General features: G+C 57.6%; 114 protein-coding genes and 1 pseudogene (2 of these 115 cut by a window edge). 83 read left to right on the top strand and 32 right to left on the bottom strand.

What is annotated here, in order from left to right; all coding sequences use genetic code 11:
- Positions 1-545, bottom strand: the 5' portion of a protein-coding gene (locus ACCQ07_RS22230; RefSeq protein WP_372364210.1) for a hypothetical protein. Its footprint begins 415 nt before the window's first position; 545 of the gene's 960 nt are visible here — the first part of the coding sequence; its start codon is at positions 543-545; its stop codon lies off the left edge, out of view.
- 446 nt (positions 546-991) lie between these two features.
- On the opposite strand from ACCQ07_RS22230, the gene ACCQ07_RS22225 reads away from it, so the two are divergent.
- From ACCQ07_RS22225 to ACCQ07_RS22200, 6 genes are all read left to right on the top strand, one after another.
- On the top strand, positions 992-1360 hold the full coding sequence (locus ACCQ07_RS22225; protein WP_372364209.1) for a hypothetical protein: 369 nt from the start codon (positions 992-994) through the stop codon (positions 1358-1360).
- Positions 1361-1496: 136 nt separating this feature from the next.
- The gene (locus ACCQ07_RS22220; protein ID WP_372364208.1) at positions 1497-2192 is read left to right on the top strand and encodes a hypothetical protein; all 696 of its coding nucleotides are present in this window, start codon (positions 1497-1499) and stop codon (positions 2190-2192) included.
- Between the two features lie 175 nt (positions 2193-2367).
- Positions 2368-2658, top strand: a complete 291-nt coding sequence (locus ACCQ07_RS22215) for a hypothetical protein (RefSeq protein WP_127446630.1) — start codon at positions 2368-2370, stop codon at positions 2656-2658.
- A 77-nt stretch (positions 2659-2735) separates the two neighbouring features.
- The gene (locus tag ACCQ07_RS22210) at positions 2736-2996 is read left to right on the top strand and encodes a hypothetical protein (RefSeq protein WP_039575117.1); all 261 of its coding nucleotides are present in this window, start codon (positions 2736-2738) and stop codon (positions 2994-2996) included.
- Positions 2986-4221, top strand: a complete 1236-nt coding sequence (locus ACCQ07_RS22205; protein ID WP_039575118.1) for a tyrosine-type recombinase/integrase — start codon at positions 2986-2988, stop codon at positions 4219-4221. Before ACCQ07_RS22210 ends, ACCQ07_RS22205 begins: the two co-directional genes overlap by 11 nt.
- A 231-nt stretch (positions 4222-4452) precedes the next feature.
- Complete coding sequence (locus ACCQ07_RS22200) at positions 4453-5448, top strand: hypothetical protein (protein WP_503256037.1); 996 nt, start codon at positions 4453-4455, stop codon at positions 5446-5448.
- Positions 5449-5771: 323 nt separating this feature from the next.
- Here the strand turns inward: ACCQ07_RS22200 and ACCQ07_RS22195 are convergent, their stop codons facing one another.
- Entirely contained in the window at positions 5772-6158 is a 387-nt protein-coding gene (locus ACCQ07_RS22195) for a hypothetical protein (protein ID WP_229006711.1), read from the bottom strand.
- A gap of 436 nt (positions 6159-6594) precedes the next feature.
- Between ACCQ07_RS22195 and ACCQ07_RS22190 the strand changes: the two genes are divergently transcribed.
- Positions 6595-7002 (top strand): hypothetical protein, encoded by a 408-nt coding sequence (locus ACCQ07_RS22190; protein WP_127446631.1) that lies wholly within the window; start codon positions 6595-6597, stop codon positions 7000-7002.
- Here ACCQ07_RS22190 and ACCQ07_RS22185 read toward each other — a convergent pair.
- Entirely contained in the window at positions 6961-8487 is a 1527-nt protein-coding gene (locus ACCQ07_RS22185; RefSeq protein WP_372364324.1) for an MASE1 domain-containing protein, read from the bottom strand. The genes ACCQ07_RS22190 and ACCQ07_RS22185 overlap by 42 nt on opposite strands.
- A gap of 383 nt (positions 8488-8870) precedes the next feature.
- On the opposite strand from ACCQ07_RS22185, the gene ACCQ07_RS22180 reads away from it, so the two are divergent.
- Positions 8871-9611, top strand: a complete 741-nt coding sequence (locus tag ACCQ07_RS22180) for a DUF6602 domain-containing protein (protein ID WP_372364205.1) — start codon at positions 8871-8873, stop codon at positions 9609-9611.
- Positions 9612-9630: 19 nt separating this feature from the next.
- Positions 9631-10083 (top strand): HD domain-containing protein, encoded by a 453-nt coding sequence (locus ACCQ07_RS22175; protein WP_039575123.1) that lies wholly within the window; start codon positions 9631-9633, stop codon positions 10081-10083.
- Between the two features lie 477 nt (positions 10084-10560).
- Here ACCQ07_RS22175 and ACCQ07_RS22170 read toward each other — a convergent pair whose 3' ends face one another.
- From ACCQ07_RS22170 to ACCQ07_RS22095, 16 genes are all read right to left on the bottom strand, one after another.
- Entirely contained in the window at positions 10561-11130 is a 570-nt protein-coding gene (locus ACCQ07_RS22170; RefSeq protein ID WP_372364204.1) for a hypothetical protein, read from the bottom strand.
- Between the two features lie 16 nt (positions 11131-11146).
- On the bottom strand, positions 11147-11635 hold the full coding sequence (locus ACCQ07_RS22165; RefSeq protein WP_074052308.1) for a DUF6283 family protein: 489 nt from the start codon (positions 11633-11635) through the stop codon (positions 11147-11149).
- A 529-nt stretch (positions 11636-12164) separates the two neighbouring features.
- Positions 12165-12902 (bottom strand): hypothetical protein, encoded by a 738-nt coding sequence (locus ACCQ07_RS22160; RefSeq protein ID WP_372364203.1) that lies wholly within the window; start codon positions 12900-12902, stop codon positions 12165-12167.
- A 4-nt stretch (positions 12903-12906) separates the two neighbouring features.
- Positions 12907-18555 (bottom strand): conjugal transfer protein TraN, encoded by a 5649-nt coding sequence (gene traN, locus ACCQ07_RS22155; RefSeq protein ID WP_372364202.1) that lies wholly within the window; start codon positions 18553-18555, stop codon positions 12907-12909.
- Between the two features lie 16 nt (positions 18556-18571).
- Complete coding sequence (locus ACCQ07_RS22150; RefSeq protein ID WP_074052150.1) at positions 18572-19729, bottom strand: TraU family protein; 1158 nt, start codon at positions 19727-19729, stop codon at positions 18572-18574.
- Entirely contained in the window at positions 19726-21003 is a 1278-nt protein-coding gene (locus ACCQ07_RS22145; RefSeq protein ID WP_372364201.1) for a TrbC family F-type conjugative pilus assembly protein, read from the bottom strand. The genes ACCQ07_RS22150 and ACCQ07_RS22145 overlap by 4 nt, the downstream gene beginning before the upstream one ends.
- Positions 21004-21038: 35 nt before the next feature.
- Positions 21039-21560, bottom strand: coding sequence for a S26 family signal peptidase (locus ACCQ07_RS22140; RefSeq protein WP_127446636.1), 522 nt, complete (start codon positions 21558-21560; stop codon positions 21039-21041).
- The gene (locus ACCQ07_RS22135; protein WP_074052153.1) at positions 21557-21853 is read right to left on the bottom strand and encodes a hypothetical protein; all 297 of its coding nucleotides are present in this window, start codon (positions 21851-21853) and stop codon (positions 21557-21559) included. Before ACCQ07_RS22135 ends, ACCQ07_RS22140 begins: the two co-directional genes overlap by 4 nt.
- Positions 21854-21868: 15 nt before the next feature.
- Positions 21869-24301 (bottom strand): type IV secretion system protein TraC, encoded by a 2433-nt coding sequence (traC, locus tag ACCQ07_RS22130; protein WP_372364200.1) that lies wholly within the window; start codon positions 24299-24301, stop codon positions 21869-21871.
- Positions 24302-24319: 18 nt separating this feature from the next.
- Positions 24320-24688 carry a TraA family conjugative transfer protein gene (traA, locus tag ACCQ07_RS22125; RefSeq protein WP_039575799.1) on the bottom strand — a complete coding sequence of 123 codons (369 nt, stop codon included), beginning with the start codon at positions 24686-24688 and terminating at the stop codon, positions 24320-24322.
- Between the two features lie 18 nt (positions 24689-24706).
- Positions 24707-25396: a TraV family lipoprotein gene (locus ACCQ07_RS22120; protein ID WP_074052154.1), complete on the bottom strand. Its 690-nt coding sequence runs from the start codon at positions 25394-25396 to the stop codon at positions 24707-24709.
- Between the two features lie 72 nt (positions 25397-25468).
- Positions 25469-26758 (bottom strand): TrbI/VirB10 family protein, encoded by a 1290-nt coding sequence (locus ACCQ07_RS22115; protein ID WP_372364199.1) that lies wholly within the window; start codon positions 26756-26758, stop codon positions 25469-25471.
- A 9-nt stretch (positions 26759-26767) separates the two neighbouring features.
- Positions 26768-27805 (bottom strand): TraK domain-containing protein, encoded by a 1038-nt coding sequence (locus tag ACCQ07_RS22110; RefSeq protein WP_081375684.1) that lies wholly within the window; start codon positions 27803-27805, stop codon positions 26768-26770.
- 16 nt (positions 27806-27821) lie between these two features.
- Complete coding sequence (locus tag ACCQ07_RS22105) at positions 27822-28433, bottom strand: TraE/TraK family type IV conjugative transfer system protein (protein WP_005989466.1); 612 nt, start codon at positions 28431-28433, stop codon at positions 27822-27824.
- Complete coding sequence (gene traL / locus ACCQ07_RS22100; RefSeq protein ID WP_050812845.1) at positions 28430-28717, bottom strand: type IV conjugative transfer system protein TraL; 288 nt, start codon at positions 28715-28717, stop codon at positions 28430-28432. Before traL ends, ACCQ07_RS22105 begins: the two co-directional genes overlap by 4 nt.
- Positions 28718-28967: 250 nt before the next feature.
- Positions 28968-29471: a hypothetical protein gene (locus tag ACCQ07_RS22095; protein WP_155767386.1), complete on the bottom strand. Its 504-nt coding sequence runs from the start codon at positions 29469-29471 to the stop codon at positions 28968-28970.
- A 196-nt stretch (positions 29472-29667) separates the two neighbouring features.
- On the opposite strand from ACCQ07_RS22095, the gene ACCQ07_RS22090 reads away from it, so the two are divergent.
- Positions 29668-29853, top strand: coding sequence for a hypothetical protein (locus ACCQ07_RS22090; RefSeq protein ID WP_005989475.1), 186 nt, complete (start codon positions 29668-29670; stop codon positions 29851-29853).
- Between the two features lie 39 nt (positions 29854-29892).
- On the opposite strand, the gene ACCQ07_RS22085 is transcribed toward ACCQ07_RS22090, so the two are convergent.
- The 8 genes from ACCQ07_RS22085 to ACCQ07_RS22050 form a co-directional block, all read right to left on the bottom strand.
- Positions 29893-33294, bottom strand: a complete 3402-nt coding sequence (locus ACCQ07_RS22085; protein WP_372364198.1) for a conjugal transfer protein TraG N-terminal domain-containing protein — start codon at positions 33292-33294, stop codon at positions 29893-29895.
- A 15-nt stretch (positions 33295-33309) separates the two neighbouring features.
- Entirely contained in the window at positions 33310-34740 is a 1431-nt protein-coding gene (locus tag ACCQ07_RS22080) for a conjugal transfer protein TraH (protein ID WP_074052159.1), read from the bottom strand.
- A complete protein-coding gene (gene traF, locus ACCQ07_RS22075) occupies positions 34740-35912 on the bottom strand; it encodes a conjugal transfer protein TraF (RefSeq protein WP_081375685.1) in 1173 nt (390 codons plus the stop codon). Before traF ends, ACCQ07_RS22080 begins: the two co-directional genes overlap by 1 nt.
- A gap of 95 nt (positions 35913-36007) precedes the next feature.
- On the bottom strand, positions 36008-36739 hold the full coding sequence (locus tag ACCQ07_RS22070; RefSeq protein ID WP_005989480.1) for a hypothetical protein: 732 nt from the start codon (positions 36737-36739) through the stop codon (positions 36008-36010).
- Positions 36740-36745: 6 nt separating this feature from the next.
- Entirely contained in the window at positions 36746-37372 is a 627-nt protein-coding gene (locus ACCQ07_RS22065; RefSeq protein ID WP_046936608.1) for a hypothetical protein, read from the bottom strand.
- Between the two features lie 495 nt (positions 37373-37867).
- Positions 37868-38236, bottom strand: a complete 369-nt coding sequence (locus tag ACCQ07_RS22060) for a hypothetical protein (protein WP_155767387.1) — start codon at positions 38234-38236, stop codon at positions 37868-37870.
- A 59-nt stretch (positions 38237-38295) separates the two neighbouring features.
- Positions 38296-39291: a ParB/RepB/Spo0J family partition protein gene (locus tag ACCQ07_RS22055; RefSeq protein WP_372364197.1), complete on the bottom strand. Its 996-nt coding sequence runs from the start codon at positions 39289-39291 to the stop codon at positions 38296-38298.
- Complete coding sequence (locus ACCQ07_RS22050) at positions 39288-40154, bottom strand: ParA family protein (RefSeq protein ID WP_074052163.1); 867 nt, start codon at positions 40152-40154, stop codon at positions 39288-39290. Before ACCQ07_RS22050 ends, ACCQ07_RS22055 begins: the two co-directional genes overlap by 4 nt.
- A gap of 217 nt (positions 40155-40371) precedes the next feature.
- On the opposite strand from ACCQ07_RS22050, the gene trfA reads away from it, so the two are divergent.
- Together trfA and ACCQ07_RS22040 are read left to right on the top strand one after the other, a co-directional pair.
- A complete protein-coding gene (trfA, locus tag ACCQ07_RS22045; RefSeq protein WP_372364196.1) occupies positions 40372-41505 on the top strand; it encodes a plasmid replication initiator TrfA in 1134 nt (377 codons plus the stop codon).
- A 2627-nt stretch (positions 41506-44132) separates the two neighbouring features.
- Entirely contained in the window at positions 44133-44708 is a 576-nt protein-coding gene (locus ACCQ07_RS22040; protein WP_372364195.1) for a ParB-like helix-turn-helix domain-containing protein, read from the top strand.
- 79 nt (positions 44709-44787) lie between these two features.
- On the opposite strand, the gene ACCQ07_RS22035 is transcribed toward ACCQ07_RS22040, so the two are convergent.
- Positions 44788-45246, bottom strand: a complete 459-nt coding sequence (locus ACCQ07_RS22035) for a hypothetical protein (RefSeq protein ID WP_372364193.1) — start codon at positions 45244-45246, stop codon at positions 44788-44790.
- Between the two features lie 7 nt (positions 45247-45253).
- Positions 45254-46318 carry a ParM/StbA family protein gene (locus tag ACCQ07_RS22030; RefSeq protein WP_372364192.1) on the bottom strand — a complete coding sequence of 355 codons (1065 nt, stop codon included), beginning with the start codon at positions 46316-46318 and terminating at the stop codon, positions 45254-45256.
- 749 nt (positions 46319-47067) lie between these two features.
- Here ACCQ07_RS22030 and mobI point away from each other — a divergent pair.
- The 35 genes from mobI to ACCQ07_RS21855 all read left to right on the top strand — a co-directional run bounded on the left by mobI (position 47068) and on the right by ACCQ07_RS21855 (position 74046).
- Positions 47068-47742 (top strand): conjugative transfer protein MobI(A/C), encoded by a 675-nt coding sequence (gene mobI / locus ACCQ07_RS22025; RefSeq protein WP_074052168.1) that lies wholly within the window; start codon positions 47068-47070, stop codon positions 47740-47742.
- Between the two features lie 52 nt (positions 47743-47794).
- Positions 47795-48022, top strand: a complete 228-nt coding sequence (locus ACCQ07_RS22020) for a hypothetical protein (protein ID WP_131828666.1) — start codon at positions 47795-47797, stop codon at positions 48020-48022.
- Positions 48022-49017, top strand: coding sequence for a S49 family peptidase (locus ACCQ07_RS22015; RefSeq protein WP_074052169.1), 996 nt, complete (start codon positions 48022-48024; stop codon positions 49015-49017). Before ACCQ07_RS22020 ends, ACCQ07_RS22015 begins: the two co-directional genes overlap by 1 nt.
- On the top strand, positions 49014-49523 hold the full coding sequence (locus ACCQ07_RS22010; RefSeq protein WP_372364191.1) for a CFI-box-CTERM domain-containing protein: 510 nt from the start codon (positions 49014-49016) through the stop codon (positions 49521-49523). Before ACCQ07_RS22015 ends, ACCQ07_RS22010 begins: the two co-directional genes overlap by 4 nt.
- On the top strand, positions 49507-50106 hold the full coding sequence (locus ACCQ07_RS22005) for a hypothetical protein (protein WP_155767390.1): 600 nt from the start codon (positions 49507-49509) through the stop codon (positions 50104-50106). Before ACCQ07_RS22010 ends, ACCQ07_RS22005 begins: the two co-directional genes overlap by 17 nt.
- The gene (locus ACCQ07_RS22000) at positions 50106-50717 is read left to right on the top strand and encodes a PD-(D/E)XK nuclease family protein (protein ID WP_372364323.1); all 612 of its coding nucleotides are present in this window, start codon (positions 50106-50108) and stop codon (positions 50715-50717) included. Before ACCQ07_RS22005 ends, ACCQ07_RS22000 begins: the two co-directional genes overlap by 1 nt.
- Before the next feature lie 208 nt (positions 50718-50925).
- Positions 50926-51921: a hypothetical protein gene (locus ACCQ07_RS21995; RefSeq protein WP_074052172.1), complete on the top strand. Its 996-nt coding sequence runs from the start codon at positions 50926-50928 to the stop codon at positions 51919-51921.
- A 4-nt stretch (positions 51922-51925) separates the two neighbouring features.
- A complete protein-coding gene (locus ACCQ07_RS21990) occupies positions 51926-52396 on the top strand; it encodes a hypothetical protein (RefSeq protein ID WP_046932295.1) in 471 nt (156 codons plus the stop codon).
- 143 nt (positions 52397-52539) lie between these two features.
- Positions 52540-53115 (top strand): Cro/CI family transcriptional regulator, encoded by a 576-nt coding sequence (locus tag ACCQ07_RS21985; protein WP_372364322.1) that lies wholly within the window; start codon positions 52540-52542, stop codon positions 53113-53115.
- 62 nt (positions 53116-53177) lie between these two features.
- A complete protein-coding gene (locus ACCQ07_RS21980) occupies positions 53178-54761 on the top strand; it encodes an LPD1 domain-containing protein (protein ID WP_372364321.1) in 1584 nt (527 codons plus the stop codon).
- Positions 54762-54840: 79 nt separating this feature from the next.
- Entirely contained in the window at positions 54841-55254 is a 414-nt protein-coding gene (locus tag ACCQ07_RS21975) for a hypothetical protein (protein WP_372364319.1), read from the top strand.
- A 337-nt stretch (positions 55255-55591) separates the two neighbouring features.
- Positions 55592-56110 (top strand): hypothetical protein, encoded by a 519-nt coding sequence (locus ACCQ07_RS21970; RefSeq protein ID WP_372364318.1) that lies wholly within the window; start codon positions 55592-55594, stop codon positions 56108-56110.
- A gap of 542 nt (positions 56111-56652) precedes the next feature.
- On the top strand, positions 56653-56898 hold the full coding sequence (locus ACCQ07_RS21965; protein ID WP_372364317.1) for a hypothetical protein: 246 nt from the start codon (positions 56653-56655) through the stop codon (positions 56896-56898).
- Between the two features lie 60 nt (positions 56899-56958).
- On the top strand, positions 56959-57447 hold the full coding sequence (locus ACCQ07_RS21960) for a hypothetical protein (RefSeq protein ID WP_372364315.1): 489 nt from the start codon (positions 56959-56961) through the stop codon (positions 57445-57447).
- 22 nt (positions 57448-57469) lie between these two features.
- Entirely contained in the window at positions 57470-58045 is a 576-nt protein-coding gene (locus ACCQ07_RS21955) for a hypothetical protein (RefSeq protein ID WP_503256029.1), read from the top strand.
- 93 nt (positions 58046-58138) lie between these two features.
- Positions 58139-58603, top strand: coding sequence for a hypothetical protein (locus tag ACCQ07_RS21950; protein ID WP_372364313.1), 465 nt, complete (start codon positions 58139-58141; stop codon positions 58601-58603).
- Between the two features lie 19 nt (positions 58604-58622).
- Positions 58623-58904, top strand: coding sequence for a hypothetical protein (locus ACCQ07_RS21945; protein WP_372364312.1), 282 nt, complete (start codon positions 58623-58625; stop codon positions 58902-58904).
- An 884-nt stretch (positions 58905-59788) separates the two neighbouring features.
- Positions 59789-60307, top strand: a complete 519-nt coding sequence (locus ACCQ07_RS21940) for a hypothetical protein (RefSeq protein ID WP_372364311.1) — start codon at positions 59789-59791, stop codon at positions 60305-60307.
- Between the two features lie 7 nt (positions 60308-60314).
- Positions 60315-61193, top strand: coding sequence for a phosphoadenosine phosphosulfate reductase domain-containing protein (locus ACCQ07_RS21935; RefSeq protein WP_372364310.1), 879 nt, complete (start codon positions 60315-60317; stop codon positions 61191-61193).
- A gap of 167 nt (positions 61194-61360) precedes the next feature.
- Complete coding sequence (locus ACCQ07_RS21930) at positions 61361-61834, top strand: hypothetical protein (protein WP_372364309.1); 474 nt, start codon at positions 61361-61363, stop codon at positions 61832-61834.
- A 23-nt stretch (positions 61835-61857) separates the two neighbouring features.
- Positions 61858-62283: a hypothetical protein gene (locus ACCQ07_RS21925; RefSeq protein ID WP_372364307.1), complete on the top strand. Its 426-nt coding sequence runs from the start codon at positions 61858-61860 to the stop codon at positions 62281-62283.
- 795 nt (positions 62284-63078) lie between these two features.
- Positions 63079-63954 (top strand): ParB/RepB/Spo0J family partition protein, encoded by an 876-nt coding sequence (locus ACCQ07_RS21920; RefSeq protein ID WP_046936633.1) that lies wholly within the window; start codon positions 63079-63081, stop codon positions 63952-63954.
- A 50-nt stretch (positions 63955-64004) separates the two neighbouring features.
- The gene (locus tag ACCQ07_RS21915) at positions 64005-64436 is read left to right on the top strand and encodes a hypothetical protein (RefSeq protein ID WP_161798086.1); all 432 of its coding nucleotides are present in this window, start codon (positions 64005-64007) and stop codon (positions 64434-64436) included.
- Between the two features lie 94 nt (positions 64437-64530).
- Positions 64531-64800, top strand: a complete 270-nt coding sequence (locus ACCQ07_RS21910; protein ID WP_372364306.1) for a nucleotidyltransferase — start codon at positions 64531-64533, stop codon at positions 64798-64800.
- Positions 64801-64825: 25 nt separating this feature from the next.
- Positions 64826-64999, top strand: coding sequence for a hypothetical protein (locus tag ACCQ07_RS21905; RefSeq protein WP_161798087.1), 174 nt, complete (start codon positions 64826-64828; stop codon positions 64997-64999).
- A 277-nt stretch (positions 65000-65276) separates the two neighbouring features.
- Positions 65277-67031, top strand: a complete 1755-nt coding sequence (locus ACCQ07_RS21900; protein ID WP_372364305.1) for an ATP-binding protein — start codon at positions 65277-65279, stop codon at positions 67029-67031.
- Between the two features lie 191 nt (positions 67032-67222).
- A complete protein-coding gene (locus ACCQ07_RS21895; protein ID WP_372364304.1) occupies positions 67223-67504 on the top strand; it encodes a hypothetical protein in 282 nt (93 codons plus the stop codon).
- A 414-nt stretch (positions 67505-67918) separates the two neighbouring features.
- Complete coding sequence (locus ACCQ07_RS21890) at positions 67919-68464, top strand: hypothetical protein (protein WP_074052192.1); 546 nt, start codon at positions 67919-67921, stop codon at positions 68462-68464.
- 444 nt (positions 68465-68908) lie between these two features.
- Positions 68909-71017, top strand: coding sequence for an ATP-dependent DNA helicase DinG (dinG, locus tag ACCQ07_RS21885; protein WP_372364303.1), 2109 nt, complete (start codon positions 68909-68911; stop codon positions 71015-71017).
- A gap of 83 nt (positions 71018-71100) precedes the next feature.
- Positions 71101-71445, top strand: a complete 345-nt coding sequence (locus ACCQ07_RS21880) for a hypothetical protein (protein WP_372364302.1) — start codon at positions 71101-71103, stop codon at positions 71443-71445.
- Between the two features lie 47 nt (positions 71446-71492).
- Positions 71493-72062, top strand: a complete 570-nt coding sequence (locus ACCQ07_RS21875; RefSeq protein WP_372364300.1) for a hypothetical protein — start codon at positions 71493-71495, stop codon at positions 72060-72062.
- A complete protein-coding gene (locus tag ACCQ07_RS21870; protein ID WP_372364299.1) occupies positions 72049-72483 on the top strand; it encodes a hypothetical protein in 435 nt (144 codons plus the stop codon). The genes ACCQ07_RS21875 and ACCQ07_RS21870 overlap by 14 nt, the downstream gene beginning before the upstream one ends.
- On the top strand, positions 72483-72896 hold the full coding sequence (locus ACCQ07_RS21865) for a response regulator (protein ID WP_074052196.1): 414 nt from the start codon (positions 72483-72485) through the stop codon (positions 72894-72896). Before ACCQ07_RS21870 ends, ACCQ07_RS21865 begins: the two co-directional genes overlap by 1 nt.
- 2 nt (positions 72897-72898) lie before the next feature.
- Positions 72899-73537, top strand: coding sequence for a hypothetical protein (locus ACCQ07_RS21860; RefSeq protein WP_372364297.1), 639 nt, complete (start codon positions 72899-72901; stop codon positions 73535-73537).
- Positions 73534-74046 (top strand): hypothetical protein, encoded by a 513-nt coding sequence (locus ACCQ07_RS21855; protein ID WP_372364296.1) that lies wholly within the window; start codon positions 73534-73536, stop codon positions 74044-74046. The genes ACCQ07_RS21860 and ACCQ07_RS21855 overlap by 4 nt, the downstream gene beginning before the upstream one ends.
- Positions 74047-74123: 77 nt before the next feature.
- Here ACCQ07_RS21855 and ACCQ07_RS21850 read toward each other — a convergent pair whose 3' ends face one another.
- Both ACCQ07_RS21850 and ACCQ07_RS21845 read right to left on the bottom strand, forming a co-directional pair.
- The gene (locus tag ACCQ07_RS21850; protein ID WP_372364295.1) at positions 74124-74774 is read right to left on the bottom strand and encodes a hypothetical protein; all 651 of its coding nucleotides are present in this window, start codon (positions 74772-74774) and stop codon (positions 74124-74126) included.
- A 512-nt stretch (positions 74775-75286) separates the two neighbouring features.
- Positions 75287-76039 (bottom strand): DsbC family protein, encoded by a 753-nt coding sequence (locus tag ACCQ07_RS21845; RefSeq protein WP_372364294.1) that lies wholly within the window; start codon positions 76037-76039, stop codon positions 75287-75289.
- A gap of 134 nt (positions 76040-76173) precedes the next feature.
- Between ACCQ07_RS21845 and ACCQ07_RS21840 the strand changes: the two genes are divergently transcribed.
- The 11 genes and pseudogenes from ACCQ07_RS21840 to ACCQ07_RS21790 all read left to right on the top strand — a co-directional run bounded on the left by ACCQ07_RS21840 (position 76174) and on the right by ACCQ07_RS21790 (position 85651).
- A complete protein-coding gene (locus tag ACCQ07_RS21840; RefSeq protein ID WP_372364293.1) occupies positions 76174-76986 on the top strand; it encodes an energy transducer TonB in 813 nt (270 codons plus the stop codon).
- A gap of 583 nt (positions 76987-77569) precedes the next feature.
- Entirely contained in the window at positions 77570-78154 is a 585-nt protein-coding gene (locus ACCQ07_RS21835) for a hypothetical protein (protein ID WP_074052202.1), read from the top strand.
- Positions 78155-78194: 40 nt separating this feature from the next.
- Entirely contained in the window at positions 78195-78779 is a 585-nt protein-coding gene (locus ACCQ07_RS21830) for a hypothetical protein (protein WP_074052203.1), read from the top strand.
- On the top strand, positions 78776-79120 hold the full coding sequence (locus tag ACCQ07_RS21825; protein WP_372364292.1) for a DUF4031 domain-containing protein: 345 nt from the start codon (positions 78776-78778) through the stop codon (positions 79118-79120). Before ACCQ07_RS21830 ends, ACCQ07_RS21825 begins: the two co-directional genes overlap by 4 nt.
- Before the next feature lie 411 nt (positions 79121-79531).
- Positions 79532-79996, top strand: a pseudogene (locus tag ACCQ07_RS21820) (glucosaminidase domain-containing protein); the annotation flags it as partial.
- Positions 79997-80140: 144 nt separating this feature from the next.
- Positions 80141-80791 (top strand): hypothetical protein, encoded by a 651-nt coding sequence (locus tag ACCQ07_RS21815; protein WP_372364291.1) that lies wholly within the window; start codon positions 80141-80143, stop codon positions 80789-80791.
- A 12-nt stretch (positions 80792-80803) separates the two neighbouring features.
- A complete protein-coding gene (locus tag ACCQ07_RS21810) occupies positions 80804-81082 on the top strand; it encodes an HU family DNA-binding protein (RefSeq protein WP_005989584.1) in 279 nt (92 codons plus the stop codon).
- A gap of 146 nt (positions 81083-81228) precedes the next feature.
- Positions 81229-83157, top strand: a complete 1929-nt coding sequence (locus ACCQ07_RS21805; RefSeq protein ID WP_372364290.1) for a single-stranded-DNA-specific exonuclease RecJ — start codon at positions 81229-81231, stop codon at positions 83155-83157.
- A gap of 4 nt (positions 83158-83161) precedes the next feature.
- On the top strand, positions 83162-84070 hold the full coding sequence (locus tag ACCQ07_RS21800) for a hypothetical protein (RefSeq protein WP_372364289.1): 909 nt from the start codon (positions 83162-83164) through the stop codon (positions 84068-84070).
- Entirely contained in the window at positions 84067-84735 is a 669-nt protein-coding gene (locus ACCQ07_RS21795; protein ID WP_155767409.1) for a hypothetical protein, read from the top strand. Before ACCQ07_RS21800 ends, ACCQ07_RS21795 begins: the two co-directional genes overlap by 4 nt.
- Positions 84736-84763: 28 nt before the next feature.
- A complete protein-coding gene (locus ACCQ07_RS21790; RefSeq protein WP_372364287.1) occupies positions 84764-85651 on the top strand; it encodes a recombination-associated protein RdgC in 888 nt (295 codons plus the stop codon).
- A 59-nt stretch (positions 85652-85710) separates the two neighbouring features.
- Here ACCQ07_RS21790 and ACCQ07_RS21785 read toward each other — a convergent pair whose 3' ends face one another.
- Positions 85711-86457 carry a thermonuclease family protein gene (locus ACCQ07_RS21785; protein ID WP_372364286.1) on the bottom strand — a complete coding sequence of 249 codons (747 nt, stop codon included), beginning with the start codon at positions 86455-86457 and terminating at the stop codon, positions 85711-85713.
- 147 nt (positions 86458-86604) lie between these two features.
- Between ACCQ07_RS21785 and ACCQ07_RS21780 the strand changes: the two genes are divergently transcribed.
- The 25 genes from ACCQ07_RS21780 to traD form a co-directional block, all read left to right on the top strand.
- A complete protein-coding gene (locus ACCQ07_RS21780; protein ID WP_229006706.1) occupies positions 86605-87630 on the top strand; it encodes a hypothetical protein in 1026 nt (341 codons plus the stop codon).
- A gap of 137 nt (positions 87631-87767) precedes the next feature.
- The gene (locus ACCQ07_RS21775) at positions 87768-88562 is read left to right on the top strand and encodes a hypothetical protein (RefSeq protein WP_372364285.1); all 795 of its coding nucleotides are present in this window, start codon (positions 87768-87770) and stop codon (positions 88560-88562) included.
- A gap of 29 nt (positions 88563-88591) precedes the next feature.
- Positions 88592-89575: a PDZ domain-containing protein gene (locus tag ACCQ07_RS21770; RefSeq protein WP_372364283.1), complete on the top strand. Its 984-nt coding sequence runs from the start codon at positions 88592-88594 to the stop codon at positions 89573-89575.
- A 567-nt stretch (positions 89576-90142) separates the two neighbouring features.
- Positions 90143-91294 carry a P-loop NTPase family protein gene (locus ACCQ07_RS21765; protein ID WP_074052215.1) on the top strand — a complete coding sequence of 384 codons (1152 nt, stop codon included), beginning with the start codon at positions 90143-90145 and terminating at the stop codon, positions 91292-91294.
- Positions 91295-91925: 631 nt separating this feature from the next.
- Entirely contained in the window at positions 91926-95072 is a 3147-nt protein-coding gene (locus ACCQ07_RS21760) for an SNF2-related protein (RefSeq protein ID WP_372364281.1), read from the top strand.
- Between the two features lie 449 nt (positions 95073-95521).
- Positions 95522-95914, top strand: a complete 393-nt coding sequence (locus ACCQ07_RS21755) for a hypothetical protein (RefSeq protein WP_152667154.1) — start codon at positions 95522-95524, stop codon at positions 95912-95914.
- Complete coding sequence (locus ACCQ07_RS21750) at positions 95911-96327, top strand: hypothetical protein (protein ID WP_161798089.1); 417 nt, start codon at positions 95911-95913, stop codon at positions 96325-96327. The genes ACCQ07_RS21755 and ACCQ07_RS21750 overlap by 4 nt, the downstream gene beginning before the upstream one ends.
- Positions 96328-96449: 122 nt before the next feature.
- Positions 96450-97574: a hypothetical protein gene (locus tag ACCQ07_RS21745; protein ID WP_372364278.1), complete on the top strand. Its 1125-nt coding sequence runs from the start codon at positions 96450-96452 to the stop codon at positions 97572-97574.
- A gap of 756 nt (positions 97575-98330) precedes the next feature.
- Positions 98331-100091 carry a PRTRC system ParB family protein gene (locus ACCQ07_RS21740; protein ID WP_372364276.1) on the top strand — a complete coding sequence of 587 codons (1761 nt, stop codon included), beginning with the start codon at positions 98331-98333 and terminating at the stop codon, positions 100089-100091.
- A gap of 74 nt (positions 100092-100165) precedes the next feature.
- Positions 100166-100702: a hypothetical protein gene (locus ACCQ07_RS21735; protein WP_046936661.1), complete on the top strand. Its 537-nt coding sequence runs from the start codon at positions 100166-100168 to the stop codon at positions 100700-100702.
- 11 nt (positions 100703-100713) lie between these two features.
- Entirely contained in the window at positions 100714-101109 is a 396-nt protein-coding gene (locus ACCQ07_RS21730) for a PRTRC system protein C (protein WP_074052222.1), read from the top strand.
- A gap of 4 nt (positions 101110-101113) precedes the next feature.
- The gene (locus ACCQ07_RS21725; RefSeq protein WP_074052223.1) at positions 101114-102358 is read left to right on the top strand and encodes a hypothetical protein; all 1245 of its coding nucleotides are present in this window, start codon (positions 101114-101116) and stop codon (positions 102356-102358) included.
- Positions 102342-103142 (top strand): PRTRC system protein B, encoded by an 801-nt coding sequence (locus tag ACCQ07_RS21720; protein ID WP_075668958.1) that lies wholly within the window; start codon positions 102342-102344, stop codon positions 103140-103142. The genes ACCQ07_RS21725 and ACCQ07_RS21720 overlap by 17 nt, the downstream gene beginning before the upstream one ends.
- A complete protein-coding gene (locus ACCQ07_RS21715; protein ID WP_131828650.1) occupies positions 103135-103770 on the top strand; it encodes a PRTRC system protein A in 636 nt (211 codons plus the stop codon). Before ACCQ07_RS21720 ends, ACCQ07_RS21715 begins: the two co-directional genes overlap by 8 nt.
- Entirely contained in the window at positions 103767-104537 is a 771-nt protein-coding gene (locus tag ACCQ07_RS21710) for a PRTRC system ThiF family protein (RefSeq protein ID WP_372364272.1), read from the top strand. Before ACCQ07_RS21715 ends, ACCQ07_RS21710 begins: the two co-directional genes overlap by 4 nt.
- A 354-nt stretch (positions 104538-104891) precedes the next feature.
- Positions 104892-105440, top strand: coding sequence for a single-stranded DNA-binding protein (gene ssb / locus ACCQ07_RS21705; protein WP_372364268.1), 549 nt, complete (start codon positions 104892-104894; stop codon positions 105438-105440).
- Positions 105441-105774: 334 nt separating this feature from the next.
- On the top strand, positions 105775-106056 hold the full coding sequence (locus ACCQ07_RS21700; protein ID WP_074052228.1) for a hypothetical protein: 282 nt from the start codon (positions 105775-105777) through the stop codon (positions 106054-106056).
- A 129-nt stretch (positions 106057-106185) separates the two neighbouring features.
- Positions 106186-106494, top strand: coding sequence for a hypothetical protein (locus ACCQ07_RS21695; protein WP_131828649.1), 309 nt, complete (start codon positions 106186-106188; stop codon positions 106492-106494).
- A gap of 229 nt (positions 106495-106723) precedes the next feature.
- Positions 106724-106978 (top strand): hypothetical protein, encoded by a 255-nt coding sequence (locus tag ACCQ07_RS21690; RefSeq protein WP_074052230.1) that lies wholly within the window; start codon positions 106724-106726, stop codon positions 106976-106978.
- A 9-nt stretch (positions 106979-106987) separates the two neighbouring features.
- Positions 106988-107275: a hypothetical protein gene (locus tag ACCQ07_RS21685; protein ID WP_372364265.1), complete on the top strand. Its 288-nt coding sequence runs from the start codon at positions 106988-106990 to the stop codon at positions 107273-107275.
- A gap of 84 nt (positions 107276-107359) precedes the next feature.
- Positions 107360-107800: a hypothetical protein gene (locus tag ACCQ07_RS21680; protein ID WP_372364263.1), complete on the top strand. Its 441-nt coding sequence runs from the start codon at positions 107360-107362 to the stop codon at positions 107798-107800.
- A gap of 56 nt (positions 107801-107856) precedes the next feature.
- Positions 107857-109824, top strand: a complete 1968-nt coding sequence (locus tag ACCQ07_RS21675) for a helicase-related protein (RefSeq protein WP_372364261.1) — start codon at positions 107857-107859, stop codon at positions 109822-109824.
- A 100-nt stretch (positions 109825-109924) separates the two neighbouring features.
- Positions 109925-111166, top strand: coding sequence for a tetratricopeptide repeat protein (locus tag ACCQ07_RS21670; RefSeq protein WP_372364260.1), 1242 nt, complete (start codon positions 109925-109927; stop codon positions 111164-111166).
- A gap of 347 nt (positions 111167-111513) precedes the next feature.
- Positions 111514-114147 carry a MobH family relaxase gene (mobH, locus tag ACCQ07_RS21665; RefSeq protein ID WP_372364259.1) on the top strand — a complete coding sequence of 878 codons (2634 nt, stop codon included), beginning with the start codon at positions 111514-111516 and terminating at the stop codon, positions 114145-114147.
- Positions 114144-114683 carry the start of a conjugative transfer system coupling protein TraD gene (gene traD / locus ACCQ07_RS21660; RefSeq protein WP_372364258.1) on the top strand. 1314 nt of this gene lie beyond the right edge of the window, so 540 of the gene's 1854 nt are visible here — the first part of the coding sequence; it begins with the start codon at positions 114144-114146; the stop codon falls past the right edge of the window. The genes mobH and traD overlap by 4 nt, the downstream gene beginning before the upstream one ends.

Below are 114683 nucleotides of genomic sequence, written 5' to 3'. Positions count from 1 at the left end.
CTGGCTGCAGTTTCGTCAGGGACGTGTCGTGTCGAAAAAGCAGAAGAATCATCAGGTGTATTGCCACTCAGCTGCTGCAGCGCATGCTCCATCTCTCGTTCTGCTTGGATTTCGTGTCTCACCGTCTCCGGAGGAAACAGCGTGACCAGCACGTCGTCGTCGTTGGACGTGCGCAGCCATGCGGCCATGCTCTCGTGCAGGCTTGAGTGAATGACGAACCGATACGGTCGACGTCGCCGCGCATCGAGCCGAAACACCAGCGGCTCGCGGCGCGCCCCGATCAGCACGTGACGGCGCAAGTGGCCGTGGATCAAGATTTCGCGCGAGAAATCTCGCACCGCGTCGGTCAGGCGCTGCAGCTCGGCCCACGTCGGATCGGAAGGCGCCGTGCCGCGAATCCAAGCGTGCAGGCCCTGGCGCAGCGCCGGCAGCACCAGCTCATAGGCTCCCAGCAAATCGGCGTCGAGGTGTCCCAGACGCGGCGTTAGGCTGTCGGGGGCGTGTCCGGTCAGATCCGGAAGCCCCAAGTACTTCAGCGTTGTCATGGCGATCAATCCAGTAGGTGGGCGCAGCAGCGCCCATGCAGATCGACCCTACGAAAGCAACGACTGTTCGTCAAATCCTTGAAACCCTTCCAAGCCGACCCTCATTGGTTCTGCCGTCGAATTCGGGGCAACTTGTCGGTAGCGCCCTGGGAAACGGGCACTTTGTTCGAGGCGTATCGACATCGGGGCATCTATTGGTGCCAGATGGGTCGAATGACGGCTGCCAGCGCGGCGACTAAGTATCAGCGATCGAGGGGACGCCGCAGAGGTGCGAAGATGACGCACAGCCAGACCGCGATCGAGGGAGTCACCGCGGGCACTACTAGCGTGTCGCGCAGGTTATCAGCGCCCGCGACGGTGATGGCCGATAATGGGCATGTTGAGAGATATCCGCACGAGCCCAAACCCTTACCTTCAGATCGCCTCACTGCAAATCGGAGCCATCTATGTCCCGCACCGCCGCTCTCGCCACACCGCTCAAGCCGGTGACCGCCATGTACATCGACACCGGCCTGGGATATGTCCTGATCGAAGCGGCGATCACGGACCCCTTCGGCATCCATCGTGATGCCAACGGCGAGGGCTACAGCGTGTCCCATATCGCGACAGGTTACAAACTCGCTGAAGGGTTCGCGACGATCGACGCAGCACTCGCACTGTGCAACGAGCTGCGCCGCATGAACAAAATCAACTGGGGCTTCACGGACAAGGCCGCGGTCAAGGAATGGTCTGCTTACGCTCGCAACAAGATCGTAGGTCTGATCGCGACACACGGTGGCAGGACCGGCAGCAACGCGAGGAGAACTTCGCCATGACACAGGAAGCCATACGCCATGCCCGTGGCTCGGCCGACTATAGCGCCACGTGGGCGTGCGCCATGGTGAACGAAATCCGGCGCATACTCCAACAGGGAGCAATGGAATAAACACCGGGTCAGCAAATCCTCCACCCTTGACGCCGACGACCGAAAAAGCCCTTAAGCGATTTCAAGCGGTCAAATCCATTCGGGAAGAGCGATATCGTTCTTGGGTTCGTTTTTACCAGAGCGCTAAAGCGACCGTCACCGCGTTGGCTCGGGAACGGGAAGACATTGCCTACTTCTTACCTTACGACTTCCACGTGATCCCCGGTGGACAGGCGGGAGGGCTTGACGAACTAACGGTCGATGTCATTTTCGGCATACGTCTCTACGATGTCTCTGGCGTTGTTGGTGGCCAGGGCAAGCGACCACTCAAGATGCACAGCGAAACCGGCGCATCATTACGCTATGAGCGCACGGATTCGGGTCAAGTCCTTTGCCTACTTTCACCAGGGCGTGCAGAGCGGACTCACTCCATCGTATCGATGGTGCTGCTCGAGCGCCTCCGCCACCCTGACTACCTCAACAAACGCACGTTGAGCCGGCACCTCGCTAGCTTGGCCGCCTACATGGCCGCAACCAGCTTAGATGGCTCTCCAACGCTCGGCCAACGTCTGCGCTACGGCATCATATACATCAAATGTCGTTACGCCACAGCAAACGGCCGCCGGATGCAGCCGAGTCGCTTATGCGTTGGCGCGCAGAAGCTGCTTTGGTGGGTCTTCACCGTCGGCTTCAGTGGAGCGGTCCTATTTTTACTGCAGAGTGTCATTGGTAAGACACCCTGAGCATCACGACGCCAACAACGACGCGGTACCTGTCATTGGAAGACACGATGGCCTCGCCGAACGCCTCCTATGCCGCGGCGGCGCTCGTGAATAACTCGCTCGACGTTAGTTTTCACTGCGCTGTCGCGGTAATATTTCCTTCTCTCACGAACAACATTTTCATAGGTAGTGTTCCATGACTGATATCTCTACTGATGCCTCGCAACCTCCGGTACGCATTCAACTAGGTAATGAGGTGCATTGGTTGCGGCCCTCAGGTGTTACTCGCATCGAAACAGTGGTCCGTGGCGAAAGCCCAGAGTATGTGAATATCTGGCTCAGCGACGGAGCCAAAGTCTGGTTATCTTGTGTTGGAATGAAGCTGGCCGAAGCCCATTCAATTGCCGATGGCGTTGCTCTGAAGTTATGGACGGTGCAGGAGCCTTCGCAAGAGGCTCCCAAGGGATGGGCTGCGGTGGAGGCGTAATGATCCACACTCGATTTTGCAATCCACCATGCGCGCCGGACAGCAGATTGCGCATGGTGTTTAGCGAGGGCTAAAGCATGCTCCGTATTCACTACCCCATAACTGACAGCCAGCGCTGCGAAGCACGTGAAGCCATTGCGGCAGGTCTCGCGGTTCGCATCGGCCTGGTCGCCCTCTATCCGGACCTGGACCTAGATGTGATCTGGGGCGTGGATCCGTACGGAGAAGACACGTTGGCGGCGAACGAAACAGATGCCCCGGCGATCGAATCTTCGATTGACTGGGCTGAGAAACTGCACGAGAGAGAGCATCTAGCCGAGCGATCGTATGACTTCTAATTACAAGTCACGTAGGCGCGAAAAGCCGGACACGGAGGCTGTGAAGCGCGTGCGTGCGACTTCTCCGTTTTTTGCGGCCGACGATCTCTCCCCGTCCGTGCGGTCCGCCCTACAAGCCCTGCCTGCACCCCACGACGGCGTATTAGAGATTGTGGACCTACCCGTCATAGTGCCTGGCGTTAGATTCGAGCTCAGCACTGAGCAGCTCGCGCAGGCTCAGGCCATATTTCGCGACTTGTTCAAACACGAAATCAAGCCATATGCCGACAACAGCCGCAAATCAATTCGCGCTGACTGGAGACACTGGATCGCGTTTTGTGCCAATCATGATCGGCTGTGCATGCCCGTGCAATTTGATGACCTGGTTGAGTTCCTGTCAGCTTTGATTGACGCCGGATACAAACGGGCCTCGCTGGAGCACCTCCTCTTTACGCTAAAATTGGCCAGTCGGCTATGGGGTTGCCCCTGCCCGACCGAGACAGCCCAATTTCGGTGGTATTGGCAACAGCAATGCCGCGAGAAGCTCACATCCCGAAAACACCAGGCGTCAGCGCTAAATATTGAGACCGTGGATCATGTGATGGAAGCGATAACGACTCCATCTGGTCTCGACTCGCTGCTTGAGCTTCGCGACAAGGTCTACGTGGCAGTGGCCTACGATCTGTTAGGACGTGCTTCCGAAATGGTGCGCTTACAGTGGAACGATGTTCGCTTTGATGCCGACGCCGACGGCGGAGCCACATGCACCATCTCTCGCTCTAAGACAGATCAGCAAGGCGCTGGAGTCGCGCTCTACCTAACGCCGCGCTCGGCCGCCCTATTGCTCACTTGGCAGAAACAGCGATCAAAGGCAACAAACTATCTTTGGCCCGCTGTGCACGACGAATACCAGCAGAACTCCTATATCTTTCATCGGCTTCCTAGATACAGGCTGTTCGAACCTAGTCCAGCCGCGAACGCTAAGCGGCTACGCTGGGACACGCATTTAAGCGTGCGTGAAGCGGACCGAATAATCAAACGCGCTGCCGGTAATCAATACTCAGCTCATTCAGCCCGCGTAGGGGCTGCGCAAGATATGACGCGTGCCGGAATGGACTTGCCAGCGATCATGCAGCAAGGCCGCTGGAATACACCGACTATGCCTGCTCGCTATGCAGAGAATGAGCTCGCCACTCGCGCCGGCAAGAGTCGACAAAAAGCATTGGCGAAGCTTCGCGACCACTGAGCACCCCTGCCCCAACCGGAATTCATGTGATGCGAATACAGCGTCCACAGAAATATGCGCATTTCGGTTGGTTGCCTGCAGTAAACTATCTCCGTCCGATTCGGACCCTTGCACGGTGCTGAAATTTGTGGATAAGCAAGTAGATGATCTCCAACAAAGTTTTTGATCACAACGTAATAGAGGGTCTAGCAGATGCGGGGTAGCGCATTGCAGACGGTCGCGACCCAGCGATTGACAGCCGTCAACTATCGCCTGCTTGCCACGGAAGTCATGGACACCCTGCAACGTGATAGTCGCGTCCGTGCTGAGTTGGTCCGCAGCATTGGCGCCAAGGCCGATTTCGGGCATATGAAGGTTCTCGCCGATCGCAGCACTATGCCGGCAGACGTGGCTGCTATGGTGCACCGCCTGTACAGCCCACACGAGGTGGTGATTAACGAAGATGTTCTGAGCTTTGATGTCGCAGCGTTCCAGGTTGACCTCATCTGCGTGCCCTCCATCGAATACGACACCGCACGCGATTACTTGGCGTTCAATGTTCTGGGCAGCCTCATGGGCCGTACGGCCAACAGAATGGGATTCAAGTATGGGCACAGCGGGCTACGTTACAAACTCAGGGATGGTGATTTCCTCGTAGCCGACATACCTGTCACCACCAAGATGGCGGCGGCATTTGACTTCCTTGGTTACGACTATCGCCGTTTCACCGAAAGCTTCCACGCCCTTGAGGATGTCTTTTTCTATGCTGCAAGTTCTACCTACTTCGATCCAGTCGCCTATCTACTGCAAGCCAGAGAATACCGCGATCGCGCATGCTATCAGAAGCGCCAAAACTATCGGTTTTTCATCGAATGGCTGAAGACAACTGGTACTGCCGCAGGATCGTCAGCAGGACTACAACGCGAACATCACCTACAGCGGGCAATGTCCCAATTTCCTGATTTTGCAGATGCACTTAAGCGGTCCCAAGAAGCGTTTGCCGGCTCGCGCCGTCGCAAGCAGATATTCAATGGCCAGATCGTTGCCGAGTTGACGGGCCTCGAAGGCCAAGCACTTGGGCAGCTCATGCGTCGGCTGCACGACGCGTATCCAGGCGGACGTCCAGAATTTGTAGCTTGGCTTGATCAGCTGCAGGATCACGAGCTCGCAGCCCTTCATGCTTATATCGAAGATATGGCTATCGATGCCGGCGTACGCACTAAATCGCTGCACTCAACATCCGACTGATCGCGTACGCCGAGCGCCTTGCACACAATGCCAGTCGTTTTGAGACGAATGGGACACTGATGGACCACAAGTAAGACCTCAGCTGACCTTTGAGAAAGCCCTGCGTGTCAGCTTAGCAAAAGTGAAAATAAAAAAAACCCCGCAAAAAGCGGGGTTATTCACAATCTTCCATTTGGTGTTTAACACCGATGAATACCTTGCTAGGATCAGAGAGTAGGCAAGGGAAAGTATGCGGCGTACCAAGTGCCAATGAATTGAGGCAGGACAGATGGCCGATCATGAGAAATACTTTAATAGCATGCTTGCTCAAAGCGAATCCACTCTCATGAACCACATCCGCGAGGGCAGCAACCCAATGTGATGCCGTGACTGCAACACCCGTTCGCAGAATTAAAGGCATCTTCTTGATCTCGCATCTCAAGAGTCTCATAACCAAGGTCAACCGCGACTGCGAGAGCCGATACGCGTTGATGCTCCGGTAATTTAGAGACGCGCTTGTCGATCTCGGTACTGAACAATTTGACAAGATACGACCAGGACAGTCCACAGCATCGGCGAGCAATCTCCCATTCCTTCTGGCAGACCACGCCCCAGGCTTGTTCGTCCAGCGGACCAAGCAACTCAGCTTTGCTCTCGTAAACATGCTTCTGAATACCCGCAATGACGGCATCAAAACCAGCATCAATACGAGCCTGATTGATAGTAAACATTTGGTTTGCTCCAAGCGTGATGGGCAAACCAACTGCGCCTAAGGGCGAAGTCAAGTTCGCCCTTTGGGGATGAAAGTAGTTTTTAAAAAACGTTTCGTTGAGGTGGCACCGGCCACAGCGGAGATGCGCAAGCGCGTTCTTCTTTTAGATTAGACCTCTCATTGCGAGGGTGTCAAGTCAGAGCTTGGACGTAGTCCAATTGCTTGTTTTGAAGCTAGTTCATTGCGACAGAAGACCTACAAATCGAAAGTCTTGAGAGATCCGGCCTCAAGTGGAACGCGAAAGCGGCTCTCGATGTGCGCCATGTCACGATCTTTTCTCATGCGCTACGAAAACAATTTTTTGCCGTGCAGTGCTCAAGATCGCGTACCGTCGCATCTGCCTGGACCGCAGGCGAGCGCCCCTGTCGAGGGGAAGGGATACAGAAATGCGTCACATGCATTCTACCGCGAAGGTTCTTATCGGCTTTATGGCACTGACTCTTATGCAGACTGCAGCAGCGTGCTGCCCTGATGTCGGCCACACACCAAACACAGCTGTGACTGGACTTGGAACGAGCCGTCCAGCGGCTATGGATCTGTCCGCTGTGAGCAATGCAAAGGTTTTCGCCTTCGAGCGTGATGGAATCCGTTACTTGCAAGTCAACGATTCGACGGGACAAGTCAGAACCGCAATAGGTTGGATCGATAATGTTGTGTGGGTGATGCCAATTGGTGTGGATGCCGACCGGACAAAAATTTTAAAGCCGGGCTCCATGCCTGCAGGAATATTAATATATGACGGGGACACAGTTGCGGTATTTCTATTGTCTAATAACAACTGGATCGTCATACCGAAACAGTAGGCGTGACCCAAGTGGCTCTGATAAGTAAAAGCTGATCTTCGTATGGTGGTGTTTAAACGCACCACCATACGTCTTTACTCGTCTGGATAGGACCGCAGCATTCTCGTAAGTCGCTCGGTCAACCGGGGTGTACTGAGCCTGGTCAGCAGCCACCGTAACAACAATGCCTTGAATGTCACGTGTTTTGCCCACACGTGCCTTGATCACAAGTCGCACACCAGGCGGTAGAGAGCTGACAGCTGACAACGTGCATCTATAGACCGCAAGCTGTAGCCCAACTGACAGCGCCATGGGATCGCCGCGAAGCATTGAACTACTCACCTCGGTGTGACTGACACGGGCAAATCCCGCAGAACAGTACACATGGTAAAGACCATGCGTTTCGATTTCCAAGGGGTACAGTGTGTTGATGTACTCGTTGAGCATTCTAGATTGAATCGAGCCGGTGCGGATCATCCGCATAGCGGCCTCATTTTGCCCGCGTGATTTCAAATGTGATTCGATATCCCGGCGCAGCATGTTCACATGGACTTGTACGTCAGTGAACCCAATCACATGTTCACGGAGTTCTCTTTCAGCCCACATATAACTCATTCGTGCCGTTTGCTGAGCCTGCTGCTCACCCCTTAGCCGAATTCGTGTTTCGGTCAAAACACTCGAAATCCTGGTGCCGAGCACAAATACACTTGTGGCGATGGTTGCGAGCATGATTTGTACAACGAAACCAGTGGAATCATATGCTCCAAATGCACCGGTATTCCGCAAAGAAAATCCCAAAGCAGCATTGGCAATCACTAAGCCAATCGCTGCACCACGCCACCCATGCAACCATGTCAGCAAAATCGCCGGTATGATGAACAGAGACATCATTCCAAGTCGCGCAAAGTGGTTTTCGGGAAGTGTTGCCAGCGCGAATAAGAGGGCTGTTGTCAGTGAAGACGCAGAACTGTGAATCGCGAGTCGTCCCGGTCTCTCCGTTTCTTTCCTTCGTAACCAAAGCATAACAGGGAGGATGACCATCAACATGCCCAGATAGTCCCCCACCGCAAACCGGACAAGTTTGATTCCTCCGATTGCGGTTGCAGGTCCTTCGAGCAGTATATTAACGCACTGCGTGCATACCGCACTCCAAAGTGCCGCTAACAAGAGTAACGGAATCAGCAACGCCTCTTTACGATGCACTTCCCGTAACTTGATCCGTATCGCCATGGGTACCAGCGAGATTGCCGAGCCAAGGACGCACGAACTTCCATACGCCCATACAGGACTGATGCCCATCCCGGAGATTGCTGGAACCCTGAGCATTAGCAAAGCGCCCACGTCTCCAAGCAGCACCCACGGTACCATGCGATAGGGTGCAAAAAGGAGGGCAGCAATCCGTAGACCAGCTGGCAAATACCACTGGTCAAGGGAGCAATGCCAAGCTAACTGAAACGCTAGGCAGTAAGCAGTGGCCGTTAACAGGCCTCTTGTTGCATACCTCATCCCTTCCATGGGCTACCCAAAGTTCTGATGAGTAGAGAGCATACCTGAGAAGACCCGACAATTGTTTGCGCTCGGAAACTACTTAACCGGGAAGGCAGACCACGTGCATGATTTGCATCGCGATATGGGACACATTGCTCATTCGCAGGGGCATGCAGCCATGGCAACTCCGATGTGCTGGTCAGGCTTTCCCTGATAGACCAACGCCACCTAGATGTGCGATCTTAAGGCTGTCTCGGAAGCTCGGTACCTGCGCTTGCGCCGCTTTAGTTCAAAGGACCTCAGCCTTAAGCAAGCTGTAAGCTATGCCGAGACGCTTTTTTTCAACCGTCCCCCTGTACCGATTTCGATTGCCGATAGGTCGCTGCCGCATGGAGCTAGTCGTGTTTGAAGAAATTTTCAACGCGAGGGTGCGCGAGCTGTGGAATCTGTATGGCGCCACTGGTCCACTTCATCATCCAGGCGAAAAGGGAGCATTCCGCGAAGCTTTTTTGAGACAGCTTCTAGAATCAGTTCTACCGATACAATACGGCATTGGTAGCGGGGTAATTATAGACGGTTTTAAAAAGCAAAGCCCGCAAGTTGATCTTCTTATTTATGATAGGCGAAATTTCCCACCCTTCTATGAGTCCGGCGGCCATGGCATCTACCCGTTTGACTCCGTTTTAAGGGTTATCGAAGTTAAGAGCCAACTTGATAAACAGGGGTTAGAGCAGTTCGCAAGACTCGTCAAGTCAATGCACCCGAGTAATCCGGATGGCCTCAGAATGAGAGGATATGGCAAGCTGGAGGGAGGTCAATCCTTCTATCCGTACCCTGCTTTGTTCGCATACGGAACCCGTATTTCTCGATTCAAGGATGAGTGGGAGAATTCTCCTGACCTTCAGTGCATGGCAAACGCTATATGCGTAGCTCACGGCGGTGTTTTAACAAGGTTCAATCGAGGTGATGAGCATCACACATTGTCATTTTCGGACCCGCACCGCTTTGAAAACAACATTCGAGCGTTTGTCATTAGACTACTAGATGGCATCGAGCACACTGCGAATTCGCGCCAAGCCCTCAAAGTTAGCGACTGGCTTGATAATTCCACTACACAGCTTGGTTCCTTGGATTTCGATTAGTTTAATAGGTCTAACTTCAGTGAATAACTTAAAAAGGACGGACGAGCTGGTAGAGCGCGCACGATCGCTTGCGGCAATTGCCCATGCCTCTCAGACCGATAAGGCCGGCCTGCCCTACTTGGGCCATGTCGCGCGCGTAGCGGAGCGTGTGACGGCCGCCGGCCACTGCTGCGAAGCAATTGCAGCAGCATGGCTCCACGATGTCCTAGAGGATCAGCCGGAGCACGCTGATGCGGTTTTGCTCTTCCCGGCCGCCGTTGTCGAGGCTGTGGATCTATTGACTAGGAAAGAGCATGTCTCAACTGACTCCTATTACGCCGGCATTCGCTGCAATCGCATTGCATTGGCGGTAAAAGCGGCAGACATCGCCGATAACTCTTCTGCAGAACGCCTAGCTCTATTGTCCAGTGAAGACAGGAATAGGCTTCTAACCAAGTACTCGAAGGCAAAGATCGCGCTTGGCCTGGCCTAACCTCGCTCCAGCCAGCGCTGCAGCGAGCTGGAGTCGGCGCGGTGCCTCCGAAGCAAATATGCCGACCTAGACGGGTCCTGGTAGGTACGGACATCCGGAGCGGCAAGCCGGCCAGTGTCCGTCGCCGATGCCACCTTCGAGGGATAAGTACGCCAAGCGCCCCATAGGCTGTTAAAGACTGGCGTGACTCGCGAGGCCATGGCCACAGTCGGTACCGAACACGAGCCGCAGACCTGGCGGAGGACGTCGCCGGCGTGATCGGACCGGGCATCGAGCAATCCGCTCAGTGGCTATGGCGCTGGGACCGGCTGGATCAGGTCAGGCAATCGGACTTGCTGATAGACCCTATTTCACCTACCACCAGTTCATGACGCGCAAAATCCGGTCCAGTATGGACGGAGGAAGAGCCGGTAGTAGGTAACCGATGCCCGCACCGGCAGAGCGGTCTCATCACTCTTGCAAATCCCAGGGAGCTGCTCACTCGTACCGTGGAACCCAGCTGGGACGCAACTCTCCTTCGCGCCGATCAATCGGACCAAGCTCATTCCGCCAAGCGAACGCGTGGACGCTGCTGATGCTTTCGATGATGGGCAGTGCATCGTCCGGCCGTAACCGCAGCGCGAGCAACCGAGGTTCTGCCTGGGGGTGGAAGTACAAGGGTGTAACGCGCAAATGCAGGTCGACGTCGCGATAGCCAGGCGCGTTGCCATGGGTGACGAACTCGGCAAGAAGACGCACCGGCTCGTCACGTGGGGCTTCAAGCAGAGCGTCCAGCTGCCGCTGCTGCTCGTCGATCGCATGCGCCTCCTTTTCAGCGGTAGCTTCGTCAACGAGTTGGCGCGCCGCTTCTGGGATCTGCGCCAGCCAGTCAGCGCTGAGGCGATCGATCGCCTCGGCAAGCGAGTAGCCCATATCAACGAGCCAATCCGGCCGATTGAGCGCAAGTGACGCTGCGATCTGCTCCCCGGTTGACAACACGCCGAGGTCGCCGGCGGCCGCAGCGCGGGACTTGGCCAGAATGTGCTGAAGGGTCGGGCTGTCGTTCATCTTTCAGGTCCTTTGTTTAGCGGTGGCGGTAGGCGGTACGGATCTCGTCGTCATCATCCACGATTCCAACCCGACACGGAGCCAGAGCCGGGTGATCCTCCGGTACGCCATTTGCGATCGCCATCGCCGCATAGGAGGCGTGCAAGGCGTGCCCGCCAGCAGAGGGTGGCGACACCATCTCACCGCGCATCTTCGCCAAACGCACGGTGAGATTGTGCTCTGCCCCGCGGAGCAGGAATCCTGCGCACATGCGTGGCTGTGACGCCCCAGCTTGATGGCACGCGAAAGTGGATTCAGCCATGTCGTACGCTGTACGAGCGCTGTGAACGAACGCCTCCGATGGGAATTTACCGATGGCGTCGATTCGCCAAGGGCAGTCGCTGCAGGGCTTTGCACACGGTTGCCGACGCTGTGACCGATCGCTGGAAACGGTGACGACCTGGTGCTCGCCGCCGGCAGGACGGATCTCCAACTGACGCGATCGAGGTTGTTTACGCGAATACATCGGGACACCTAATGCCAGATCAACCGTCTCTTCACGAATTATTGCACTTTGCAACATAACTCCGCGAAACGCGACAGACTACAGGCGAGTCTCCCGAAAATGATTGGTGACGTTATGCAGCCCGCACGAGGTGCTCTACCCCGCCCACTAGCCCACTTCCGACGATGTCACGCTACCTGCGCAGACTCCGTCGTGCTGCCATACCAATGCAGAGAAGCACTGACGGCATCAGAGCATATGGAAGCAACCAACCAACCTGCCAGCCAGCGACGAGACCGATGCCCAGCAGAAATGCTGATAAAGCTTGCGTGAACAAACACATGACGCAGAGTGCCGCGGCCGCGCCCGCGAACTTAGATGGAAGGCTTGGCAGAACCAAGGATCTTGCAAATTTCCTCTTGCCACCTGCATAGAGCGCAACCAGCAGCACCGCTAGCGTTCCGCATAGCCATCGAGGCGACGTTGCAAAGAACGCGCCGGCGATTGCAGGAAGTACTGGGTAAAGCAAAAAAGGCAGGTAGCGCAGCATTTAAGTCACAACCGACAATGCCGGCCTTCCATCACGTGCCGCGTCTGCAAGCTGCGCACCCAATAGCGTCTGGGGAAAGTAGCGGAGTGAGTGTTCCGCCCCATCAATATGCGTTGAATCGAACCAGTCCTGGCCGTTCTTGGCCCAGGCCAGACCGCGCTCGGTCAAACTGAATCGATCTGACCCGACTGACCAAATCAGCCGCTCACTAGCCAGCTCGTGCACGGTCCGCACCGATGCCATCGATTCGTGCTGACTTTCAAGCCAAAAGAAAGACAACGTCTCGACCATTGCCTCCTCATCCAGAAGCTGCAGGCAAAGCTCGCTGATTCGCTTTACCAATGCTGGTGCGCCATCATCAACCTCACGTAGTGGAGCGGTTTCCATTTCACGCGCGATCGCTTCCCGGTAGAACTGATGGGTATATTTGATGCAGGTTTCCAGGAACGCGAGGCGACGCACAAGGACATTTACACCGCTTGCCTCACCCGGTGTCATAGGAGCAAATACTGTAGCCATAGGAACAAGCAGATATCCCACACCACGGGTGTTATAGGAATTAAATCCACCCGAGGAAAATGTCATCAGCGAACGCACAAATTCAAGCGGCGTCATCGTGTGTTCGTCATAGGCGAAGGTCCTACGCACGCGCAAACCCACATCAGGGACGATCTGCCGCAATGCCTCAGTGATAATTCCAACTGCGCTGGTGGCAATTACTCTATTGTTCTGCTGCATCTACTTACTCCGATGTCTTGTTAATTTCGACAGTGGCTGTGCTCAAGGGATTGATCACCGCACCGCCAGTTGTGTTTGCGATTTCAAGCATGATCGTCAAGGCAGCAGAGCGGTTCCGGTTCGTGGTCTGGATACCAACCGACTTCGTGCCAACTTCACCGGCCGCCCAGGTCAAGGTCGTGTTCACAGGAGTGAAGTCCGTGCCTGAAACCGCCGTGCCGCCGGAAATGGTCCGCAAAGTGACGCTCACGGTCCCCTTTCCGCCGTTACGATTGACCTTGACATTCGCGATATGCCCCTGGTCTACAAAGTACAACCCAGGATTGAAGGTGATTGCACCCGGGCTTTCAGGATCCGCAACATCGGTGTTCGCAATATTCGATCGCTTATTGATTGCTCCATCGATCGCGTCATAACCCTCCACGATATTTGGGCTCACCGCATCCATTCGTTCGCCCGTGCGTTGCTGAAGGCCTTTCCGGTTTGGATCATTGAGCGAATTGCCTGAACCAAACATCTCAACGTCGAATTCTTCACCCGACAGACCCGACAATTCGGACATGTTCGGGGTGAATCCGCCGGCGGCCATGCGCGCCTCTACTTCATCCGTACTGAAATTCTCCATGTTGGCGTTGATCAGCTGCGTGAGAGGAATGCCACCGCACTGCGGTCGCTTGGCCGTCCCCATGCCAAAGCGCCCGTCCTTAGCCATATGGTCTCGGATCGACTTGCTCACTGTGGAATTAAAGCAACACGACACATGCATCTTCACGATGCAGATGCCCAACAGTGATTCAGTCTGGCAGTAGGAGCCGAGATAAGTGCATTGGCCTAGGTTCTTCTTAATCGCCAGATCCTTCTCATGGTCCTTGCAGTACCAGCCAAGCTTTGGACGGATATTGCTTGCTGAGAAATTAGAAAACTTCTTCGCAAAGTCTTCAAGAGTCGCGTTCGGATCGCCTGCTCCGGGACTGCCTCCACCATTGATGTTCTCTGCAAGCGAAGTGAATGACTGATTCAATGTCATGGAGTCTGAGCTAGCATCGTAGTTATCCCATACGCCTGTTCCGTCACCATTCTGTTCGTCGGAAAACTCGCCTAGATCTGCCATTCCATTCTCTCGCGCAAAGTTTCCATACCTTTCCCACCATTGCTTTTGGCTGTCAGGCGGATCCTTGGTGCAGCAATCGAGCAAACCGCCTAGCATCTTCTTGCACGAATCCCGTGTGCCAGTGAATAGCTTGACCTTAGAGAGCATTTCCATGGCCATAGCCTCATCCGGGTTACCTGGAGGATCAGGGTCTGGGACCGGAAACGGAAGGGGGACGCCAAATGCATCATCCTTGTTCTCCTGAGCCACTGCGCTCGGGATGATGCCGCTCAGTGCTGCCTCGAACACTTTCGCGATCATGGAGTCAACGTGCGCTCCCTTTTCGATGGGAATAGCCTTGGCCATGCCGCCTACACCGCCCGGCGCACCATCCACCTTGTAGTCCATGAGGATAGTCTGGCTAGTGACCAGCTCGGCCCCCGCCTTGGAGACACTGACCGTGCTCTTATCGTCGTTACTGCAGCTTCCATCTGCGCAAGGGATGGGCTGGGCACCTTCGCAAGTGGTTTCTTCCTTAATCTCCACGTCATCACCGACCACAGTCACCTTGCAAGCATAGACCTTCGTGCCGGTATAGCAGTGACCAGTGGATGACATACCGCCTTCAGAGCATTCTTCTCGCACCTCCGTGCAGGATTCGTCATCCGCCAGACGCTTGCACTCGTTTGGAACCTCTCCTGTCGGCGGTTGAACCACACACTCGCGGCTGCCGTCCTCGTCAATGAAGCACTGCTCGCCCTCCCAGATACCGCTGCAGTTCATTGTCTTCTCGGCACGCTTACACGAACCGTCATCCCCAGGGTACAGCGGGCCGGGGCTCTGACTGCGGTAGGGGGGGGCGACATACGGGGGGCGAACACCTCGCTTGAACGCAAAGGTGACCTTGCCGCGGGAGAACATTTGAAGACCCTTGCCCGCCACGTACTCGTACTCGAAGCCTCTTGTCGTCAAATTGACGCTCGCCCTCCAGTCATTCGCCTTCGAAGGCTCGACCACTATCGACACGTCCACTGTGCCGGAAAGCGAGGCGACCCTGAAATCATGAATTGCTTCAATGTCCCCCATATATTGACGTAGGTCCACCGCCAAATTAACGGTACCGTTAATCAAATCAGATCCGATTAGATCAATCTCTCTCGATACGATCTCTGGAATAACTGGAGGATCTGCCGGATAGCTCTCAAGGCAAGTCCACTTCGTCTTGCAGAACTCATCACCATCCTGGCCACAATTCCCTTGATCCACGGCATCGACATTCCATACCGGAATGCCGACCTGATCCCAGACAAGGCGGACCGTTGGGGCCTTCGAATCAACGTTCCAATCAGTACGGGTTGTTTCAAAAATTGCTCTCCACCCATTGCCATAGCTCGGTGCCTGGACTTGGCGAACGCCGACTCCCTGACCAGGGTCCACGATCTGCCAACCGTAGTTGGCAATAGACTTAACGGCCGAGGGGATTTGATCAGCAATCGAGATTACGGTCTGGTTTGAACCAGTTCCCTCGCATTCTCTACGGTATTCAGCATCAAGGCAGGTATAGTTTTCACCCGGGTACAACTCACCTCGCTGTTGCAAGTCGGCTGGGTAGACATAGATCCCATTGGCAGTGCTAGGCGCGGTCTTCGTGCAGTACCAATGTACCGGACAGCTGCTAGCAGCCAATGCCGACATGCTCGCAAGTAGCATTGGACTTGCTTGAGCTCTTGGAACAATCCCGGTCAGGACCGCCAGTGCTGTGCGCTCAAATAAGCCCTCGCTTTCTGCTTCCGACCCGTCGCTCTTAGCAAGTATCATCTGGACAGTATCAGGCTTGCTCTTCTCCATTAGTGCGGCCGCAGCTATTGAACCGTAAGGATTCGTGCAATCGCCAGTGGTGATGATGCTTGTCCGCACTTTCAACTCGGATAGATAGTTCCAATTGAGTGTCAGGCTTGGCTTCACCGGATTAGTTGCGACGGTGTAATTGCGGGTACCGCGGAACTTGGCCAGCCAGCCATTCGACAATGAAGGAACTTCTACAAGCTCAATTGTTACGCCATTTTGCGGATTATTCACCTTCCAAGCAAATTTCGAGATCTCCGTAGAATCCGACGAAAGCAGATGTCCAATGTAGATTGAGGTGATAAGCGCGGACTTCCCATCACAAACCCGCGTGAGGTGACCAGTCGTACAAGAAGCCAACGCTCCAGGAAATAGTGGCGCGTGCTTCTGCGCCATCGCGACAGAGACCGCGATACCGTTGACTGTCGTTGGCGCGTTCGCTGCACATGTCCACCGAGTCGGACATGCAGTAGACCCTGGATCACTGCAATTGCCGGTGTCTGTCACCTTGGTCGAGATGATGGTAACAGTAGCGCCCCACGTCATCTTGATTTGGGGACTTACTGGTTGGAAACTGAAATTACTGCGATCAATTCGATAGTGGGCATTCCAACCGTTATCTCTTGAAGGCGCCTGCGTCAACACCACATTTACCCCTGACTGCGGGTTTAACGTTTGCACCTGGAAGTTGCTGATGGATACCGTACCCTCAGGCAGCTTGTCAGCGATGCTGATGATCGAACTCATGCTAGCAGTACCGGAACAAACCGTGTCCAAGCTCGCACGCGCACAGTTGTTGGGTGCACCAGGAAACAACGGTGCACGACTCGCCGCATCCGCAGCGCTAATTGCTACACCGTTCACAGTAGTGGGAGCCCCTGCTGCACAGGTCCACCTCGTCGGGCAGTTCGGGCTTCCCGGAGCGCTGCAATTACCCGATTCGCGTGTTCCAATGAAGGTGGTCCACACGTTGGAAATCCAATATAGCCGGATCTGCGGTGCTGCAGGTACATAGGAAAAATTGGTGCGCACAACATTGAACCGTGCTACCCAGCCATTACCTGCACTGGGAATCTGCGTGGTCTGAACAGTTATGCCATTCTGCGGATTAAGAACGTCAACCCGAAAGTTCGATATCGATGTAGTCCCGGCGGACAGACGGCTCGAGATGTTTACTTCGTTGGAGTTCGTAGCAGCGCCGCCACAGGTCCGGGTGAGCGTTGAGCTGACGCAGGTGTTCCCTGAACCTGGATACAGTGCGCCAAGCTGGGCCACTTCAGCATCCGAGACCCATATGCCATCAACACCAGTAGGTGCAGCCTGTGTGCAACCCCACTGTGTCGGGCACTGAGCCGTACCACCGTCCCAGCAGTTACCACTCTCAGCGATACCCCAAACATTGGAGACTGCCTGAACTTGATAAGTGATCTCGTAGGTCGAAGTGCAGTTGCCACTCCGACACAAATGGTTGCCAGGAGTGTCACCCGTTAGCGCCCAACTCGCACCGTCCCACCAAATGCTCACCGAGTTCGTCCAGCTGCCGTCGCCGGGACCAAAGCTGCCAGGTCCAAACGAACCGGAGATCTTCCTAGCAGAGACAAAAACCGGCTGTGCTTGGTTCGGCTCCGGCGGTCCGGCCATCCAGATAGCAGCACTAGCAGTTGAGCCGCTCCTAGCAAACGTCTGCTGCGCCGTGTAGGTCTTGGTGATCGTTTGGTTCTGACGATACAACGTCCGTCTACGGGTACAAGACAATCCGCCAACTTCATTGTTGACGTTGAGCGCAGCATCCATCGAGTTCGACGTATGCGCCTCACGTAGCTCGCTGAAGACCTCCCGGGAGCATAGGTTCGCCGGAATTTGCTGGTCGATCGGCAGCGCTACGGACTTTTCTCCAGTCACCTGTGTGGTGACGGATTCAGGAATAATTTCCCGACGGCACGACAATCCGCCGACTTCAGACGTTAGATCGATAGTCGACGTAATGGTGCCGGACAGCGTGTCCCGATAGTTTTCCGCGCGGGTTTCGCGCTTACATACTGTTCCATTGCCCTCAGCGGACACAAACAACTGAGACACCTTTTGCTTGCGGTCACTCGTTGGCGTTTCCGTGTACTCAGCCTGCCGCTCGCAGACATCCTTGTTGCCATTCTCAGCGGGTATGTTGACAGTGTCGCAGTAGCGCTCTTCGGTGTACGTGTGCGTTTTGCTACCCGGCGTTACAACAGTGGTCGTCTTGCACTCTGTGAGCATGTCACCAAGAGTTTCGCGCGCTCCACCGTCGCTTAGCTTCTGAAGGCTCTGCTCCCAAAGCGTATTGTCATTGCGCAATTCATCCTGTACGCGGTGCATGTCCCTCGGCACAACGGTAGAGGTACGTGTTGCCTCGGCCCAGGATGAAGGGTCCTTATCGATCTGCGGGCTAAGGTCGTTATATGCGGATTGCAAGCTCTGCAAATTCTTGGAGCCATCGATCTGCTTGAGGCGGTCGACGTACCCCTTATTATTGCCCGAAGGTAGAATTTCATCCGCTTGATACGAGCGCCCATTGATTTGGACCGTACCTGTTCCATTTTTTCCGGCACCATCTGTAAAGCCAGCCTGTGCCGCGCTGCCCTCAACGGTTCCGGAAGCATCGTTGACCGTTGACTGACCCGTCGCCGTTGCTGAAAGCGCAAATAGGATCAGCGAGAGAAGAATTTTATTTTTAATATTCAATGTTCATTTCTCAATATTACCAGAATGTAAAGCAACATTCTGAATATGACGATGACAGATAAATATAATCTTCACCCGTGTAAGGAACATTCCGCCATTCTCCCCAGCGAAACGGGCTAGCTCCTATCCAATGATTATTCTTAGTCTCACGTAATGGATAGAACGTCTGAAGCCGGTATCCCTGTTTGGGTAGAGTGAAGTAGAAACGGGCTGCACACACCGACCCGTTTCCATAGCGCTTCTTTGCCAAACCCCGACGGTGCATCTGCGCCCAAACACGAGTCGCAAGGAGCGAGGTCTCACGGGGTGCGCTTGCCTCGTAGCCTAGGTATCCCATGTGCGGATAAATTGCGCCCCACGAACCAGCACACCAAAAAAGTAGCTCCGATGGTTTACTGACCGTGCTGGTGACCGCATCAGCCATACAGGCCAGCTGTGCCACAGGATTAGCGAATAGCTTTGATTCAGGGTGGGTCAGATTTGCAAGCCTTTCCTTGGTCCAAACAGGATCGATCTCGCTTAACCACAAATAGTCCATGTCACCGCCACTGCCCGACGAACAAAGTGCCGACTGAATCCAGTCACTGACATAGCCGTATGGTGATTTAAGCCAGTGGTAGTGGTAAAAAGTCTGGCCCAGGTTCTCGCTGGTAGCGTCAGAAGCCTTATTGGGGCCTCCCCAGCGAATCATTTTCATCGCCGTTTGACCAGCGGCCACGTCTTGGCCACCAGGCATTCCTTTCGCGCTGTCTTTCAGCAAGGTAGTTCCGAACAATGGCGCGCAGTATGGTTTCCGGACAATTTCGGTTAAATGCGATGGCTCCCAATATCCCCATGTGATGCCGATCGCCGGATATCCAGATCTTCCCGGACAAAGACAAATAGGGGCAGCCGTTCCATTTGGAATCCGCCTTGAATTTCCAGATCCGAAAATATCCGGAAGCATATTGCCGACACCGCTCTCGCCGTAGTTTGATGCACCGTCTGCAGGCCCAAGATTGATTCCCATGACACGTATCGGGAAGATGCAACTCCAGCAAACATTGTTGAAAAATGCCGGACCTAAGAACTTTGAGTCTGGGCAGCCAAACTTTCCGTCCCCGCCATCTTGAGCTTGTGCAACACCACTTAAAGCTGCCAGCATAAGTGCGCAGGCAATTATCAGTCCTTTCATTGCTTCACCTTTACGCTTTCAGCTGGAATTTCTTGCACGAGAATCTTTTTATCAACCACGGTGATTACTGTGGGAACGTGCTCTACGCGGAAGCGTTCTTTCACGTCACTAGTCAGCAAGAACGGTTGGTCCTTGAAGCGCTGTGTCAGTCGCCCTATAACGTCCCAACCATTGCTGCGGTCTAGTTCTGTCAGCATCGTGATTACGCCAGTCGAACGATATGCCGAGTTGACTGCCGCCGCGAAGTCCACCTGCTCGGGATCGTTCGCATCAACAATGACTATGACGTCGTCAAAGGCCATCAACTCGTCTTCAAGCGGGTTTACGTAGTCACCCTTTCTAGCGAGGAACGTGCCGTCTGGAAGCGGAATGTCCTCGGTGACGTAGAAACCTGGGTCCAGCTCTCGGATACGAGGTACCGTTGTTTTAGGGAGAGGCAACATTGGAAGGTTTTGCCAGATGCGTGCCTTCGCGCGCTCGGCCATGGCCTTTGTGTCAGTTGCTTTCGCCTTCTCGATCATGGCTTGCATCATGTCGATTTCACCGATCGCTGACGTCTGACCGTGCTTGCCAAGATCGCCTCGGCGTCCGGCTTCTATCTCCGACTCGATCCATTCCGGATTCATCACGCCGGCAACCTTTGCGATAGGCTGGCCCTGCTCATTCATGACCACCAGAGTTGGCGCAACGGTCACGTCGTTGTCCGTGAAAGAAGGTGGATTGATCTCAATGTTCGGTACCACCGATCCCTCTTTCACTTCACCCATCAGCTTGACGATGGCAAAGATCAGCGGCTCAAGCTTTTCGCCGGGGCGCGGCCCGCGCAGCGAAAGCACCATCGATTCCCGATACTTAAGTCCGTACTCCAGCGCCTGGCTTATAGCAGCGTCGCCCATGGACCAGGAGATATGAAGGCGGTAGCGAAACTTGGAAGCGCCACTGCCCTGCTCTACCTCCAGCTTCTTGGAATCTGGCTTCAAACCGTACTTCACGGCCGCCGCATTCATAGCGTCAGCGTTGTAGCTTGTGGCGGCCTGCAGCAGGGACTTGAAGTATGACTCCTGCTCACGCTGAACCTGCAAAACCTTCTCGGTGGCCATCAACTCGTTTGCGTCGCCGACGTAGGCGGCACTGTTGTTGAGCACCTCGACCGATTGCGTCATCAGGTCGTGGGCAAAGGTGTCGGCCGGTCTGCCTTCGGCTGCTTTGGTGCCGATGTCCACAGCACTGGCATCTTGCTGGGCGTAAGCAGTTAGAGACGAAAGCGGCGTCAATGCCGCAGCGAGAAGCAGGGATGCAAGTTGGCGAACTACCATAGCGGCGTAGCGGTTCCATTGAGTGCGGATATGTCGACCAAACCGACATATCGGCTGTCGTACGTCTGTGGCAATGTGCCAAGCATCAGCACCTTGCCTTTGGGGATCACGAAACTTGCAAACGGCGCCTGACCTGCAGCAATCATTCGCTCGACTTGCAACGGGTGCATTGGTCCCCAGTACTCGCCGTTGATCCACACACCACGTGGATCGAGCTTGATTCGGTCACCTGGGACGCCAGCCGCGAACTTGACTAGATTCCTGCCGAAGAGCTTTTCGTCACCAGTAAAGCGGTACTGATACAGAATCCCGCGCTTAACCTCTTCTGGCACCACCCTCGTTACCCAATAGACTGACCAAGGCAGGCATCGCGCCGCTTGGAGGTCAAAGCCGAGTGTATATGTGCTCTGGACGTAGGAAACACCCACCATCGTCGTGATGGCCAGCACAGCAAACAGGTTTTTTAAGAAGCGTGCAGACCACCGCGGACGCACATGGGTCTGCACATAGCTCACGGCTTAGCCTCAATTTCAGCGGGTGAGGAAAACACCTGATTCTTCCTCAACACCAAGTAGCCATTTTCGGTGAGCGTGGTCGCCGCTTGCTCCGAACGCAGTAACAACTGCTCTAGGTCCTGTGTAGTCGCGCCGGGCTTCAGGTTCTGCTGGATAAAGGTGGCTTCATCAACAACAGCAATTGGCGGCCGCACTGCGAGCTCACTCTTCATCATTGATTGACAGATGAAAAAGTTTGCCGCACCGATCGCGAGCGGGTATATCAACAGAAAAAAGAGAATTTTCTTGTCCATGTTAAATCCTTGCAGTTAGCTTGCCAGTCGCTGAGCCGCGTCCTTGACGTGGATGCCGCGGTCCCGCAGTACCGCATAGATAGCGTCCATGAGGTTCATCCCCTTGTCTCGGTACGACTTGATCGCCATCACGTCCTGCGCCTTTGAGGAGAACATCAGTTTCTCCACATCAGAGACGACCAGGCGGCCAATCCCGATACCGAAGGCGTTGTTGATCAAGATTTCCGAATAGTCGCCGGGGACTGTATGGACCGTCGCGAGTAGACGGAAGCCCACCTCACCCAGCTCCAGACGGCTTTCTTTCTTGACCTGCGCGATGGACTCTTTCTTCTGGCCAAGCAACAACATGTGGGCCGAATTCTCGACCATCGCGATTGCGCCGGCGTTTACGTACAAGTCGTTAACTGACTGGGTACAGATGCCCGCGCTACCCCCGAACTTCCGGATCTGACGGTAGAAAGTCTCGATGAACTTCTGGGTCTCGTTCGACGCCAGCAAAGCAAACGCTTCGTCTACCAGTAGCAGCTTCGGCATGTCGCGCGGCAACCCATCCATTGCCTGCTGGATCTGGTTGAGCAACTGCAAGAGGACCACGCGCTGCAGATGCATGCGGCCCGAAAGCTGCTGCAACTCAAGCACAACCATGCGGGCGTCCATCCGCAGGTTGTTCACGCCATTGAAGTAGCGGCCGAACTCTCCAGCCGACGTGAATGAGAAAAGCTGGTGACCAATGTCGTTGAGGCGCTTATCATCCTCGGCGATCAATAGGTCCGCGATCATGTCTACCGTGGTTAACGTACCGCTCTTATCCCAGCAGCCCTTCAGTGTTCGCTTCAGGCCCGATAGCTGGAAGTCACTCAAACCCTGGCTGGGGGCTGCCATCACGGTCAAGATGCCGCACAGGATGTCTGCTTCCTCCTCGTAGCTGCGGACCCCCGAGAACGGATTCATGCAGACGTTGGAGTTCGAATCAAACTCGATGTACTGGCCGTCCAGGAATTCGCAGATCTGCTTGTAAGAGAACCCTTTGTCGATGATCCACGCCCGGCCACCCATACTGAGGAAGTTGGTCGTCAACGCGTTAGCGAGGAAGGATTTGCCCATGCCGGACTGGGCGCAGATCAGGAAGTTGTAGTTGCCGTCCGAGTCATACGGTGAGAAGGACATCAACTGACCGTCGCGGCCGAACAAGGTCAGCATCGGAGTCCCGGTGCCTGACCAGCTGGCAACCAGGGGCAGCATGGCCACGCAGTGCCGCGTCGGCATCAGCTTGTATCGTCCAAGCGCATCTTCCATGTCGGCGCTTGCCGCGAACGGCAGCATCTGGAAGAACATCGGACCGACCATGAATGCGTCGTCCTGCAGCGAAAAGCCGATTTCTTGGAAAGCGTTTTTCAGATCGCTGGACGCTTGGATAAGGCTGTCGCTGTCCTGAGCGAATACTGCGGCACCGACATAAGCACGAATCATCCGGTCGCCGTCGTTGACCGCTTTTACCGCAATGTCGGAGGACTGTTTCTGCTTGCCATAGTCGGGGATGTATTTCGAGAGTGGACCGTCAGCGTTCTTGGTCGCCCAAGTGTTCTTGGCAAAGAGTTTGGCCCGTTCGTCGTCTGGATCAGGGTAGATGATGTTGACTGTTATCACCGTGGGTTCGCGCAACGCGCGGGTTCCACGCATGAGGTCACCGACGTACTTCATTGCCATGCCCGGGTAGACGTCATCCGGGTAATGCTTCACGCTCATTACGCGGACCTGGGCGAACTCGCCTAGATGTAGCTTGTTGCGCTCAATGTCTACACACGTGTCGAGGTCGAGCAACTGATCGCATAGGAGCTTGTCCTCGTCGTATTGCGACCAGGGCATGGCTCTCCAGGCGGCCTGCGGCGAATGGTTGAGGATTGTTTCCATGACGCGCTTGTAAGACTTGGCAGTCATGGTCTCAGGCCTAAATCCCGCGGTCTTCAGGCCGGCCTTGATGCTAGACATCTGTTCGGTCAAACGGGCTAACTGTGCTTCGTTCGGTGGCGTCTTGCCATGCGGAACCTGCACCGTCATGTAAAGCTGCATGTTCCGCAACTTTGCCTGGTGGGTCTTTGAGATCGGCTCGCCTGTAAGTGAGCGAAGGTATTCCACTCGTGCGCGAGCCAGCCCCTGCAAGGTCTCGTCCTTCTGATTCTGACGGAGCACCATGTATTGGTGGAGCTTGCCTTCCAAGTCGGGACTCGCATACAGCACGAACTGCATGAGAGACCCCGTTGGAAGTGCGGTGTTCAACAGCGAATTCATGCTCTGCTGCGTCACATCGCTGAAGCCGGTCAACGGATTGCAAATGAAGCCGAAGCCGAGTCTGTCCGGCGAGATGACGAAGATATCGTTGTCGCTGTCGAAGGCATTCATGACACCGAACACCTTCTCGCGAACTTCAGCTCGTTCTTGTGCTTTCACGTTGACCGGCCCCTTGACTTACAGTTGGAAACCGGCGGTGAACACGCCGTCGATAATGCCCGGGCCGAAGGCGAACGCGGCCGCGAACAAGATGCCGATCGCAAAAGCCCAGATGCTCTGCTTTGCCACGCCCATGATCATGCCGATCAGGAATGCGCTGACAGCGATGGTTTTGCCCAGCACCCCCTCCGTCCAGCCAAGCACCAGGTCGTACAGGTCCTGGAATTCCGCTCCACCGGTAGCCGCACCACCGCTCGAGGCCAAAGCCTGACCGACGACTACGGCTGCCAGCAACAACAGCAGGCCGTTGTCCTTGACGAAAACGACTGCACGGCTTTCCGGCTTGCTGACAAAGGCAGCACCCGCGTCCAGATTGATATTGTTCATTGCATTCCTCTTGAAGATTTAGCGCGGTGGGTTGAAGTTGTTGCTGGTGGTTCCTGTGACCGGCTCGTTCGACGCCACCTCGTCGTCCGCTGCCGCCGCCTGTCCCTTCAGAAGAGCAAACGTGTTGGATGCATCAGGCATGCGCTGCCCTACCCGCCACTTCCGCGGCTCGATTTCCGAATAGATGATTCCGCCCATGTGCAGATCTCCGTGCTCGTCCTCCCAGGGGGCGACGTAGATCCGCATGATCTTTGCCGACTCCCGGTAGGCCTCACCGGCCGGCAACTGAGGTGAGGTGCGTGTTCCACGATTGAGGGCATCAGCCTGCTGCTGCGTGGGGACGATTGAGGACATCGGTCGCGCCAAAGACAGAGAGTCGTTCTTGCCGACCGACAATCCAGTCAGAACTGGATTGCAACAGCGGTCCGGTCCGACCGCGATGGCCTCAGCAACTGCTGGGGCTACTGGCTGCACCACGATTGTCTGTGGCGCCGCCTTGCCACCCTTTTTAACGCGCGGTTGTTCGTCTGCGTTTGACATGTCGTTGGTGGCTTCATAGACCTCCACCGGGTTCATGCAGCTAAAGCCATCTGGAGCAGGGCAAGCGAATTTGCCGCTGGAACCGGTGGCACACGCGTTTAGCATTAGGAGACAGCTGGCGGCCACAAGGCACTTCAGAGCGAGAAGCGGGTTTTTCAAGGTCAACATGGGTCCTCCTGACCTAATCAGGCTAAGTCGTCGGTGATGTAATGAACCCACGTATGAGTGGGTGAATAAGACCTAGTTTGTAGGTGTTCGTGCACGCAACGGCGGGAGAGAGATGCCACGGACCAACACCAGCGTTACCTCCCGGCCGGCATCGACCTCGATTACCGGGTGCATCTGATCAGCAAGATTTAGGTAGTACTCCGCAATGCGGTCAAGCGCCGTGCTGGCACCTCCAAACGCACCGGATTGGGCAGCATATGCGGAGTCGATACCGTTGCCAGGCGCGACACCACGAACGTTGCCGCTGAATGCCTGGGAGATACCATCTGCCACACCAGCCAAGCTAGCCTTCGCCAACACAGCACCTTGCTTGCTAACCAGTCGACCACGAACGCCGGCCTTACCGTCATTGCCTACAACCCAGCCCTGCAGCTTCACGTCGATGACTGACCGGTCTGTGCGTATGCAGGAGAGGTTCTCGGCACGAAGCATTGCCCGTTCCGATGCAAGGTCACCGTGACCTCCGGCAAGGATCATGCATTCGCGAAAGTCCGCGAGATAGCGATTAGGAAGGATCGATTCCTTCTTCACGCGAATCAGCACCGGCGTTGGCTCCTTCATGGCGCCTTGACCGGTAGGTGCGTCGAGGCCAGTGAGCAGGACGCCCTGTATCATGGATCCAGACGGTGTGTAGGTTTCGGCCTGCTTACCCGATTCCGCCCCCTGTGCTGCTTTTGGCGGTGCATCGACAGTGCCCGCACCGTCCGAGCGCGGTGCAGGCGCCGGCGCAGACACTGGCACGCTCGTAACTGAACTTGGCACTTGCGGAGCCCCGATAGTGCGGATGCCCCCGTAGGCCTGTGGTGCGGGCTGGCCTACAGGCGTGCCTGCACCAGGAGCACCCGGTCCCGCCGGGCCTGCGCTTGTGGCTCCATTCGCTTGCTGCAGTTTCGCCAGCTGCTCAACGACGTCACGGATCTCGGTGACCTCTTTGCGCAGGGCCTGTGTTGCCTCCTGCGCCTGTGAAGCGCCACTGTCGCCCTGGGCTTGGCTTTCGACCTGAGATTTCAGCTTGTCGATCATTTCCTTGTCGCGCGCACGATCACGACTCATCGCGTCTATCTCGCGAGGCAGCGAGCTCAGACCCATCTTCTTCGCCGAATCGCCACCAGGCAGTAGCGCGTTTTCGATTCGGGAGGCCGCAACTCGTTCTTTCCGTGGCTTATCCGAGCCACCGGTCAGGATCACGATAACCATGCACACCAGTATCAGGGACCCGAAGATGCCTACAGTGATGGCAATCTTCTTCTGCCCCGCAGGCATGCTTTCCCACTTCTGCTGCAGAAGTCCGTTCTTCTTCATGTCTGTCCCTTAGTTGCTCACACCGGTGCCCAACAACGACGGACGCTGATGCCCTTCCGTCTCAACGTGCTGCCGTACCGCGACGTACAATTCTGCGGATTGGCCTGGCCCCAATTTCTGGCTTGGCCATGTGGCGGCGCCGATCACGGCCGGCGACTCGCACTTAGATTCGTCGACGCTGATGGGCTTGTAGTTGCGATTGGTGATGCGCGAGACAATTACCACCATCGCATTGCCAGTAATGAGCTGCTGGGGAGCGATCTCTACGCCGGGGATATCGCAGGTCGGCATCTGCGCAGGTACGCGCTTGATGGCTTGGAAGCCGTAACCCTCCGGGACGCGACCGAGGGCGATCTCGCGGAAAGTAGACTTCACCACTTCGACAAATGGCTGATCCGACTCCCATCCCCGAGCCAGGTCGCCATTGGCCACTGAGTGGCCGGTATCGGTATTGGCGACGTAGCCTGCGACATTGACCTTGACGCTCACCGGACTGATCGCATCAGGAACCATGGTGATGGAGATCGCGTTAAACGGATCACCCTTTTCGTAAACCATCAATGCGATTTCATCTTGCAGCAGAGTCGACACATAGATCACACCACGCTCTGCAGAGATCGTGGCCACGCTTGTGGTCTTGATCTCAGGATCACGGAACGGGGTGATGATCCGGTTTACGTGTGAAAGTGCGATACCGAAAGCCTTGTTCTGACCGGACTGTACTTCGATCACCGGCGGCGGGGCCGGCAGCGTCTTACGCGGCCGTACTGGTATCTGATTTGCCGCGGCTTGAGCCTGCATTTCGACCTGCTGCAGCGCTCCTGGATTCAAGGGCCTATTGACTTGGCCTTGGGGCGCTGGCGAGGCCGGTAGCGTGCGTGGCTCAGGCGTCACACCCAGCGGACGCTCCCCCGGCAGCGTGCTCGCAGTGGCTACAGCTGCGGCCCCAGGCTTCATGTCTTGCGGCGCTAGCACCTGTGCCTGGACCGCCGTGACGAACATGGCTGAAGCCACGCCCACGACGATTTGACGTATACGGATATTCATTGAGTACCTTCAGGGATCAGTTTTTGGACGCGGCGGCGACTTGCGCTTCGAGTTCTTTTTCTTTCGGCTGCGTCCACGGACCTTCGTAGGTCTTCAGACTGGACAGCTGCACGGAATAGTTGCGAACGGTCAGACCCAACTCGTAGGTGCGAACCATCTTTTGCTCGCTGTTTCGAGCGCCACGAATCCAGTAGTCGCCACTGACGATGACCTTCTTGATGCCGGGATGATAGAAAACCTCTTTCGGAGCGAACTGGATCGAAATCTGTTCGCCCTTGATCTGCTCAGCCTGTTCACTGACAGCTGCGATCATCTCGCGATGGGCTTCGGGGGCGACGTATCGCGCCACGTTGTCGGCCAGGAATGGAGCCGTCGTCGGGGTCACATTGCCCATCATGGTCGCAAGCGATAGACCGAACGACTCCTTGAATGCAGCGTCAGCGTCGTTGGCCGTGACGCTGGCCTCACCGATAAGGCGAGGCGGAACCAGCACGACGGTCTTGTCCTTGGCGATCAGCGCGATACCTAAAAACAGGTTGCAGATGATCATCAGTACACTGAAGGCCAGAAGTAGATGGTTCTGCAAGTGGAGTCCATTCCACGTGCTGGTAAAGAGTCGCAGTTTCATGCGGGATAAACTCGCTTAATGAACGGGTTGATTGCGCAGCGGCCCTTGTAACTGATCATTCCGACCCAGTAGAGGGCGTGGTACATGAAGTGATCCGGGCGGCTGTCGCGATACTTCGTGAGCCAGCGGCTGGCGACGATGCCGAGAGTGATGCAGATCAGAGGACGATCAGTGATGATCCCCGCGCACATGAAGAAGCCGAAGGGAATCAGCTGGTCCAGGGTCCAGAACAGCAGCCGCTGGGGCGTGTTCAAATACCTCGGGAAGGGCATGATCTGGGACACGTCTGTCCTTTGCTGGGGAGTGGGGACAAGGTAGACGGCCCCGCATGTAACGAATCAGCGTTTGGATGTGCAAAAAAGGGGGTAATTGCGTGCCTTCGACGCATGAGCCGCTCTGTACCAGCGCGCCGACAAGCGCGTAGTCCATATTGGACGCGGCGCCCTGAAACGGTCATGCCGGACAGTGCGCTACAGCCGGCGGTGCAACCATAGGCGCAGGCAAAAAAAAAGCCCGCGGATGCGGGCTTTCTCTTTACGTTGCTTGCGGCTCGAACTCACTGCTCCGTGTCTGGTAGACACCTCGCTCGTCGTCAACGAATTCATCATTGCTTTCGTCAACGGCCATTACGACGTCGGCAATGTTATAGCGGTCACTCTCTGAGTAATCGAATGTTGGCATTCGACCCTGATACTCAGTCATGTAGTCCCAATAGTCCGGGGGCTCTACAAGCGGAGCATCTTCCTCTTCATCGAAGAAAGAATCTTCCAGATGCTCGGCGATCACAACTGGAACCTCGGTCTGCTGAACCACCAGCGTCTCCTGCATGGAGGTGACTGGTTTTAGACCAAGCCTGTTTGCGTCAACAGGCCTCGGCAGCAGCACGGGCGTTGGTAAAGCCTGAGCAGCAGGCAGGACCGGTAGCGCTTCAGGCTCAGGGGGCCGTTTGGCCCGAAGGGCACCAATCGGATCCATGAGAGTGAAGACCACTATCAGGATAGGAAGGACAATTAAGCAAACAGCAGCATTTGAGATCATGGTCGCTCCAAAATGGAAAAGGACCATGCGCCTTTGGGCGGATGGCCCAGAGGCTGGAAAAAAGGGGGAAGGAACCCCAGTCATCGTCTGCGTGGCAGATTCCCAGCAATCCTAAGTTCTCAACCTGCAGGAATCAAGCGCCCTAGGCGCCTGCCTATAGGCTGCGATATAGTGGGAACCTCACAGGAGGTGCCAAATGGCATATGCGTTCATCATTCTGCTTGTTGCCGCCATCTTCTTGTATGTCGCATTTCGCAAGCCCGCCCCTGTCCAGGAGGATCCGATTGCCGACGACGATATGTCGAGGTTCAATCCGGTTCGGGCAACTTACGATGATTTGTACGCCAAGGCCTGGGGCGTTAAAAACGGCTTGGACGACTAATGAACAAGGCCCCCTTACGGGGGCCTTGTAGTGTGGGGATCACTCTGCAATTGGTTTAGGTAGTGGCCGTTCTGTCGCCGACTCTCGAACCATCGCCGAGCCAATCCCGGACCCAGTGAATCCGCCACCGCCGGCAACATTCATCATGTCGTTCGTCGTCGGGTTGCCGCCGAACATCGCATTCTTTTGATGCTGGGACAGGTTCTGCATTGAAGCCTCTACCCTGTCGGCATCGGAGCCGGTCAGGTATGCGTTGCTGAACTCACCCCTGCTTTCGTTAAGCAGTCGAGCTGCAGCAATGACGTTTACCGTGTCCTCATCAGCAACGTTCTTAGAGAAGCCGTTCTCGGCATAGATCTCTCGCCTCAGCTCTTCGTACCGCGTCAGGCCCGAATCCCCGACCATGGCACGATCGTCATCACGCTGGAGGACGGGCCCACTCCCTCCTGTGGCCTGAGGAATCGTTCCGTCCGTACCGTTGGCCATGTACCCATTGAAGATCGCAACCCCCGAGGGGTTGGAGCCTTCAGCGCCCCAGAAGTCACCGATCGAGCGTGCATAGGTCAAATCCGGTGTTTTCACGCCCTGGTTGAGATTCTCTCGTAGCGCAGCTCGTCCGCCCTCCTGAACATCTTGGCGAGCAGCACCATAGTTGTTGTTGAAGAAGTCATCACGCTCACCGCGATTTCCGAGGTTCGCAGCACCACCCGCACCTGTATTCACGCGACCAGCATCGACACCAGACCCGGAGGCAATGTCGCCGCTAACGGCGCTTCGAATAGCGCCAGCATCGGGGACATTGGACATCGAAAGCCCGGAAGTTGCTTTGGTCGCCTGGCCATAGGCCGGAGCGGAATCTTGAAGCCCAGCATTGGCGCCTGCGTTTCCGACGCTGGCACCTGCTGCACCGACCGAGTATTTGTTGGTGAGCTCAGCGAGCGCGGAGAAACGATCCCCTTCGCTGCCGGCGTTCGTAGAGTAATAGCCTGCACCATTACCCGCGAGCGTCATACCGGCCGCCATGGCGCGAGCCTGGTTGTCGTCGCCAGCAAAGAGTCCGGCGCCCCTCCAATCCTGTACTTGGCTCAGGTTTTTCTGAAATGCCGCCGCACCGCCTGTGTCGACCGCAGCAGCAACCGCTTCACCGACTGCGCCTGATCCGCGCTGGCTCACCTGCCAGCTCCAATCTTGCACAGAAGTACCAGTGAGATTGCTAACTGTTTGCGACATCCGGTCCGCTTCAGAGTAGTTCTCGCTTGCAGACTTGAGGTCTTGGGCTGCCTGCGACTTTGAGTAGGAGTCGAGGATTCCCTGTGCGGCAGAACTACCTTCCTGCGCCATACGGCCCAACATGTCGACTTTCTGGGCTGCTGTTTCCGCCCTCATCACTCTGTCGAGGCCAGCTCGCTCTGAACCGGAGAGCCTGCTGGTGTTACCGAAGGATGAGTCCTCACTTGATGACTGCCTGTTCGACGAGCTAATGCCGCCGGAAACGATGCCGGTTGCTTGGCCGCCGCGCTTGCCCTGTCCTTGGGTCCCTCCATTCCCTCCGGATCGGGAGGCACCTTCACCAGAGGCGCTGCCGGCGCCGTTGGCCGACAAGCCGATGTTCTTGTCCAGATTGGTTGCATCGCTGGTCTTCTTGTCCCGGCTCGACTGGTCGCTCACGTCCGAACCGACGGACTGACCACGCGTAAAGCTGGTTCCATCGCCGATGCTGTCGCTCACCTGGGAGGTAACGCCACTTGACGTCGTAACGCCCTGTGTCGACGTGAGGGAGCTATTGATCGCGCTGTTGAGCGTAGTGGAGGCCGTCCTACTGGCCGTCTCCATAGCACTCCGTGCGCTCTCAACTGATGCGCTGGCAGATCCACCCATGTTGAAGGAACCGCCCAGGTTCTCGACTCCCGTCATTGACGTGCCGGCGCCGCCAGAATGAGCCATGCGCGAGCTCACGTTCATCACCTCGCCCATCTTGGCGAGATCCGGCGAGGTCATCTTCTCGTTCACGTGATCGCCACCAGAAAGTCGCCCGGCAAAGCTGGTCATCGCAACGGCACCACCACTCAGCAACAGATAGCCCATGGGTGGAACCAGCGTAGCCATCCATCCACCGACAGCGATCCAAGTGGTCAATTCGGAGTTGAGCGCCGCAGCACCGGCAATGCTGGAAAGAGGAACACCGTGATTTGCGGCGTGTAAGCGCTCCATTGCCGTTACTGCATGCTGCACCATCGTCAGCTGAAAGAGATCGACCGCAGCAAACATCGGCGCCCACGTCGTTACCCAGAGGATGACGGCGAAGTACTTACCCACGACTCGTTGACCGAAGGTGCCCATCCCGGCGATCAGCGCCATGAAGGGAGCGGCGATGAACACGATGCATTCGAGAAATGCCATGAATGGACGCATGGCTTTGCGGAACATGATCTCTCCAGCGCCCCACTCGTCTTGCCGCTGACGGTTGCCCTGGATAAGCATCAATTGCGCCTGAATGTCCTGAGGCGTCAATGTGGAAGATCCCGCAACAGCTTCATCCATTATCTCGCGGATCGCGGATGCCATGACGTGATTGTGGATACTGCTCGTCCCGGCACCAATGGCTGCGAATGCCGAGTTAGCTGCTGTAGTGGGATCCGTAGAGTTCGATCTGGCATCGGTCATCGCCATGGCAGAGTTCAAGAACGACGACTCCATGCCGGCGTCATTGGAGTCAATAATTAGGCGTTCCATGGCCACGTCACAATCAAGTACGGCAGGGCCGGTGCTGGTGATGTAGTTGACAGACGTCCACTTGTCACGGAAGCCAATCCCTCCGTCTGTTTCATGAAAGCTGAGCGGATTGGCAGCCGACATCACTGCGTTCTGATCTATCGCGCCACGCTGAATTGCCGGAATAGTGCATTCAGCGTAGTACGAACGCAGGTTAGTCTTGAAGGTCGATACTTTGCTCTGAGTCCCCTTCAAACCGTCTAAGTCCCACCGCCTGGTCATGTCCAACAACTTCAAGGTGTTACCGAACATGCCGCTGTTGACGTCGAATTCCTCCATGCCAGGGACCGCGAAGGCTTGCTGCATCTTCTCGGTAATTACTTTGCCGATTGTCGATACAACCATTGCCGGCGCGGCAACTCCGAAAGGAACATTATCGACAGTGTAAGTCTGGAGTGTATTTGCTCCAGGCGCGCCGTCCAACGCATACAGCGTGGTGTCCACTTTGATAGAGAACATGCCCAGGACCAGCAAAAAGCTGACAAAAAGGTTAGGCAGTTCGACCTTCTGACCTCCCGTTTCGATCGCCTTTAGACCCGTCAACAGCAGCCCGACGAGCATGCCGAAACCGCCAAGGGCAAGAAGAAAGCCACTGCTGCTCATCATGGCCACGCCATCGAGCACGCGCTTCATGAAAAGGCCATCGCCCAGCGAGTAGATCTCGAACATGGATTCCTTCCTCGATTACTGGGCTGGTGTGGTTGCTAGATACGGCTTTTCGGACGACGTATCACGCACTCGCATGTAGTAGTCCAGATGTGCCGTGCGACTCTTGGTTCGTTCGAAGAACGGCTTTGATTCTTCCCTGAGCCGGGTCGTAGCCTCACGTGCTTTTTCGCGGAATTCCTGCGTCCCCTCCCCTTCCTCAGAGCTTAGAGAGATCAGGATCGACTGAAGGTACTGACTCATCACTTGGGATACGACAGTTGCCGCCATCTCCTCGGAGAATGTATCGACAAAGGCGATCGCCGCATCGGGATTTGTCTTGGCCAGGCTCAGGACGATCTGCCCGTAAGAACCCGTATTGGTGATCCAACCGATCTCCGCAGCCGTTGGTTCCGTCGCGCCTGGTATCCGAGCTTTTGCCACAATGCCGCCATTGCCGGTTTCACCGACGAAGACAGTCTTGATGCGCTCCTCCACACCCTTAAACGCCGGGATCTCCGTAGCACGCGGATTGAGGCACAGCTCATTGTCATTGCAGACAATGCGTGTCACGTTCCTGTTGCCATTGCGCCCTTTGATGAGTTCGCGCAATGTCATCGACGGCTCGACGTAGTGCACGGACACATCTTCCGCAGCACCGCTTGCCTTGGCGCGGGCTGGACAACTTGCGTCTACGTTCGGAACACAGGCCACGATAGTGCCCGTGTACGACATCACGTCTTCCATAAGCTCCTTGGTGACGCCGACACCCCAAGCGCCTAGGCCCTTATCCTTCATCAAACGCCAAGCTTGGTTACCCTTAAACACTTCGTTCCGCATAGCGTTGGTCATGCGAGAGCTCGTCCATGCCGAGGGCGAACGTCCCTCTCCACGGGCCGAAGCGTCTTCGCGGTCATCGCGCAGGCCCGTGGCCATGCCGAAAGCTTTCGACTTCTCCTGGATGGCACCTTCCAGCTTTGTGTCTCTTACCAGCTTCTCGCCGATCTCACAGGCGTTAAGGTTGCCCATGTTCCATTTGTCCATCTTGTCCTGAAGTGCCGACAGCTTTTCCTCGCAAGTTGGACACATCGCGGCGAGCGCTATTTTAAACGCGTACATCACCGCTGCTGTGGCGATCGCTCGCATTGCCTGCTGCAACTGCTCTTTCGTGATGAAGGAGAAACTGCCGAAGAAGGCGCTAATGCCATTGCAACCCACCGATAGGCTAGGCGGCTGAAAATTGTAGGCATTGATGTTCATCATCTTGTTGCGAACCTCAATTCCACCGCCGGACACAACTCCACGCTTTGCTGACATGAAGACGTGAGGATCCGTGGTATTCGACATGGCACCGAACATGTCGCCCACGGCTCGATCAAAGCCTGTGTCTGCGCGAGCCACTTGGGACGCAAGCGAGAACGAAAGAACAACCACTACCGCGGCTAACATCCTGTAGATGTGCTTCCCCATTACCGATTCCTCCACGGCGTGTTGCCACCTTCGCTCTGTGTTTTGATTTGCTCCCCGCCGCCGTGGATGCCGCCTCGGCGCATGATGTCTAGCAAATCGTGGTCAGAAGCGCCCGCAGGCACTTCTTCGAGGTCAACGCCATCTGTGAGCAGGCGCCTCGGCAACCCGTGCATCGCAGTTTCGTATTCGTCTTTGCTAATCCAGTTCTGCGCTCGGGCGACTTCCACAAACCGCTGCTTCAGCTCTGGAAGTGACCTCAATCCAGCGGCCAAGAGCACCACTTCATTGGTGTCCGGCTTGACCAGGTAGAGAGTGGGTGTGGTGCTCACTTGAAGTTGCGCAGCCTGTCCGCTGTCGACGACCCAGTTCGGATGGGAGCCATCGACCATCGGCAAGCCATCCAGGCTAATCGGCAGAATCGACAGTGGCACCTCTTGGCGCATGTAGTCGAGGATCGGGTTCTGGCGAAGACAGTATTGGCAGGTCGACTGAAAGAAGTACCAAACGCCAACTTGACCAGCGAGCCGTTGGATGATTTCGCTCTGAGCGCCCTCCGTTGCGTCGGAGATCTGCCGGCGAGAAACCGCAGTCACCGGATTCGAGATTGTCTCGTCCAACGCCGTGTTCTGCTCGGCCACGGACCGGTATGTATAGGCGAAGCGCTCGGACAGATCCATCATGTACTTGTGGACATACAGGAACATCTCCACGTTTTCCTTCGTGGGATTGTTGATCGCCTGATCGCGCAGGCGATCGATGTTGTTCCTGATCCACTCCACACTCAGCGGCTTATCTTGCGACTCACTGGGGGTGCCTGCCGACTTTGGCGGCTCTATCGGCTTCTTCGGTGGCGGCGCCGGCGGCTCCACGTACCAGAACCAGCCGTCCTCATGGCGATTCAAAAACTGGTTCTTTGTCGCCGGAGGGGGCGCCGTCGTATGCGCCGTAGGCGCTGATTGAGTTTGCGGCTGCGTGCGCTGCGGACCGGCCGGTGCCACGCCGGCACCCTGCCCTACCGGCCGGTTCAAGGCCTGATCGAATACTGCCTTGGGATCAGGGGCAGATTGGGCATAGGCCTGTTGCAGGCCTGCCAAAAGAGCGAGTGATAGCAGGCACGACGCCCAGCCGTGCTGGCGCTTCCTACGACGTGGGTGGCTTCTGGCATTGGTCATACCAGCCAGTTTGGGTCCGCATCCATGTAACGAATGCGGGTATGAGCGGAAGTTTTGGGGGTTCTTTAGGCGTGCTCGTGGCGCCGCCGTAACCTTTAGCCCCAGCCGTCTCCGACGATCATACGGAAGGCTTTGGTCGTCGTTTCCTGGTCACTGATCTTTCGCTTGATCCGCGACACGCGGCGCAGCGTAGGCTCACCGCGGGTGGCATTGGGCCGGCACCCCATCACCGAACTGACTAAGCGGCAATGTGGACACTCACCTTCCAGTGGCTCACGTAGGTCTCGCTGATCAAACGAGAGTTGCAGGAATCGGTTCTTGCAGCGTGGGCAGTCGGTCAGGTATATCTCGCGACTCATGAACCTGCGAGCTAGCACGACATAGAGGTTATATGGCGTCGACTCGACGTCTTGATGGGTGAACACCTCAAGAGCGTCAATCGCAGCAATGAAGACGTCAGCAGTGAGCGTGTAGTGGGAGTCCGAAGCCAGTACCTGCTCCAGCATGACCAAAAACCCCGATGCTTTGACGTGCGTGTTCGCATCTTGGACGACGGTGCCCACTGATTGAATCTTCCTACCAGTCGGCGCCAGGGCGCGCGCCTCCTTCTTTCCGAGGCGCGTCACCATCTCGCGAGTCAGGCCGGTCAGGTCCGCGATGTCCGGTGACTTCAACTTCATCTTCATCAGTTTGACGGCGTTTCCAAGCTCCTTGGAAACTTCGTCATTCCTTAGGGCAGCGCGTATCAACAAGAGCGCTGAGTTTTGGCCAGCATCAACTGCGTTGAGCGGCATGCGTCGGGGCTTGAGTTTGCGAAGATTGGACATGGCGAATTAGATCAAGGCGTCGGCGTTGATATGGCGGCTGCTCGTCAGAATTGCGCCACCTGCGATACGCAAGTGGTCTTGCTTCAGGCCGCCAGACAACATCTGGACGTAGCTTAGAAATGCCGGCGACAGGCGTAGGCGGGAGTTCCCACCCCAGCTTGCGAGACGCAAAACCGCCTTACGTGTCAGCATGCGAATGCGATGGATCACAATCGGACTGGGCATGCGGAAGACAGCGCTGGCCACCTGAGGGTTCTCATTCGTCAGGCCACGCAAGACGAACCACCACTGGAGGTCGAACAATCGACGCTCGGCCTGCCAACTCGAAAGCCTCTTACCATTGCCAGCATCGAGCAAGTCAATGGCTCGTTCGCTCGGACCCGGAAGACTCGCTGCCTCCAATTGTCGCTCGAGCTCATCCAAGTCGTTGCATCCGAACAGGATGTCGTTCCTAGCGAGCATCATTAGCTGCTCATCATCTAGGAAGGTCAGGGTACGGAGCTTCTCTTCATGGCCCACGTAACCAAATGCTTCCGCTGCAGCTGTTGGGTCATCAAGCATGGCCATCCGAAGAAGCTTCAGAAAAGCCTGATTGAACTCGACCAAATCGGCGTTCCATAACCCTGTATCCATCGCCACGCTTTCAGTTGTTTAACAAGTTCAGTATGTAACGGCGTTGTCCGCCGTCAATTCAGTTTGGGGGGATGCGCAGCTGAGCGAACCGCCCTATTGCGCAAACACATCTTCCCGAAAGTGCGGCGAGTGTACTGGTTCTTTTAGCGTCGCTACTCGACGCCGCGCCAAGACTGTGCGAAGGCAGCGTTTGCTTGCTGAACGTCACTGTGTCAATTGCGTCAATTTTTCGACGTTTTTTGACACAAATGCCATGTGTCGACATAAGGTTGCCGTCGCATGTAGGAATCCACCTGACAGGGATCAAACGGAAACAACTTTCCCGATTGTCGACGCGGCAGTGGCCTGAGATCCGTGACGGAAAATCGTCGCCACTGCTTTTCTTTCTAAAGTATGACGCTCGTCACTGTGTGGGCAGTGTGCGTTCCTCGGTTTTGCAACCAAGTGCGCAAACGGTGACGTTTCCCGGTGTTGCAAATGGCCAAAAGTAGATCATCACTGCTTCCGACGTCTGAGCTTGCCCGGCGATATCTCGGCTTGCGGCGCAATCACCACTTGAGATGGGGTTGTCCGTTCCGTTTCGAGTCGAAGACGGATCGCCGCACGCAGGATCATAGAAGGCAGGCCCTCAACTAATAGATCAACCCGTCTATACCTTCGGATTGCATCTTCCAGCTGAGCCTGCGATAGCGGAGTAAGACCAATGTAGCGGCTAGCTTCGAACTCTTGATTTACCTCCCCTGCCCCGATCTTGGTGACGAAACTGGGATGCTTCAGCAGTTGGCCTAATGCCTCTTCGACCCAGCGCGCCGCCCCACGCGGGCCATAGATAGCTGTGTAAGCACTGACGTATTTCTCCGCCATTGCCGCAGTCATGCGTAACGAAGTTGCCTTGGTACGTGGCGGCTTAGGTGCGGTTGCCATCATTGGGTAGTTTCAGCCAGCTTGTTGATCATCTTCTTGAACGCCTTCTCGACGGCCTTCAAGTCATTCCAATTGATGTCAGGAGGAACGTCATCACCAAGTACTTTGGTCATGACCAACTTGATCACATTGGTATTCCGAACCTTGCCCAGCGTGACGAAGTCCTTGCTTCGGCGCTGCGCCTTGCCCGTTCGCTCATCTCGGGAGTCTTTTGGTTGATCCGCGTCAACGCCGCTGGAAGCACTTGACGATTGGTGGTCAGCTACTCGCGAGGCTAATTCGAGCGCTAGCTCGTCGACTGAAAGCTTCGCGAGGTCGAATGCGTCCATCATGCTGGTCACCAGGCCGGAGTTGATGGCTTCGTGCAACGAATCCGAAGCGACCAAGATGACAGCTAGGCGATAACCCTGAATTCTGGCGTAGCCGACTTCCTCTTGAAGAGCCTCCTGCACTCTACTGTGGTCAATGCCGGACGCGACCGGAATGCCGACCTCGTCCATGACGGCGCGTAGTGACGTGATGAGTTCAGCCAGATCAATATCGCGACGCTGCGCATTCTCTACATGCTGAGCCAGCCGTGTAAGGATCCGCGACCGAACGTTGGCACGGATGATCGTCCTACCCGCCAGCTTATGCGCCAGGGTGCGACGATGGCCGGAGATCAGCTGGTAAGAATCACCTCTCCGAAGCACTGTAATCGCATTGATCAACCCAACTTGTGGGTTGGCGATTGACTTGGCCATTTCACGTAGAAGCTCCAGCTCTGCATACTTCTTCCCTGAGTACGGATCATCCTCGGCGATCTGCTCCGGGTTGTCCCAGTCGAGCTTGATGTCTCGATGGTTTTTCGGATCGGGAATGATCTGTGCGATAGGAATTTCTATGAAGGTTCCCGCGTCCTTCGGGGCCGTATGGCCCTCAACCATCGCAGCAATGTTTGCGGTCGCTTTTGTTGGTTGTGCGAACCTATCCGCCTTTGAACCGAGCTTCTTCATGCGGACACTCCCATCACCTGCGCGATGTGCTTAACCACGTTCTCAGCCTCCTTTCGTGCAGCATTCTTGGCTGGCAGCGTGAACACTGAGCCTGGACGTGCGCTGTCGTGATCCGACTCGGCAAATGCTGCTCGCTGTGCCAGATGCAGTTGGATCATCATCGGCCCGATCAAGCGATCATCGATGAGGCTCTTTCGTACGCCTGCATGCAAAGCAACGTTGCTCCGATACATGTTCGGCAGGATGCCGATCATGACAATCTCGTCATTCTCTGCCCTGCTCCTGGACTCCTGAGTCCAGAGGGCGATCATTCCCTCGAGTCCGTCCACGCTGTTCGGCTCCATGACGGAGGGGACAATCACGTGGGTTGCCGCACGAATGGCAGCATGGACCAAGGCGTTCTTCGACGGCGGCGTGTCGATAATGATGATGTCGTACTGGTTCTCGACGGCCTCAGTGCGCAGGAACTCGCGCAGGGCTCCATGCACGCTCGCAACGGCACCTTCCAAAGTAACGTGCTCGATTTCCCGAAGGTCTTCGCCATTACCTGGAAGTACATCCAAATTAGGAATTCCGGTGGGATATGGGACGACCTCTCTGCCCATGAAAATATCGGCGCTGCTAGATGTGCCACTCCAATCCATGTCGGAAGGATCGTATTCCGGGTGTACCGGCGGCCGGCTACCGTCTGGCAAGTCAGGGTCACGGATCATTTCAAGGAATCGCTTGCTCAGGTTGCACTGCGAGTCCAAGTCAATAGCCAGTACGCGTTGACCCATGCGAGCAAACCCGACGGCGAGGATCTTGCAGAGGGAAGTCTTCCCTACTCCGCCCTTGTGCTGAGAGACGCTGAGAATCTTCAATCTTGCACTCCTTGACCCTACGGGCTCGGAGCCCGGCACTGTTCGATGTGCTACTTTACGGCGCAATGCTTTTCTGGTGCAACAGTCAGTACGTGATACTGTATTGGTTAATCGATACATTGAGCGGTAAATCGATGGCCGATCAGTCGGTTTTGACCTTTTAATTCAATAACTTATTTACTTATCCACAGACTGTTCGTCACGAACAACAAGAACAATGACGCCGAAGACCTTATGGAAATCGATCCAGGATCAGGCATTTAAGGGCCGAGATCCCAACTGGATCGCAACAAACATCACCCCACTTCAGCCTTGGATTGAAGACGACTCCTTCATCCTGTTCGCGCCGAACGTGTTTGTTTCAGAGGTCATTGCCAGCATTGCCCCAGAGATCAGAGCTGCCCTACCTGCAGGGATACGAGACTTTGTAATAAGCATTGGGGAGCCACCCAAGCCCGGGGATGGAACTCCTCGTCATGCTCCGGCTGAGTCGAACACGTCGCCAGTGACGTCTAAGCACGTTGCCGCGGTTCCGCCAACTTCACCGCAGAGGAAGCAGATCTCCCAGCAAGCTCAAGTGGAAGGCATGCTGTCGAACATCTGGCCTCGAGACATGCGGGCTATGCCTGCTGACTTCCTGCGAAGCTCTCTCTTCACGATTAACCGTTACGGGCTACAAGCCAAACGACCAATGCGTTCGCAAACTCTGCTGTTCAGCATGTCGAATTTCGAAATCCGGGTAACAGGCGCTGAGACGAACGTTTTCGATGCAGAGGTCCATGCGCAAATCCTTCACTACGCACGAAACCAGCCCTTCGGAACAACAATCTGGTTTTCGCTACGAGAGCTCTGCACGGATCTGGACATCAGCACCAGCGGTGAGAGCATCCAGCGAGTGCGCGAATCACTTCATCGCCTGCACGACACTCGAATCGTAATCAGCCGCAAGGGTGCCGATGAGAAGACGGCGATTTCCGGGAACTTGATCGCCTCGTTCTCTTATCAGGAAACGAAAGATGCAGAACGTTGGCGCGTCGAAATTGGCACCCATATGTTGGAGCTGCTTGGGCCAGGGGTTCAGACCCGGTACCTCTTGGAGATGGACCGAGCCTTAAAATCGAGCCTGGCTCGATACCTGCTTCGCTTTTATTCATCCCACACGAAGCACGTTTACCCCATCAAAGTGGAAACAATGCGGAGTTTTACAGGTACTAACATGAGCCTGCGCGAGTTTCGCCGAGCTTTGAAAAATGCGCTGAACGAACTTTTGGCCGTAAACGCAATCAGCTCTTGGGAAATCGAAGACGACAAGATCAAAGTCGAAAAGGAACCCTACAAACAACTGACTTAAGCTCTGTTCGACTGGATCCGCTCAACTATCGCCCCGAGCACGAATTCGGGGCTTTTTTGTGTCGGAATACTTGGGTCTACGGAACCATATTCTCCACTGTGGGACTGACCACCACGGGCGGAAGATCCCCTACACAAGTACTCCGGCATCACTTGCCCAGCGTGGCCACACGTCACAGGGCAAACCACGGAGCAATCCGTTGATGGGCCAACCTCACGGCTGGCCATGCCGCATTTCTTTCGGCTAAGACAAAAGAAGTGACTTGCTAACTGATCGCGACGTTTCAGCTCGTCATGAAGCTTGCTGCAGCAGACACTACGTCCCCACTTGCTGCGCCGTAATGGCCTGCACCGTCTGCCCGAGCTAGACCCTGCGCTCCACACAACTGGTAGAAAATTCCCACCGTGGCAATAGCTGAGTTGGGCACCACAAAGTGGGCTCTATTCAAGTACAACCGTCAAGTCGTCGGCGACCGGTATGTCGATTTCGATGGCGGTAGCTGGCGGTGTCCATTTGGCGATCGACTTGCATTTCACGCCTTCGATGCATCGAGACATACAGCGGAAAACGGTTGCCTACGATCGACCCCTCCGTGCAGCATCCGCGCCTGTGCTACCCACTGCCAAGCCTGCTACAAACCCCGCATATTCCTAATGCGGGTGCGCTAGATCTGCGTGCGACACCGTCGCAAAAAACCATGCGTAATCGGGCCACATCAAAGCCCAACGGCTGATGCTCAACAGCAAGCGTGAGTGCGCCAGTACACGTCATTCGTCAACGCCCGACATGCGCTTAAGCCTTCTCCGCTTAGCGGGTTTTGGATACCTGCCTCGCATCTCCCGTGCCTCTTTGAACCCCACCCTGAGTCGATCAGCTACCTTAGAAAGCAAAGGCGAAGGTCACTCGGTCAATCGCTATGGCAGCCGAGCAATCAAAGCTTTCTCTGTGACCGCCAAGGTGTGGAGTAATCGTCGCGGTGCATCAGCTCGTGTCTCGCCGCAGACGTGGAGAAATCGTCGCACTACGGTGTCCACTTGCCCGATTTCCAGGCGCCAAAATATGTGGAGCGTGGAGAAATCGTCGCATCTCAACCCCATCGGCTATGTCGACAACGCCACACATGCCGGTGGTGAGCCTAATTGATAGCGAGACCGTGCCAGACAGGCAGGGGACGACGCAATACAGGCAGCTCGTGCTCCTCTCCATGTCACGAGAAACTTGACGACCGTCATGTTTTAAATACAAGGAACTGGGAGGTCTGAAGCACCCACGAGCCGCTAGTTGCAGCGATACTGCGACGATTTCTCCACAACAGAAGATAGATCCGGGTGCGACGATTTCCCCACAGGCGCGACGATTATTCCACGGCCCTGCGATGGTTGATCCACGGCCGCGCGACGAATTCCCCACGGACCTGCGATGCTTATTCCACGCTAGTGCGATAATTATTCCACAGCAGCGAACCGGCAAGCCAAGTGTGGCAAGCCTTTCCAGGCATTCTTGGGCTCCGCTAGCAGTCTTTTAGCTTTTGATCTAGCAACTCTATAAGCAGCTCTTAAGGTGCGCCAAGAGCAGATATACAAAAGCCGTACGTCAAAACACCGGCTACCTCTAAACCCACTTGCGTGGTTGAGACAGCGAAAAAAAGGCTAGCGCGGCCCCATGTAACAAGCAGAAGAATTGCAGAACATCCGAAGTTGGAAAAGAGGGCCGATAAGCCTTGGCGTGCCCCGACGCTGAGCACACCCACCTGATTCGAAAGGACCTCAGCGACGCCAAGGCCGCCCGGGGTAGCTAGTGCTGTCAATTACCCTTGATTGCGATAGCCATCAGCAAAACGCCTACATAGCCAGACAGCACTTGGCCGTGACGTGCGTTACCAACGGCAGACTGAATTCCTCGCCGCAAAAAGGAACCAACGACTCGGTGATTTCGGGACTTACGAAAGCACCCAGGAGCAACGTGTGTGTACCGACAGCATTGAAGAACATCGATCCATTCCAGATGCCCGTCGCCCTGCAACTGACATCAGCTTACCGGCGCGGCCACTAGCAAATCTGCCGCACAGGGAGCACTGCATGCGATGGTCTGTGCCGACAGGGTCCCGACCGTCTCGGAACCCATCGCTGGCCAGACAGCATGTCTCCAGGGTACAGATGCCAATTACTTCGCCAAATCGATCGGCTCAACGGCGATATCTAGCCCCAGCCAGCCCTTCTAACCATCTGCACCTCGACTCATTGGCTTAGCCTAGCGCGTCATCCAATTCGAGCAGGATCAGGTACACATGCCGGCGCAGCATCATCAAATTGGCCAACAACGCGAGCCTGGCTTACAGATAACGCATCCTGCTGGGAGGTTCGGACGGCGGACGCCAGGGCTCGTGTAGGGGCATGATCCCTTACCAGACCCGCTGGGCAGGGATCACAGCTGGCTGCGGCAAAGCGCGAACACCTTGCCCCCAAGACGAGCTGTAATGGAAACGTCCTGCGACGCGGCGAGAGCCACACACACGATGCAGTGAATACGAAAAATGTTCCCCAGGAACAAATCAAGGCGCCACGGCTTGTCTGTAATGTTCCTGAGGAACAAAAGGAGGGGGTAGCGTCAGGTTCACAGAGCAACCCTTGGCACAGAATGTTCCCCAGGAACACAATGCAGGGATTCCACTTCGCTATAATGTTCCTGAGGAACAAAAGAGGAGTGTTGCGGTGGCCAAAGGACGAACATCCGACGTTGAACGGGTCAAAGGCCAGCTACTGACCAAGACGAAGCAGCGCGAGATCGCTAGCAACATGGGAATTTCTAGGTCACGCGTAGCCAACATTGCCCGAATCTCTAGGAAAGCTAGGCCTGAATGGCTTCAGTGGGTGGACGTCGGCCGGCTTAAACTGAAGCACGTCGAGTACGTGCTGGCTTTGAGAACGGATCTCGCGGAAGAGCTCTTACGACGAACAATGGCACGAGGATGGTCTACCGAGACTCTCCGACGCGAGGTCATGAAGGCCAAGGGCCGCCGCCTCTTGGAGGAGGCGAGCAAGGATCCCAATGTCGCCAGCCTGGAACGGAAGCTCACGGACAAATTTGGATCGGGCGTAACGATCGAAACTAGGCCTGGCATGGGTGGAACGCTTACGTTCAGTTTTACGGACAACGACGTGCTCCATGGATTGCTGGAGCAAATGGGCTATCGGGAGGACTGATTTGGGAGATAGGGGCTCTGAGCGCAGTGTGGGTAGCAGTCCAAGGGGGCCGAAGCCCCCTGTACATTCGCCCCAGGGTTCAACCGAAACTGGCCGCGAACTCCAGAGTGTCGTCGTCGACCAACGGGGTGACTGGTCCAGTTTGATGTTCGGCGTTCGCCGTATGCACCGGTAGTTCGAGTGCTGCGTCCTGCACGGCCAGGCCGCTCGCAGCAGAAGCGGGCGGAAGCGGGGGGGTGTCAATCAGGCGGGCCTGATCTAGGCTAACCAGAGCAGCCGTCCTAATTTCCAGGCCGGCTGCCATTTCAACTGGAAGCATCAGCCGATAGCCGTCGCCGGAGGCCTCCAGGCGAAAGCCGCGACGCTCCAGCTCGGCCCCGAGCGTGGCCAGCTCCTTGAAGCGCCGGCCCCTCGCTCGTGCCTTGAAAGGCCGAAGGGCATCTAGAAGCACATGATCCGACGGCAGCCACCGAACCAGGAGGGAGGTTCGGGGGGGCTGCTTGCTGTCGTCACTCTGACTCGGAAGGTAGCCGCGCATGCCCTACTCAGGCCGCCGCCTGGCTTGTGGCAGCACTGGCCTGGGCCTTCTGCTGAGCCGAGATCTTGTGGTGTGCCAAGTGCTGGAAGCCCCGAGCATTGGCCATGACCGGCTCACGACTCAGCGCAACCTTTGAGTGAGGGAAAAACTGCTCGGCGGCTCTCTTGTACAGGGAACCGCCGCCTCCGGTAAGGACGACCAGATTCGGAAAGTCCTCCTCATGGCGCTGCATACGCACCACGTCATTGAACACCTTCGGCGCAATCTCCTCTGCCGCGGTTTCCATCCACTCACCGACATGCAGGGAAACCTGACCCCAGTTCAGCGTCTCCTCGCCGCTGCGGAACGCTGACTCCAAGCGGGCAGCAGAAATCGGGCGTTCGTACTTCATGCCGATCAGTGCCGCAGCCTTCTCCAGCAGAACAGAGGTCGCGTTGAGCGACGATCCACTGGAGCGGTCAAGCACCGCGTTATCGATGACGCGAACCCAATCCACGCTGAAGTAGCCAACGTCGATAACCAGGGTAGGTGAACCCTTGGAGGGCTTTAGATCCGGGCTGCGCGCTAAGATATCCATGTAGGCACCGGCTGCCTGGGGCACGACCGTCGTGGCTTTGACCTTGATCGCGGTGGTCGGATTGATCCAGTGGGTACCGGTCATGGTGTTGCAAATCTGCGTCCGCAAGGCGACCCCGGTATGGCCGTAGTACTGGGCCACAGGAATGCCGGTGTACAGCATGTCGACCTCGGTCAAGCCAGCCTTGGCGAGTGCGCCGATCATCAGTGCCTTGTACTCGTTCGTGGCCGGGTAGTTCTCGTGCGTCGGGCGTGAAAAGCCCTGCAGGTGAGAAGGCTCCATGCCGGCTGCCCACGCCTGGCCGTCGATAGACACGATCACGCCATCGCGAATGTCGTAGCCACCGGTGATTTTCTTCGGCGCCTGATCGAGAGGAACGGCGCCGATCGGTATGGTCAGCTCGCGCAGGATGGGTTCTCCAGCAGCGCGAGCGCTCAGCTTGACGTTGCCGTATCCAACATCGAGCCCGGCCGCGGTAAAGGGGAAAGCGCTCATTGCAACTACTCCGTGTGGGCGGGGAATTCCGCTTTTCAGTCACATGGGTAGCGTTGACTGCTCAATGTGCGCGCGTAAGTAGGGTTGCAGGGTGTTTCAAAAAATCTCGACTTCTCCGTATCGAGCAAACCATCAGAATGACGGGAATAGTCATAGATCGCAGGTGTTTCGGCTTTCAGAGAATCTGTACTTCGGGCACAAAAAGTGCAGATTCCAACGTGGCATCTAACTTGACGGAAGGCGAAACTGCACTTTTAAAGCGGGACAACGCATCGCGGAATGCGCCAAATGCTTTGCTGCACAAAGCTTTAGCGACAAACGGAAATCTGTACTTCGCCGGTCACTCGACAACCAGGAGCGGAGCTCTTCGATGATTGAGAGGGAAGGGGCGGATTTCGTCATGCTCCAGCGAAAGCGAGCGAGGCAGCGCGGAAAAGAAGACTTCCCGATCGCATGAGAAAGGCGAATGAGCCAGCACGACCAAGGGATTGAAGCGCACGCGAGCAGGTAGACGTGGGGAGAGTTATGCGATCCCACTAAGTTTAGTGGGACTGAGCATTCAGTCCACGCGAGTGGGATAGCGAGGCAGGAGTGGGACTAGCAGGCGTTCCCCACTAATAAGGAAAGGATGGCGATCCATTCCCCACACTAGAGTGTAGAGACGCCAAACGAATCACCCCCAAACCTACCTAACCTTCGCGTTCCTTTAGTGGGATCTTCCTCAGTCCCACGTAAAGTAGATAGATGGGATGAGGACAGAGAACGAACAACATCCGCAACATTTCGACGTCAGGCTGGTCATAGAGCCAGCCGAGACCATCAACAACCAGATCGCGGTCATGGAGACGCTCGCAGAGATGCAGGCACAAGACCTGTGCGAGTGGTTCAAAGAGGAGCGGAAGAAGATCCAAGCATCGCTGGGAGCGGCAACCACCAAGCAGGAATACCGTGAACGCTTTGCACCCCTGTCGCTTTATGCACGGATGCACAAGGGGACGCTTGAGATCTATTGGTCGGAGATCAAGGGGAAAACTAAGCCGGATGCGAGCGGTAAGACGGGCTGGTTCAAGTCGCGCGTGAACAAGGGCAAGCGGCTCAGTTACGACTTGAACAAGCTGGCGGCCATGGCTCGCGACTACGAATTGTCACTGGTGCTGGAAGCCGAACGCAGGGCTACTTCGCTTCGGGATTTCTGGTCGAGGGTCGTCTCGCTTCGGCTCGCCCTGCGAATGATCAACAAGCAGGTAGAGGAGTTGTCAGCCGTGCCCACGCGCGGCACCGACACGGAGGCGGTGACGCAACTGGTTTCGCCAACGGCTGATCTGGCCTCGAACGAGGCGTTGGCGCATGACACTCAGGTCGCCGCGTCCGCAGAATTCCCCCAAAGCGGCTTGGCCCACCATCAGCGAGCGGTGTATGACTGATACGAAGCAAACGAATGGCCGCCCAGACGATGAGAACCAAGGATTGGATCAGATGCATATCACCGCCACAGCCCACCAAATGACCGCGGCCGACGTCGGCTTGTGGGATGCGCTCCGTAGCTACCTGAACTTGCCGGTCCCGCTGTCAGCGGTGCTGCGTCGCCCCTATGCGTTCCTTCGCCAGGGCGATGCACCTCCAGAAAACGCGAATCACAAGTCCGCAACCATTCTTCCGCTGCGCCGTCCCGAAACGACCGCCGGCGACGACAAGGAAACCTGATGAGTAACATGGACGAAAAACCGCCGGCGTCGAACCGGAACGTACTGGCAGACCTGGCGCCGGCTATCAAAGATGCGATGTTTGCGCTATCCGCATTAGCCGATACGGCTACTCGAAACGAGCGCCGAAAGGGGTACTGGAATGCAGCCAAGTTCGCCGCCCTCGCGGCGGTGTTCGTGTTTGCTGTGCTGGTAAACCTGAATAACTTCCGGCGGTTATGGGGCTTGAATGCAGATCCGGTGCGGGACTCGGTAGCACTGATTACGATCAACGGCGGTATTGGCGAGATGGGCAAGGCTTCGGCCACATCCGTCATCCCTCTCATCGAGCAGGCCTGTCGAGCAGAGCGAGTGACAGAGGTAGTGCTTCTGATCGACTCGCCGGGGGGGTCGCCCACCGACGCCGACCGCATCGTGTCCGCACTCAAGATTTGCAAGGCAGCTAAGCGACCGGTGACCTCGGTGATTGGCTCGATGGGTGCCAGTGCCGCTTACATGATCGCTATGCACACGGACCGGATCTACGCCTCCCGATACTCGCTCGTCGGCTCCATCGGCGCCATCACCCGCTACGTGGACGCAAGCGGTCTGGCCCAGCGGGTAGGCCTTGTCGAGCAGGTGTACAAGTCCGGCCAGTTGAAGGGTGGGCCTTCCACGCTGTCTGGCAGCTCTCCAGAGGACTCTAAGTTGATGGCAGAGCTGGTTGTCCAGGTTGCGAGTGAGTTTTACGGCCAGCTGCAGGCAGCCCGCGGCCCCAGGCTCAAGGGGAGTCGAGAGGACTTGATGTCGGGCCGCATCTGGACAGCGCAGGACGCGGTGGCCTTAGGTTTGGTCGACGAGATAGCGGTACTGGAAGACCTGAAGCTGACCCGTTTCAAAGACAAGCGGATCTACCAGTACCGCGCGAAGTCGTCCTTCATGACAGACATGGGGTTGACTGCTGAAGCTGTGTCGCGATCGTTCGTCGCTGGCGCGAAGCAGGGAGTGATCGAGTGACGCGTTCGCGCCAAGTGCGACGTTACAAGCCTGGGGATTACCTCCCGGCATCTGAGTTGGCACGCTTCGGTCGTTGCGAGCATCTGGTCGAAATAGAGAGGAAGCACGGCCAGGTTGTATCGGAGAGGGGAGAAGCTGCTCGAAGGGCGGGTATCGCAGAGCACCTTCGATTCCACAACCAGGTGACCTCGGCCCACAACCGCAACAATCGTGGGGACGTGAAAGGCCGCCGCGGCCCTTGTTTCGTGGCATCAGCGGTGTATGGGCACGACGACAGCAGAACAGACGAACTTCGGGCATTTCGCGATCAGGTCTTGTTGCGTACGAAGTGGACGGCGTGGTCGGTGGTCATCTACTACGCCATCAGCCCACCGCTTGCGCGCTGGCTCTCGATGAGGCCGAGAGCAGCTGCAATGGTGGCCAAGATGTTGGACTGGGCAAGGACCAGGATGGTTCGCCCGCTACTGGAGAAAGGAAGTGATGGAGAGCATGAGCGCACGCAATAACCGGAAGCTGGTTGAGCCGGTTGGAAACCATGAGCCCTACTGGATGAGCCACGTGGCGCGAATCGCGACCGTCGCGGATCTGTGGTTGCGGGTGCGCGAGCTCGCGCAGACCGTCCGTAACGATGCAGTCGCGGCCAGTACGGCATGGCAAAGGCTGGAGTTCTACCTTCGGGACTATTCGCTCCACATGACGCGAAAGCTGCGGGATCACTCTGCGCCGTACAAGTTCCGCCAGATGGAGGAGATCATGCAGTGGGTCGACCATCCCCAGGAACTTAGCTCCGACCCGCGGTGCTGGGCGCTTTTGGGTTCCCTAGAGGCCACTACCATTCTTCTGGGTGGTATGCACGCTGCGCGGGCGTTCCACCGAAGCGATATTTCGCGGGCTACCGCAAGCCTGTGCCACCAGCTTGGCACCTACCAAGCCAAGACGCTTGTCGCTTATGAGGAACTGCGCTCGGTGATGGCGTCTTTGTGCGAAGACGCACGGCCAAAGTCGGTCACGCTGGTAATCAAGGAAACCGATGAAGGTCCCATCCTGATGGTCCAGTACGAGCGAGCCCCGGACTTGGGGACCGAGTGATGAGCTTGCTCGAGCTTGGAATGGTGGTTGGCGGCGGACTGCTCGTCATCGCCATCTACTTGGTCCATCGTCAGCCTGTCGGGAGTGGACGGGCTGATGATATGGACTATGGCGACCAGGAGCGTCAGTTCCAGCCTGCCGAGATCGCCAATGGAACCCTGGTCTTGTCGGAGCGATATCTCCGCTGCGATGTCCCGCGTCGTTTGGGGGCTCGTGCTGACCAGGTCTATCGCACGACAGAAGGGATTCTGGTTCCCGTTGACACGAAGACAGGGTACCGCCGTATTGTTCGACGGGAGGATATGGTGGAGCTATCAGTGCAGGCTGCAGTGCTGCGCCACAGCTCGTCCGTAGATCGGCCTTCAGGTCGTGTGGCGACGTGGGGCTACATCCGCAAAATTGCGCCTGGCCGGACTCCGGTCTATCTGAGGACGCCGCTACTCACTGATAGAGAGCTGGTCGACCTGTACGACCGCTACTGGAAAGTGAATGCAGGAGCGACGGCACTTCCTACCCGTGAGCCGGATAACTGCCGGCACTGTCCTGTTGCGAGCCGCTGCTCCCAGAGCCCCGCCGATATAGCAATGAGAGCGATACGCGACAGTCGATAACCGACAGGGGACGGGAGCGTTTCGCCTCGCAATCCCTGCTACAGCTGGACAGCCGCCAATATCCCGAAGCATGGGCGCCAAGTCGCGCGCCGATCGATTGCATGTAACGAATGCGCTTTGGTGGGGGCTTTTTCAGGCGCCCATACGGGGATTCATTACATCCCACAGCACCGACCATGTGTCGCATCTGCTCAACCGATGAGTTCCGATGCGAAAGCACAAGGAAACACTGCTCACTGCGACCCTCTGTGCCGGCCTGCTGGTCGGCTGTGGAGAGAAGGGTGGCCGCTCTATCGAGTTCGACGGAAGCGAGGCGGGGTTGCGCAAGACCGTGGCCACGATGGCTGCTGCGAGCAAAAAAGAAACTGGCGATGAGCTGAAGAAAGCCCTAGACATCTACTTGTCGCACCTGAAAGGTAGCGATAAGTCTGATGTGGACTCAGCGACGCCACTCAAAGCTTTAAGCGGTATCACCGTCGCTGAGTTCATCAATCAGGCGCGCCAGATCCAGGATACAAAGATGACGGAGCTACCGGCCGATCATCCGACTTGGATCAACTCCCGCATGGTTGAAACGATGCAGATGGAGCTGAAAGCGCTGGAAAGTAATCGCCTTTCGCTCAATCAGGCCGGTTACTTCTCCCTGGATCAGCTGCAGTTTAATCCGCCCTCATTTATTCCGCCGCCGGATGGCGACGTCAAGGTTGCGAATAATCGCGCCATCTTCGCCTTCCGTATGTCAAACGCAACCGGGCTGACGATCTACAAGCCGACGTTCGATGTACGCATCGAGGTTCCCGGCGAGCAGATGCCAGCTTACACAGGTCGTCTATCTTGGAATGACCCGATTGGCATTCCGGACGGAACCTCGCGCCTGGTGGAGCTCACCTGCTGCAGCATTCTGGAGCAACCGTTCCTCAACAAACGTCTTCGTCAGCTGCCGGAGAAGGCGCACATCAGAGCCGAACTGGTGGGAGTCGAAGACTTCCGCAAGCGCAATCCGCTACGGACGGTGGGATACGGAGCGAGCGACCTGACGCGCGAACGTCTGCTTGAGGCCTGTGTGAAAGATATAGAGGCCCACCTGGATACGTGGACGCCCAAGCGTTCCGCCGCGCCTTGCCGCGCCCTCGCCAAGAACCACAAAACCGGATCCGAGCAGCTCGCCGATGGGCTGCAGGCCACCAGCAATCGCCGAAGGTAACGTCATGCAAACCAACAAACGTTCCGACAAGCATCTAACCCTTTACCACATTCTCCCGAGCGAGCGAGCTTGTCTATTGGTGGAGGGGCTGCTTGCGACGGGCCAGGTAGTTCCGCGCTCCATGGTGCTGATCGCTACGGCCGATGCTGTGAACTGGGACGACGAAGTGATGTTGGTACGCCCCCTTCGCGTGTGGGTAGATCACATAATCTCCATGCTATGCGCAGGTGGTTACGTGCGACGTATCCACTCTCAGGCTCAGCTGTCCTATCAGGCCACGCTGAGATGGAAGCACGTCGATGAGGTGCTGCAAACGCTTCGTCATCCGACGGGGAGGAAGCCGATCGAGAAGGGGAAGACGTACCGTCGAAACGGAAATGATCCAAGCGACGTGGTGATCAACATGCGCGAATGGCAGGAAGCCAGGAGTGTGATGGATGCGAGGCCCCGGCGTAGTCGGAAGATGGCGTCGTGATTGAACAAGCGAATTACTGGGGCCGCCGCTGTGCGGCCCTATCTGTTTGAACCACTATCTCCGGAATTTCCAAGTTCAAACCCACCTTCGTTGCAGCTGACGCCCAATAGGCTGCAACTGTCAAATCTCGCAGAGGAGAGAACATGCTCGACAACATCAAGTTCGGTACCGAAAACCAGACCGTCTACATCGGCATCCTGAAGACGAAGTTGGGCGCAGAGATTGTTGTGGAGACTGCCCGCAAAGTGCTAGGTCTCGACGCGACGGGGCCACTGCCCCCAACCATCTCCCCAGAGGTAGTCTCGTCGATCATTGGCGAACTGAAGAAGGTGCCGCCGAAGAAATTCCGCAAGCCGAACGAAACAGGGTCCCAGCGCATGACGGGGCGCGAGCTCCTGGACTTGGCAGATTTGTCGAAAGAGCTGCCTGCAAGCCTGGATCCTGATCTTCTCGCTGTGATTACACGCTTGCGTCGTCTTCACCTGGTGCAGGATATCGTGTCCAAGTCATTGATCGATAGACCAATCGCGGTCAATGGATGCAGCCCGATCCAGGTCAACCATCTGATTGAGGTTCTGGGAAGCTCGTCTGAGGCTGCCAAAGCCTTGGGTGTTACGATTAAGACCCTGGAAGGATGGGGAGACTACCTTCCGGAATCTCATGAGAGCAGGGCTCAGCTGGTGACTGGTGGAGCAGTACGAGCGCGTTTGCCTGCTTGATGTCTAATCGCGTTTCTGGATTCGAAATTGCACCTTTAGCCGCGAGTAGCGGCACACCTAACATGCCTGACAACGAAGAGAAAACCGCAGGCATGGAACATGGTGATTTTGGCCAAGCGTATAAAGGTGCACGCAAGTTTGAAGTTCAGCGAAAGCGGGCTCTAGCTGAAATCAATTTGGCGGACCTTTGGCCACGACCGGACTTTCGCGCTGCGGCCTTGAGTGGTGACGTAAAGCCGTCGGTTGCTCTTCTCTACATGGCCGTGTACGACAACCTTCGCCGCAAAGCGGTGAGCAGGCCTGAGACCGATGAGCTGACCCTGGGCTTCTGGTCGCGCATGTACCGCTCGGGTGTGGGATTCATGCGTCGCGCGTGGGAGTTGCGCCAATACCACACGGCCGATCGGCTAACGCGGGCTTTTCGTGCTTCGCAGGAGTCGCTAACCCTAACTGACGGGGAGCGTCGCTTTGCAACTGCCGCAACGGCAAAAGGCCGCCTCACGCCCAGCACGTCACCTACAGATTTCCCAGCCAGCATAAGGATGCGGATGTACAGCTTGCAGGCGATGGGTTGGCCTGAAGACCAGGATGTCCCAGATGACTCCAATATCGGAGTCATCCATGTGACGGCTGAAAAACCTGTTTCAGACTACCAAGACGGTTACTACCCTGCGCTGACCACGGCAGGCGGGCGCGTGGTCCCAATTCGACACGACCCGTTCGCAACGAAAGCTGCAGCTGCGCGTGACGCAGCAGAGGAGCTGAGGCGCCGCGCTGAGATGTCCCAGCTGCAAGGCGGCTCCGCAGTGCTGGAGTACGCTCGAACAGGGCAGGACTGGCGCCAGGGCGAAGACGTCACTGAGGAGATTCTGCTGACGGCATTTGGCTTCAAGGGACTACAGTTCGGAAAGAGCATCACAGCCTCCGAGCGCCAAGCATTCCTCAATGGACTCTACGACGCTTCGCTTGATCTGTGCGAAATCCTACAGGCGCCTTTGTACCGTGCATCTTGTTCGGGGCGCTTGGGTATTGGATTCGGCAGCCAGGGTAGGGGAGCGGCGACAGGTGCCGCACATTTTGATCGCGAGCAATGGCTGATGCACTTGACAAAGACCCGCGGCGGCGGCGCGCTGTGCCATGAGTTTGCTCATGCGCTAGACGCGATGATTTTGGACGCATTTTTCGACGCTGAGAAGTTGCCCGCCGACACGTACTTCTTGTCCGACCTAATGGCGTCCTACTACGATGAGGATGGTCGATACACGATCAGTAGCGGCGTAGTTGAAATGCTGCGGGGCGGAATTCATGTATACAACGTACGCGCGATGGACTCGTTGTTCGAAAGCCTTTTTACCCGGAAACGCAATGACTCGTTCTATCGCCGCAGCGAGGAACGAGATACACACGCGGGAACATCGTACTGGGCGCAGCCGCGGGAGTTGTTTGCTCGTGCGTTTGAGACATTTGCACTGGATAGGATGCTGGCTGCGAAGGTCCACAACGAATTCTTGGTTCGACACGTGGACGAGTACATCCGCGACCGCGAATCGCATGCCAACAGCATTTATCCTCAGGGATACCAGCGACAGGAGTTGGAGAAGCTGTTCACTGAATTGCTGAAACACGTGAATAATCTTCACTTGTAACGAAGTCCTGTTTTTTGCACGCCCAAGTGAGCTATCGGAATTGATACATGCTCTCTGTATCCCGATAAGGAACTTAGGCATGACCGGCAAACAGGTTTCACCTCTCACTCTTACCCAAGTTCCGCGCTGGCGAATTACGCGACTTCTTGAGATGGTGCAACGCGACTATCGCGCCGATGAGGTGGAGGCCGAATTGAACGGCTGGTTGGCTACCGGAATTGACCGCGTTCCAAGCTCATTCAATATCCAGGCTGCAGCTGCTCGTGCCGTACATGCTGTTAACCCCAATGGGGACTCTCTTATGACGATGTTGTCGACAGATCTGAGTGGTCGCTTGACCACCAAGTGTCGCGACGTTGTGGAAACAGCCTTGTACGCGGCATTAGCTCCGCACCTTGATCAGATGTTCCCGGATGTCCAGGAGCTGCGGACCTACCAATGCAGCTTCGGGTTCAGCGAATCCAGCCCAAACCCCACTTACGAGACACCATGAGGGACGGAATACTCTCAATCGAGAGGGAGGTGACGCGTGCCGGCAATTGCTTTTGACCAGTTCAATCCGATACACGGCGATGTTTGTGATGGCAAGCGAGTAGTGATGGCGGATGGAACCACGGCAGCGGTTGTCGCAGTGAGGGATGGCTGGCTGGTGGTGCATCAAGGTGCCGAGTATGGGCCCCACCGCTCTGCATGGCAGGTACTCCACCAGCTCGCCCGCATTCAGAAGATCACAGAGGTCCTCGGCAGCCTACGGTCCGATGTAAGCCAGCGTAGCGCACAAGAAGTCCATTCCCTCAAGCTCATGATAGGCAACGTAGTTCAATAGACCCATGAGAATATTTCACATCACTGACGGCAATCACCTCGATCAGAGCATTCTCGATCATGACGCTATCGTCTTCATGTTCTCGCGAGATCGCGTGGAACGGGGCGATATTGGCGAGACATTAGGCCAGCTCAATGTACTGAGCGATAACGCGGAGAACGTACGTCGATTCGCCGGCCGAGTCTTTTTTACTTTTGACGGCTACAACGACGACCCACGGCATATCTACCAGGTGCCAGAGGCGCGTGAGTTCTTCTCCAAAATTACCGAGATGCTGCCGTTGTGGGCACACTACCTGCACCGTGACCCCGAGTTGATAGGGATCGTCTATTTGCTTCTGTGCCAAGCGGAACCCTTCTATGAGAACAAGCAGCGGGTAAGAGTATCAATCGACATGGCTGAGGCCAGCAGCCTGACCCACCGGCTAGTTTCTTCTGCTACCGGCTTGCACGCCCTACACGGCCTGACACAGGAAGAGTCCCGGGGGATCATCGAAGACTTTATCAAAGCCCTACCTTTCTAAGCTGGGCAGGGTACTGCAGGAACCCCGAACTCCAATGTGGAGTAGATGCCTGGCACGATGATGGAGCGCCACCTCAAAGGGATGCACCAAGCAGATGCGGAAAGTCCAGGACCCACAGATCGCTCATCGGAACGGCTCCATCCCCACCGAGTTCACTTACATACCGTGGCGCCATGGGGGCTGGTATATCTCCAACATTCGGTACGCCAACGGGGCTGTCGGCTGCGTGTCACGCAACTACCCGGACAAGAAGTGGCGCATCGTATGCGACCCACGCGGCGATGCAGCACCGACGTACAAAAGCCGTCGTGAAGCAGCAGCAGCTGAGTACTTCCTTGCGGCATTAGATCGGGTCAAGGCAGCCTCCTAGACTTCGGATGTCGCCCTAGAGCTTGAGGAATGTAAGGATGTTGGTTGAGCGATCTCACTCATGTCCAGCCTTGAGCCGATCTCTGAGGGCAAATCCGGAATTATTGTAGGCAACCATTGCCAGGCCAGAGCACCCAGATTCAGTCAACATACGACCAACGACGAATAACACGATGAAGCTACTACTGATTGCCGCTCTTACCGTCATCGAGCCAACCAGCGCGGTAAGTCCGAACAAGACGATCACCGACATGTTCCGTGCCCAATTTCCGAACGGCGCCAGCTGCGTTATCGAATTCACTCAGGAGGAGCTAGCGCAGATGCCGCCGGGTCCACTTCTCATTCGGAGCGGAAAGCAGTATCGCTGCAATGGCAGAGATGCCGAGAAAAAGACGAAGCCACCAAGCATCTTGGTCTGATTCAGATCTAGTCCAAACTGCTGTAACCCTTCTTAAGTTCAAACTCGGACCTGATCATTTATGGAAAAAAATACCCCCGAACATCTCTTCCCGGGAGCATTGATGCCGCGCGATCCCGCTGCGCAGGTTCTCTCATCGGCACCCAGGGGACTAGGATTGGCCTGCACGATCGCCTGGTCGGAACTCGTTTTGGCGCTGCGTGCAGACGGGCATGATGTGTGCGACAGCAGTGGTCCGAACACCCGCCAGTGGATGGAGACGATCGTGCGAGACACGTTCGCCGCGTCCAGTTGCGACACCATTGCCATGACGGTCATCAACCCGGACGAGTGGGAACCGTGCAGTCCTTCCTACTTGGCCAACGGCGGCAGTTGTGATGCGCCTCGCGTGTGGAATGCGCAGGATCATAATCACTGGCACCCGCGCAGACATGCCATTACGCTTACTGACACTTTCGTGCAGCAGGTACCCGATAAGTGCGACCGGATTTTGTGGCAAGGCCACTACTACCATTTGCCCCTGAAGAAAGCCGACCCGTCCGGCTTGTAAGCCGTACACGTTGACCTAGGCGATGACTCGTCGCGCTTTAAAGCAAACCATGCGGACCGTGCCATCTAAACGAAACGGCGAGGCACAAATAGGAAGTGATATGTTGAATGCCAAAAAGCATTGTGTGTATACGGATGAAGAAACGAGGAAAGTAAAACGAACTGTAGGATTTTTTCTTTCTGAATACTATGTGGGTTTTATAGTGGTTATCGCATTCGTTCTACTATTTCCGGCATATCTATCTACGAACACCTACTGGCTGATGGGCCTTGCATTTTTGACGTTGACAGCTTTGTTCCTTCCTTATTTTGGTTTTGTGCCTCGCAGCGGTAGTCTTGAACCCCTGGACAACGGAGAGCTCAAAAGGCTCAAGGAGCTTGCTCAGTCTCATGCTAAGATTTTGGACTGGGTCAGGCCAGCAGCTGCTGCCGGGCTTGTCTTCCGAATGCGTGACCTTGAAGCAGCTGAAGAAGCGGCGGGTATTATTGAAGACGAGGCATTACTGGCAGAAGAGCCGGCCGAGCGTCAATCCATATATGACGAGTTAGCCCGTGGAACCTCTGAAGCTGATAAAAGTAGTATTTCGCAAGGCTCCTAAATTTATACAATTTATGCCGAAATGGCAGTCAGACTATCACCAGGCAAGCCTGATATGGATTCCCGGCTTTTCACGCTTAATCAGGAGCGAAGAATGAAAAACGTAATGAACCAAATGAATTCTGCAAATCTGGAATGGGTGGTGATCTTTGTCTTTGTCATCGTGGCGATTTTTATTGCCGGAGTTCTCGCGTTTCGCTACAACTGGATTGGGTATGCACTGCATCAGCCCCCTCAACAACTCACTACCAAGCCAGCATCAACACCCGCCACGGCAACTGCCGACACGCCAACTTCTCGGTCTGTCAGGCGGAGTGCTACAAGTGAAATGAATGACAGCGAGGATTTCAGCCTTTCGCTAGTAACCGCCGCTGCTACTAACAGCGCGTTAATAGGCTTTGCCGCAGGCGGATCGATTACGGGCGCAATTATCGGCGACGCTCTCGTACCAGACAGTTCATTCACAACTTGCACTGACAGTGCCGTAGCATCGTCAGACGGAGGCGTCTTCAGTAGCTGTTCGTCTGACAGCGCCAGCATCGGTGGTACGGACTGGTAAGCCTTAATCAGGAATGGACTTGAAAACCTCTACACATCGAGAGAGGCTCCAACGCGTATTTATAGCATTGGTTGCCGTCGTCAATCACCTTGCAGGTATCGCCAGCATACTGTGCTGCACTGCTATATTTATCTTCTGGTTTTTCGCTGAAGTAGAGGCTTATAGGGAAGATTGGACCTTCCTGCAAACCATGGCGATGGTCTTTAGCTCGCAGCCCGTTATCGCATTTCTGGTATGCATTGCGATCGAACGCTCAACGTTCGTGCTTTTCCGGTATTTCAACCCTGACGATGGTCTATGACACCCGAGTGTGAAGGTAAAAGTGGCCTCCGGGCTTAGGGCTTACGCCCCGTTTTGCGACATGCCAGTTTTCCTATAAGGACCGCGACTGCGTTTACCAGCGGCGTGACCGAGGTGATGATCGCGGGCAGATTGCCAAACTGGATTTCAGCGGCTTCGGTCGCGTTTTGACGGTATCATTGTGCGTTTCAAGAATCTTCATAAAACCTGAAATGCAATCAGAAGATCGTAAGCCGACCTACAACACGCTTTTGCAGCTAATCGGAGCGGCGGCGGTCTGTTACGGCGTCCTTCAAGCCCTCGCATGGTGGAGTTATTGGCACCCCCGTCCAGCGGTGGTAAGGGTGAGGCTCGACTCTCAAGCTTGCGTCGCGATCAATGGACAGATGCGCGATCGCTCATGTGTGGTATCGGGGCGCTACTCCGTACATCCATGGACTAACAACCTGGTCATGCGACAAGACAATGGCGTCACGGTCGAACTGCCCGACTGGGTCTCGATTGCCGTGCCTGTCGATCACAGCAGGTAGAGTGGGACTTGCTACGCCTATGCTAGGAGTTCGATCCAATTGAGCGTGGCACGATCGCTCACCTTTTTGCTTGCTACTAGCGCAGGTTGGTCGAGACGGAATCTGTATCTGTGGCCGCAGCCGAGAGATCTCCTACGAGCGGGATAGCTGACAAGCGGTAGGAATACCGCGCCCGCATGTCGCGGCAGCGCAAGGGCTGATTCTGGTTTCGTTACCCACCGGAACCGCATCGATGTCCCCAACCGCTCGCCAGCTCACCCAGGCCATCCCACCTGTTCTGCTTGACTATCGGAGGCTACTCGCGAGGGTGCAGGAGTCGGCTCCGGCAAGTGAGGAGCATGCCGAGGTGGAGCATATGTCCGTGGCCACTATCGAGCAGCTAGTCCAGCAGCTGGAGCTTGAACCTGAGACCGCACCGGCGCCGCCGGCACACTTGACCGGACAGCTAGCTAATGCCTTGGACTGCTCCGTGGCCACGCTGCTAGCACTGGCCAAGCTTCTAACCGGCGAACCCCGGCGCATGGCCGAGGTCACAGCTCAGACGCAACAAGAGCTTGTGGCGAACTCTCGCGCGGAAGCAAAGCTGGGCATGACGCTGGGCTACACCTGGCGGGCAAGGGAGGACAGCACCGCGCGTGGCGAGAAGGGCCTTCGGATAGACAGCGACGAAGTATCGCTGCTGGCGTGGTTTGCCTACGGCCCCGATGCGGAAGGGCCGAATCGAGCACAGGCCTCTGTCCGTCGCATGCTGGCTTGCATGCGTGCGTGTGAGGGAATCGATACCGAGCTGCTGGAATCGCTTGATCCCGGCGAGCTGGATGCCGCCATGAACGATGGCAGTCGCGATGCCAGCCACCCGATGTTGAGCCGCTAAGCACTGTATGGACGAGCTACCCACAATCCAGCAGTTGATCGAGCGCAACGCTCTCTTCGTGGTCAGCCACTCCGGTGGCAAAGACTCGCAGGCAATGCTCATTAAGCTGATCGATCGAATTCCGCCTGCGCAGCTGTTGGTGATCCATGCCTCGCTCGGGGAGTCGGAGTGGCACGGCGCGCTAGAGCTAGCGAAAGATCAGGCAGAGCTTGCAGGCTTGCCATTCCTTGTGGCGCGGGCATCCAAAACGTTCCTGCAAATGGTTGAGCGGCGCTACGAGGTGCGACCTGGTCCGAATTCAAGCTGTTGGCCGGGTGCAGCCACTCGACAGTGCACGGCTGACTTAAAACGGGGGCCAATAGAGCGCGAGGTGCGCCGATATGCAAAAGACAACCACTTCTCAACGGTCGTCAGTTGCATGGGAATGCGCGCAGCAGAGAGTCCTGCCAGGGCAAGGCGCATCGCACTCACGATCAACAAACGAGGCACAGTTCGTGGCCGCGATTGGTTCGAGTGGTTGCCGATCCACGATATGACTACCGCAGAAGTCTGGCGTACGATCGCTGCCGCCGGCCAGACACCCCACCCAGCCTATCTCTCAGGCAACACCCGCATTTCATGCGTGTTCTGCTTCTTTGCCAGCCCTCGCGACATCGCCAACGGGGCCAGGCATCGCCCTGAACTGTACAAACAGTACAGAGACATCGAGACGCGTACGGGCTACACGTTGCATCAATCCAGGAGGCCACTTGATGAGATGGTGAGGCTGGGAAACGAGCAATTGGAGCGCTTAGTATCCTACCCGAACCCCATTGACGACGATGGCCAACCGCTTTGGATTGGAGGTGTGTTTGCTCCAGGGAGGCCGCCGCTACTGCCTGCGTGAGAACAATCGTGCACCCGCAAGCAAATCTCGACGGGAGCGAGAAAATGCGAGTTGTGAGTTCGTTAGAATCCCGCCCCCGCGTGTCGGATCTGGTTTGCGTACCACCCAGCCCCTAAAATTCCCTTGTCACCGGCCGATATCGCCACATCTGCAAATAAGGAAACCAAATGACACTGAGCTTAGACGAAATGAAGTTGCTGCACTCGCTTGCCCACATTCGTCTTGGCAAGGCTTGGATGTGTCTTGCGATCGGGGCAATCGCGATCATAGTGTGGAATTTTGCCGTAAGCCCCATGTCTTTCCTTGTCCTAGCAACTGTGAGTGCAGCGGTGCTGCTCTTTGCCGGCGGCGTAGCGAGTGACACTTTAGTAAAGTCAGCAGTGATGGCATTCGTCTGTTTGTGGGTTCCGATATGCAGGTTCGTTTTTTTAGATCTGTTCCAGGGACCAGCTTCCGCAGCGCAGCCAGCTGCACTACAAACGTACTTCGAAACTATGTTGCCGATTCTAGACTACTTGCTGTACATCATGCCCTTCACTGGCTGCCTCGTGGGCGGCTTACGCCTTGCACTTGCAGTGGTCGAGGTGCGAGCATTTGCGGATGGAATACGGGTGCTTGAAGGCAGGTCAGTTCGGGTATGAGTTCCGACTCCAGAGACATCGACATGAAAATCGTCCCCTCAGCAGCCAGCACGAGGCTACCTACCTACATGTTCTTCCATGTCGCCATCATGCTATGCATTAGCTTGCTGGTCTTGGCTCTCGCCAACTGGAGAGCAGTCAACGAACTTCTTGTAAGCATCATCACTTTCGGTGGTAAATTTTGGCCCCCCACAATTCTTTCGGCACTTGCAGCGACCTTTCCGCTCGCTATATCGCTTGCCGAAGGCGATAAGGAGGATCCTCGCTGCGGCGTTGCCTTCAGCTCATTGGCTCTATGCTTGATTGGAGCTCGTGGAGCATGGTTGGTCCAGCCCGATTTCTCAGGCAACGAACTGGAGTCGTGGGCAATGGTGGCGCTTGTAGTTCTAGCTTTATTTAGTGCTATTTGGGCAGTTATGACAAAGATTATTGAACGAAGTGAACACTAATGGGATTCATATTATTCAAAGTTCACATCGTATATGGTTGGCTTCTAGGCCTGTATGACAAAGAACGCAGAGATGAGCGTCTCGCGATAGTAACCAAGTACGCGAAGGAGCCGACCCCGCATGATCTCGGATGGACCCCTAGTCGTCTAAACATCCTCCGGCATGACAGATTCATGTGGATAGTGGGGACTGTTTTGCTCTTCACTGTGCTGATCTTGACCATACCCGTCGCTGCTTATTTTGGTTTTATTTCTAATGACGGGTTGCTAGCTTTGGGTTTTTTACTGATGGCTGTCATTCTCATCTACCGTTGCATCCGACTTCACCCTAATTTACGGACGATCTACAGAAGAGAACTTTTGGACGCGGCAATGTTAGAAGTCGCCAGAATGACTCTTCATTCGAGCGATGACCATCGGAAGCACTAACGAAAAGATTATTGAGCAGGCAATAGGGCGGCCAAGGAGCCGCCCTTTTTATTGGTCGCACATAGTCACTATGTTTTTGATCAGGCTCGGCACTTCGATCCAGCAGGTGTCTACATCACTCAGTAGCCCTATCTATGCCTCACGTCTCGAAAGGCTTGGGCCACGAGCAGCACGGTTCGTTGCGTCGCTACGAACAACCTGGATCTGCAGTGCCGACGAATTACCCCCCAACCCCGGTTACGGCAGGAAAAGTTGTTTCGCAGACTAGCTAAACCACTTTTGCGCTCTGCATGAAATGCGCGCCCCCGACTCTGTGCCGGCGATGCTGTGAAAGTGGGTTCGTCCACTCACACCCATCGAGACATGCATGAGCACAGCCCTGCCCACCGCCGAAGTCGAAACCAACCTGGTCCCTGGCAACGTCAAGGTCATCAAGAACGCGAACCGTCGTTCGGATTCGCTCTACTTCATCGACCCGGCTTCGATTCACGTCATTCCCGGCTACAACGTCCGGTTCGAGAGCGACGACTACAACGCACATGTGCGCAGCATGGCTGACTCGATGAAAGCCGAAGGCTTCCATGCCGATTCGCCCCTAGTCGTGTATGTGGCCAAGATCGACGGCGAAGACCGCGTGACTCTGATCCGTGGCCACTCGCGCATGAAAGCGCTGGCGCTGGCCAACGATGAGGGCGCCGGCATCACCGAAATCCCGGTCATATTCAAGCCCAAGACCATCTCCCCGCAGGAGCTGGAATTCGACCTGATCGACAGCAACAACGGCCGCAACCTCACGACTTACGAGACGGCGATCGTCGTGAAGCGGCTGATGAACCTGGGCATCACTGAAGACGAATTGCTGGCAAAGAAGCGCTTCAGTCCGCCGCAGCTGCAGCTGCTGATCACGCTGGCCAGCGCGCCGCCGCGGTTGGCGGAGCTGGTCGCAAGCGGACAGGCTTCGGCCAAGGTTGCCGTGGAACTGATCCGCAAGCATGGCCCGGTGGCGGCCCAGCGCATGGCGCTGGAGATGGTTGAACGCGCGAGGAATGCCGGCCACAAGCAGTTGACCGTCCGCAACCTGCCGCAGGCCGCCTTCAAGAAGGCGCTCAAGAAGGCGGCGCCACGGTTGCACGAAGCAACATCTGCCGTCACCAGTGACCCCGGCTACAGCAGCCTCTCCAACGAAACCCGTGCACTGCTGGAAGCAGTCCTCGGCGATCTGAATCGTCCCGAGGGAACCTAATGGAAGCCACGGGGCCCCGCGGCATCCCTGAGTTGCGCCAACACGCGCCCTTGTCCGCTTTCGACAGGGACATGGAGCGGATCAAGCTGCATCTAAACCTCAAGCAGAACCTACTTCGGGTCGCATTCGGTGCAGGTGTGGCCATTGGACTTCTCCTGATGACGGTCGGTGTTCTCTCCGTGCTTGAGTTGGTGTCCTTACGCGCAGCCGGTATGACGCTAGGAGCGGGCGCGATGTTGGTCGGACTAACTCGATGGCTGACCAATGCATTCGTTCACCGCGGTCATCTTGCAGCGGCGAAACGCCTGCAGCCATTGACTGTTGATGATGTCGCCTATCTCCACTCCCTTGCAGAACACAATTTAGACCTCCAGGTCGAACTCGACATCTGGAACGTGTTATCCGACGAGCTCTCAATGACCGAATTGGAACTCGCTCAGAAGTGGAGTAGCCGGCGACATTCGGATGTGAGGAAGCAATAGCCGTGTGCCCACAAGTGTGTCAGACCGAACCACACACTGAGACAGGGCTGCTACCAGCAGCTGTCAAATCATCCAACAAGGAGCTTCGAATTCCATGAGCCTAGAGGTCGCATCGCATCGCTCCGCGATTCGCCGTTTGGTGGCCAGTCACGGCGCCACGAACCCGCGGTTGGTGGGAGCAGGATCCCCAAATGTCGACGCATCGATTCTGGTGGATCTCAAACCCGGAACATCCGACGCAGACATGACACGCCTGCATGCTGAGCTGGAGGAGCTGTTGCGCGGTCGTGTCGATCTGCTGACGCCGAGGGATGTGCCAGCGCGCCAGCGCGCCACCCTCCTGCAGGGCGTCCAAGTCATCTAGTTCGGCACCACGAAGGAGCATTTTTATGAAGTACCGCTACATCATCACCAATACGATGGAAGGGCAGATGGAGGGAACAAGCGATGAAGCAGTGGCCCGCGACCTGGCTGAATCTGAAGACCTTTATGTTGTCGACGTGGTAGCTGGGCGCTGGCTAATGCCGGGCGGCGTCGAGCAAGAAGTGAAAGGTCGCGACTGATGGGCGTCGAATAGTCCATTTCCGTCTAGGCATGTTGCAAAGCGCAGGCTTGACGCTGCCTGCGTTGTCATCGCATGTATGTGCCTGCCGATGTCGCATCGCGACAGAGCAATACCATGCGATCGTTAACAAATGGCAGCAGTCGCATACCTTGCGTCGCTGCTGAGGTCGCAGAAAGCCCGGGCCCGGTGGTGCGGATCTGCGAATCCGTCAACGTGAGTAGATCGTCTTCGCAGCAGCGAAGTCTATGCCTCTCACTTCCCTGACGGATGACACCATGACCAATCGGTCCAGCACCCGTGAGCTCGAATCGCATACGTTCGAGTTCTCCTCAGCGTTCCTGATGCACGCCGTATATTCGCAGTCAAGCACCCTCGGGAGGAGTTGCCTTGCCTGTATCACGAATTCGATCGACGCGGGCGCGAGCAAGATCTGCATCAACTTGTCGTCAACCGCGATGTCGATTGCCGATGACGGTCATGGATTCAGGTCCAGGGAAGAAGTTCTCGAATGCTTTAACGTTTTTGGCTTCGACCACACGAATCATGTTCGTGAGTTCGGGCGCTTCGGTCTTGGACGCGCGCAGCTATGGGCGTGGTGTAAGTCGAAGATGTACTCTCACAACTTCTTGTTCGACATAGACATTCGCCAGCGCGGATTCAACTGGTATCTGGGTACCGAAGAACCCCACGTTCACGGTATGCGAATCGAAGCAACGTTCTACAAACCGTTGACGAACTTAGAAATGGTGGAGTTCCGCAGTGAGCTGGAGAAGCTGGTCCGCTACTCGGAAGTTCCCGTCTTGTTCAACGGCGAGCAGCTTTCAAGAGCGCCATCTGAATTCAAATGGACGATCACCACTGAGGAAGCATTCCTACGCGTCTCCGATGGCTATTCTCTCGCCATCTACAATCAGGGAATCTTTGTCGCAAGTTTGCCTTCAAGCAACGTGGGCATCGCTGGCACGCTAGTGACTCGTCGAGGCCAAAACCTCACGCTGAACGTTTCTCGGAATGAGATCATGCGCCAGAGCTGTCCGGTTTGGGCCAAACTTCGGCCCAAGATCGCGGAGTTGGCGTCTAGAACCAAGGCCAAGCGCCTTAACGATTCGGACCGGACCTACCTCGCGTTACAGACTGCCGATCCGGCTAACGTTGACAATTTCGATAGACCCATCATCACACTTTCCAACGGCAAGCACGTCACGCTTTATGACGTCCTAAAGCCTGGCTACTACGGCGGAACACCAATCACAGTCGCCGAGAAGGGTAACCGTATAGCGGAAGCAATGATCCGCGATAAGACGGCTGTGGTGCTTGGCCAGGTGACACTGGAACGTTTCGGGGTAGAGTCGGTGGCCGCGTTGGTGCAAGTCTGGAAGCGTCGGTTGGAAGCGGCCGGCGATCGGCTGACGTGGGACCTCCCTGAGCACCTGAAGGCTAGCGAAGACGTCATTGCGGCATGGGATGCACTGCACAGCAACCGTCGAGAGCTGATGATCTACGAGAACTTCACGGACTGCCCGGGCTACAAACAGCTGCAGTCGTCCAATATCACGGCGACTGAGCTTTCCAGCAAGCAGCGATTGTTCTTGCGCTGTGCGGAAGAAACCCACAACACGGTGCTTGCGTCGATCCGGCAGCAAACCGGGACGATGACTGCCAGGCGGGAGCTGATGCTCGGCCGCGGTGAAGGTATCGATGCGTATACAGACGGTCAGAGCTATGTAGCCGTGGTCGATAGTGTCGCGGCCGATATGATGAAGCAAGGCCTGCCAGGCTTCATGCGACTAGCGCATCTGCTGGTGCATGAGTACCTCCACGACACCGAGGATTCGGGCAGTCACGCGCACGACCTGGAGTTCATGGAAGCCTTCCATGACATCGTGCTGGATCAGGGCGATGCGCTCTTCGCGGCAGCCAGTTACGGCTTCAAGCTGATGTTGAAGGAAGCCACCAAGGTAAGCCGGCGGGAGGCTAAGCAGCTGGACCAGCTATCTTCGTCTGAGAAGAAAACAAGGCCTGAAAGCTGACTCCGTGGTGGACGCAGGCAGGATTGCGACCAATCGGCCACCTGGCATCAGCATACGGGCTGCATGCTGCGTATGTGCTTACCATTATCGAGAGACTGATCTACGGCAGGGAAGGGCTGTGAGCAAGTTCTCTGCACCCCAAGTTCGCATCCTCTCAGCCGCATAACCTGTGTGCATACCGGAGACATCACATGCACGCCTACCGCATCGAATTCAACTGGCAGTCGGCTTTGAGAGGGCGGGAGACCCGGGCGCAAGGGTTCCGTGCCAACAAGGGCGAGCGACTGGTTTTCTCCCGCCAGAAGTATTCTGCTGAAGCGCTTCCTCAGTACCGGGAGCTGATCGTGTCGGAGGCTATCAGAGCGGGCATGAAGGATGTCCGGGTGAGGATCACCGCTATTGTGCGATTGCCCCAACAGACCTCAGCGTCACGCAGGTCCAGCGTGTCAGCGTCTTCGGTGAGCCTGCATTGATGCTTCACGGTAACGAGCGCCATCGAGCAAACTTGCGAATAGCCCAAAGGCAGGTGGAGCGCGGCTCAGGGCCAGACGACATGCAGTACTGCTTTCGGCTCCTTGGCGAACGATGTCTGGCCATCGTCATCCGCAGGCACTTCAGCACCGATCGAGTCCGGCCGGGAGACAACGGAGGCGCTGAGGCAGGCCCTTCCCGTGGAGTGCTCGGCACAAGGCCCGCACCCCTGTCCACCCGGACTGTGCAGCGGCTCGCTGTCGAACGCGCTGTTCGCATCACCTGAGACGCCTCCCACGCACGCTGCATCGGTGGTCACCGAGCAGCTATTTCTTATCACTGGAGATACTCGCCTAACTTGCGGCCTGGGCAGCCGATCGCATCTCTAATCGCCCCCCGTAAGCAAGGAATCAATCGTGGCAAAGGAAAAAATCTTCCATGTGGTCCGTAAAAGCGACCAATCCGAGAACCTGGTGCGTGCCCCCAAGGAATCCGGTGTCCTGCTGGTTCTGGCCGGTAACAGCTGGAAGCCGAGCATCGCCACTCAGGACGACATCACCAATCACTACACCGCCGGCGGCACCCTGCATCCGGCCAGCATTGCGGCCGAAATCAAGGGCGCCAAGATTGTCCGCCTAGCGCCCGCCGAAGGTTCCAACAAGAAGCCGGTGCTGATCCGCGCCAAGAACGTCGGCAGCGCCATCGAGGCGCTGACCAACGGCGACATCGAGATCAAGCTGGCCGACCAGGAAACGTTGGTGCGCCTCCTTGAGGCTGGCACCAAGGTGCTGGAAGCCCCCAAGCCCGAAGTCAAGACCAACCCCGATCCCGTTCCGGATCCTGCCCGCAGTGACGGTGCCAATGCAGACACCGGCGCGGTCAAGGGCGTGGGTGAAGTCGGCGCCGGCGACAACGCGGCGAATGATGGCCAGAATCCGGGTGACAAGGCACTCGTCGCCTGACCTTCTCGATGATTGAAAGCTGGGCTGCGCGATGCAGCCCAGCCATCACTGGCCTGCAGCGGGCAAACCTCGTGTACGTTGAACGTGGACCGTGAGGGCCATGGTCCACATCTGCCAAGGTACCCGCCTGATTAGGCGGTGTTATTCGTCCACGGCGTCGTAATTGCGGCGGGAAGACATTCCGGTCGCGGCCTGGCCCACGTACTCGCGACATGGCGAGGCGAGCTAGGGTGTCCGCACGCTGCATCCCTGTTGTCGTAAATCGACCTTCTGATTGGCGACCAAAGCCGGCCCGGATACGCAGTGCAAAAAAACTGCACCCCCATGTGCCAAGCGCTTCGCTTGCGAAAGTAGGGTGAATTCCCAAGGAAAGCTTGCGGCCAGGGTGAATCCGATGGCGGGCGACAGCCCGACCGCGGATAGCTCGACGCCGTTCACCCTCCCATGTCCCAACCCGAAACCAGCCGGTCGCTGACCGAAGATCAGCGCACGAGGATCCGCAGCACTTACGCTGAGCTGCAAGCCAACACGCCTGGCTTTGCCGTGCGTCGCTCCCAGAGCCATATGATCGGCATCGCCTCTCGTGCGTTGGGGACAACTGGCGGCGTAGCGCTCATTGAAGCGGGCACGGGCGTCGGCAAGAGCCTAGGCTACCTGACCCCAGGTGTGCCCTTGGCGCTGGACACTGGACGGAAGCTGGTCCTCAGTACTGGAACAGTTGCGTTGCAGTCGCAGCTATACGACCGCGATGTTCCCGCGTTCCTGAAAGCCACCGGCATCAACGCTTCCGTGGCGCTGCTAAAGGGCAGGGCACGCTACTTCTGTCCCTTCAAGGCGTCCGGAGCAAACGGTAACGCCAGCGGTGGGCAGGACGAGCTGTTTGGGGACATCGGCCCGCTATATGAAGCTCCGTTGTCAGGTTCCGACACGACTGTCATCAACGAGCTGATCGCTCGCTTTGAGCTACAGAAGTGGGATGGAGATCTAGACAATCCGCCGCTGCCAGTTCCACCGTCCGTGCGCCCGCACGTGACCACGAACGCCAGCGGCTGCATCGGACGCAAATGCCCCTTCGTGGCGGCATGCCCCGCGCTGAAGGCCCGCAAGACGGCGCAGGATGCTCAGATCGTGGTCGTGAACCATGCGCTGCTGCTCTCGGCGTTGGAGCTGGCGCAGGTGTCGGAGGAGCCAATGTTGGGCGATCCTATGAAGATGATCGTGGTGCTGGACGAAGGCCATCACTTGCCGTCCATTGCGATCGACACCGGTGCGGCGTCGATCGCATTGTCGTCCTCGATCCGCAAGCTGGTAAAGCTGCCCTCAGTGATGGCCAGAGTCTACAGCGGACTGGAAGCCGAGAAGCTGGGCTACACGAGCCCGCCCGAGTTCGTGGAAGCGACAAGCGAATACAGCCGTCGACTGCGGATGCTCAAAACGGAAATCGACAACGCCTGGACGCCGGATCCCGGTGAGTATGAAGCGATGTGGCGAGCGCCCCTCGGTGAGTTGCCGATGGGCTGGGCTGAGCACTGCGAGCAGCTGCTCCATTGGGGGCAGAAGATTCACAACGTGCTAGAGGCGGCAAGTAGCAGGCTTCAGAGTTCGAGCAAGATCAGCGAAGGCGACCGCGGCAAGTTCGTTACAACGGTGGGCATGTTCGCTGAGTCGATGGCAGAGCACGTCACGCTCTGGAGTACCTGGGCAAAGTCCGACGTTCCTGGTGCGCCGCCCAATGCGCGGTGGATCACCCTGACCAAGGACGCCACGGACATCATCTGTCACTGCTCGCCGTCAAGCGCCGGCCAGCTGCTCCGAAGCCTGCTATGGGGTAAGGTTGATTCAGTGGTAGTGACTTCGGCCACGATTTCAGCAGGCGGAAACTTCGACGGTATCGCAACCGAGATGGGAGTGCCGAAGGATGCGGAGATGGTCAGCCTTCCGTCTCCTTTTGACCTGCCAAATCAGGCGAAGCTATATGTGCCGCGTATGCGTTCCACGCCGCAGGACCGAGATGCTCACACGCGTGAAGTGGTTCAGTACATCGAAAAAAATCTGGACCTTGCAGCGGGAAGTATCGTCTTGTTCACGGCTAAGACGAAGATGAAAGCCGTTTTCGATCTGCTGCCGATGCACATCACTTCAAGGGTCCTCGTGCAAGGCCAAGAGCCTGTGCAGCAACTGGTCAAACGACATATCGAACGCATTGAGAAAGGCGAAGGATCAATTATTTTCGGGATGCAGAGTGTGGGTGAGGGACTAGACCTCAAAGGCAAATACTGCACAAACGTGGTCATAACGCAATTGCCATTCCCGGTCCCCACAGACCCGATCATTGCTACTCTCAGCGAATGGTACGAGTCACGAAAGCTCAATAGCTTCGCGATGATTTCTGTGCCGCATGCAATCCGTGTTCTAACCCAGTTTGCAGGCAGATTGATCCGTACTGCGACCGACACCGGATCGATCCATCTTCTCGATGCCCGACTGCTGACCAAGGGTTATGGGAAACGGATCCTCGGCGCGCTGCCGCCGTTCGGCAGAAGCATCGGATAGCCGCGAATCACCCTACAAACCCCCTTTCAGGACTAGGGGGTGTGGCATACCTTGGGTATCAGCCTCGCTGATCGCTTCTCGATATGCATACGCAAGAGCCCAAATTCCTGGAAGCCGTCAAGGCCGCAGCACTGCTGACACCCGACCTGTTCGGTGGTCAGGCGGTCATCAGCGGCGCGACGAGAACCTCGCAGATCACGCTCGATGCGGCACTAATAGACCGTAATTCGGTGCGGCACACAGAGAGGGCATTTGCGCTTCTGGTGCAAGCCCTGACCAATCCTGAACGAGCTGAACGGATTAGCGGTATCACGGGGTCGACGTTGACCGCCGGCAGGCTAATGGCGACGCTTGATCACCCCAAAAAACTGGCGCTCGCGCGTTTGTTGATTGCTTTTCCCACACACGTGGCAAAGGATGCCGCGTGAAAGTCGCGCCCCAGTGTCAGGGGAAGTGGACGGGGAAAACTGGCCGCATGACCCATATCAACCCCCTGCGCGCGAAGGCGTCCTATAATGTGATGCTTGAAGTTCCGACACTTTCAGGCCAGCGCGTCAACCTGTTTGATCCCAATCCCAGCACCATCAGGATCGAGGACATCAGTGCAGGCCTGAGCAACTGCTGTCGCTTTGTCGGGCAGCTCGCGAACTTCTATTCGGTCGCACAGCACAGCGTCGTTGTGAGCCGAATCGTTCATCCTCGGCTCGCCCTTCACGGCCTGCTGCACGATGCATCGGAGGCCTACATGCACCATCTCGGGCCTGCGGTGAAAAACTTGGTCGGTTCCCTGTACCGTCCAATTGAGGATCAGTTGCAGGACGCCATTTACCGCGCCTATGGACTGCCGCCACTTTCAGCGGAAGACATGGCGCATCTGAAGTGCGCGGATAGGCAGGCCAATGCTGCCGAAATGCGCCACTTCGGAATTGCACCAGCTGAGCCGTTATCAGAGGGGCTGGATCACATGCTGGATGAGCCGATCATTCCGCTCGATCCTCGTCCAGCACGGACTTGCTTCACCAGGCGATTCGATGAGCTTTACTGACATGCCAACAAACGAGAGAACCGCCGGGCGCATAGGTGCAACGGCCCAGAGCCGTGCCGACATCGCCGCCCGGGAATTCAGATTGGGCCTGTTGTCCGATCTGAAGCTGCCGCTGTCGTATTCCGCCCCAAACGGCAAACAGCATGGGCTGAGTGTGTACGTGGTGGGCTATGTCAGCCTGGATGTTGTGGTGCTAAGTGCACCGGAGGCGCTTCTCGAAGCCAGCAACCGAACGGCTGCCTGGTGTGCAGTGTTTGACTCGCTGCAGCTCACGGACTATTGGAGCGTGGTACTCGTAGAACATGCTTGCCGCGCCGATGGAATCGTTGGTGATCGCCTTGTGGGTCCGGTGACGGTGAAGATTAGACAGGACGACGATCGCGCGGCATTTGCCGAGACAACGGTTCGAAAGGTCGTGTAATGAGCATTGGCCCCTCCAAGCCCGTTTCGATCCTAGTGGTTGATGATCAGGCCTCCAACCTGCACCTCTACGCAAGCGTTCTCCGTAAGGCCGGATACGAGGTGGACACCTGCGATAACGGCAACGCTTGTCTGCAGATCCTTGAGCACAAGCGGTATCAGCTTGTACTCACCGATGTAGTGCTCGGTGGCAAGTCAGGTCTCGATGTCCTGGAGCTGGTTCGCAAAGGGCAGGGCATCAACAAGGACACGCCGATCATCGTGTACACATCCGACGGATCACCGATTGTGCGGCAGCAGGCCGCAACGCTTGGAGCAAGCATGTTCCTTGAGCGCCCGATACCGGCCAAAGAGCTGCTCAATGCCGTCGACCTCATGGTTGGCGACGACTCCGACACCTCCAACCAGGACTGACCATGCAAGGAGTGCTTCTCGTCATGGCGCTGGCTAGCGCGCCAGCGCAGGTTGTCGTCGAACTCGCGCCGGAGATCGGGACCTCGGCCACCGGCCGGCCGATCGTCGCCTACGACCGCCAGCTAGCTGGGGAGCTTGTTCGAGATCTGGATGGGCTGGGGATCCCTGCCGCTGTCGCGAACGGGCCTCAGACAGACTCCGCGGCCCGCCTGACAGTACGTCTCGGTCACCATGCAATTCCTGCCCAATGGGCCGCAGCCGGCCACGCCAAAGCGTTCTATGGCTACGCCATTACCTTGGGCCACTCCAACCCCGAGATGGCCACCGCGGTCTCCTGTGCTCGCCTGATCGGCACCGGTCTGCGCGAGGTAGGCGAGATGCCGTCTCTCTACCGAAGCATGAAGCTCCCCGGCTTAGACATGCCTCTGGTGGACCAATCCCTGGGCATCCATCGCACCCGTGGCGAATCCCACCTGGACCTGCGTACGCATGCCACGCTTGACTTGCAGGTTGGTATCGTCAGCCACCCGGATGAAGCCCGGCGCCTGGTTAACCCCGTCGTGGTCGCCGGCATCTCCAGCGCGATCGCGAACGGCATCCAAGCCTGCTTCGACCCCGCTCAGGACGAAAACGCCGAATGAAGCCGATTACCCAGATCAAGCCGGTCTATCCGGTCGTCACCGAGACCGTTGAATATGCTGCCGTCGGCGCGGCTGCGCGGGATCTATCGTTCCTGTTCCCCGCGATGCTCATTCGCTCTGATCAACCTGCAGTCCAGCTATTTGTGGCGCTGACGCAATACCGTGATCAGGCGGCACAGGAGCGCAAGGACGTGGAGCAACCCACTGTTCTGCAGCGTCGCTATTTGGCAATGCGGGAGGAAGTTTTGAGCAAAGTGGTGGAGGACTTGCTGAAGGCAAAGCGCGAGTCGCGCCTTGATGCGTTACTCAAGGCCTACCGCAGCTATCTGGATTCCATAGTGGCGACCAGCGCAAAGGACCTGCCGGCAGCGGCGCCGCGCCTGCCAGTGGGCGATCAGTCCTGGTTGCTACAATTCGACGGCGCGCCGGAGCAGGGCGAGGTGGACCGCCTGTTCCAGCTCTATAACAGCGAGCATGGCCACTATCTGGGAATGACTGCCGCCGCTTAAGCGCTGGCAAGATCTCCGAGACAATAACGACGAAGGCGGCCGAGAGATCGGCCGCCTTCGTCGTTTCAGGTCGGGCGTCAGGCTACTTTGCCTAGCACGTCCTGATCCATCTGGATGATGCCCTGCGCGAGGACGCGCATTTCCCAACGCTTTCGCGAACCACGACGCGTGCCAATCATCTCGACATGACCACTTGTACTAACGGCCGAGATTACGACGGTGCTGAAGCAGCCAAGGCCCGATATGCGTACATTGCGTAGCTTGGTACCAACGCGCCAGCGTGTGGACTGAAGATGTTCAATCGCCACGGACTGGATCTTCAGGCGTTCATACTCTTTACGAGTATCGTAGATCTCCAGCTCGACCATGAGCGTGGATAACGCCTGGAAGTCATGGGCCTTGCTGGGGGATCCAGAGAATACGCCGCCGGCGCCATTGGCCATGAAAGATGCCTTCTCGACATGGCCGTCCTCACGCGTGTACGTTGCCGTGGCCCAAGTACCGCGCGTGCGCTCCTTGAGCACCGCCTGCAGACGAAGTCGCACGGCCAGGTAGTGCTGGAAGCTGTTGGTGTGAAGGTCCAAGGTGTCTTCGAAAAGCTGGGCGTCACTTATGGGAAATGACGTATTCCACTCCGGCGCTGCCGCTTTGGTAAAGGCATCCTGGTAGAAGATTCCTGCTTCTGCAACCTTGGTGACGATGGAGAGGCAGATGTCGCGGTCGAACATGGGGTGTTCCTCGATGGCGAGGGCACCACGATACTGAGACGTTCCGCGTTGAATTTCGGGAGCAATGATTTGGCCGTTATTCAAACAGCTGCAGCTGATCAGTGCCCGATGATTCTACTGCGCTGCCGCATCTGGAGTAGCAGCTTCACGCTGTGCACGCAGGTCTGGAACCCATCCCATGGAGATCGAGGTTCTTGCAAGCGACGATCAACGGCCTTCGTCGTGTATGTAGTGCTTGAGTGGCTTGTCCATGCACGCCTTGGTTGGGCGCAGTGTGTTGCAGCTGCTAAGCAGCGAGATGGCGGACAGAAAAGCAACCATCAAGAAGCACTTTTTGCGCATCGGAATTTTGGCCATGAAGTCCGCTTGAAGAAGATGGGGCCTTAGCGGAACCGTGCGACAAGGGGGGGTGTTATCGCGCGGAGTGGGTCGGCCCCTGGGGAAAAAAAGTGGCTGTGCAGAAGCGCGTGAGGGGAAGCACGCGCTGCTGCACAGCCGAGGGGACTGATTAATTACTTCGCTGCGGTCTTGAGGCCGGCCTTGCGTGCGTTGTGCGTGTCGAGCTGCTGGATCAGCTGGTCGGCAGGTACATAGCCGCCCATATGGTTGCCGTACTGGTCATAGATGGCCGGAGTACCGTCCACGCCCAGCTTGTCGCCCAGTTGGTACATGGCGGCCACAGAATCGGCGCACTTCAGCTCTGGCGGCGTGGCGCCTTGGTAGGCCGTATCAAGCGCCTTCTTCTGGTCCTTGGCACACCAAGCACTCTGCATGGTGGCGAACACCGGGGACTCCAGGCCGCCTCGCGGGAACGGGACATAATCCACCGCGATACCCTTGTCCAGATACGACTGCATGTTCTTGTGGAGCATCTGGCAATAACCACAGGACACGTCTGTGAAGACAGTGATCCGGTGCTTCACATCCTTCGGCTCATAGCTGATGACGGCTTTTTTTGGGATCGTCGAAAGCAGCGCCTGGCGACTCAGGGACTGGGCTTCCTCGGACAGGTTGCGTTTTTCCACCATGTCCAGCATCAGGCCTGAGAATACAAAGCGGCCATCGTCGCTGATGTACACGACGGAAGTGTCAGCCACGACCTGCTTGACGCCCGGCATGCCGAAATCGCTGATCGACTTCACCTCGGCCTTCGGGTTGATGAGCTTGACCGCGTCGCGGATGGTAGCCTCGCTTGCGCTGGCGGCGGTAAAAGAAAGGGCGGCGGCGAGGCCGACGGCCAGAGCCGTCATGGTGCTGAACTTCAAGGGATGTCTCCGGGTTGGGGCTCTGTTGGGCACATCGTAGAAGTGGTTGTGTGTAGCGAACCCTCCTTAGACAGCCCATTTCACCCCTTCATTCCGTGTATTCGTTACGGCTGCTGGGCCAGATAATTCCGGCCATGAAATCACCGGCACCGTTTTCCAATGACTTCGGGGTGCGGCCAACCCGCATCCTCGCGATTGCTATCGTGTTGATCGTGCACGCTGGCTTTGCGCTAATACTTCTGGCACCGATCTCCAGCCCGCCGGCGGTCAAGGATGCCGGCGGCGGGCGTGAGGAAGGTCTGCGCTTGACGTTCATCGCACGGGCTCCTCGCCAAACGCCGGCGCCGCCGCCTCCGGTCATTGCGGCGCCGGCGCAACCGAAGCAGCGCAAGCCTCCAGCGGAGGTGATGCCTGCTGAAGCAAATCCCTCACCTCCGACGTCGATCGCCCAGGTGGAGCCGCTGCCGCGTCCGAATGAGTCCTATGACGACGGTCGTCTACCTTTCATGACCGCCGAACCCATCGAGGTAGAAGAAGATGAGGTTACGGTCCCCCATATCTATGGCCAGGCTGACGAGCTGCCGGCTGAGTTCATGGAGGCAGTGGATGTGCTGCCGATCGAAATGGCTGAGTACCGGAAAGTCAGCCAACCCAACTACCTGCGAGAAGCTCGCGACGCCGGCGAACAGGGCATTGTCATCGTGCGTGTACTTGTGGATGAGCTGGGTTATCCCATGGGGCTGAAGGTCATGCGCTCAACTGCGGGCCAACTCCTCACCGCTGAGGCACTCCGGGCAATCTCGACTTGGCAATTCAAACCCGCCATGCGCGATGGTAATGCGGTTAAGGGAGCGCTTCTGGTTCCGATCTACTTCTTTCTGGATGGAATGCCGCCATCGCTCAAGCAGTGGCGAGCCATGGGAGGCTCGCAGAGACCCGACGCGTGAAACTGTCAGCATGATCGCCGTACCCCGAAGGGGAAACGGAGCATGCGCATAGGGTGGCAATACCGAATGGGAACTTCACCATGGCCACCCCACAACACAGTTTCAACGTCGTTATCACAGGCAGACCCTCAGGAATCTCGCGCAATGAAGAGGTGTTGCCGTGACACCTCAGCATCTGACGATGATGTCGCGCCAGCTTCCGTCAACGGTACGCAAGGCCTTTGGGCTTCGTGAGACGCAGCCTGACCCGGGTCTGATCGCTTACCAACGCTGGCCACGCGCTGCCCAACTTAGGCGAATGATTCACTGCGTGCATGCGGTGCATTGGAGGTCAAATAGCTTGGGCTTGGTTTTTTCGGTGCACCTCTCAGGAGGCCGCCTGCGCGTGTTGCCTGACCAGCCGAGATCGCTCAGTCAGGACTGGACCGGTGATATCGAATGGTCTGCCTGCTTCAGAGCTCGAGCGCTCGAACTCCGCACCACTCCAGCCAACCTCAATGCCGCGATCGTGATGCTCAAAGATCTCGCTCGTTGGAACCCTCGCAACGACCGCATTACCTTCCCACGGTAATTAGGAACGACCATGCTTGATTTTTTGCAGAAGAGCTTTGCCCCTTTCAGCTTGCGAAGTGTTCGGACAGTGCGTCCCGGTGCGAAGCACGAATGGTCCGCCACCATCTGCGTCAACGGTTCTGCCGTCGGTAAGCTCATCACCCTGCCCGTGGATTTCGGCCAGGCGGACAGTGCGGGTCTCAATAACGAGCAGGATGCGTTGGCCCAGTACGCAATGGATCTGTGCTTCCTTGATGGCTGCCATCAGACGCACTTCGAACAGCACACTCGGACCCTGATGAACGCAGGCATCCTGGTTGAGGATGATCTCCAGGTGGCGATGGTCGATCTGATTACGCTCATGGCTGACGCGTATCTGGGCGACAAAGCCATGTTCCGCCTGGCCAAGGAAGGCGTCACGATCTATCGCTTGAGGTCGGATCCGCTCAACACATACCGGCGCCTTAACCGTGCTTACACCCCGTACTTGGGCCAGGAGCTGAAGCTGCTACATGGAGATGTGGAGTGGGTGCTCAATGAACGACTGGGAGCAGAAGGCGTCCAAGGCGAGCATGTGTTGCATCTCGTCACCACCACCAACACCACGCACCACTGAGATCGGAATGAGACAGGGAAACTTCGTTCACCAAGTGGCGATGTCATTTAGCCTGGATCCCTATCATCAGGCCTGTAGTGCGATCGATCCCTCTAGCGAGGAAAGGCACGGATTGCCGAAGCGTGGCTACTTGCTGATGGTCGCGGCCGACATCGGCGATACACCTGCATGGCAGTGCCGTTACGCCGGTACCGCGGACCAGATTCGTCAAGCTTGGTCCAGCGACCCTAACCTGAGCATGGAAGCCGGAGTCGACAGCGCGAGGCTGTGCCAATGGTTCGACGGGTTGGTCTCTTCAGCAGTGCCTGCCAGTAGGGTGAGCACCGACATGTTTGCGGACCTGGTCGCCCATCTGCGTTGGGACGCCAAGGCCTTGGAGAGAGGCAGGAAGGATCCGCTCACCCTCGCTCTTGCTTCCAACGGTGCTCTGCAAGCGGAAGGCTCCACCCTCAGCTTGGATACAAGCAATCTCCCCGCATTTGAGATGCGGCTGGGATGGCTGCTTGCCACCAGCAAGGGAGCCCCGGGTCCAAAGTTCACGCTTGAGTCGCAGGCGTCTCTCAGCCGCCTCTGCCTAAAGTTGTGCCGACTGCACGCCATGACGATGGAGCTGGCTAGGCGATGACGGTCTGGGTCGAGCAGGCGCGCTGGATCCGAGGCGAGCAGAACTGCGGGAATCTACTGGCCGATGACCTTCAAGCCCTGCATGAGCTGGCTGAACGGATCGAGCTCGATCAACAACGATTCTTCAATGGGCATGCCCTGATACCGCACTACTCGATCCCGGAGGGGCTAGTCCAAGCGGCGATGGACGCTGGCGCCACAGAACTGCAGCTGCATGAACGCGAACGCGTGCTGCAGAACGTTCGGTACACCTTGGCGAGCCGTCAGCGCACTTCGGCAGAGCGAGGGCCGGATGCGTTGCCACGGCGACGCAAGAGTCAGCAGAATCTTTTCGAGGTCTAAATCCATGCGGTGAACCCCCCAAATTGGGGTGGGTTTTTGCCGTTCAAACGAGGGTTCGTTACAGGGTGGGGCAGATACCTTGGCTGCAATCTAAGAACTGGTTTCGGACGAATGGACAGAGACTGTTTCCACAACATCAGTCAAGGCAAGCTGCATGCGTGCGCAGCGGCATTGGCGGTCGTCCTTTTGCTGACATGCTCCCCTAAGGCAGAGGCGTCTCAGTCTGGCGTGGGGCGCCCTCAGGTGATCCGCACCATCTCGGAATCGGGAGGCGATGTCATCAACGCGGTCGCGATTATCGCCATGCCCACCACCTACTTCAGAGCTGCTCCGATGCAGAGATTGCCTTCGGTGCTCAAGCAGCCGTCCGTGTGCCCAGGAACGCCACGCAACAATGTTTCGATGCTACGCGAAGGCTTTGTGCTAGAGATCATGGATCTGGCGCTCCACGCTGGGCGCGAGCTGGGAGTTGACTCGAGGGCAATTGTTGCACAAGCAGCGCTGGAAACCGGTTGGGGAACGAGCCACATCCGTCGAAGCGACGGGACAAGTGCATTCAACCTGTTTGGAATAAAAGCAAGCCGTTGGAACGGAGACGTAGTAAGGACATCAACCCATGAACAGGTCGGAGGCATCCTTAGGCGCGAGATTGCAGCGTTCCGCGCATACGGCTCACATGCGGAGAGCTTCACCGACTATGTGCAGTTGTTAAAGACAAGCCCGCGGTACCAGTCCGCCCTTCAGTCCGGAGGTAGTGTTTTGAGCTTTGCCTATGCCCTCCAGCAGGCTGGCTACGCGACCGATCCGAACTACGCGGCAAAGATTTACGACATCGCCAACAGCGAGACCATGGCCTGTGCGTATCGGACTTATGCTGCCACCAACCGATCTGCCTACAGCATTGCTGCGATCAACTAACTTATGCCGCCACGTCCACACATCGACAAAATTCACCAGCTCGCACAAGAGCTGGCGACTATCGTCCCGCGAGTCCGTGTCCTGAGTACAGAGCCCAGGCCGATGCACAAGGGCCACAACCAGATCAGCGATACACCCATGGTCACGCTGTTGGCGATGGAGCCAGCCAGAGCCCATAACCGTTCCTACATCGTCTCGGCGCGGGAACACGCTGAGCAGGTAATCATCAATCGGGAGCAAGGAGTGTCACCGGAACGTGCCCGACAGGCGTGGGGGCTGATGCGCGACTTGTATGAGGAGTTGCCTCAGGCCCGCATCTGTAACAACCCGGACAGTTGCCTGGGTCGCGCGGTGAGCAGCGATGGAACGATCACCAAGGCCGACGGCGACGTGCTGCCGCCCAATGCGTTGCTCAGTTCCACCATGAGCACCATCAGCCAAGCAGCGCCGCATGCGTCACGGTTGATGGTCAAGGGCATCCGCGAGGGCCGCGCACGTAACTTCGTGGAGCTGACCGATGCAGCAGGCGGCGTAATGCTGGCAACCGACGTCAATGCACTGGCATTCGCAGTGCGCTCGATCCTGGTTCCGTCGGACGACGCCGACGCACGCTACCAGAAGCGCCGCTTGCACCAATGGATGCAAGCGATGGGCATCGAATATGAACAAGATGCCTTGCAGGCAATCGCAGCAATCCACTCAATCGCGCGATTCGATATCGCCGATACGTGGCACCTCAACACCAGCAACTGAAAGAACACATCAATGAACAGGAAAGACCTGGTGGAACTTCTGGCACACGAACTGGACCTGCCGAAGCATAAGACGACAAGATTAGTTGCAATGTTGTTCGAAGCCATCGTTGCCCAGCTCGGCAAGGGGCGGGAAGTGAATATCAGTGGCTTTGGTGTGTTTGGCAGCGAACCGGTGACCATCCACGCTGCCAGTACCCGTCGCTTGGCGCCTTCGTTGCAATCTACGCATACCATCCGCCGGCCGACCTTCCGTCCAAGCGACGGCCTAACGCGGAAGCTGTCCAAATGAAGAATGGTCATGGCCAGCATTGTGCATGGGAGCGCCATCTGAAGACCACCCAATCTTTTACGCATGCGGTTGCCACGCTTTCGAACCAGGCCGCGGAGCAGGATGGGATATCGATCATCCAGCAGCAATGCGTGTGCCGCTAGACCATGAGCGCCGTCCTCGTCCCGAATTTCATCAGTCGCGGAGAAAGAAGCCAGAACCCCAATGAGGGTACGGGCGGCGCCTTTAATGTTGGGTCTCTGCCGTTTGGACTTCTTGATGTGACTCCAGATCCGAAAATCCGCAAGCGCTCGGTCGATGCATCGATCTTGCGAGCCGCAGAGCGCGATGGGTTCACGCCGCTACAGGCTCGTGTTATCGCCGGCCGCATGAAGGCTGAGGAAAGTGGTCTGTCCGTTCGCCAACGCGTGCATCCACGCATCGCTGATCTGGATTCCTATCATCAGCTTCCTGACATCGACATCGCGGTGGATCGTATCTGCACCGCGATACAGGGTCGCGAGGTTATTGCGTGTGTGGTCGATCATGACGCAGACGGCAGCACTGCCGGCGCAGTGATGTTGGCCTCGCTGGTTGAGTTTTTTGGCATGGCCCAGCAGGACGTGCTCCTGTTCAACTCGCACCGCATGAAGGAGGGATACGGTGTCAGCAACGCCGTGGTCGATCGCATTCTGCAGCACCATCCTCTTCCTTCACTCATCATCACCGGTGATCAGGGCAGCGCGGACCATGACCGGATAACGCGCATGAGGGAGGAGGGCATCGACACGGTGGTGACCGACCATCACGAAATTCCGGCACGCGGCATCCCCCAGGACGCTGTTGCCGTGGTCAATCCCGCTCGTGCTGATTCCAGCTTCGCCGACAAGAATGTGGCCGGCTGCCATGTGGCCTGGCTGGTCATGTGTGCAGTGCGAGCCGAGCTGATCAATCGTGGCCACTTGCCTGCTGATGCACCGCGCCTGGGCGACCTACTGGACTGGGTTGCGCTGGGTAGTGCCTGCGACGCAGTGAGCTTGTCGAGATCGATCAACAACCGCGCGCTCATCGCGCACGGGCTGAAGGTCATGAACTCCAGGCGACGACCTGCGTGGGAAGGTATGGCAGTTGTACTGGGTAAAAAGGATGCGTACTCGGCGCCTGATTTGGCCTGGAAGATTGGCCCACGATTGAATGCCCGATCACGACTGAGTGAGGCCATGACCGGTGTCCAATTCCTGATGAGCAAGGACTACGACGAAGCGGTCCGGTTGGCCACCGTCCTGGAGGAAGACAACACGACTCGCCGGGGCATCGAGAAGGAGATGACTGCCGCTGCGATGGCGATCGCTGCGCTGCAGGCGAGCAGCGACAGTCCTGCCATTGTCGTATGCCTGGAGAACGGTCACGCAGGTTGCCACGGGATAACTGCGAGCAGACTCACTGAAGCTCTGGGCCGCCCCACCATGATGCTCTCTCCCAAAGAGGGTGAGGTGGGCGTTTTCACTGGTTCACTTCGTACTGCCGCCGGTGTGAACATCAAGCAGGCGATGGACCAAGTGGTCGAATGGGAGCCGGGCTTGCTGCTATCGCATGGTGGCCACCACGGCGCCGGAGGATTACGGGTGCAGGCGGGTAACATCCAGCTGCTGCAGGAGCTGTTCTGCGAAGCGGTACTACTGCAAGTTCATCCATCGCAACTGCATCCCCTGATTCATTCGGACGGTGAACTGGACGCCTCGCCGTCGCTGGCCATGGTTGATGAACTGAACCAACTGGAGCCCTACGGCCGCGAATTCGACCCGCCCGTTTTCCACGGCCAGTTCCAAGTTCTCAGTGCCCGGGTCATCGGTGCCGATAAGACGCACGTCAAGCTCAGCCTGAAGGATCGATACGGTGGTGTCACATCTGCCATCTGGTTTGGGGCGATCAAGACGTCAGTGTTTCGCCCAGAGCCTTCGGAAGCCGATGTCCCAGTTGCCCCAGGCGATATGGTCAATGCCGCATACACGCTTACCTCCAACACCTATCGTGGCAACACTTCGGTTGACCTGCAAATCAAACACGCCCGAAAGGCGTCCACTACTACGAGCTGAAACCATGTCCATTCTCGACAAAGCCCGAACCTGCGCTGTGATGTGCGCAATCGCCCTTGGCCTGGCTGCCTGCAACAAGTCCGATCGGAACTTGATCGACGCGTCGTCGCAGGAGGCACTGCTGAACTCCGTTGACAAGATCCGCGTAAACCTTACCGATCGAGCGGAGCTAGACCAGCTTGATGTCGCACTGGCTGACGTCGCGCGCTTTAGCATCGACCCGCAGCTGATCATGGAGCAAGCGGCCAAGGGCCGTATGCCTACCAAGGAAGAAGCATTTCGTACGGTCAAGCCGTTGGTCGACAACCTCAGTAAGGACGAACTGCTGGTGTTGGCCGGCAAGCTTCGCCAGAACTATACGACCCAGCTTGCGACCTACGACAAACAGCTGGCCGAGCTGCGCCGCCGCCAGAAGGCCGCAGAGGAGATTGGCACCAAGATGTCCAACTTCACCGTGATCAAAGCCGACTATGCGAATGCAAGTGCGTCGCTGTCGGAAGCTGCAGGATCTTTAGCGCTTCGCCTGAAGCTGACTGTTCAGAACAACCTGGATGTCCCCGTCTCGAAGGCGGTGATGATGGTCAATTTCGGACCTGATGGCAGCTTGACCCCATGGCTGAGCCAGCGCGTGGAGAAACAGTTCGACAAGCCGCTGCTGCCTGGCCAGACTGCAGACCTTGAGGTCTTCAGCTACTTCAGTGGCGTGGCCAAGGGAGCGGAGGAGATCAAGCCGGTGCTGGACGCGGCAATGTTGGAGCTGACCGGTGCGGACGGTAAGGTTTTTCTCTCGGCGCCGAAGTGGCAAGCGGGTGACATCACCCAGCTTAACCTGCTGGAAGCCGCATCCGCCCACATCCGTGGACAGCTGGCGATGACGGCGACCGGGATGGGCAGCACCAGGACGACGCAGTGAGCCCGATGACCTGGAGCCGCGGCTACATCATCGGCTTGGTGGCATTTGTTGGTCTCGCCGGTACGCTGGCGGTGCGCCAATCCTTGTCATCGAATTCTGGCGAGCATACGCCCCAGAATCTACTCAGCAAGCTCGCGCCGAGGTCGGCGGTAGCCGTCAATCGCCTATCCAACATCAAGGACACTGCGGGACTGGCATCGGAGGTGACGTCGATCGATCCGCTGACCCAGTTGAACAACCATCCGGGCCGCGTCGCCGCCCTCTCGGAACTTGGACAGTTTGCAGAGGGCGATCCGACCTTCACGCTCACCATCAACGCCCCGAATATTGACGTGGCCCTGGACTCGCTGAAGCAGATCTACGCGGCACTGCCGGCGAACGACGCCGAGGCGCTGGATTTCGCCGTCCGCTTCCTGGCGGTGACGCGCCTGAAGGGCACCGACTTCACCGCATACGGTCAGGATCCGACGGCCATTCCTGATACGGCACTGTTTCAGCACATCCTCCCCACCATCAACGGCCGCACCCCGATGCAAGTCATTGTAGAGGCGCGCAAAGAACAGGAGCGTTTGGCGCAGGCTCGCGAAGCGATTCCTGTCGATCCGTTCGATCGCATCGAGATGGAGCGTCGCGGTCAGCCACCAGGCATGTCGATCCCGCGCTAAGCACCACCATCGCATCACAGAGGCGCAAATGCACTTTTCAAAGGCCATCGTTTTTAGCTACCCGCCAGGGCTTGATTTCACTCCGCTCGAAGCCATGCTTGCCGAGCTGCCGTTCAAACCGTGCGAGCCGTCGGCGATGTCCAGTGAGGGTTTCGTGCCGCCTGTGTACATGGATGACGCGCCTTTCGCCTATCGAACGGGTGAGCTAATTCTGATTGCAGTACAAACCGAGTCGCGCATCGTGCCGCCTGCCGTGGTGGATGAGCGGCTTGAAGCGAAAGTAAAGGAGCACGAGGAAAAGGAGGGTCGCAGACCAGGTGGGCGAATGCGAAAGCGCTTGAAGGATGAGGTAGTTGCGGAGCTGATGGCTCGCTCCTTCACTGTCAAGAAGAAGGCCTTCGCGCTAATCGACCAGGAGCGACATTTCTTTGTTGTCAACACCAGTAGTCGAAAGGCCGCCGAGACTGTCGTATCTCACGTTCGCGCGGCGATCGGTTCCTTTCCGGCGATTCCTCTATCGTCTCCGGACCTGCCGGCGAGCCGGATGACGGACTGGCTTGCCAGTGGGAATCTGCCTGAGTTGTGGACCTTGGGCGATGAGTGCGTGCTGAAGGGGCCGGACTCGGCGAGCGTGCGAATCAAGGGTGTGGACCTTCATTCGGAAGAGGTGGCCAAACACCTCGAAGCCGGCATGAAGGTCTCACGACTCGCAGCAAGCGTGGGCGATGACTACGAGTTCGTGCTGGATGAATCGCTAGCGGTGAGCAAGTTTTCCGTGCTGGTTGAAACCGAGCTTCCTGACGGCCAGGACGACATGCAGGCCCACGTCGATGCAGAACTGCTTCTGTTTGCGACATATTTTCGACGCCTACTGGATAGTTTGCGTGGTTCGTTCCAACTCAGCGTTGCAACGTAGCCTTGTATGGGGAATCGCCCCAAAAAAAAGGCCCGGGAACTCCCGGGCCTTTTTGCGCATCATTTCTCCTGACGAAAATCCCAAGGGTTGGCAAACTTGCTGTCCCACAATCCCAGATGATTGCGCTTTGCCTTGCCTTCAGTGATCGCATAGGTCTTGGTGATCGAGCGATAGGCCAACGCCCAGCCGTTGCTGACCATCTCTGAAGCCACATCAAGGTCGCCCATCGTGCATGTTGCCACGATGCGGCCGTAGCGATCGCTTCCCTTGGAGATGCAGGAGAGTTCGTTGGTGCTGATGAGCTGCTGCAGCCACAGGGCCGACCGGCGGCCACAATCCCATTGGCCAGTCGCGTGCATGCAGTTCTGAGCCAGCTCCGGAGCGTCAATCCCGTAAAGGCGGATCCGCTGACCCGCGACATCGATCGTGTCCCCGTCGACCACCTGCGCAGCCCCGAGGATGGCGCCCACCGCCTCCTGAGAGTCGCGGCGGATCTCAGCCTTGGACTTAATCAAGCCGCCCAGGTCCACCTTGTCGAGGGTATTGGCCAGCGACGGGGAGTCGCCGGAGGTCTCAGCGCCGCCGGTCGGCTGCCGGTAGTCGGGAATGGGGCCCGTCAGCGGCGGCGGGGAGTAGTCTTTTGGGGACAGGTTGAAGAGCCGGGCTATCGGGGCCAGGGGGTTCGCACCGCTCTCTTCGGCGTTGGAGCCCATGGAGTGGATCAGGTATACGCCGCCGCCCAGGACAGCGCACATGACGACGCCGGCGCCGATTAGGCCGCGCCATTGGGGTTTGGTCTTCTTCATTGGATTGCCCTGGATGTTGGGAAAACTAGCCTAGGGTCGAGCTTGTGTAACGAATCCCAGAAATGAAGGGGTGTTTTCACCATTGTTGGCTGTATTCCTTGCCCCGTATCCTTGGCCGCTCAGGCTTAGACAGTACAAAGAAGACAAATGAGCGCAGACAACACGCTGGACCAGGCCGAACCCACCACCGCGATCCACGACCCAGGGCAGGCCTGGTTCTTGGCTCGCTACCAGGTGCTGCGCGACATTGCCCACGATGTCACCTTGCTGGGGCAGGGGGCGGCGGCCCGAGGCAAAACCCCTACCGAAATGGCTGATCGCATTGTGGCTGTCTTGGGGGACTTGGCCCAACGAGAGTGGGAGGGCTATGCCCACCACGTGGGCCGGCGGAGCTCATCGCTCACCGACAGTCTTTTGCAGGCCACCCCCCCGATCAGGGTCTACATGCATCCTTATCCGGCGGAGGACGTGGACCTGCCGACCGCGGCCTGGGAGACCGTGCCAGTCGAGGTGAGCGGCACGCTGTACTGGAAGGGAGATGGCAAGGACGAAGGGTTCTCGATTCCTCCGCTCATGCCCCTGTCCCCTGCGCCGGAGGCCGGCGAGGATGTGGTGGTGATCGAGCTTGTCGACCGCCGGCATATCGCCACGGCGATGATGAATGAGCTGATGGCTAGGTTTGCCAAGACCGCGCTGGACGTTATGGCACCCTGCGATCCTGCCGGCGCCTGGCGCCGGCTGCGGGTACTGAGCCAGTTCTACCGCGAAGAGTTTGTGTTAGCACGTAAGGCTCTATCCGCCGACGAACTGCAGCAGTGGGACAAGTCTGCATTGGACGAAATCTCGCTTGCTGACGCCGCCAGGATCATTGGAGAGCGAGCGTTCACCGCGCTGGCCATCCGCGTACTGTCGCTCGGCGCACTGACGTCCGCACTGACCAAGTGGATCCTTGCGATGGACGGCCGCCGCCCGGACCCGGGTACCCCAAGCCCGCAGTCCGTGGTGCTGGACAACGTATTGGTGTGGTCGAAGAGCTATGAGAAGGCATTGGCGTCCTTCAATGACGCCATTCTTCTTGAGCGCAGCTTGTTACCCAGTTCTTGGGACATCGAAGTGATACAGCGGCCTTTTCCAGGCCAGCTCCCGATCGCGGTGGCCACTCGCAAGCGCTAGTGATGCCATCCACTTGACGTTGGACGTCGATCAAGTCGGCCAGTGGATTCGAGCGAGTTGCAAGAAGTCCGCGCCTGATAGGGGATGCGCTGCAGATTTGCATACTGAGGTCATTCAACGAACTCAGTTGCACACCCATGAACGCTGTTGTCTTGGATCAATCCTGTAACGACATTGCATCTGCTCTGGAATCTCTCAGGGATGAGGCGGTCGCGTTTGCTGACCGCCTACATGTCATCCAGGGCCGCTGCACTCTGCAGCAATTCGATCCACTCATATTTTTTGAGAAGGCTGCCAAAGAAGCCTATCACCGGGTCCATGACGCGTTCCTCGAAAATCGCACGCGGTTCGGTATACGCCCCAGACTTGATGACTGTGACGTCAAACGCGGCTTTATCGAAAGCCTCGCCTGTCGCTGGGACGCGGATCTTCCCAGTGTGGACATCAAGGCTGCAGTACATCGCGCTATTGACGGCCTGAACGTACTGCTGCCGGTCGAGGATGCCGAGAACGAAGCCAACCGCCAGCTTGCCACTCGCTTCGTCAGCGAGTTCCTCATCGACCGCAAGGAAGTTGTCCATCGCTCAGGTGCCGTGGTGCTGGACTATCGCCCGACCATTGACAGCGACGACAAGAAGTACAGCAAGTGCAACAACTACAACTATTTTACCGTCGAATGGCTTCGCAAAAAGATATCAGTACTGCAAGAAGTTGTGGTCCATTTCAACAACAACACCGCGAGGAGCCAGCCCACAGCCATTCCCAGTTATGACGACCTGCAGCAGCAGACGCGTGCAATTTCTCGGAGCCCAAGCATCATTTCCGTCTGTGGATTCCAGCTGAGGGTGATGGTGTCGAAGTACGAGTTTCATTTCTCACCCGAGTTCGCCGAATACCTCAGCGAGTTCATTTCCCTCAACACCGGCCGATAACAGCTTCCGAACTTTCAAGGACCTGACGAATGAACTGCATCACACTTTTTGCCGTCTCTGCCGCTTTCTCGCTGACTTCCTTGACCGCTTCCGCGGCTGCGATGCAGCCCCGCGAGGAAATCAGCCGCTGGGGCCAGATCAGTAGTGCCGCGTGGCCGCTGGCGCAAGCCAATGTGGAGCTTTGCGGCCAGACGACTGGACCGGCGCTGGGTTTCACGCAGGTTGGGTCAATGGAAAACCGCCCGATGATCTTCGGAGTGGGAGAAGGGTCCCCGGCCGCTGCCTCCGGTCTGAAAGACTTCGATGAGCTGGTCGCCTTCAACGGCAAGGCACTCAAGACCCGGAAACTCGAGCAGGTTACCGAGCGATTCGACGAGGTGTTCGCGGATGAGGCCGAGGTAGGCCAGCCGCTGCAGGTCACTTACCTGCGTGACGGCGCAGAGGCCACCGTGGAAGTCACCCCGGTCAACGCGTGCAAGTTCAACGTGATGTATATCCCGAAGCCGATTCCCACTACCACGCAGGGCACTGCGCTGCTGCTGGGCAACGCGATCGACAGCTATGCCAGCAGTCCGCTGGAGATCCGCACCTACGTCAGCCGCTACTTGGCTCGCGTGATCCTCGACCATCAGGGTCAGAACCAAAAGCAGGGCCGCAAGTTCGACCTGCTCTCGGGTGCGGCGAGCATGCTGACGGGTCATCAGGCACCGGTTACGGGCAATGCGTTTGCCCGCTTCCGCAATGGCGAATCCCAGGACCTGGAGCAGGACTACCTGAGCGTCTATCTGCTGGCGCGTACGGGCGATGACGTGAGTGGCGTGCCGCTTTTCTGGGAGAGCGTCTTCGCCAACACGACGGGAAACCGCTTCATCGGCCGGGCGCTGGGTCAATCACAGGCTTCGCCAGAGCGCCTGCAGGAGCTGACGGCAGCTCGCGATGAAGTGCTGGCGAAGGTGCAGGCTGGACAAGAATTGAAGCCAGAGGGCCGCCGAGCAGGGCAGAAGGAAGGCTGAGTTCCGGAAGCTCTCGAATCGTTAAGACGGGCGGCCTGTTCATACGGGCCGCCCGTTGCGTTTCAAGGGTAGGGCGGCGAGGCCTCGGCGGCGCCCCGACGCAGGTTCATGACACTCCATAGGTGTCGTGAGCGGACATGGCAGGCTGGTTTGATCAGACAGGAGCCACCCATGCATAGCGGTGCCGGCGCTGCTACTTCCCAGACACCCCCAATCAGAACCTCGCGGAGGCTGCGATCGCACTGGTGGCCCGGCGTGCGCCTGGCAGCCATCTGCCTCGGACCGACGTGGATTGCAAGCCCATCTGAGCTCGATCCTGGCTGCCCATAGGCATGCCGCAGCTGCCCGGCACCCCCCTGGCTGCTCGCTGCAAGGTAGTGCTAGCTGCCAGGCAGCGTTGGGCACAGATGCAAAGAGTGTAAAGGCAGTTTTCAGAAAGGCGGTTAAAGTTAAATTAACGTATCTTGCTGATGACAGGTGTAAAGTACACCCGAGAATCGCTTTAACACCCTAAAGCGTGGCCTATAGTTAATTTAACGTGTCGGCTCAACGAGCGAGGTAATCCCAATGGATCAACATTTTCCCCGTCCTGAGTTCGCAGCTGAGCTGACTCAGCAGCTTCTCGGGCAGAGCATGTTTGCTACAGACACCCTGTTCCTGGGAGCACCGCGGCGCACTGGCAAAAGTACGTTCCTGCAAGAAGACCTCACCCCAGCGCTGGAGGAAAAAGGCGCCCTGGTGCTGTACGTCGACCTGTGGAAGAAACAGGATGCCGATCCGGTAGATCTGATTTCCTTCACGATTGCTAACGCCTTGGCACAGCAGCAGGGGAAGATCGCCAAAGTAGCTAAAGCAGCAGGACTGACTAAGGTTTCCATCCACGGGGTGGAGTTCAGCCTCGATGCCGTGGGTAAGGATCCTGGAGCAAGTGTGGCCGATGCATTGCAGGAGTTGCAGAAGCGAGCCGGCAAGCCGGTGGTATTCATCGTCGACGAAGCACAGCACGTCATCAAGTACGAAGGCGGCATGACCCTCATGTTTGGGCTCAAGTCTGCAAGGGACACGATCAACAGGCCGGGTGCACGGAACCTAATCCTTGTGATGTCGGGATCCGACAGGGACAAGCTGTTGCGACTAGTGCACGGCAACGCGACACCATTCTTCGGCTCAGATATCACGACGCTTCCGCTATTGGACAAGGCCTTCACCGACTTCTACGCCGGCCTGCTGGCGGTAGAGAAGCCGGAATTGCAGCCGGACAACGAGCGCTTCTACAAGGCGTTCGTGAAGTTCCACCATAGGCCCGAGCCATTTCTCAAGAAATTCAACACGCTCACCGGCATCTTGGGACCGAAAACCAAAAAGGATCTGCACGACCAGTTCGACAAGCTGGCGGATGAGTATGAAGAAGAGCAGTTCGCGCTGTACGAAACCGCGTACCTTGGGTTGACCAAGTTGCAGCGTGCGGTGCTCACGCGTGTTCTGTCACACGGAAGGACGGGAAAGCTCTTCGATGTAAAGGCGCTGGAGGAATACACCAAGGCGCAAGGTAAGCAAGTGCTGGCGGGCGCTGCGCGAAATGCCATCGAAAGGCTGCGCGAGATCGATCCGCCACTGATATGGAAATCCGCACGCGGAGACTATGCACCTGTGGACAGTGGTATGCGTACTTGGTACGAAATGCTCGTCAAAAATGGAGAGTGGCCACCGCAGGACTGAGGACGACAAATGCTGCTGCTAGGACATGAATCGATAGAGGATGTGCGTACGTCGGCACTAGAGCTGCAGCGGATGGGGCCGGCCGCTCGACGCCTATTGTCCGAGTGCGTCGAGCATCAGGGATGCACACGCATCGCCATCTCGAAGCCCGCCCAAGCGCTCGAGGACTCTGGCTTCGTCTTTATCCGGGAAAGTGGGTTTCTGTCAGTGGAGAAAGTCCACATCAGGCCAAGCCTCGCGGGTGAAGAAGCACTAGCGTACTTTGAAGACGAGCTGGCTAAACTGGGCTAGGGCCGGCCTGCAAAACTCGCCCTTCGCACAGTGTGAGCCCAAGCGTTTGGGCCGGGGCTCTCGACACGCGTTGAGTGCCAGCGCGTCTGATCAGCCGGCTATCCTGCAGCATCTTGGCCCGCAGTGAGATCAGAGTGCTCTCAACAGCCGGCGTGTGAGTTGTGTTCCAGGAGGACCACCTTCATTCGTCCTCCCTATCCAGTCCGTCATGACATCGACTGCATCGCGGAAGTGTCCTTGCTCGATCTCTCGTTCCCCCAGCGCGAGGAGCTCTTAGGTCTAACGATGCAGGAAGCCTGCGCCCGCATCCGGCATTGATCCAGCACATCAGGATAACGGCATGGAAATCAATGCCGCTACCTCTCCCTGCTGGTTCGACAGCCTTCGCAACATCAAGTCGTTAGGCGAAACCAAAGAACGCCCAGGATCGCTTGGTGGTCTCGCTGCAGCCCGTCGCGAGAACTTGGCGCAGTACTTTACCCCTGATGATGTAGCGGGCCTGATGTGGCGCATCCTCCTTCCAGAGATGGAGAGTATTCGCCGGCGCACTGGCTGCAAGGTCAGCGTGATCGACAACTCCATCGGCAAGGGATCCCTGATTCAGTTTGCCCGCGCAGACCAACACAAGGTCGCAGGAATCGACATCCATGGCGAAAGCTTGGACGCACTGGGCAAGGCGCTCGAAGCGGCCGGGGTCGAGCACGACCTTCTATGCGCGAACATGACAGATGTACGGCCTAAGCGATACGACATTGCTTTGGCCAATCCACCGTTCTCAGTGCACCTGCAGAGCGTCCACATGATGGACTACGCCTGCACGTCATACGGTCGCTTCGGACCCAATACCTCAGCCATATCGCATCCCTATGCGCTGGCGCAGGCTCTGGCAGCAGCAGAGATCGGAGTGGTGCTATTGCCAACCACCTACGCTCACCATGCATGGAATCAGCACGAATCAAGTGCTCGATTTCATGCGCTTGTTGACTTACCGGCATGCAGCTTCATCGACCAGGGTACCGCGGTAGAGGTCAGCTTGATCGTCTTCGGCGCCCCAATGGATCAGTTGCCAGTCCATGTGGTGATGTCGGACCTTGCAGATGTCCTCCCGGATCTCAACCTGGGCTCGGGTTGGCGAAAAGAGCGCCGCGGACCCAAGCAACTGGCCTTGCGCCGAAGTGAAGGTGCAGTCCAGTGCATCCACCTGCCGGTGACTGGCGACAAGGCCGTGCGCGTGTTCCGCGCTGGCCGGAACATACGCCTGGGTTTCAACTGCGGGCTGGTACAAGCAAAGGTGATGAATGGTCTGCTCCGTGGGCCTGTAACGCGCTCGGAGCAGCACCGATACCCGCGCGGCGTGAACTATCTGGGGGAGGGCGCACTGATCATCGGCGCCTACCTAATGCAGGATGACCCGGTGGCCGCGCTGCAAGCAACCGTCTCCCGGATTGCTGACCTGGGCGGAAGCCCGGATGTGGATCCTGGCTTGCTGGGTTACATGCGTCGTATGGCTCGCCGTGTGCGGATCGATCGCACGCCTTTACGTCATGTTGTTCGCTCAGATGCGGTCTGCACGTCGGTTGGCATTGTCCAGGCCACGGCAAAAGCTAATGTGATCGTCAACCCGAAAGTATGGGTCGGCCCAGTCATTCGGCGAGGCGATTCAGTGTCTCTCCATTGGGACGGCTACAAGTACACCTTCGTTACGGAAGACGGTCAGCATTCACTGGTGATGGAGCCGGGCGAGTGCGCCAAGAAGTTCGACATTGAAACTGCCGTGGCCGACTCGGGCTGGATCGACGCCCATCCCGGTCGGCTTACGACATTCCCCGCTCTTGCGCGTTGCCGCGAAGCCCGGTTCCAGGGTGTAGGTCTCGAAGCCGTGGGACTCTGGGATTTCCAGCGCGAGGATGCGATGGAGATCACCACCAGCCGCGGCGGCGTTTTCGCAGGTGAGATGGGGTGCGGCAAGAGCTACATCAGTGCGGCCGTCGCGATGATGGGCGGCCTTAGAAATGCGGTGGTCGTGGAGCCACACCTGATCGAGGAATACACCGATCAGCTCAAGGCAGCTGCCATTGATGAATCGTTGTGGCAGGTAATCGAGACGGAGGCCGACGCACGCAAGCTCAAGGTGCTCAACATTGTCAGCTACAACACTCTCCGCAAACAGCTTCCCGGTCGCAAGCGGACGTTCTCCCACTTGCTACGTCGCCGATTCAATACCGTTGCTTGTGACGAAGGTCACGCACTGAAGGCCGAAGAAAGTCTGCGCACCCAGGCGGTCTGGCAGCTCTCGCCCAAGCGTCGATACGTCTTCACTGGAACACCCATTCCAAATCTGGTGCAGGATCTGCTGGGTCTGGTCGGATGGGCAGTTGGCAACAACAACGCAGTCAATCCATACGGTCGCCGCGGTCTATACGTCGAGCCGCGCTTGCTGACTTCCATGGACTATTGCGAACGCGCCGTCGATCGCTTCAGCGATCAGCATTGCGTGTTTGAGTGGGTTACGGCTGAGTGGATCGACGGCCTGACAAGTGGCGGCAAAAGGCAAGTTCCGAAGATCAACAACGTCCAACGGCTGCGTGAGTGGCTGGCTCCGGTGCTTAAGCGGCGCATTGTGGCCGAGCCGGATGTTGCGAAACACTTTAAGGCGCCGGTCTGTACTAGCAGCATCACAACGCTGGATTGGGATCACGACCACCTTGCGTATTTCTTGACCGTGGCCGATGAGTTCAGCGAGCGCTACCGCCGGATCAAAGCTGATGCCGAGCAGGGCAGAAGCAGTCTCAATATGGTTGCGCTGTTGGCCCGCATCAGCGCCGTACTCAAGGCCGGCAACCAGCCCAGCTACAAGAACGAATACTTCGGCAGCTACATGCCAATGACTAGCAAAGAGCGATACTTGGTCGAGAGGGCAAGCAAGCTAGCTGCCGAGGGTCGCAAGATTTTGCTGTATGTCGATGGTCCGGAGATGAGCGAGCGGCTTGCAGCAGCACTGAACCACCGTGGTGTCCACGCGGTACCTTTCCACGGAAAAAGCAGTATCAAGTCCCGGACACGCAGGATGAATTCGGAGTTCCGCTACGGCCCGGCATCAGTGCTTGTTGCCAGTTACGGGACAGGGCAAACGGGACTGAATCTCTACCAGGCCAACTACGTCCTTCTCGCAGTTCGTGCTTGGAATTCCAAGACAGAGCGACAGGCGATTGCGCGAACATTGCGCCCCCAGCAGACCAGCGAGGTACACGTAGAGTTCGTGCATCTTGGCGGATCGCTGGATGAGTACCAGGCGCAGGTTTGCCAATGGAAACAGGTTTCAGAGTTCGAAGCCATCGATCTTCTTGAGCCAGAAGAAATCCTCGATGACTACAAGCACCTCGACCGGATTATCAATGAGTTCGTGGACAGGCTCGCTGCGCGCCAAGGCATAAAGGGCCGCGAATACCGCCAAGCAACTAAGGCAGAGATCAGACATGCGGCATAGTGAAATCTACGACGTGATGGTCAATGAGCAGACAGTGGTCTTGCGCCGACAGGGCAGCTCGATCCCATCGGTCGCGAATATTCTCGGCTCGGAGGTGGACAAGGAAGGGGCAAGGACAATCTGGCTAGATCGCCTTATACATCGCGGTGCAGTCGTCAGTCTCAATGACAAATGGGTTGCCAGTGGCGCAATCTCGACAGTGCTGACCTGTCGCGCCCAATGACCCCCTAAACCCGCTTTCCCAAGTCGCGATGGGCGGTGCAGCCTATACGTACCGAGTTTCCACGGTACCGAACAACTTGAACAGCGCGCCCACCACAGAACTAAACTGCCGCCTCTGGCGTCACCAGCCAATCCTGCAACGGATCATCGGACCCTGCACCTATGTGCTGCGGGCAAGTCACTTACACGGGTACTCACGCGAGCAGGGCGCGACGGGGCTGTACGTAATGGACGGCCGCAACGGCAATCTCTTCTTCGAGCCTATGGAGTCCAATGAGGATCTGATCGAAGCGGGCCGCCTGATGGCGCTCAAGCAGAGGCTGTTCGAGCGTCAGGGCATGCTGGCTTGCCGACGTGAGAACTCCTGGACCTTGGAGGATGGCTACTTCCACATCGGAGCAGCCGTGGAAACGCTCGTTGTTGGCCTGGCCCCGACCGTGGAGATCTTCGACCTGACCAGGATGCGAGTAGCCGTACCCCTCTCGCGCGTACAGGGCGCGGCTAAGTTCGTTGCGCACCCTGAGCTGCCGTACATTGCCTTGTCGCAGCGTCTGCACACCACTGAGTGCGAGCCGCGTCAGTGGGACATGCATGCCGAAGCATCGTGGAAGGTCGGATGAACGAACTGTTTGTCGCCTTGGCCCACGGCGGAAACTGGACTGCCCGAGAGCGACGCATCGGCCGATGGGTACGCCACATCCTACTGGTACTGCTGACTGTATCTGCGCTGGCATGGAATCACCACTGGCAAGAACTGGGAGCACAGAATCTGGTGTGGACGAACTGGGTCAACGCACAGTGCAAGACGGGGCTTCGCGAAGTCTGCATGTCATATGTGAACTTTGCCCGACCTTCCGGTATGCCCTCCCAGAAGTTCTGGTCCGCGCATCCAGACCTGGCAGCAACGGCTGAATGTGTCGAGCGCATGGGGTGGCTAACCTTGAGCGTGGGCAGGCAGGACTACACCAGCTTGCTAGACGTGTGCGAAGCCCCGCGAGCGGCGCAGCAAGAAGACCGCGCCCCGCAGTCGTAAGCCCAATTGACGGCAAAGTGAGGACACCAGCCAGCGCTGGCTTCCCCTCTGTCGCTGGTCACGATCAGGAACTCCTGTGTCGCCGGATGGACGTACCCGGCCAACCCATCAGGAGTGATTCCATGCAGATCACCACCAGCCGTGACGACCTCCTCGCGGCGATTGCACCCCTCATGTCGGTAGCCCAGCGCGGAACGAAATTCCGCACCGGCCATGCCAGCCTGACCATCCGTGCGAGTGAAGGCTCGAAGATCCACTTCAACACGTCCGACGACAACTCAGATGTCTGCACCAGCTCGACCGCTACGATTCGTGAGCGCGGAGAGATCGGCGTATCCGCCAAGCGCCTGAGCGACATCATGCGTAGCGTTGACTCGGGTTCCACGGTAGAAATGGAGCGCAAGGGCAACTTCCTCAACATCAAGCTCGGTGGCAGCCGGTTCTCCATCAACTGCGATGGCCCGCTCTCGCCCGTCACGCGCCAGGCAGGCAAGACGGACCAGACGACCGGCGACTTCACGCTGGCCGCTGACGAGTTCAAGTACCTGCTGGAAGCCGCCTGCTCAGGCGTTGCGGGCCTCGGTCCCGATTCCAAGCTCCCCCAGGGCGTGCTGTTCCACCTCACCGGCGAGCGCCTGCGCCTCGTGGGGACAGATGGAGGACGCATGGCTGTGGCCAGCGCCAGCGTCAGCACGCCGCAAGCCACGAAGCTCGTGCTGGGCCACAATGCGGTCGCTGACATCCGCACCTTGCTCTCCAAGGCGAAACCCGACGAGCAAATCGGGTTCAGCTGGGGCAGCGGTATGGCGCACATCAAGACCGCCCATGCCGATCTTCGCGTTGGCGTCTTGGCCAGCGCCTACGTCGATTACGAGAACATCATGGCCGCCAATGCGGTCAATCCGTTTCATGTCGGGCTGGCGGGCCTACGGGAAACACTGACGCGCACACTCATCCTGAGCACAGCCGTCACCGTCAAGCTGAACGGCCGGACGTTGAGCTTCATCACCGCAGACCCGGCCAGCAGGAATGAGGGGCAGGGGAGCGTCGAAAGCATCGAGTTGCCGGAAGATGCGCGTCGCGTCGAGGATTTCGCCATCAGCGTCAATGCCCAGTACCTGCTAGACGCACTAAATGCCGTTCGGGGTGAGCCGGTGCATCTGTCGGTCAGCAAGCCCGACGCACCGCTGATTGTCCTGGCCAATGGCGGCGAGGCGAGGGTCTACGTCATGCCGGTCCGCATCTAACCACTGCGCTCAAACATTGCCGCGATAGCCCGACTCTTTGCAACGGTCGGGCGGTCGTAGTTTCTCAAGCCGGCCGCTTCCTCCGGCATCACCCTGGCCGCACCGGAGCGAAAGAAGCCGGCATACACACGGGGTAGGGGCCACCGTAGCACGTCCCAGCCGATCAAGACTGCGGTGATCGGAGCTAGGGCGCCGGATGCACTCACGGAGGCGGGGAGTGCCGACTCACCGCACAACGAGCGACCGTCGGCGTCCTCCACCAGGAGCCGGCGCAGCGCCGAGAGGTAGGGTGTAGGTGGCAGGGCACCAACGAGTGAAGCCTGCGCATGTCGCGTTAGGACCGCGCGGCAGTTAGCGCCTGCCGCCGAGGGGGAGATTCCGAACTTTCGCGCAAGGTCGGCAATGCGCATGATCTCCCCGTTATCAGGCCAGATCTCCCGCAGGCAATCTGAGTCTTCCGCCCCAGCGTCAAGCCGTTCGGCTCCCGCGTCAGCGCCGCGATCAAGCCGGTGAGTTCACCTTCCAGCGTGTTCTCGATGCGCTGGTACGAGGCCGATGCACCGATCAATGCAGCCTTGTCGCAACTCGACACCAGGGCCAGATCGAAGTGCTTGCGGACCTCGCGGTTGGAAGACAGCAGGTAGCGGCGAAACGTGGCCGTAGGACTCGGCGTGCGGATGCAGGAACTCTACACACCCAAGTGGCAGGCGTCCCGAGGGGGATGCTGGTGGCATCCCTGACGACTGGACTCACCGCATGAGCGAGCAACTCGAAAAAGCGACCTATACCACATCACTCCCCCTTAGCATGGTGCGTGTCCGGCCCGGCCACAACCCGCGCCACCGCTTCAATCAGGAGGAGCATGACGGCCTGTGCCACACGCTGTGCGAGGAAGGGCTGATGCACCCCATCGCCGTGCGGAAGCTGGGCGAGGAGGAGTTCGAGATCATCGCGGGTGAGCGCCGTTGGCGTGCTGCCAAGGACATCGGCTGGACCAGCATCGATGCGAAGGTGTTCATTTGCTCCGAGCAGCAGGCACGACGCATGGCGCGCATCGAAAACCTGAAGCGCGTGAACCTGAGCGTGCCGGAAGAAGCCTACCTGGCACAGGACCAGCTGGACGATTGCGAGGGCGACTATGAGCAGACCGCCCGCGTGCTGGGCTGGAATGTCGCCAAACTGCGCCACCGCCTGCAGCTGCTCCACGCATCGAAGGCTGTGATGGATGCGCTGATGGACCGGACGATCCAAGTCGGCCATGCCGAGCTTCTGAGCACGCTCCCCACGGAGAAGCAAGACGATGTTCTCGCCAAGGTTGTCGCGCACAGGGCGTCCGTCGCGCAGCTGCGCGAACAGCTGCAGGGCGTTTCGATTCCGTTGGCGCAGGCGAAGTTCAATCTCGTTGGGTGCCGGGATTGCCCGCACAACTCCAGTCAGCAGAGCAGCTTGTTCGCGGAACACATTGAAGCAGCGCGCTGCACCAACTCCGGTTGCTTCTCGACCAAGACGGCCGCATGGGTGGATGGGCGGCGCGAGGAGCTGAAAGACGATTACGCAGTGGTGGAGCTGCGCACAGAAGTCATGCCGGGCAAGACCATTCCGCTGGTGATGCAGGGTGAGCATGGCGTAGGCAAGGCCCAGTACGAGATGTGCCGTGGGTGTGCCTTCAGGACGTGCGTTCTGGACAACACCGTCGGCAAGACCACCGGAAACGTCGAGGGTCCGCAGTGTGGAAACACTACTTGCAACACAGAGAAGGTCGCTGCGTACAAGGCGGCGTCGGCACCCGTTCCTAAGGCAGCAGCCCCGCTGGTCGAAGTGGCACAAGACAAGCAGCAGGGTGAACAGGTCGCGGATAAAAAGCCTGCGTCCACTGGCGACCAGGCAAGCGACGGCGTACAGCAGGCGTCATCTCAGCGTGTCGCCATTCCGAAAGCGGCAAAGCTGGCCTACCAGTCCGTAGTGCGGCGCGGCGCGGCGTCCATCGTGACCACCGAACCGCGTGTGCTGCTTGCGCTCGCCGCTTACGGCCTGTTCCAGCTTGGCCGGTCGAATTCCGGCCTGACTGATAACGTCCTGCCGCCCAAGGTGCGAGCCAAAACCGGAAGCAGTGAGCGCATCGGCCGCCTGATACAGATGGAGAAGGGTGACTTGCAAGCGCTGATGGTGAGCATGGCCTCGCAGTTCCTCACGGAGAATCCGGAGAACTTCGTGCGCGATGTTGATCGCACCCGCATCAACCGCACCATCGTCAAGACCTTCAACGTTGACATGGCTCCTCACGTGGTAGTGAACAAGGAATTTCTCGCCTGCCACACGATCCCGGCCATCCATTTGGTGCTAGATGAAAGTGGATTTAGCGCATGGCACAAGTCCCAGTCGGACGGCGAGAAGAAGCACAAGGCGCTGCTCGCGTTTGACAAGAAGAAGCTCATCGACGGGGTTCTGAAAGCTGGATTCGATTTCAGCGGCTATGTCCCCTCGGGCGTCAACACCGACGTGGCCGAGAAGAACTAAGTGCAGGTTCTCCGCACCCGCATGTGCGGGTGAGGGGCCAAGTCATCCTGACATCACATCCACGGAGATTCGCAATGTCCTTCATCGCCAACGTCCTGCCGCTGCTCAAGCATGGCTCCTCGCTGTCGCTGACCTTGAGAGAGGTTAACGGTCAAATCCAGATCGTCATCGAGCCGCATCTGGCGAAGTTCGACCCGGACACCAATGACGAAGTGGTCGCCACGTTGCAGGCGGCCCTGGTGCACCCGGTTCGCGTGACGGCCGAGCGTGACGCTACCGACGCCGCCCTCCTCGAAACCCTGACCAAGCTCGCGCCGGCGTACTCGGCCCTGAGCGACCAGTTGGCTGAACACCAACAGCGCATCGAGGACGCCGCTGCTGCCGCACGCGCCAAAGCGGCGGAAAAGACGGCAGCCAAGCCTGCGAGCAAGGCAATCTCGGCCAAGACCACACCAAAGGCAGCCACGCCGGCCAGCGCCGCCGGTACGACCGATGACGAGGGCGATGATGACGCGGCCAACGGCGACGATTCCGGCGACACCCCGGTGGCCACGCCGAGCGCCACCCCGGCGGCACCGTCGCCCTCCACCGCCAGCTTTGAACTGTTCTGAGGAACTACGCAATGACCACAACTGCATCGACCCTGGAGCGCCGCTTCCGCTTTGGCGTCACAACCCTCGCGGACCCCGACCCGTCCCTCCCGCCGCTGGAAGCGCTGCGACTGCACGTCAAGTCCTACGCCTTCTTGCAATCAGCTGGACTTGGCGAGCCGGTGGTGGAAGGTGATTTGCTCATCTATCCGGTCCAGAAGCCGACCGTCCAGACCAAAGGCGGGCGTAGAAAGGCCGCGCCCCAGGTTCGGGCTTCGCTGGATGAGATCCTGGCATGGGCCAGTGAAACGGTCACGGTAGACATTGGCCAACCCGCAAGGTGGAACGCCATCGCGGTGATGACGCAGCAATGCGCCTCGGCCAAGACCAATCCCCTCATCGACAGTCTCCTCATCCCGATGGCCTAACACCATGCAATCGCTCCCCCTGCTCACCAAGAGGCATGCGCGTCATCAGGTTCAGCCCACCAGCCAACTGCGTGCGTTGGCCGCTAAGCGGCTGGGCGAGGCCGTGCGGCGCGGTAAGGTCTCGCCCAAGCAGGCGAATGACGCGATGCATGGCGGTGAGGCTGGTGTTGCCTCGGTCTTGCTCCCACACCTGTACCAGTGCCGGATGGAGGGCGTGGTCCCCGAGCCGACAATCGGCAATACAACGCACCTCTCGGCCGAGAACCTGGGCAACTTGACTCCTCTGGTGAAGGAGTTGCACGCGGCTGGGCATGTAAAGAACGCCGACCTTGCTGGTGCAAGCCAGAGCAATGCGGGCGAAACGATCCTTCGCCTAGTGATGCTGGGCATCGACAGGGTGGCCGAGGCCGCGAGCGCAAAGTTGCCTATGACGCGGAGTGACTACAGCCCGTTTCACGTATCGCCGCTCGCAATGGCAAAGACGCTTTGCGGACAGGACGGTGAGAGCTGGGAGGTCTCGGCGAACACGGGAAAGGTCATCATTTCCAACGCCGATTCGCCTTTTGTGGTTTTCGCAGACCCTGAGTCTAAAGAGGAAATGTCGGCCCTGTGCTGTGTGGTTCGAGGAATTAATGATCGCAGCGGAAATTGGTTCGTTGTTCCCCCAGATGATGTCCTTTCCGTCGTTGACGTAATGCTGGACGAAGTTCTGCGAGACGTGCGGGTGCATGTGCCGCAAGGTCCGGTATCGACGGACCTGCCGAGCAACGTCCTTGATGCGGTAATGGAGTATTACGGCGTGTTGGAGGATGAGGGTGACGCACTGGACGATGCAATTGAGCGGTTAAACGGCGATCTGCGCCACTACGTTGTGGCCGATCCGTGGAAGATTGGCGATGGAAATCTGGAGAAATGGCTTGCTTCGCCCTCCGGTCCCAACGCCGCACTGATCCAGAGGCTATACGACCTGTATTCCGGGCTGGCGCAGGGCAAGCGCGCCGATGAGCGAGAGGTGGTCGATGGCGAGTACTTCACCTGTGACCTATTTGTCGTCCCCATAGGCTTCTGGAATAACTTTAACGACACGATCCAGCAATACGGGGCTGAATACTGCCCGGCAGAGATCCTGAGCATCGCGCGTTCGGCAAGAACTAAGCGCCCCCATCTCGCCGCATTGGAACTTGCTGTAATGGCTACATCGGTCGCAACGGCCATGGCGCGGATCTTCATAGATGAGTCACCTGATTGACACCCCAGATGCAGAATCCCTGAAGAACTACATGAAGCAGAACAGCGTGGCGCCCACCCATGCGATTCTGTTCTATCAACGACGGGGGAGGCTGGTTCTTACCACCGCTCATACAGTCGATAGCCACCGAGGAACTCCGCGAATTGGGCCAGGCCGACCCATGACGCCTGAGCAAGAGGCCAGTATCGTTGCTGTGCTGATGGGCCGCGAAGCCGATGACGGTAGCAGCAGGGTGCGCGTGATGCCGCAGAACGTTCTGCATACCGACGGCGCAAGCACGACTTGGCTGCAACCATCCGTGGTGGAGCCAATGGTGCTTCGCACCGGAAGCGATGCAAAGACGGTGCTGGCTCGCTGGCCTACTCTGGTGTTCCATGCGCGTAACCGCCAGCTCTATGTGGTGGCTTTGAGGGATGACCAGTGGCCGAGCGATGACAGCCTGGTCTTCCACTGCCCGACCGGCAACGTATGGGCCAAGACCATGGTCTGCACCGGAACGGCTGTACTGCCGATGGGCTGCACCCCCAGCGAAATCCCCGCATGGAAGGCATCCTTCTACGAGAGTGCGTTCACTCATGGCAACCACGGCAAGACGATCACTGTACCCAAGCCCAAGGGTAAGGGTAAGAGCATGGGGCATCAGGCTAACCCTGACCCCATGACGTACTGGGCCGCGCGTGACGGCGTGATGGACGCCTTCCCGAGCGAGCACCTGACCCCGTTGAAGATGACTCTCTCCGAATGGATGAGCAGCCTGGTCCTTGGGGAGAACGTCGGTGATTGAATTGGCAACTCACGCCGCGACCCAGCAGCAGCTGGCCATCATTCTGGCGTGCCCGCTAGTGTGCGTGCCACCGGGCGAAACCATGACTCCGCTATCCGCGCCCGGCCGGCGTTGGGTCGTCGCGAGCAACGGCACCTACCTGGAGCATCGCTCCCTCGCGTTGCATGTGTGCTTTCGGGTGTCCAAGCTCGACACGACCTTTGGAACTGCTCGCCAGTTCATCACCGCTATCAATGGGCCGGTGCCGCGTGAACTGCTAAGCAAATGCCTTAACTTGGCAGTGCAGGCAGGCAGCAACGAAACCGCAGCGCTGATTCATTGGAACCCGACCGAAAGACAGTACGAGCTAGGGCAGCCGGTGATTGAAAGCGCGAGCAAAGCCCACGTCACGTATCGGGACGAGTCGCAAGACGACCTGCTGGTCTACGACTTTCACTCGCACGGTTCTCATCCCGCGTTCTTCTCCGCGACGGACGATGCTTCGGATATGTCCCGCATGGGCCCGTACATCGCAATGGTGGCAGGTAACTGCGACAGTCTGGAGTCGTTGAAAACCTGTGCCCGCATGTGCATGTCGCCGTATCTGTTGAACTTGCAGGACTTCTTCAAGCACGGCGAGCTGCCATGAACAAGCTGCAAATTCCGGCCTCTTGGCTCGATGACCCGATCCGCACATTTGTATACGGCGCCGGCGGCACAGGCTCTCAGGTCATCGACCAGCTTGCTTCCCTAGATGCCTGCATGAAGCAGTTGGGCCATCCTGGCTTCAAGGTCACAGTGTTCGATCCGGACCGGGTTAGCCGTTCCAACATCGGCCGTCAGCGCTTCACGCACGCGGACGTTGGGAACTACAAGGCGTTGGTGCTTACCCACCGCATCAACGCTTTTTATGGCTTCGATTGGGGTTACAAGACGGAAAAGGGACCGATACGCCCTGGCGGTGTCGATCTTGTAATTACCTGTACGGACCTGGCCATGTTCCGCGCGGCCTTCTCTAAGGACAATGCGTCCTCGACCACCAATGCGCTCTGGCTGGATTTCGGCAATGGCAATGCGGAAGCCCAGTGTGTGCTTGGACACCTATCGCGCAAGGTAGCTACCCGGATTCCCAACGTCGTGGACCTGTACCCGGAACTGGCGCAGATGCAGCGAGTGGATGCGGAACGGCCGTCCTGCTCGGCAGATGAGGCGCTACGCCGGCAGCCGTGGCCCATCAATCGCGAGATCGCGATGAAAGGCATCGGCATGCTCTGGAGCCTCCTGCGCGAGGGCGAACTGGACTACCACGGTGTCCAGATGCGAATGAAGCCGCTTTCGCTCAACACCATGCCCATTGATGCAGAGACGTGGGCCTTTTACGGCTATGCGCCCAAGAAGGCGCGACGCGCAGTGTGATGTGGCTGCGAGGCAAGGACAGCCTGTGTCTCATATCGACCAGGGAAAGACCCTCCAACCTGTCTTGCGCGGTGATGCATTCAAAAGGACCATCGTCCAACGCGAGCTATCCACCGATAGACGCCAATCACTGCTAACCGTAGCTCGTTTTGCAAGAAATCTGTTGCTGCAAGTGTACGAATTGAAAGCCTGCATCATGGATTCAAGAGGAGAGAGCGTAATCGTCACCTCGACCCCCGCAGGCAGCCGCCGTGGGCTCTGCGGGTCACATCACGGCTATAGGGACGACAAGTAGGCCAGTAGCCGAACGTTGTATATCAGGGTGCAAACCCATCTAAGCGAGTAGGCAAAGAAATGGCCCGCGGAATCAATAAAGTCATCCTCGTCGGAAATCTTGGCAATGATCCCGACACGAAGTACACCCAGGCCGGCATGGCGATCACCCGCGTGAGCCTGGCGACCACCAGCATGCGCAAGGACCGCGAGGGCAACAATCAGGAGCGCACCGAGTGGCACCGCGTGGTGTTCTTCGGCAAGTTGGGCGAGATCGCCGGCGAATACCTGCGCAAGGGCTCGCAGGTGTACGTCGAGGGCGAGCTACGCTACGACAAATACACCGGTCAGGATGGCGTGGAGAAGTACACCACAGACATTGTGGCCAATGAGATGCAGATGGTCGGCGGTCGTGGTGACAGCAGTGGTGGCGGTAGCGGCGACCGCCCGCAGCGCGCACAGGCGCCGCGACAGCAGCAAGGCGGTGGCGGTGGCAGTAATCGCGGTGACGGGCAGCGCGCCGGACAGGGCGGCGGACAGAGTTACGCCCCGCGTCGGCAGCAGCAGCCGCCGCAGCAGCAGTCGGCGCCGCCGATGGACGATTTTGCGGATGATGACATACCGTTCTAGGGGATAAGTCATTGATTTTATTGACTTTATTGGCGATGCGGGTGCAATCTTGCGCCCGCTTTTTATCTCTGTCAAACGGTATTTTTCGTCCTACCAGTAGATGCGTGCCGCGGCGTAGCCGCCACACATGGAGGTGTTGAACACGCAAAAAGTTGTTCCGTTAAAAATGGGCTATTAGGAACGTTGACAAGCATCGGTATCGCCTTGAACATTGCTGGCAATACCAGGCAGTGCCTGCTACGAGGTCTGTGCGCCTCCCCCAACGCACCATCTACGCTTACTTTCCCACTCGGGGTTCCCCGACTGGGCGAACCCATATCACCGGAGTTCGCTCATGTTCCCTTCCGAACTGGAAGAAGGTCCTCAAGACCTGTCGTCCTTATTGATGAATCTTGCTTTCCAGTTGGTATTTGATGGCGAGGTAACGCAGGTCGCTCATCTACGTCGTGACCAGTGCATTTGTGCGGGCGCAACGGAGGAACAGTGCTCCCGCATCTGGAAAAGTGCCTTGGCATTTGCCCAGGCATATCTGAGCCCCAAGTTCGTTGAAACCTCCCGCCGCTTTCATTTCGCCCAATGCTCTGCGGCGATGATCGCTGTGGGAATAACTGACTGAGATCACGCTTCAACATCCCGGCTGGGTGCCATGTCACCCATAGGGGAGACATGCGTCCGACCGGCTCTCTGCCGGAATGTGCCACCGACAGAGCAACTCACTTGCTCGGCACAGCACAGGAATCAACGCATGTCCAACTCTGATCAAACCCCGGTTGCAGCCAAGTCCATTCCTTTCTTCGGGACGATGCACCGCGTCGGCAATTCCGTCTTCACCACCAGCCTCAACCTGGCCGTGCGTCATTGCAATCACGGCTATCAGATTGTCCTGATTGCCAAGCGCATCGACAGTAGGGGCAATGAAACAATCATTGAGCTTCCGTCTCCGCACATCGCTGCAACCGCGGCCGAAGCCCGCATGATCGTCGCCGATACGCTCGCCCCATTCGTGGAGCGTTTGATGGTTGGTGAACGCACCACGCACGAATCGGTCCACTAGCAGGCATACAGCCGTCGCGATCGCCGGTTCAACTACCCACCAGGGGAGCATTCCCTGCAGGGGTGCTCCCTTTTCCATAAGAGAGCACACACATGTATCCCAACATAGCGTCAGCAGGAGTGGTTGCAGTAGCGTCCGATTCGGACTGCGAGCTTGAAGCGGGATCGGTTGCCGATGACCCTGCCTTCAACGATCCGTTTCGCACCGAACCTGATAGGGAGCTTTGGCCATGAACAGCCTCGTTGCCCTGGTTTCATCTCGCAACGGCGGCATCGACATCGTCTTGTTCAACAAAGAGCGCGAGCGAACCCTTAGCGTCACTCATGGCACCGGACTGACCGTCACGGACGCCCTGTGCGATGCGCTGGCTCAGCACACCGCCTTCTTCATCGACGAAGACGTCGAACTGGCCCTTTGTGTGGCTGCGCTCCGCAACTCTGAGGTGCAGCTATCTGTCCGAAACGGAACCATCCACGCTCATTAATGGACGCACATGAACCCACTTAACATCCGTGTCGCACATGCGAAAGCTGAAATTGCAATCTTGGCCGGTCGCGACGACGGCCTCGACGCTCTTCAGCTTACCTTGGAGGATGCATTCTCCTTCGGCTACCAGCAGTACTTCGCCGATCGATTGGAAGCACCATTGTTGTTCACTGGTGCTCCCGACCTCAATGCAAGCTGGGTGTCCGGCCAGGACTTCGCGTTCGAGCTCGAACAGATGGAAAACTGCGAGCTTTGCAAGGAAGCACGTGGCGACCCCTGCATGATCCATGGTTGACTCAACCCAAAGGCCCCCGATTCTCGGGGGCTTTTTTTTGTGCGACACGTTTTACAATGGATCTGTCAAGTCAACGGAGCATCTATGTACCCTAAACACGTCGATACCAGCACGCTAGATGCTGATGACTTGGTGGAGCTTCGAGACGGGCGCAAGATTTACATCGTTCCTGACGACGACATGGACAGAGTCGATGTGTTCGACGTGCAGGGGGCTCCAATCGGAGCCTTCCACTTTGTAATGATCGAAGTTGGTGACGATTCGCACTGGCACCACCTGACCTGGCAGTATCTCGATGCACAGGATGGCTATCGTCGGTGTGGCATCGGCCAGAAGGTTCTGGAGACCGTAATCGAACTCTGGGACACCAGGATCACGGCCGGTGAAAGCGATGGGAACAAGAGCGGACTGGGCGATCACCTTGTAGGTGACGGCGCGCCATTCGTGGCTAGAATGCGGGAGAAGGGGTTGATCGCCAGGTCGAGTTACGACCCCGCGCCGGAAGCTAAGTGGGACGATGACTGAAGTGCAGAATTCCTGCGCCACCAACACCCACGCGTAATGATGGCTAAGTTGTAGTAATGGCACCCTCCAAATCCAACAATGTCTTCTTACGCGTCGGCCAGCTGGCCACGCTAGGCGTGGAAGACCGTTGGCAGACGGCCATATACCTCCCTGAGTCCATAGACGACCTGCGGACTCAGCACAGTTCAGCGCTCGCGTTGAGCACAGAAGCGTTCGAGCCGATCGTGCTTAGGCTGGTATCTGCACCAACCGTCACCAACCGCCCGTTCCTGATGGTCAAGGCGACTGTTGAGGACCGCGAGCGCGGCCAGTATCAAGCCCAGTTCAGCGGCGACCTGCAGGCATGGATGGATAGCCTGAAGCAAGGCTTGGTGATTTGTGCCATGGCCAAGGCTCGTTGGTGGAATGAGACCCTGACCGTACTGGTGAAGGAGAGCATCGAGAAGGAGTGGTACGGAAAACTTCGGCCCAACTACAAGGGCCGTCCGAAAGGCTTGCCGGGCTCGGATCTTCGCCGACTGATTCACCAGTACCTAGAAGAGGGCATTCCTGGAGCGTGTGATCGCTTGGTCGAGCATCTCGCTCCCCTGGGAGCCATCCATGAGCTGCTGGAAGAAGTCGGGTGCCCTAGCTGGAATCTGAGCACACTCTTTCAGCAAGCACACCGCCCGCGAACGCCTGAATACTGGGAGCACAGCATCTCCGCGCTGACGCGTCTGGATGCGCTTGCCGGATTGCATCGGGCAAAGGCCGGTGGGCCGAAAGCAGTTTCCAATCCTTTCCGCATTCCGACAGTAGAGGACCGATTACGATCTGCCGGCATCTCGCTAACGGACGACCAGACCAACGCGCTCATGGTTTACCGGGCTGCTTTGGCTGGTAAGAAGCCTGCGCGAGTGATGACCTTGGGTGATGTCGGAACTGGAAAGAGCCTGTGCATCTTCATGGTCGCCGCGGGCATCGCCGATCAGGGGGGGCGTTCCATGTGCCTCTTTCCCAACTCGCAGCTTGCCGTCCAGATGATGGAGGACTTCAAGCAATGGGCGCCCGACATCGAAATGAGCCTGGTGATCGGCGACAGCGATGCGACGGTGAACCTCGATGCGTCGATCCTGATCGGAACAACTGCGTTGCTCACCCGCAGGCTTTCAAAGGTGGACGCAGTTCTCGTCGACGAGCAGCATCGCTTCAGTCGTGAGCAGCGCGAGAAAAAGGTCGGGCGACATACGCACCTGTTCGAGTTCACTGCTACCTGCATCCCCCGCACGGAGGCACTTGTTCGCATCGGCCTGTACGAGACTGTTGAGTTGCGGCAGACATTTGCTCCGAAGACCATCTACACGCATCTGCACATCGGGCAGGAAGGCCGACGCGATCTGTTCAACTTGCTTTCTAGTGATCTGAAGAACGGGGGGCGCGTGCTGGTTGTCTACCCACGGAAAAACCTGGATGACGTCGATGGCATTGAGGGAGCGAACGCGCGCGAGGAAACCAACCCCATGCATACGGTTGAAGGTGCGCTCCCCGGCTGGCAGGCCAAGTTCGGCAATCAGGTCGCGTCCATCACCTCCGACAACACGACGGAGGAGAAGGTGGACACGCTCAATGCCTTTGCCGAAGATCGCATCAAGGTGCTAGTCACCACGACCGTCGTCGAGGTGGGGCTGAACCTGCCTAAGCTCTACCGAATCGTCATTGTGGACCCAACTCGATACGGCCTGGCCACCCTGCACCAGTTGCGTGGGCGCGTGGCTCGCAAGGGCGGGGAGGGACACTGCGAGCTGCTTTGTGGCGACAAGCTCAAGGCTGAGCAGCAGGATAGGCTGGAATTTTTCTGCTCTACTTCGGACGGCTTTAAGATCGCCGCCCGTGACCTGGAGCTGCGCGGCGCCGGCGATTTGGGCAGCGGCAGCAATCGCCAGTCCGGCGCCGACTTCGTGTTCTTGATCGGGCGCAAACTCAGTATGGCGGACTTCAGTTTGGTCCTGCCGATCTACACCCGGCGGATGCCCGAAGCTGCCTGAAGGAGTCGGAAAAGGGGGGCATTCCGCATGCTCATCCGCGGGTTCGTTACATCGCACGCCCACTACAGTCCACCACGTCCCCAAACCGTGGCTCGACTCCTTGAAACTGCGAATCCTCTCCCTGGCGGTGATCGCCTCCTTGGGCGCCGGCTCTGCGCTGGCCGCCGACCACACCCATCGAACCGAGGATGCCGCAGATCCGGACCTCGAGCGACTTGAAGCATCAGCGAAGGGCGGCAATGCGGTAGCCGCGTCCAAGCTGGCCGCCCTATATCAGCAATCGGGCGACCGCCAACTGCAGGCCAAGGCTCTGGACGTGCTGTCTTCTTGCGACGCTCAGATGCACCCAATTTGCCGGGTGGATCTCGGCCTGGCCTACGGGCGTCAGGCGCTAAGAGATGACCTGGACGAAGATCGCCGCCAGCAGCTGGCTCGCCAGTCCATCTTTCGGGTCACCCATGCAGCGCACATGGGCAACGCCGATGCCGTGCAGCTGCTGACGGACTTCGCCAACGCCGGCTTGGGTGGGCGCCGTACGGCGGAAATCGCCGCGGCACCACCCTCGCATGAAGCAGGTTCCAGAGCGCTGGAAGCTCGCCGCCCCCTCCTGGAATTGCCTGCAATTAGGCGCCCGAAACCGACGAAGGCCGCCTTTTCGGAATATCGCAAGGACGGCGGATTCCTTGCGGCTGCGCCTCGCCCGCTACTGAAGACGCTCACCCGCCCATTGGAACTCACGGCACGGCCTGCACAGCCTATGCCCGTACTGGTTGCGTCCGTTGGCACAGTGCCGATGGTGCCGGCGACGCTGGAGCTGCAGGGCCTCCAGGGTGAGCTTGACCAAGCTATGGAGCAGCTGCAGTTGGCTCGTATGCAACTGGAGGAATCCAACAGGACCATCACGGCGCTGCGCGAGCAGATGCTGACCAGGCAAGTACCCGCTTCGGAATTTGTCGATGCAGCCACCCTAAATCGCAAGGCGCTGGATGCCGCCATGAACGGCGACTATGAGACTGCAATACCGATGTTTCGCAAGGCTTCCGAGCTCAACCATGCAGGGGCGATCAACAATCTCGCAGCAATGTTCGTCAACGGAACTGGCGTAGCGAGGGACATGCAGCAGGCCGTCAATCTCTTTGAACGGTCGGCTCAGCTTGGCAATGCCGAAGCCGCCGAGAATGCCGCTCGGATCTACAACTACGGCATCGGGCGGAGCAAGGATCCCAGCAGGGCCCGTACCTGGTATCGGAAAGCCATTGAACTCGGCTCCGTGCGCGCCGCGCAGGAGCTGTCGGACATGGAGCGCATCATCGAGGCCGATTTCTACTTCAAGCATGTCTAGCGCCAAGCGTGTTTCCCCCAAACCGATTTTTGGTCGCCGGCTGAGCGTGGTTAACTGATTTCAAGGGCAGGACGCCCACGCCTCGTCAGGGAGGCGATCACAAGGACAGCAATAGGGTTTCGCGAAGGAGCGGTACGACCAGCACACGGGCAGGAAGCTCGGAATCTGGTGGGTGGCAGGATGCCAACCCCGACCATGGAGAGGCCTTATCAACCCCGCGCCGTAGGGAACACGGCGCGGGGTTTCTCGTTTAGAGGTCAAAAAAGGGGTAGAAACGGCCGGTATTTCTTGGATTCGTTACACCCGCGTGCAGCCAGAATCGATCGCATGGGAACGAGGATCTATCCATGTGGTTAAGCAGGCTGTTCGGCAGCATATCCAAGGCAGAACCGTCGGCGCCGGCAGAGAAGATGCCGCAGGCTGAAGAAACTGGCGAGGCACCGCCGTCGCCTGCAGACACGCATCAGGTCAACACCGCGGCGATCGTGCATCGCGCTCAAGTTCCGCCGGCGGGGCCCTCCTACGCTGGCCAACCCGTTCCTTTTTACCCAAACCGCGAAGAGGCCGTCCCATCGGCCCCGCCGGACGTGCTGCTGGAGACGCAGGGCGCTCTGGTGCAAAAGCTGCACCAGGCATCGGGCTTCAGCTACGGCGATTTCGACCGCTACCTGCGTCCTGTTCTACGTAGCTACGCGGAATTTGTGCACCTGCTGCCGGCATCGGAGAACCACCATCACTGGGACATCGGAGGTCTGCTACGCCATGGCCTGGAATGCGGCTATCACGCCGCGAGGCGTTGCGAGGCGGCCGTCTTCGCCTTGGACTTCACTCCGGCACAGCGCAAGGCGCTTGAGCCTCGATATCGCATGTGCGCCATTCTCGGTGCCCTGATGCACGACCTCGGTAAGCCGCTATTCGACGTCGGCGCTGTCGATGAGAGCGGGAAGCTGCAATGGGATCCGCACGTCCTTGCACTGCATGCCTGGCTGACCGAAAACAAGCTCCCGCACTACTTCATCACATGGCGTCACGCGCCGCGTGGGACGAAGCATGAAGCCTTCACCACTGCCGCCATCTATCGGATCGTGCCAGAGGAGACTCTGCGATGGATTGCCGCAGCCGGCAGCCAGAAGCCGTTCTCTGAAATGCTGCTCGCTATGACCTCACGGCATGATCCTTCCAACCCGCTGGTGGATATCATCAAGCTGGCGGACCAGATCAGCGTTTCCCGCGACATCCTCGCTTCTCGTTCGCGACTGGCCCAAACCGGTCAGGGCGGTCTGCGATCGGTGGCATCGCGCCTTGTGCGTTCGCTTCACGACAAGATCCTTTCGGGCGAATGGCGCTTGAACCGCGTCGGCGACCCGGTCTGGTACACAGATGACGGAATCATTGCCGTGTTTCCGGAGATCACCCACCGTATGGTGCAGTCGCTGCGCGATAGCGGTGAGCAGGGAGTCGTGCACGATTCGATGCAGGTTCTGGAGATCCTGGCCGATTACGGCTTCACCCAACCTAATATCCTCCCTGATGGCCGAGCCATGCACACCTGGCATGCCACCATCGATGGAGAGGACCGTGGCAAGCAGTTTTCGCAGCGCTTGCAGGTCATCCGATTCCATACCGAGACAATCATCCCCTCGGTGACCGTGATGCCGACGCCGGTCAAGGTGACCTGGGAGCCTGCCCCGGGACAGAAAGCCGTCAGCGCGCCCGCCTTGCCAGCTGCAGCGACCACGAAGGCTGAGGAGGAGGCGACCGACCAGGCCCACGTCGAAGAGCTGAAGCAGGCTCCGATCGTCCTGGCCAGCGGCGAGCTTCCTGCCAAGCCGAGCCTTGCCGATGCCGGCACATCGAACACCGTGCCCTCGGCACCAGCTGTGCCGCCACAGGAGCTGAAGGCAACGCAGGACGGGCACGCCGCGTCTTACCCACACCTTTACCCGGCTGACATGCTTAAAGACGTTGCCGTGCCAGAGCGAGTTGGTGGGGACGCTTCTGATCCCGTCCTACCGCCTGCTCAGGAGCTCACGGGACCAGGCGAACTGGCCATCAAAGAGGCCCCGAGTGGTGCCGACGACCCTGACCACCCGTACTTCCGCGATCGATCGACAGAGAAGGATTCGCGCACGGAACAGATGCGAGAGGCACGGGAACTGATGCGTTCAAACTGGCCGCCGGCGACCGAGGAAGAGGCCAACGAGTGGCTGAGCGCAAAGCGTCCGATGGGTATCTATCTGCAGGATATAGCCACGGCAATGAAGGCTAACAAGCTGCGCCTGGGCGAACACATCTTCCTGCTTGATGAGCGCGTCAATCTCAAATTTCCCCTTGTGTTCGAAGGTCTCGGCGCCGACGTGTATGAGCTACGCACTGAACTAAGTGAGATCGGTTGGATCGAGCGCGACCCGTCCACACCTGCGCGAGTGAACGTCTCCATCACGCATCCCCGCACGTCGCGCCCAGTGGAATGCATTCGCCTCAACGAGGACATGAGCCAGGTGTTTCAGCTCGTCGCAGCGAGTGCGTTCGTCTCGCCTGTGGAGAAGGAAGAACCTGCGTCGGCACCCACCACCATCGGTCCGTATCTAACAGCCGACGACATCGGCAAATGGACGGCCATGTCCTTCGCTGGCACGGGCGACCCAGAGCAGGCGGCTGTGCTGCGAAATGCGGTCTACCGCTTCTTCAAGGATCGGCACGCCCCCACCGAAGACACTCTGGACAATCTGGTCGACTTGGACGAGCGGCTTACCAAGGTCACCATAACCGACTTCCTTGGCGCACACCGCGGTATCAGCCGCACGGCCGTCCACAACAAGTGCGCTGACAAGGCAAACCCGCTGTTTGTCATCACCCAGTTCCCCAACGCCGCTGCGGCGCGCTGGGAGCTGCGGATCAACCCAGCCTACAGCGCCCAGCAAGACGCTGAGATGGCAACGCTTGTGCGCGATCGCATCTATAGGGAGAACAATCCGTGAGTGTCTTCAAAGACGTCTACAGGTACGAAGATCCGTTCCGGACCATCTACGAGTTCTACGCCATCGCGGCCTGGGCCGTGGCAGCCTTCCTGACAATTCTGGTGCAGGCTGTGAGCCCCTTTCCGCCTGGGATATTTATTGTCGTTTCGGGACTGTGCCTTGCCATGGCAGGAGTCAGGGGCTTGAAAGCGAAAAAGCTTTGGTCTTTGCAGAAGAACCTGAGTGGTCAAACCCTATCTTTTATGACTCGGCGGGAGCTGCGCGATATTTGCGCGTCCCATCCACAAGAACTGTTCCTGGGCTTCGGCTTCACCTGGGCGCAAGACATGGCGCAGATGACACATCAAATCGAGCGCGCTGATCCAGCACGGCTAACCTTCGACGACAGGAAACAGATGGGACAGCCGTGGATCCACGGCATCGGCATGATGAAGGAGGGACCAATTTTCCTGCCGCTGGACCATACCGCAGGCCACATTCTGCTGATCGGCACGACCCGCGCCGGCAAGTCCCGTACGTTGGATTCGATCATCGCC

Source organism: Xanthomonas sp. NCPPB 3583, from assembly GCF_041475715.2.
GTDB classification, from domain to species: Bacteria; Pseudomonadota; Gammaproteobacteria; order Xanthomonadales; family Xanthomonadaceae; genus Xanthomonas; species Xanthomonas euvesicatoria.
The sequence above is the reverse complement of the archived record's forward strand: the minus strand, read 5'-3'. Positions and strand labels throughout refer to the sequence as shown.

What these genes read in the sequence shown, in the direction of transcription:
- ACCQ07_RS22135 (WP_074052153.1), bottom strand. Translation starts at nt 21,853, where the DNA reads ATGGACAAGAAAATTCTCTTTTTTCTGTTGATATACCCGCTCGCGATC.
- ACCQ07_RS22085 (WP_372364198.1), bottom strand. Translation starts at nt 33,294, where the DNA reads ATGTTCGAGATCTACTCGCTGGGCGATGGCCTTTTCATGAAGCGCGTG.
- ACCQ07_RS21775 (WP_372364285.1), top strand. Translation starts at nt 87,768, where the DNA reads ATGAACGCTGTTGTCTTGGATCAATCCTGTAACGACATTGCATCTGCT.
- ACCQ07_RS22225 (WP_372364209.1), top strand. Translation starts at nt 992, where the DNA reads ATGTCCCGCACCGCCGCTCTCGCCACACCGCTCAAGCCGGTGACCGCC.
- ACCQ07_RS21875 (WP_372364300.1), top strand. Translation starts at nt 71,493, where the DNA reads ATGACCCATATCAACCCCCTGCGCGCGAAGGCGTCCTATAATGTGATG.
- ACCQ07_RS21685 (WP_372364265.1), top strand. Translation starts at nt 106,988, where the DNA reads ATGAACCCACTTAACATCCGTGTCGCACATGCGAAAGCTGAAATTGCA.
- ACCQ07_RS22095 (WP_155767386.1), bottom strand. Translation starts at nt 29,471, where the DNA reads ATGATCTCAAATGCTGCTGTTTGCTTAATTGTCCTTCCTATCCTGATA.
- ACCQ07_RS21770 (WP_372364283.1), top strand. Translation starts at nt 88,592, where the DNA reads ATGAACTGCATCACACTTTTTGCCGTCTCTGCCGCTTTCTCGCTGACT.
- ACCQ07_RS21960 (WP_372364315.1), top strand. Translation starts at nt 56,959, where the DNA reads ATGGAAAAAAATACCCCCGAACATCTCTTCCCGGGAGCATTGATGCCG.
- ACCQ07_RS21725 (WP_074052223.1), top strand. Translation starts at nt 101,114, where the DNA reads ATGCAATCGCTCCCCCTGCTCACCAAGAGGCATGCGCGTCATCAGGTT.
- ACCQ07_RS21905 (WP_161798087.1), top strand. Translation starts at nt 64,826, where the DNA reads ATGAAGTACCGCTACATCATCACCAATACGATGGAAGGGCAGATGGAG.
- ACCQ07_RS21840 (WP_372364293.1), top strand. Translation starts at nt 76,174, where the DNA reads ATGAAATCACCGGCACCGTTTTCCAATGACTTCGGGGTGCGGCCAACC.
- ACCQ07_RS21880 (WP_372364302.1), top strand. Translation starts at nt 71,101, where the DNA reads ATGCATACGCAAGAGCCCAAATTCCTGGAAGCCGTCAAGGCCGCAGCA.
- ACCQ07_RS21920 (WP_046936633.1), top strand. Translation starts at nt 63,079, where the DNA reads ATGAGCACAGCCCTGCCCACCGCCGAAGTCGAAACCAACCTGGTCCCT.
- mobH (WP_372364259.1), top strand. Translation starts at nt 111,514, where the DNA reads ATGTGGTTAAGCAGGCTGTTCGGCAGCATATCCAAGGCAGAACCGTCG.
- ACCQ07_RS22105 (WP_005989466.1), bottom strand. Translation starts at nt 28,433, where the DNA reads ATGAAACTGCGACTCTTTACCAGCACGTGGAATGGACTCCACTTGCAG.
- ACCQ07_RS21895 (WP_372364304.1), top strand. Translation starts at nt 67,223, where the DNA reads ATGCACGCCTACCGCATCGAATTCAACTGGCAGTCGGCTTTGAGAGGG.
- ACCQ07_RS21980 (WP_372364321.1), top strand. Translation starts at nt 53,178, where the DNA reads ATGCCTGACAACGAAGAGAAAACCGCAGGCATGGAACATGGTGATTTT.
- ACCQ07_RS21860 (WP_372364297.1), top strand. Translation starts at nt 72,899, where the DNA reads ATGCAAGGAGTGCTTCTCGTCATGGCGCTGGCTAGCGCGCCAGCGCAG.
- ACCQ07_RS21870 (WP_372364299.1), top strand. Translation starts at nt 72,049, where the DNA reads ATGAGCTTTACTGACATGCCAACAAACGAGAGAACCGCCGGGCGCATA.
- ACCQ07_RS21800 (WP_372364289.1), top strand. Translation starts at nt 83,162, where the DNA reads ATGTCCATTCTCGACAAAGCCCGAACCTGCGCTGTGATGTGCGCAATC.
- ACCQ07_RS22160 (WP_372364203.1), bottom strand. Translation starts at nt 12,902, where the DNA reads ATGCAGCAGAACAATAGAGTAATTGCCACCAGCGCAGTTGGAATTATC.
- ACCQ07_RS21985 (WP_372364322.1), top strand. Translation starts at nt 52,540, where the DNA reads ATGCTCGACAACATCAAGTTCGGTACCGAAAACCAGACCGTCTACATC.
- ACCQ07_RS21805 (WP_372364290.1), top strand. Translation starts at nt 81,229, where the DNA reads ATGAGCGCCGTCCTCGTCCCGAATTTCATCAGTCGCGGAGAAAGAAGC.
- ACCQ07_RS22170 (WP_372364204.1), bottom strand. Translation starts at nt 11,130, where the DNA reads ATGAACGACAGCCCGACCCTTCAGCACATTCTGGCCAAGTCCCGCGCT.
- ACCQ07_RS21815 (WP_372364291.1), top strand. Translation starts at nt 80,141, where the DNA reads ATGCACAAGGGCCACAACCAGATCAGCGATACACCCATGGTCACGCTG.
- ACCQ07_RS21940 (WP_372364311.1), top strand. Translation starts at nt 59,789, where the DNA reads ATGTCCGTGGCCACTATCGAGCAGCTAGTCCAGCAGCTGGAGCTTGAA.
- ACCQ07_RS22195 (WP_229006711.1), bottom strand. Translation starts at nt 6,158, where the DNA reads ATGTTTACTATCAATCAGGCTCGTATTGATGCTGGTTTTGATGCCGTC.
- ACCQ07_RS21965 (WP_372364317.1), top strand. Translation starts at nt 56,653, where the DNA reads ATGAAGCTACTACTGATTGCCGCTCTTACCGTCATCGAGCCAACCAGC.
- ACCQ07_RS22070 (WP_005989480.1), bottom strand. Translation starts at nt 36,739, where the DNA reads ATGTCCAATCTTCGCAAACTCAAGCCCCGACGCATGCCGCTCAACGCA.
- ACCQ07_RS22000 (WP_372364323.1), top strand. Translation starts at nt 50,106, where the DNA reads ATGAGCTTGCTCGAGCTTGGAATGGTGGTTGGCGGCGGACTGCTCGTC.
- ACCQ07_RS21975 (WP_372364319.1), top strand. Translation starts at nt 54,841, where the DNA reads ATGACCGGCAAACAGGTTTCACCTCTCACTCTTACCCAAGTTCCGCGC.
- ACCQ07_RS22035 (WP_372364193.1), bottom strand. Translation starts at nt 45,246, where the DNA reads ATGCGCGGCTACCTTCCGAGTCAGAGTGACGACAGCAAGCAGCCCCCC.
- ACCQ07_RS21855 (WP_372364296.1), top strand. Translation starts at nt 73,534, where the DNA reads ATGAAGCCGATTACCCAGATCAAGCCGGTCTATCCGGTCGTCACCGAG.
- ACCQ07_RS21930 (WP_372364309.1), top strand. Translation starts at nt 61,361, where the DNA reads ATGACACTGAGCTTAGACGAAATGAAGTTGCTGCACTCGCTTGCCCAC.
- ACCQ07_RS21900 (WP_372364305.1), top strand. Translation starts at nt 65,277, where the DNA reads ATGACCAATCGGTCCAGCACCCGTGAGCTCGAATCGCATACGTTCGAG.
- ACCQ07_RS21835 (WP_074052202.1), top strand. Translation starts at nt 77,570, where the DNA reads ATGCTTGATTTTTTGCAGAAGAGCTTTGCCCCTTTCAGCTTGCGAAGT.
- traF (WP_081375685.1), bottom strand. Translation starts at nt 35,912, where the DNA reads ATGACCAATGCCAGAAGCCACCCACGTCGTAGGAAGCGCCAGCACGGC.
- ACCQ07_RS21730 (WP_074052222.1), top strand. Translation starts at nt 100,714, where the DNA reads ATGACCACAACTGCATCGACCCTGGAGCGCCGCTTCCGCTTTGGCGTC.
- ACCQ07_RS21690 (WP_074052230.1), top strand. Translation starts at nt 106,724, where the DNA reads ATGAACAGCCTCGTTGCCCTGGTTTCATCTCGCAACGGCGGCATCGAC.
- ACCQ07_RS21735 (WP_046936661.1), top strand. Translation starts at nt 100,166, where the DNA reads ATGTCCTTCATCGCCAACGTCCTGCCGCTGCTCAAGCATGGCTCCTCG.
- ACCQ07_RS21810 (WP_005989584.1), top strand. Translation starts at nt 80,804, where the DNA reads ATGAACAGGAAAGACCTGGTGGAACTTCTGGCACACGAACTGGACCTG.
- ACCQ07_RS21695 (WP_131828649.1), top strand. Translation starts at nt 106,186, where the DNA reads ATGTCCAACTCTGATCAAACCCCGGTTGCAGCCAAGTCCATTCCTTTC.
- ACCQ07_RS22080 (WP_074052159.1), bottom strand. Translation starts at nt 34,740, where the DNA reads ATGGGGAAGCACATCTACAGGATGTTAGCCGCGGTAGTGGTTGTTCTT.
- ACCQ07_RS22110 (WP_081375684.1), bottom strand. Translation starts at nt 27,805, where the DNA reads ATGAATATCCGTATACGTCAAATCGTCGTGGGCGTGGCTTCAGCCATG.
- ACCQ07_RS22065 (WP_046936608.1), bottom strand. Translation starts at nt 37,372, where the DNA reads ATGGATACAGGGTTATGGAACGCCGATTTGGTCGAGTTCAATCAGGCT.
- ACCQ07_RS21935 (WP_372364310.1), top strand. Translation starts at nt 60,315, where the DNA reads ATGGACGAGCTACCCACAATCCAGCAGTTGATCGAGCGCAACGCTCTC.
- mobI (WP_074052168.1), top strand. Translation starts at nt 47,068, where the DNA reads ATGAGGACAGAGAACGAACAACATCCGCAACATTTCGACGTCAGGCTG.
- ACCQ07_RS21760 (WP_372364281.1), top strand. Translation starts at nt 91,926, where the DNA reads ATGGAAATCAATGCCGCTACCTCTCCCTGCTGGTTCGACAGCCTTCGC.
- ACCQ07_RS21865 (WP_074052196.1), top strand. Translation starts at nt 72,483, where the DNA reads ATGAGCATTGGCCCCTCCAAGCCCGTTTCGATCCTAGTGGTTGATGAT.
- ACCQ07_RS21675 (WP_372364261.1), top strand. Translation starts at nt 107,857, where the DNA reads ATGGCACCCTCCAAATCCAACAATGTCTTCTTACGCGTCGGCCAGCTG.
- ACCQ07_RS21850 (WP_372364295.1), bottom strand. Translation starts at nt 74,774, where the DNA reads ATGTTCGACCGCGACATCTGCCTCTCCATCGTCACCAAGGTTGCAGAA.
- ACCQ07_RS21680 (WP_372364263.1), top strand. Translation starts at nt 107,360, where the DNA reads ATGTACCCTAAACACGTCGATACCAGCACGCTAGATGCTGATGACTTG.
- ACCQ07_RS22020 (WP_131828666.1), top strand. Translation starts at nt 47,795, where the DNA reads ATGCATATCACCGCCACAGCCCACCAAATGACCGCGGCCGACGTCGGC.
- ssb (WP_372364268.1), top strand. Translation starts at nt 104,892, where the DNA reads ATGGCCCGCGGAATCAATAAAGTCATCCTCGTCGGAAATCTTGGCAAT.
- ACCQ07_RS21925 (WP_372364307.1), top strand. Translation starts at nt 61,858, where the DNA reads ATGAAAATCGTCCCCTCAGCAGCCAGCACGAGGCTACCTACCTACATG.
- ACCQ07_RS22185 (WP_372364324.1), bottom strand. Translation starts at nt 8,487, where the DNA reads ATGAGGTATGCAACAAGAGGCCTGTTAACGGCCACTGCTTACTGCCTA.
- ACCQ07_RS21700 (WP_074052228.1), top strand. Translation starts at nt 105,775, where the DNA reads ATGTTCCCTTCCGAACTGGAAGAAGGTCCTCAAGACCTGTCGTCCTTA.
- ACCQ07_RS22205 (WP_039575118.1), top strand. Translation starts at nt 2,986, where the DNA reads ATGACTTCTAATTACAAGTCACGTAGGCGCGAAAAGCCGGACACGGAG.
- traA (WP_039575799.1), bottom strand. Translation starts at nt 24,688, where the DNA reads ATGAACAATATCAATCTGGACGCGGGTGCTGCCTTTGTCAGCAAGCCG.
- ACCQ07_RS21910 (WP_372364306.1), top strand. Translation starts at nt 64,531, where the DNA reads ATGAGCCTAGAGGTCGCATCGCATCGCTCCGCGATTCGCCGTTTGGTG.
- ACCQ07_RS21785 (WP_372364286.1), bottom strand. Translation starts at nt 86,457, where the DNA reads ATGAAGAAGACCAAACCCCAATGGCGCGGCCTAATCGGCGCCGGCGTC.
- ACCQ07_RS22015 (WP_074052169.1), top strand. Translation starts at nt 48,022, where the DNA reads ATGAGTAACATGGACGAAAAACCGCCGGCGTCGAACCGGAACGTACTG.
- ACCQ07_RS21955 (WP_503256029.1), top strand. Translation starts at nt 57,470, where the DNA reads ATGACTCGTCGCGCTTTAAAGCAAACCATGCGGACCGTGCCATCTAAA.
- ACCQ07_RS22005 (WP_155767390.1), top strand. Translation starts at nt 49,507, where the DNA reads ATGAGCGCACGCAATAACCGGAAGCTGGTTGAGCCGGTTGGAAACCAT.
- trfA (WP_372364196.1), top strand. Translation starts at nt 40,372, where the DNA reads ATGACGCCGAAGACCTTATGGAAATCGATCCAGGATCAGGCATTTAAG.
- ACCQ07_RS22115 (WP_372364199.1), bottom strand. Translation starts at nt 26,758, where the DNA reads ATGAAGAAGAACGGACTTCTGCAGCAGAAGTGGGAAAGCATGCCTGCG.
- ACCQ07_RS21765 (WP_074052215.1), top strand. Translation starts at nt 90,143, where the DNA reads ATGGATCAACATTTTCCCCGTCCTGAGTTCGCAGCTGAGCTGACTCAG.
- ACCQ07_RS21825 (WP_372364292.1), top strand. Translation starts at nt 78,776, where the DNA reads ATGACGGTCTGGGTCGAGCAGGCGCGCTGGATCCGAGGCGAGCAGAAC.
- ACCQ07_RS22060 (WP_155767387.1), bottom strand. Translation starts at nt 38,236, where the DNA reads ATGGCGGAGAAATACGTCAGTGCTTACACAGCTATCTATGGCCCGCGT.
- ACCQ07_RS21740 (WP_372364276.1), top strand. Translation starts at nt 98,331, where the DNA reads ATGAGCGAGCAACTCGAAAAAGCGACCTATACCACATCACTCCCCCTT.
- ACCQ07_RS21745 (WP_372364278.1), top strand. Translation starts at nt 96,450, where the DNA reads ATGCAGATCACCACCAGCCGTGACGACCTCCTCGCGGCGATTGCACCC.
- ACCQ07_RS22090 (WP_005989475.1), top strand. Translation starts at nt 29,668, where the DNA reads ATGGCATATGCGTTCATCATTCTGCTTGTTGCCGCCATCTTCTTGTAT.
- ACCQ07_RS22165 (WP_074052308.1), bottom strand. Translation starts at nt 11,635, where the DNA reads ATGTATTCGCGTAAACAACCTCGATCGCGTCAGTTGGAGATCCGTCCT.
- ACCQ07_RS21750 (WP_161798089.1), top strand. Translation starts at nt 95,911, where the DNA reads ATGAACGAACTGTTTGTCGCCTTGGCCCACGGCGGAAACTGGACTGCC.
- ACCQ07_RS21755 (WP_152667154.1), top strand. Translation starts at nt 95,522, where the DNA reads ATGGACGGCCGCAACGGCAATCTCTTCTTCGAGCCTATGGAGTCCAAT.
- ACCQ07_RS22150 (WP_074052150.1), bottom strand. Translation starts at nt 19,729, where the DNA reads ATGAAAGGACTGATAATTGCCTGCGCACTTATGCTGGCAGCTTTAAGT.
- ACCQ07_RS22120 (WP_074052154.1), bottom strand. Translation starts at nt 25,396, where the DNA reads ATGTTGACCTTGAAAAACCCGCTTCTCGCTCTGAAGTGCCTTGTGGCC.
- ACCQ07_RS21710 (WP_372364272.1), top strand. Translation starts at nt 103,767, where the DNA reads ATGAACAAGCTGCAAATTCCGGCCTCTTGGCTCGATGACCCGATCCGC.
- ACCQ07_RS21950 (WP_372364313.1), top strand. Translation starts at nt 58,139, where the DNA reads ATGAAAAACGTAATGAACCAAATGAATTCTGCAAATCTGGAATGGGTG.
- dinG (WP_372364303.1), top strand. Translation starts at nt 68,909, where the DNA reads ATGTCCCAACCCGAAACCAGCCGGTCGCTGACCGAAGATCAGCGCACG.
- ACCQ07_RS21830 (WP_074052203.1), top strand. Translation starts at nt 78,195, where the DNA reads ATGTCATTTAGCCTGGATCCCTATCATCAGGCCTGTAGTGCGATCGAT.
- ACCQ07_RS22210 (WP_039575117.1), top strand. Translation starts at nt 2,736, where the DNA reads ATGCTCCGTATTCACTACCCCATAACTGACAGCCAGCGCTGCGAAGCA.
- ACCQ07_RS22030 (WP_372364192.1), bottom strand. Translation starts at nt 46,318, where the DNA reads ATGAGCGCTTTCCCCTTTACCGCGGCCGGGCTCGATGTTGGATACGGC.
- ACCQ07_RS21720 (WP_075668958.1), top strand. Translation starts at nt 102,342, where the DNA reads ATGAGTCACCTGATTGACACCCCAGATGCAGAATCCCTGAAGAACTAC.
- ACCQ07_RS22215 (WP_127446630.1), top strand. Translation starts at nt 2,368, where the DNA reads ATGACTGATATCTCTACTGATGCCTCGCAACCTCCGGTACGCATTCAA.
- ACCQ07_RS21990 (WP_046932295.1), top strand. Translation starts at nt 51,926, where the DNA reads ATGCAAACCAACAAACGTTCCGACAAGCATCTAACCCTTTACCACATT.
- ACCQ07_RS21970 (WP_372364318.1), top strand. Translation starts at nt 55,592, where the DNA reads ATGAGAATATTTCACATCACTGACGGCAATCACCTCGATCAGAGCATT.
- ACCQ07_RS22190 (WP_127446631.1), top strand. Translation starts at nt 6,595, where the DNA reads ATGCATTCTACCGCGAAGGTTCTTATCGGCTTTATGGCACTGACTCTT.
- ACCQ07_RS22055 (WP_372364197.1), bottom strand. Translation starts at nt 39,291, where the DNA reads ATGAAGAAGCTCGGTTCAAAGGCGGATAGGTTCGCACAACCAACAAAA.
- ACCQ07_RS21790 (WP_372364287.1), top strand. Translation starts at nt 84,764, where the DNA reads ATGCACTTTTCAAAGGCCATCGTTTTTAGCTACCCGCCAGGGCTTGAT.
- ACCQ07_RS21780 (WP_229006706.1), top strand. Translation starts at nt 86,605, where the DNA reads ATGAGCGCAGACAACACGCTGGACCAGGCCGAACCCACCACCGCGATC.
- ACCQ07_RS21995 (WP_074052172.1), top strand. Translation starts at nt 50,926, where the DNA reads ATGCGAAAGCACAAGGAAACACTGCTCACTGCGACCCTCTGTGCCGGC.